Origin of the sequence: Sinorhizobium alkalisoli (assembly GCF_008932245.1) — a bacterium.
Classification (GTDB): domain Bacteria; phylum Pseudomonadota; class Alphaproteobacteria; order Rhizobiales; family Rhizobiaceae; genus Sinorhizobium; species Sinorhizobium alkalisoli.
Genome location: NZ_CP034909.1, coordinates 2,034,842 through 2,147,928 on the forward strand (window position 1 = coordinate 2,034,842; position 113,087 = coordinate 2,147,928).

The window sequence follows — 113,087 nt, forward strand, 5'->3', positions numbered from 1 at the left end:
AAGCCGGTTCTTGAGAGGATCGTGCAGCGCTTCGCCGCCGAATTTGCGGAGGCTCTGGCCGCGATTGTGGCGGTGACGCCAGGGGCAGCCTTGCAGTTGCGATACGGCAGTCCACCTCTGGTCGCGCAGCCTTCAATGCCATTTTGACCGCGGAAGGCCCTCTCGAATCGGACGACACGTCCTGAACATTACGAAAATATAATGATCTCAATGCTTTTCGCCGGCCGACTACACCTCTATCCTGCTTGGAAGATCGCCCTGACAGAGTTATGCCCATGAGCAAGATGGCCAAGCCGGCGCAACAGGATGCGGCGGCCTCCAGTCCGACAGCAAAGGTCACCGTGATCCCGAAAACGCCGTCGCGGCTGCGACGCAAGCGCCGGTCGCGGCTCGGGATCGCTCTGCCCATTCTGCTCGCGCTCCTCGGCGCGGGCTATTACACGTGGAGCCAGTACGGGGCGCAGCCGGCGACGGCGATCCTCACCCAGGCGGTGACGCGGGGAGATATCGAAAACAGCGTGACCGCCGTCGGCACGCTCGACGCGGTCAAATCCGTCGACGCCGGCGCGCAAGTGTCGGGCCAGTTGAAATCGCTGCATGTCGCGATCGGCGACCGGGTTACCGAGAACCAGCTCGTTGCGGAGATCGATCCCGCCTCGATCGAGAACAGGATCGAAATCGACCAGGCGGAACTCGCCTATCTCGAGGCGCAGCTCGTCTCGAAGAAGGCTCAGCTCGTGCTGAAGGATGCCAATGTCGAACGTCAGCGCAGTCTCGTTTCCGCGAGGAGCGCGTCGCAGTCGACACTCGACCAGGCGATCGCGGATCACGCCGCCGCGGAAGCCGACGTGCAGGCGGTCGAGGCGCAGATCCGCAAGCAGAAGGCGACGCTGGCCGGCGACCAGGTTGATCTTGGCTACACCAAGATCTATGCACCGATGGCCGGAACGATCGTCGACAATCCTGCCAAGGAGGGCCAGACGCTCAATGCCAACCAGACGACGCCGACGATCGTCACCATCGCCGATCTTTCGACGATGACTGTCAAGGCCCAGGTCTCCGAGGCCGATGTCGGCAAACTGAAGATCGGCATGGACGCCTATTTCACCCTGCTTGGTCAGCCGGGAAAGCGCTTCGCCGGCAAGCTGCGCCAGGTCGAGCCGAAGCCGGACACGGACAACAACGTGGTTCTCTATTACGCGCTGTTCGACGTGCCCAATCCCACCGGCGAACTGATGATGTCGATGAGCGCACAGGTCTTCTTCGTCGAGGCCGCGGCGAGCGACGTGTTGCTCGTGCCGAGTGCCGCGGTCCACATGAATGACGACGCGGCCGGCAAGCCGACACGGGCACAGGTGACCGTCGTCTCGCCGTCCGGCGTGACCGAGACGCGCGGCGTCGAGATCGGCATCCGCAACCGCGTCAGCGCCGAAATCGTCAGCGGCCTCGATGAGGGTGAAGAGGTGGTGGTCGATACCGGCTCCGTAGGCAATCGCGGCGACGGTGCCGGCACGGGATCCCGGCGCGGCATGCGCATGCCGCGATTTTTCTGAGCGCACCAATGGCCCCTCTCCTCTCGCTCGACAAGGTCAGCAAGACCTATTTCAACGGCGATCTCGCCGTCGAGGTCCTGCACGACATCTCGCTCGACATCGAAGCCGGCGAGTTCGTCGCCATCATGGGCCAGTCGGGCTCCGGCAAATCGACCTTGATGAACATCCTCGGCTGCCTCGACCAGCCGACCTCCGGCGACTACCTGATCGATGCCGAAAACGTCGCCGGATTCGATGGCGACGAACTCGCGGCACTGCGCCGCCGCACCTTCGGCTTCGTGTTCCAGGCCTATAACCTCATCCCGACTGCGACCGCCCGGGAAAATGTCGAAGTGCCCGCGATCTATGCCGGCGTTCCCGCGGGCGACCGGCACGAGCGCGCCGAGGCGCTGCTCAATTCGCTCAAGCTCGGCGACCGGCTCGACCATCGGCCGAGCCAGCTTTCCGGCGGCCAGCAGCAGCGCGTCTCGATTGCCCGCGCGCTGATGAATGGCGGCCGCGTCATCCTTGCCGACGAGCCGACCGGCGCGCTCGACAGCCAGAGCGGCCAAGAGGTGATGGCGCTCCTGCGCGAGATGAACGCGAACGGCCATACCGTCATCGTCATCACCCACGCGCGCGAAGTTGCCGAGCAGGCCGACAGGCTGATCGAGATTCGGGACGGCCGGATCATAGCCGACAGGACCAGGACGCGGCGCGCGGATCCGGACGCCGCCAGCGGCCTTGCGCAACGCACCCGTGAAGGCTTTGCCGCCATCGCCGACGTGTCGGAGGCGATCCGGATGGCGATGCGGGCGCTGCGCGCCAATCTCTTCCGCACCATCCTGACGCTGCTCGGCATCGTCATCGGCGTCGGTTCCGTCGTCGCCATGCTGGCGATTGGTACCGGCGCACAGGATTCGGTGCTGAGCCGCATCTCCTCAATGGGTTCCGATCTGCTTCTGGTGCGCCCAAGCATGGCGAATTTTCGCGGCAGCGCCGGCGGCAGCAACGTCACGCTCGTGCCGGCCGATGCGGACGCGATCCGGGACCTCCCCAACGTCGCCTTCTCGGTCCCGGAAATGACGAGCACGGTGACGCTCCGGCGCGGCAATGTCGACTACCAGACGACCGCGAACGGCACGGTGCCGCAATTCACCGAAGCGAGGTCCTGGGTCGTCGGCCGCGGCGAATTCATCAACCGCAACGACATGGAAACCTATGCGCCGGTCGCGGTGCTCGGCCGGACTGTCGTCACCACACTCTTTACCGACGGCACGGACCCGATCGGCCAGTATGTGCTCGTCAACAAGATCCCCTTCCAGGTGATCGGCATCATGAGCGAGATGGGCGCAAGCGCCGGCGGCACCGATCGGGACGATGTCGTCCTCGTGCCGCTCACCACCGGCAGCATGCGCATCTTCGGCCAGCGCAACATCCGCACCATCACCGTCAAGGTCGAGGATGCGTCCGCCATCGACCTCACTCAGGAGCGGATTCAGGCGCTGCTCAACGACCGGCACAAGCGAGAGGATACCCAGATCACCAACATGTCGTCGGTGCGCGAGGCCTTCACCGAAACGTCCAACACGCTGAAGCTTTTCCTCGGCTCCGTCGCGGCGATTTCGCTCATCGTCGGCGGCATCGGCGTGATGAACATCATGCTCGTCAGCGTCAGCGAACGCACCCGGGAGATCGGCGTGCGCATGGCGACCGGCGCGCGCCGGCGCGACATCCTCGTGCAATTCATCATCGAGGCGCTGGTGGTTTCCGCGATCGGCGGCGCGATCGGCGTCGTCGTCGGCCTTGGAACGGGCTATGCCGCGCGATATTTCGGCATGCCGGTGGCCTTCACCGCCGGCCCGGTGGCGCTTGCCTTCGCCTGCTCCTTCGCGACCGGGCTCATCTTCGGCTACCTGCCCGCCCGCAACGCCTCACGCCTGCAGCCGGCAATGGCGCTCAGCGCCGATTGAAGGCCGCTGTGGAGACATGCGGTGGACGTTGCGCATCCGGCCGTTGCCGCACCTGCGCTACGCGTTCCGGACCTGCGATCAATTCCCAGCGGCGGCCGTCCGCCTGCGACTGGCGGGCGAAGTAACTATAGGGCGTGCGCGACCAATCCCTGATCGAGTTGGTCAGATTGTCGAGCACGAGGTCGCCCTCGCTGGTGCGAACGGTGAGCACCGTGTGGCCCTGTCCTTGATAACGGGCAACCGTCAACAGCAGCGCCGAGGCCGGCCAGCCGCGCGCGAGCAGCTCGTGCTTCTTGAGGATGGCAAAGTCCTCGCAATCCCCATAGCGCGTCGGCAGGCGCCAATCGTCGTCGCGCCCGGAGGTCGAGAGATCGCTGCGCTCCTCGATGCGCGCATTGACGGCCCTGTTGACCTGCTTCAGCTCCGCCGCCCTCGCCTCGCTCAGCGAGACCGCCTTGGCTCCCCCGCCGGTTTTGCACAATCTCGGCTCGCTCGCGCAAAACGGCTTGAAAGCAGGAGGAGCGAAGGCCCTGCCGGCGGTCTTCATGATCGTCCCCGCACCCGCTCCCCCCGGAGCCAAAATCAGCAACAGGAATGCGGTCGGCGCGATGAAGCGTTTCATGAGGTCTTCTCCAGACGGGCAGGAATATCCCCAGCCCGGCGTGGAGATATAAATGGAAACGGTTAATTCGCCGTTGATTAACGCCGAATTTGGCAATGATGTGGCAATTTCCCACGAGTCATCACGTCATCCACTCAAATTTTTCTAAGTACATCCGCGAATTACGATTTCATCTTACGTCATGGTTGCAGAAACGTAATGAAAGTGTTTCTAATCGATATTTAGGATTTTCCCCGTACTCCACGGCACCTCTCGTGGTGAATATATAAAGCTTGGCGTCGCAATCGAAATACCTTTCTCGGCCTAACTCTGCCGATCCCTTGAAGGCGCGCTACGGAAATTCTTGCCCCTGAGGAGAACTTGCTCTCCCCTGCGCTTTTCGATCTCGCCAACGACAGCAAACCACAAGGCTGCGATCGCAGGATCGGCACGCTGGCCGCCGGGCCGGAGATTCGAAGGCGTGCACCGCAGCCGGTCGCGTGCTTTCTCGCTCCATTGGAATCCATCAACTCATCCTGGCGGCGAGCATGGCTGCGGCGTTCACTGCGATCCCATAGCCCTCGGGTCCCAGTCCGCAGATCACCGCCGTTGCAGCAAATGAAATGTATGAATGATGGCGGAAGGCCTCCCGCCGGTGAACATTGGTGACGTGCAATTCGATCACCGGTCCGGAGAAGCTCTTCAGCGCGTCGTGGATGACGATTGACGTGTGGGTCAGACCGCCGGCGTTGATGACAATGGCGTCGGCTTCTCGGCGCGCTTCATGGATCCAATCGACGAGCTGGCCTTCATGGTTCGACTGCCGAAAGATGATGCCATGCTTTCGCGCGGCTTCGGTGCGGCCGCAACTGGCCTCGATGTCGGCCAGAGTCGTGTGGCCGTAGATGTGCGGTTCGCGCTCGCCGAGAAGATTGAGATTGGGACCGTTGAGGACGTAGATGGGCTTGGCAATCATGACAGATCTCTCATGCAAGGGCGAAAGTCTTGGCGGAACCATCTGAGAGCAGCTCGTAACGTTCGCGCAGGTCAATGCGAGTGCCCGTCGCAGCTGCTTCAGTGATGGCGAGGGTAGCAATCAGCGTGCGGGCACCGTCCTCGACGCTCTGTATCGTCGGAACATCTCCACGGATCACATCGCGGAAATGGTCGAGCTGCGCGGCGTAGGGGTCAATCGTGGTGGTGAAGAGCCGCTGCGACATGACCGGCTTGTTCCAGCTGCGCGCGGTTTCGTCCTGGCTCCAGTGGACGAGGGTCGGAAACTCCAGCGATCCATGGCTGCCCATGAACCGGTAAGGGCTCTCGCCGCTGAAGGGAAACTCAACAGATTCGCCCGTGCCCTGCTCGACGCTCCAAGGCGTCACCGCACTGTCGCTGGCGATCATGGTGCCGATCGCACCGTTCTCGAACTCGATGAGCGCCGCCGCCGTGTCCTCGACCGGGAATCCCCTTTGACGATTGGATGAGACCGCGTTGACGGCTTTGATCTCGCCCGCGGCGAAGCGCAGGAAGTCCACTTCGTGTATCAGATTGATGAGGATGGGTCCGCCGCCTGGCTGTGTCCGCCACGGACCCGCCTCGAAATAGTCGTTCGGTTTGTAGGTCGCCCAGATAGCCGAGACGCCGACCAGCGATCCAATGCTTCCCTCGGCCAGCAGTGCCCGCAGCCTCCGGACCTGGTCGTGGTGGCGGCGGTGGTGGCCGACGAGCGTCTTGACCCCGCTCAGCCGCGTCTCGACGATCAGCCGGCTGGCAGCCGCGATGGTGTCGGTCACCGGTTTTTCGATCAGGATGTGAATGCCGCGGCGGGCGCATTCAATGCCGGCCTCCGCGTGCAATTGATTGGGCGAAGCTATGATGACGGCGTTTGGATGTATTTCGTCAAGCATCTCGCGATAGTCGGCGTAGACTCGCTCCCCGGGATGCTGGGCGGCGACCGCGTCGCGGTTGACGTCGGCGATGGCGGCGAGCGAATAGTCTGGATGCTCAGCTATCTTCTTGAGGTGCTTTCGGCCGATGAGGCCGGCGCCAATGAGGCCGATTGAAATGTTCGTCATGGTCTCCATCGCTCCTTGCATGGCGTGGTCGGCGCTACCTTTGGGAAGTTGCAGCGGCCTTTGAGGCTTGCGGCTCGGACATCAGTCCTCGGTCGCCGCAATGGCCCGGGGCGCTATCCTTCGTATCCAAACATCCGTGGAAGCCAGAGGACGATGCCCGGAAACAGAATGAGCAGAAGCAACGCGCAGATCAGGACTGCGGCGAACAGCCAGATCTCCCGGATGATCTCGGCCAGCGGAATGCGCGTTACCGCATTGATCACGAAAAGCAGTATGCCGTAGGGCGGAGTGATCAGCCCGATCATACAGTTGACGACCGCGACCACGCCGAAATGCACCAGGTCGATGCCAAGTTCGCGGCATGCGGGGATGAACAGCGGAATGATGACCAGGATGATTGTCGTGGCATCAAGAATGCAACCAAGCAGCAACAGCAACAGGTTGACGGAAAGCAGGAAGACCAGCGGCGGGACGTCGATTCCGACAAGCGACTGCGCGACGAGGTTGGGGATGTTCTCGGACGCGACGACGTAATTGAGCACCAGCGCCGTACCGATGACGATGCCGACGGCCGCGGAGGACCGGGCGCTCTCAATCAGGACTCGCCCGAATGCGGACAGCGACAGCGACCGATAGAAGATAGTCGCGAGAATGAGCGCGTAAAAGGCGGCGACAGCCGCAGCCTCCGTAGGAGTCGTGACGCCGCCGTAGATGCCGTAGAGCAGGATCGCCGGCATGAGCAGCGCCGGGCCGGCGTCGCGCGTCAATTTCGGCAGTTCGCTAAGCGGGATCGACTTTTCGACGCCGAAGCCGCGCCTATGGGAGATCCAGGCGTTTATCCCCATCAGTACGGCTCCCATCAGCAGCCCCGGCATGATGCCACCGAGGAACAGGAAGCCGATCGAGCTGTTCGATACCAGCGCGTAGAGCACCATCGGGATGGAGGGCGGGATGATCGGCCCAATGGTTGCGGAGGCAGCGGTTATGGCAGCAGCGTAGCCGCGCGTGTACTGACCAGAACGGATCATCATATCGATGATGATCTTGCCAATGCCGGCCGCGTCGGCGACCGCCGAACCGGACATGCCGGAGAAAACCAGAGACGCCAGCACGTTGACGTGGCCCAGGCCGCCCCGGAAGCGGCCGACGAGGCCGACGCAAAAGCGTAGCAGCCTGTCGGAGACAGAGCCGGCATTCATGATGTTGGCGGCCACGATAAACAGCGGCACGGTCAGCAGGATGAAGCTCTGATAGAGCCCGTCGAGCATGATCTTGCCTGCGATGCCAATGCTCATCCCGTTCGCCGCCAGGTAGACGAAGGAGGCCAGGAGGATGGCATAGGCGATAGGCGCGCCGATTGCCGCGATCACGCCCATGGCGCCGAGTGAGAGGACAAAAGCGTAACTCATGCGTCGATGCGCTCCACTTCGGGTTGCAGAGGCTCGTCGATCGGGTGGCGGACGGCATGCCAGACGCCTACGGCGTATCGACCCGCGACGACCACGAGGAACAGCAGATAGATCGCGTAGATGTCGCGCATCCGGATCCAGTCGCCGAACAGTACCGAGAGGGTCGCGGTCTTCTTCAATCTGAGAACGGCCAGCCGATCCCAGGTGGGTTGGATCGACAGCAACAGCCCGCCCGCGATGATCGCCGCCGACACGATGAAGAACGTCCTGCGCAAGGCGGGCGAGACCGCGTAAAACAGGATGTCGAACGAGACGTGGTCCTGGTTGCGGACAATGAAAGCGTTGCCCCAGAAAACCAGCCAGACCCAGAGCGCGAGGCAGAATTCCAAGGTCCAGCCGAAGTTCGACGGCTGCAGGAATGGAACGGCATCGGCGAGCCACTCGACGCGTGCGGTGTAGCGGATCGCCACCTGCACGATAAATGTCGCGAACATCGCCGCCATCATGGCGCCGGCGACCGTCTCTGCGAATATGCGGAATGCTCCGATGCTTCGATCCACGGGCGAACCTCCCTCGTGCCACGTCGTGCGCGGTTCTCAAGCCGGGTGCGGCCCGGCGGCTGAACGTGCCGCCGGTCGCCGGCCGGAAACGGGTCAGTTGCCGAGTGCGTTGATCTTGTCGAGCACGCCTTCCGGCCACGCCTTGGCGAACTCGGAACCAACATATTGCGCCTGGACATGCTCGCGGAACGCCTTCAGGTCCGGCTCGTAGATTTCGAGGCCCTTGCCCTTGAGGAAGGCGACGAGTTCCTCCTCCTTCTTGAGCTGCGCCTGTCGCCCGGACTCCGCGGCGTCTACGGCCGCCTTCTGCACGGTCGCCTGCTGCTCTTGTGTCAAGCCGTCCCAGACCTGCTTGGAGATGGCGATGTAGTTGAGGTCGACCAAATGCGAGGTCAGGCTGATCTGCTTGGTCACCTCGTAGAACTTGGAGTCGACCACGGTCGGCAGCGGATTATCCTGACCGTCGACCGAGCCGGTCTGCAGCGCGGTGTAGACCTCCGAGAAAGCGATCGGCGTCGGGTTGGCACCCAGCGCCTTGCCGAGGAACAGCCAGGCGTCGGTACCCGGCATGCGCAGGTTCACACCGGCGAGGTCGGCCGGGGTCATCACGTTGCGCTCCGAACGGGGAAAGCGGAGATTTACGTGGCGGCGGCCGAGATACATGACTGCCAGCAATTTGACGCCGAGTTCGTCCTCGACCTTCTGCTTGAACGGGTCCATCAGCGCATCGTCGAAGACCTTCACCTGATGCTCGGCGCTCTGGTGGACGTAGCCGGTGGCGAAGATCGAGAATTCGGGAAAGAACGTCGCAAGCTCCTGCGCGGAGCAGACGGTCATTTCCAGATCGCCCGACGCGATCGCCTCGAGTTCCGAACCCTGCGCGACGAGCGACGAATTGTAATGCGGCTGAAACTCGGCGAACTCCGCGACAGCCGGGCCGAATACCGTCGCCATCGCTATGGAGCGCTGATCGGTCTCGGTGCCGGAGGTCGACAGGCGAAGCGTGATCTTGCCCTCTGCCCACGAGGCGACAGGCATCATGATGGTTGCCGCCAGCGTGAGGGCGGCGGAGCCGGCGAGCAGCGTGCGACGGCCGAATTTGGTCATCTGAGTTCCTCCCACAAATTGTTCGTTAGCGTTCATTATCTTCCTCCCTGGAATTCCTGAAGCGGGGCAGTTCGCGTCGGCACGCACCCTCGAGCCTGCTGGGGAACCCGCTGCCCGCGGACCGAGGTCCACCAGACCACGAGCGACACCGCTCCGACACCGGCGCGCCTGGCAAAAACGACCAGCGCTCATGCTTCGCGGTGGCGTTGCGAGATCCCGCCGGGGACCGCTGTGCCCCCACCTGTCGAAACTGAGCGCAATCACACGAACCGCCGGATCATCCTCCTCCACCGAACCAGCGGCATCGGGTCGACAAAATGTTCATTTCGGTTCACAATACTTCCAACGACGAAGCCGAGTCAACTCCCGCGGAGAGATGACGGCAACGGCCCATTTTATCGTTATATATCATTAGATTGACGTCGAAACGTGCGATAGTTGGACCACGTTCATGCTATCTTTTCGCCGACGAAAAATGACCGATACGGTTCATCACGGGTGCCCGGCTGGCGTGCTATAGGATCACGCAGGTTGAACGAAGGTGGTTTGTCGCGATAAACACGGGGACGCAGAGTCCAAGGTCGAGGGAATGAACGAGCAGTCGCCAGGCAGAACGGGTCGTGGCCGCAGATACGCGCGGTCCCTTCCGAGCAACGATCCAGACCGTACCCGGGCGGACATTCTGAATGCGGCCGAGGCCGAGTTCGCGCGCCACGGCTTCGGCGGCGCGAGGCTCGACAGCATTGCGGCCAAGACCAAGCGCAGCAAGCGCATGATCTATTATTACTTCTCCTCCAAGGCGAAGCTTTATCTGGCCGTGCTCGAGAACGGCTACCGGCGTATGCGCACCGCCGAGATCGCGATCAATCTCGAGGAGGACGATCCCCGACAATCGCTGAAGAACCTCGTCGGCTTCTCCTTCGACTTCCATTTCACGCATCCCACCTACGTCAAGCTGCTGATGACGGAGAACCTCAACGACGCCCGCTTCCTGGCGACCTCGTCCGCAGTTCTGGAACTTCATCAGCCAGTCATCCTTCGAATCGAGCGGCTGCTCAGAAAGGGCTATGAGATGGGTCTCTTCCGGCGCGCGATCTCGCCGGTCGAGGTTCACATGACAATCTCCGCACTATGCTTCTTCAACGTCTCGAATCGCGCGACTTTTTCGGCGGCATTCAACGTGGACATGCAATCGGCCGCATTCCAGAGAGCGCGCAAGCAGGAGATACTGCTGACCATCTTGGGTCGCCTCGACACCGACATGACCGGATTCAGTTCCGAATACGAACGCTGACGCAATGGGCCAATGCGCCCGAGTTCAACTGGCGGAGCGGCACCGCCCGCCCGTTGCCACATCTCACTTGATGTCGGGCCCGAGCGACAATGCCCACATCAAACTGCATTTTCCGAGATGACTATGTCGAAGGGCAGCGCCTCGGGACGCGATAGCTCGCCGCCCGTGGTCCGGACCGCCGTGACCACTTCCTCTACCAGCTGTTGAGCGAAGGCCCGCACCGGGGTCGCGATCACCATTGACACCGTACCCGACAGCAGCGCCTGCCGCGAGACAGGCGTGATCTCATTGACGACGAGCGAGACCGCCTTTTCACGGCCGCGCGCCGCCAGAGCTTCGAGCGCGCCCTCGAAGCCGCCACTCGCGACATAGACACCGACCAGATCGTTGTGGCTGTCGAGAAGCTGCGAGGTCGCCAGGCGCACCGCGTCTGGAGACTCGGCAACCGCCGCCGTATCGACGATCTCGAACTGGGGACCTCGTTCGCGCATGTAGGAGCGGAAGCCAAGCTCGCGCATTTCCTGGGCGGCGAAGTGGTGGACGCCCGTTACCAGGGCGACCCGACCCGCGCGCCTGGCGGTGTGGGCAATGCCCCATGCGGCGGCGCGCCCAGCCTGGCGATTGTCGACTCCGACATAGGCGTGGCGGAAATCGACGGCGAAATCCGACAGGATGGAGAAGGTGAACACCTTGCGCTGGCGCAGGCCGAGAATCGCGTCGCGCAGGTCCGGACTGTCCGGCGCCATCATTGCAATCGCGTCGCAATGTGCGCCCATCTCGCGGGCAAGCCGAACCGCCTCGGCGGGCGAATTGTCGGCTTGATAATGGAATGCGAGTTCCACTTCGGCCGACAAATGGCGAGCTGCTGCCGCACGCAGCTCGGCCTCGATCCGCTGGTAGAAGGGATGGTGTCGCCGCCGGATCGCAACGCCGAGCCGCATGCGCTCGCGGGGCACCGGCGCGCGAGCGCGAAGGATCGGCAGCCCGTGATAGCCGAGCGTCCGCGCCGCGTCATAGACCAGTTGCGCCCGCTTGCCGCTGACCGGTGCTCGCCCGTTCAGCACCCTGTCGACTGTGGCGAGACTGACGCCGGCCGCGCGTGCGACGTCGGTGAGTGTGACGCGTTGCGTTCCGGCTTCTCGCTGCATGACAGTTTCTTTCATAGAAAGACGTATTTGAGAGGAAATATCATCCCGCGTTGAGAGCGACAATCTTTCGTTCGATGATCGTGCAATCGATCGCGCGAGGAGAAGACGATGTCGGACGGAAAGCAACGCGACTACAGCCTCGTCGGGCCGAGTTCGCGAGAAGCGGTCGCGGCTGGCCTGGCCACCGCCGAATGGTACCACACCGATATTCCGCGCAAGGCGATGAAATCGCTGATGCAACGCCGCGATGGCCCTGCGATCAGAGACACGCTGCTGTGGGTGGCGCTGCTGGTGGCAAGCGCAGCCGGCGGCATCTGGTTCAGCGGTTCGTGGATCGCGCTGCCTTTCTTCGCGCTCTACGGCGTGTTCTACGGCTCTGCTTCGGATTCTCGCTGGCACGAATGCGGCCACGGCACTGCCTTCCGCACGTTCTGGATGAACGACCTGGTGTACCAGGTCGCCAGTTTCATGATCATGCGCGAGCCGGAGGTAACCCGCTGGAGCCACGCCCGGCACCACACGGACACGCTGATCGTCGGCCGCGATCCGGAAATCGCTGTCAAGCGTCCGCCCAATCTGCCACTGATCCTGGTGAGCTTCTTTGCCGTTGGCGGGGTCTGGAACACCACGATCTCGGTGATCCGCCACAGCCTTGGGCGACTCACGCAGGACGAGATCGAATTCATCCCCGAAAGCATGAGGCCAGCCGTGTTCAGGACGGCGCGCGTCTGGCTGGCGATCCATGCCGGGACCGCCGCATTGTCGCTGGCGCTGGGAAGCTGGTTTCCGGTCCTGCTGATCGGCGCGCTGCCAACCATCTACGGCGCCTGGTTGGCGAGACTGTTCGATCTCACCCAGCACGCGGGTCTTGCCGAGGATGTGCTCGACCATCGTCTGAACTCACGCACGGTACTGATGAACCCGCTGTTCCGCTTCGTCTACTGGAACATGAATTACCACGTCGAGCACCACATGTTCCCCATGGTGCCCTACTACGCACTGCCGCAGCTTCACGAGTTGATGAAGCACGATGTGCCGACACCGTGTCCAAGTCTTTGGGCTGCCTACCGGGAAATCGTGCCGGCGGTATTGCGGCAGGTGCGCGACCCCAACCACCACATCAAGCGCGAATTGCCGGCCACCGCCAAATCGTATCGCCACGAGCTTCACAATCTCGTGGTGATGCCGCAGCCCGCCCAGTAACCACAACAGCTTCGGAGTTTAGCGCCATGTCTGAACATGACTGGATTGACGTCTGCGGCGTGGATGACATCGACGAAGAAGACGTCATCCGCTTCGACCATGGAGGCAAGACATACGCCATCTATCGTGACCCGGACGGCGCCTTCTTCGCCACGGACGGCCTGTGCACGCACGAACAAGTGTCGCTCGCAGATGGGCTGGTGATGGACCACGTGATCGAATGCCCCAAGCACAACGGTCGGTTCGACTACCGCAGCGGCAAGGCCCTGAGTGGTCCGGTCTGCGTGAACCTCGGCGTCTATCCTGTCGCGCTCGATGGCGGCAGGGTCAAGATCGCGGTCGCCTGAGATGACCGCGCGCGGCATGGTGATCGTCGGCGCCGGCGAGGCTGGATGCGCAGCCGCGCTCGGCCTGCGAGCCCGCGGCTATGAGGGGACCGTGACCCTCGTCGGCGACGAAGTGCACGAGCCCTATGAGAGGCCGCCGCTTTCCAAGCCGGGGGCTGACGGTCGTGAAATCGAGGCGAAACCGATCATCACCCGCGCCTTGCTCGACTTGGCCGGTATCTCGTTCGTTTCGGGCCGGCAGGCGGTGTCGATCGACAGGGCGGCGCGATCGGTGGCTTTCCGGGATGGGAGCACGCTGGACTATGACGTGCTGTTGCTGGCGACCGGCGCAAGCCCCCGCCGCCCAAACGCATGGCCACGAAGCGAGCGCATCATGACCCTACGCACGCTGGATGACGCCCGCCGATTTCACCGCACCGTGCGGTCGGGGTTGCGGCTCGTCATGATCGGCGCTGGCTTCATCGGCCTCGAACTGGCGGCGGTCGCGCGACAATCCGGCGCGCTGGTCGTCGTGGTAGAGGCGCAGGATCGCATCCTGAAACGGGCCGTGCCGGCGGCGATTGCGGACATCATCGCCGGTCGGCACGCCGAGGCAGGCGTGCGCATCGTGACCGGCGCGCGCATCGATGCCGTCGAGGCCGAGCCATCAATGGTTACGATCCGGCTCGCGAGCGGGGAGACGGTGCAGGCCGATCTCGTGATTATCGGCGTCGGCGCGTCGCCTGACGATGCGCTTGCGCGCGCCTGCGGTCTGGCGTGCGACGACGGCATCGTGGTCGACGCCCACCTGGCTACGAGTGACCCCCACATCTTCGCGGCAGGCGACTGCTGCCGCTTTCCGCTTCAATTGCTCGGGGGCCGGCACACGCGACTGGAAAGCTGGCGCAACGCCCGGCAACAGGGCGAGCATGCGGCTTCATCGATGCTTGGAGACAACGCGCCGTTCAATGCCGCGCCGTGGTTCTGGACGGACCAATACGAGCTCGGGCTTCAGGTGACGGGGTTGGCAGATCCTGCCGCCGAATCGATCGAGCGCAGACTAGGCGAGTCCGGCATTGCCCTATTCCAGCTCGCAGTGGACGGCCGGTTGATCGCTGCCTCGGCGGTCGGTCCGGGCACGAGCGTCGCCAAGGAAATCAAGATCGCCGAGCAAATGATCCTGGGCGGCTGTCGCCCCGATCCTGTGCTGCTCGCCGACAGCAGTGTCAGCCTCAGATCGCTCATGCGGTCCGCACAGCCCGCGGAGGGGAAATCATGATCAGCAGAAAGATGACGGTGGCCGACCTGCGGGCACTGAAAGGCAAACGCCAACTCGTCATGTTGCGCGTCGAGACTGCCGAGGACGCCGCCGCCGCCGAGCAGGCCGGCATCGACATGATTTCGGTGCCTCCGAGCCTGCTCACACATCCGGATTTCCGAGACGCGGCGCCCTCGCTATTTTGCGTGGCCAGCCTGAGCTATGGCATGTACGCGACGGCGAAGGAGTATCTGCGTGCTGCCTTCGAAGCGCGCCGCGCCGGAGCCGATGCGGTCTACTGTGCTGCCAGCTTGCGCATCGTCAGACGTCTTGCCGAGGAACGCATTCCGGTCTGCGGCCATGTCGGGATGATCCCCTCCCAGATCACCTGGACGGGCGGCTTCAAGGCAGTCGGTAAGACGGTCGAGAGTGCGATGGAAATCTGGCGCAACGTTACGGAGCTCGAAATGGCCGGCGCGGTGATGGCCGAAATCGAAGTGGTTCCGGAGTCTGTTGCCGCCGAAATCTGCAGCCGAACCTCGCTCATATTGATGTCGATGGGAGCTGGAGCCGGGTGCGATGGCCAGTACATGTTTGCAGTCGACATCTTAGGATCGCACAAGGGCCACTATCCGCGCCACTCGAAGACCTACCGCAATTTCGCTGCCGAGTACGACCGGCTCCAGTCGGAGCGCATAGGTGCGTTTCGAGACTTCGCCGATGACGTGGCTCGCGGAACATATCCAGCCCCCGGGCACGTCGTTCCGTTGGATGGCGAGATCCTGGCGGAATTTGTCAGGAAACTCAGCGAGTCAAATGGCAACAGTCGGTAATACCGCTTATGCCGGTCTGCTCCGACTGTCGCCGTCCCGCAACCTTTCAGCAACTCCTCGCCTCGATAATGCCCGCGCAATCGAGGACCGAATCGGATGGCCAAGGCAAATACCAGGAAGCGCAGGCGCAGCACGAAACGGAAGAGCAGCCGGGACGGCATGGCGCCGTGGTACCTTGCCGCGGTCGCTCTCATCGGCGGCATCGTCGCGCACGAGCATTGGGAAAAATTCAGTCGACTGCCGGGCGGGCGGGAGGTGGTGGCTCTGCTCTCCGAACCCGAAACGAAGCCGAAGCCGAAGCCCCCGACGCCTCGCATCGTCCGGCCGCAGGAGCATACCGGCTCGATCGCTCCGAAGCCCAAAGTGGCCGTGCCGCCGCCGATGGAAAGGCCCGTGGAACAGGCGGCGCCATTGCCGACCGGCCGCTCTGCCGACAGCACCACCTTCTATTTCTGCGGCATTCGTCACGACAATTGCGTGATCGATGGCGATTCCTTCCTCTTCAATGGCGAAAGAATCCTGATCGCCGATATTGACGCGCCGGAAACGAAGCTTGCGAAATGCGACGAGGAGCGCTCGCGCGGCGCGCACGCCAAGGCCCGGCTCAGAGAATTGCTGAACGCCGGCCAGTTCACGGTGGTCGATGCGCCGGCGGGTTTTGTCGACGGGGAAGCCGGCAAGCGACGGCTGGTGACGAGAAACGGAAGGTCGATTGGGGGCATTCTGCTTGCCGAGGGTCTGGTACGCAAACGGACCGCTCGGCCGGCCGCCTGGTGCGGCACGACGGCCCGCGTTTCGGGTTGACGAGACACGTCAGCGCGCGTGATCGGAGAGAACCTCTGCGATGAGGCACCGAGATCGCTCGATTTCGAGCCGATCATTGCCCATCATGCCGGCAGCGACAATCATCGCCTTCCAGAGAGTCCAGGCGCGCCCGCGCGTCCAGGTCCCTTCGTCGAGGGGAAGCACTGCGCGAAAAACCTCGCGGCTCTCGCCCTTGAACATCGTCCAGGCGATCGATAGGTCGCAGGCGGGGTCCCCGACGCCCGATGTGCCGAAGTCGATGACGGCGCTCAAGCGGCCGCCCTCCACCAGGAGATTGCCGGAGGCGACGTCGCCGTGGAACCAGACCGGGGAGCCGCTCCATTCGCTGGAAAGCGCCTCCTCCCACAGATCCCGCGCCGCGGCCGTATCGATCGTGCCGTCGAGCGCATCGAGCGCCCGGCGGGTCTGCTCGTCATAGACCGCCAGCGGCCCGCCGCGAAAGAAGTTGTGCGCACCCGGCGGCGGACCGCCATCCGCATCGATCGCCTGCAATTTTATGAGGAATGCGGCAAGCGCTGCGGCAAAGGCGGTGACATCGTCGATGACGGCATGGGTGGCGATCTCGCCTTCGCGCCATCGATAGACAGACCAGGGCCAGGGGTAGCCCTCGCCTGGACGTCCCAAGGCCAGTGGCGCGGGGATAGGCAGCGGCAGATGCGGCGCCAGAAGCGGCAGCCAGCGCTGCTCCTTCTCCACCTGCCGCACGTAGTGCGCAGCGCTCGGCAGTCGCACCGTCATGTGATCGCCGAGACGGAACGTCCGATTGTCCCAGCCGCCGAAGGCGACGGGCCTTACCGGCAGATCGGTCCATTGCGGGAACTGCTCCGCAACCAGGCGCCGGACCAGCGGCACATCGATCACGATCTCTTCGGCAGGGGATGACATGGCGAGACAACCTGTCGCTGAAAACCAACGCAGATCTTGCACGTCAAGCGTCAATCCCGCAACTCTACGGCCTCCACGTCCTCTGTTTCCTTCTGCGTGATCAAGCGGGCGCTGTGCTGGCCGCTCAGAAAGGTCCACAGCCAGCTCCAGGCGACCGCGAAACGGCTGCGGGTGCCGATCAGGAAATAAATGTGGGCGATGCCCCAGATCCACCAGGCGAGCGCACCCTTGAGCTTGATGCGGCCGAAATCGATGATGGCGGCGCGCCTGCCGATGGTGGCGAGGCTTCCCTGGTGGCGATAGCGGAACGGACCCGGCGCCGACCTTCCTTCGAGCCTGGCCCGGATCGTTTTGGCGACGAAAGCGCCCTGCTGCTTGGCGGCGGGCGCGATGCCCGGCACCGGCTTGCCGTCGGCCCGACTGACCGACGCGGTATCACCGATGACGAAGACCTCCGGATAGTCCGGCGCCGTCAGGTCCTTCCCGACCAGCGCGCGACCGGCGCGGTCGGCCGGAATGCCGAGCCAGTGCGCGGCGGGCGAAGCCTGAACGCCGGCCGCCCAGACGAGCGTGCAGCTCGGCACGAAGCGATCGCCGATCATCACGCCGGCAGCGCTGCAATCGGTCACCGGCGTTCCGGTCAGCACCTCGACGCCGAGCTCTTTCAATTCGCGCCCGGCATAGCCGGAAAGCGCTTCACTGAATGCGGGAAGAATGCGCGATCCCGCTTCTACGAGCACGATCCGCGCCCGACGCGTATCGATCCGGCGAAACTCGGGCGGCAAGATCCTGTGGGCCATTTCGGCGATGATGCCCGCAAGCTCGACCCCGGTCGGCCCGGCGCCGATAATGGTGAAGGTCAGCAGCGCATCGCGCCTCTCCGGATCCTGCTCGAGTTCCGCCCGCTCGAAGGCCAGGAGAATGCGGCGGCGAATGGTGGTCGCATCCTCGAGCGTCTTCAGCCCGGGCGCCACCGCTGCCCACTCGTCGTGGCCGAAATAGGCGTGGGTCGCGCCGGTCGCCAGGACCAGCGTGTCATAGGTAATCGCCTGCCCGCTTTCGAGCGAGACAGTCCGGGCAACGGGATCGACCCCGATCACTTCGCCGAGAAGCGTCGTCACCTCAGGGCGGTCCCGGTAGAGGCGGCGGATCGGCCAGGCGATTTCGGAGGTCGCCAGCACCGTCGTCGCGACCTGGTAGAGCAGCGGCTGGAACAGATGATGGTTGCGCCGGTCGATCAGGGTGATCCGAACCGCCGCGCCCTTGAGGTCATTGACCAGCTGCAACCCGCCAAAGCCGCCACCGACGACGACGACATGATGTCCTTCCGACATGGCTCCTGCCTCGCTTTCCGGATCAGCCTGCCTGCTCGAAGGCGAGGACGCAACCTCCAGTTCGGCAAGAGTTCCATGCCGGAGAAGCAAAGCTCATCTATCATTCGGCGTAGTCGACCGGCACGGCCGTGCCGCTTTTCAGCACTTCCATAGAAATCGAGGCGGAGACGTCGAAGAGCTCCACCTTCCGGACGATCTGTTTGTAGACGACGTCGTAATGCTCGACGCGCGGCAGCACGACCTTGACGATATAGTCATAATTGCCGGTCAGCCGATGCACTTCGACGATCTCGGGTATGTCGCTGATCACCCGCCGGAATTTCTCGATCCACTCATCCGAATGGTGCGCGGTCTTGATAAGCGCGAAAAGCGTCGTCGGTACACCCATCTTTTCCCGATCGAGCACCACGATCCGCCGCGCGACATAACCCGCTTCCTCCAGCCGCTGGATGCGGCGTGAACAGGCGGAAAGCGAAAGGTTCACGCGATCGGCAAGGTCGCCCATGGCGACGCTCGCATCCTCCTGCAGAAGCATGAGCAGCTTTCGGTCCCTGTCGTCCAGCACGCTCACCACTCCTCACGAACCAAAATAACGCGCTGATTGTTTGCACAAAATATTCACATTGCGCAACTTACTTGCGCGATTTGACCTGGTTACGCCCCTAAAACGCAAACACATTCCGGCAGCGCCGCGCCATAATCCGTTCGTCAAACCGGGTTGCAGTGGCAACGCTCACTCCGACTTTCGGTTCCGACGCTGCAATCGAAAACCAGGGGACGAGAGATGGCAAGGCGGAAAATCGGGGAATTGCGCAAGATCGGCCTGATCGGCGGCATGAGCTTTGAAAGCTCGGCAATCTACTATCGAATGGTCAACGAGGCCGTTCGCGCCCGGCTCGGCGCGCTGCACTCTGCCGAAGTCCTTCTCCACTCCTTCGATTTCCAGCGGATCGTCGACCTGCAGAAGGCCGGCCGCTGGGATGAGGCCGCCCGGCGCCTCTCCGAAGTCGCGCGAGGGCTGGAGTCGGCCGGCGCCGAGTGCGTGCTGATCTGCACCAACACCATGCATCTGATCGCGGACGCCGTTCAGGCGGCAGTCGGCGTGCCGCTCATAAACATCATCGACGAGACCGCGCTTCGGTTGAAGGCGGCCGAATGCCGCAAGCCGCTGCTGCTTGCCACGCGCTATACGATGGAACACGGCTTCTATGCCGAGCGCATGCGCGCGCACGGCATAGATGTGATGGTACCGGACGCCGAGGGACGCACGCTCACCCACAATGTCATATTCGACGAGCTCTGCGCCGGCCGCGTGCTGGACGCCTCGCGCGAGGCGCTTAGCGCATTGATCGAACAGGCGAAGTCGGCCGGCGCCGATGCCGTGATCCTCGGCTGCACCGAAATCTGCCTGATCCTCGACCCCGCCCGCCTGCCCCTGCGTGGCTTCGATTCCACTGCGATCCATGCCGAGGCCGCCGTCGAATTTGCCCTTGGCGCGGAGAGGATGCACGCCGCAGCCTGATATGAGACCGCCTTCAAGCGCCGTCTGGGGGCGCGAAGAAGCAGTTCATGTGATCTTCCGTCGGGTGCAGGCAGATGTGATAATCGCCGTCTCCTGACGGAATCTCATCCCCATAGGGGATCAGGAACATATGCTCCCTCGTCACCCTATAGTGGTCTCCGGGGCCGAGGATGACCAAAAACCCATGCTTTCCCTTCCGGACAGTGCCGCCCGGAATGCGCTGGCAGTCGCCGCCCTGATTACTCCCCTTGCAACAGGCCGGCGGGTACGCCCAGCCGCGTTCCGTATAATGCCCATGACCAGCGGCAGGGAAGGTGCCGATGGCGGCGGCGACAAGCAAGGCGGACCTGCGTGCCATTGGACGACTCCGATCAAGGGAGCGACCATCATTCGATACAGCGATTTTACGCCATCTGCTATTTTACGCCATCACGCCCGGACCGCTATTCACGCCACGTCGAACTCCGCACGCGCCCGGCGGATCGCTGCGTGATTTTCCACCGACCAGTCGACGAATAGTCTCAGCACCGAAAGGAACGAGCGGCCCAGATCGGTCAGGCCGTATTCGACGCTCGGCGGCTGCGTCGGGTAGACGGTGCGGCTCAAATAGCCGTCGCGCTGCAGGTCGCGCAGCGTCTGCGTCAGCATGCGCTGCGATATGTCCGGGATGAGCCGCCGAAGTTCGGAAAAGCGCAAGGGACCATCGGCCAGCGTCAGGATCATCAGCGAATTCCATTTGCCGCCTATGTGATCCATCACGTCACGCACCGGGCAATTGTCCATGTCCATCGGCACCCCGCCGACGAGGATTGCCCGCCTGCCCTCAACCTTCCCCGTCGCCTCGTTCATGACGGTTCCCTTTCCGTAACCACAGCAGAAAAAACTGCCTCCTTTACAGCTCTTACCAGATTACGGGATAAGAGCAACTCTCAAAAAGAGACCAGCATTCGTCATGAGCCCATAGACGCGGCTGGAGAGAAACGGAAAGGTAGACCATGGCTGAAACATTGCTCGTGACCGGTGCAGCAGGTCAGTTCGGCAGGCTTGTGCTCGATGCGCTCCTTGCCGCCGGCAAGACGAATCCCGCCAATATCATCGCCACCAGCCGCGACGCGGCCAAGCTAGCCGATTACGCCGCGCGGGGCGTGGAGACGCGCAGCGCCGACTTCGACGATCCCGCCTCGCTCGACACGGCCTTTGCCGGCGCCGACCGCATCCTGATCGTCTCGACCGACGTGCTGGACCAGCCTGGCAAGCGGCTGAAGCAGCACCTCGCCGCCGTCGCAGCCGCGAAGAAGGCAGGCGTCAAGCACATCCTCTATACCTCCATGCCGAACCCGGACCAATCGGTGATCCCCTTTGCCGCCGATCATCTCGGCACCGAAAACGCCATCAGGGCGACCGGCATCCCCCACACGATCCTGCGCAATGCCTGGTACATGGAAAACCTGTTCCTGGCGCTGCCGCATGCGCTCGCAAGCGGGCAATGGTTCTCGTCCGCCGGCAACGGCCGCATCTCGCACGTCGCCCGCGCCGATCTCGCCAGGGCCGCGGCTGCCGCACTGGAAGCGGGATCGAGCGAAAGCCGCACCTACACGCTGACCGGCTCTGGGGCCCGCACCACGGAAGAGATCGCCGCTCTCGCCGCCGCGGCGACGGGCAGGAAGCTGGATGTGGTCCAGATTTCCGACGAAGCGCTGGCGGGCGGCCTGAAGGGCGCCGGCCTGCCGGACTTCCTCGTCCCCATTCTGGTCTCCTTCGACGCCAACACCCGCGAGGGCCATTTCGATGTCGTCACCGACGATGTCGCCACCCTCACCGGCAAGGCCCCGCTCGGCCTCTCCGCCTTCCTCGAGGCGAACAAGGCCGCACTGGCGCAATGACCTGACCATGCAACGAGGATGGGCCCGGCCGGATCTGCCGGGCCTGTCGCTTACCCGACTTTGACGCCGAAGAGCCCACCCCCGCCACCCTCTCGCCTCAGCGCACCGTTATGCTCGCTATTGCTTGGTTTCGCGAGACGGGAGGAAGGACGATGCCGGCACCGCTCGATTTCTGGTTTTCGATAGGAAGTCCCTACACCTTTCTGGCCGTGATGCGGCTATCCGAGATCGCCGAAAGGGCGGCGGTCGAGGTTCGTTGGCGCGCCTTCGACGCTCGCGCAATCCAGGTCGAGGCGAACGATGCTCCTTTCGCCGACAGGCCGCTGAAGGCCACCTACATGTGGCGCGACATCGAAAGACAGGCGGCGAGATTCGGCCTGACCGTCCGCTTGCCGATCCCCTATCCGCTCGCCGAATTCGAACGGGCGAACCGCGTGGCCGCGCTCGCCGCCGGCGAAGGCTGGTGCCCCGCCTATGCGATCGCCAGCTACCGGCACTGGTTCGTCGACCGCGAGCCGGCCGGCGGCGAACCGAACCTCTCGGCGAGCATCAGGGAAGCGGGCCAGGACCCGGCTCGCGTGCTGGGACTGGCAAACTCGGAAGCCGGAATTGCGACGCTGGATGCCGCGACCAATGAAGCGAGAGAGATCGGCATCTTCGGCTCGCCTTCCTTCGTCGCCGACGGCGAACTGTTCTGGGGTCACGATCGCCTGGAAGATGCCATCGCATGGCAACACAACCTCGACCAAGGGAACCCGGGGTAGTGCGTGGTGGTGGAGGACGGGCACGCCGGATGAAGGGCAAAAATCTGCTCACGCCTTTCCCGCTCTCGCGCCGAGCCACCCATCCGCCGACAACTTCCCGGCTCCCCAGGTGACGATGGCAAGCGCCATCGCCGCCCAGGTCAGGTGAATCGGCCATCCATCCGGCACGGTGAGCTGAATGACGATGGTCATCGCCAGCAGTCCGAGCGCGGCAAGTCGGGTTGCAAGTCCCAGCACCAGCAGGGTCGGCAGCAGCACCTCGGCGCAGGCGACCACGAATGCCATCATGGCCGGCGCCGGATAGTCATAGGGCCCGCCCGGCAGATGCAGTTTGAACTCCGATGTGAAGAGAAGAACGGCAGTATCGTTCAGTTGCAGGAAGCCATCCCACTTGCTCATTCCGGAGCGCCAGAAGGGGACGGCCAGGCCGAAGCGCAAGGCAAGCTGGGCAAGGGATGCGGGCGCCAGGGCGGCAACGAGACCATCGATGCGGCCGAGCCAGCCGGCCCACCCTCCGGCCTCGGGGTTATCGAAGAGCTTTCGTATGGATGTCAGCATCTCATCCTCCATGGCGGATCGCCGCGAAGGCGCCCGCCTCGAGCATCGTGCGGATGGCGGCCGCGGGATCGAAATCCGCGTTTACCGCGCCTGCCGCGGAGGCCGCACGCTCCATCGTCTCCCCCGCGACCAGGCCGCCGAGAAACCGGTCGGCGCCCGGCGCAAGACGGCGCACCTCCACGTCGAGCGCCGGCCGCGTCACCAGAGCGCTCTCCGCGGCCGTCGTTTCGATCCGTCCAACCGGCCCACTGGCCCGGTTCACCGAAAAGATCGTCACCGCCGGATAGGCGGAGCGCACGATGCGCGTCGCCGGATGCGCTTCGAAGACGAGGTCCCCAAGCCGGTCCGGCGGCACCGCGGCAAGCTCGGCCGGCGACAGCACGGCACCGTCCGCCGCGTGATAGGCGTCGAGCCAGGCCCGCTCGATCCGCGCCACATCCGCCAGCCACGGCATGGATTGCGCATATTCGTAACGTTCGATGAAATCGGGAAAATCCCGGCCGTATTCGAAGAGAAGCGGCGATGTCGGCGGCGTCTCGCGAACGTGGAACCGCGCCATGGCGCGAAAGAACGCCTCTCCCGTGATGCGCAGGGTCGCCGGATATATGTCCGCGAGCGCGTTCATGAGACTGACGGTCACATTGTTGCGATAGACATTGAAGCGTCTGTCGGCCGCTTTGCCGTTCGGGCCGGCGACGAAGCCGGGCGTCGCGCAAGAAGGATCGAGCAGTCCGGACGTTAAGCCCTCCGCATAGCGGCCGCAGGCGGGTTCGGGCGACGATAAGCTAACCGAGCGCATGCATCTTCTCCTGTCCGAAGCTCGCCGCATGCCGGTCGAGGATCGACTGCGCCGCCTTCGCCTCGGCCTTCAAAACCGGCCAGTCGGGAATGGCGCTATCCCATTCGATGAGCGTCGGGATCGGGCCGCAGCGGCCGATGACGATGTCGAAGAGCCTCCACACCGCATCGGCGACCGGGCCGTCGTGGCTGTCGATCAAAAGAAGGTCGCCCTCGTCGTCCTGCTGCTCCGCGTGTCCGGCGAGGTGGATCTCGCCGACATCTTCGAGCGGATAGTCCGAAAGATAGTCGAGAGCGGAAAAACCGTGATTGGTCGCCGAGACGAAGACATTGTTGACGTCGAGCAGCAGGCCGCAGCCGGTGCGCCTGACGATCTCGCGGATGAAGGCGGTCTCGCTCATCGTCGATTCCTTGAACAGGAGGTAGGTCGAGGGATTTTCGATGAGGAGCCGCCGTCCGATCGCCTCCTGGACCTCGTCGATATGCTCCGAGACGCGCCGCAAGGTGGCCTCCGTATAGGGCAGCGGCAAGAGGTCGTTGTAATAGGCCGTGCTGTGAGTCGACCAGGCGAGATGCTCGGAGACGAGTTGCGGCTCGTATCGTTCGACAAGCGCCGCAAAGCGGGCGAGATGGGCCTTGTCCAGCGGCTGCGGACCGCCGATAGACATCGCGACGCCGTGGAGCGAGACGGGATGGTCCTCGCGGATGCGGAGAAGCGCCGCATGCGGCGGGCCGCCCGCGCCCATGTAGTTTTCGGCATGTACCTCGAAGAACCCGCGATCCTGCTCTTCGTCCGCAAGGATGGACGGCAGGTGCTGGTGCTTGAAGCTGGTGCCGGCCAGGCCGTCGATCGCGTGAGCCGGAAAGCGAAGGCCGGCCGACGCGCCGCGATCCGGGTGAATTGCCAATTCGGGCATCGATGCCTCCACTTTCCGGGTCTACTGCGTGTTTCCTGTCATCGACCTCGATTTAGGGACAAAGACATGCAGCAATTCAAAGTGCTAGAGCGGTGACGCGAACGCATGCGCATCCCGCTCCAGCGGTTGCGGCTTAAGACGGAACGTCGCGCGAAAGCGGCTCCATCGAGCCCATGCGGCCGCCCGGCAGTTCCATCGTCGTGCAGGTGCCGCCATCGACGAATTTCCAGGCATTGCCCTGGTAATCGACGGTCGAGGTGGCTTGGCAGGTCGTGCCCGGGCCGGCTGCGCAGTCATTCTGCCCCGCCAGCGCCACGCCGTAGCATTTCTCCTTGCCGGCATCCATGGCCGCCTTGACTTCGGCTTGCGACAGCGGCGCGGCGACAGCAAAGGATGACACGGCGGCCGCAACGGCGCCGGCCAGCATTGCCGAGTTGATCGAGGATTTCACAGACATGAGACTCTCCTGTTGATGGTTGTGGCGCCTCGCTTTCGGGGCCACGCAAAGCCTCATTCGTCGCCGATGCGGATGATGTTACATGTGCCCGTCTACACACATTCGTGAGCGCGAATTCGCAGGAATTCACCGCTACGTGCCTTGACTCCAGCTAGGCCCGCAAGCGTGATCGGCCGCCGCATGACACCGGGACCGCCAGTCTTCGCAAAGAACCGGGTCTTCGCCAAAATTTGCTGTAGCGCTCGTTCCAAAGTGGAGCACGGGACAAAGACATGCGGTAGACATTGCCCTTCCCGCGCAATACGCGGAAAATTGGGGCGGCGATGTAACAATCGGCGAAAGCCAGCGAATTGGGAGGAAGAAGGTGGACGACAAGGATCTCGCCGGACTTTTCCGCCTCGCCCTCGACGGCGACGAGCGGGCCTATGGCGATTTCCTTGAGCAGGCTGCGGAGCTCGTCCGCGCCTGGGCCCGACGGCGGACGACCTTCGGCGGCCTGGATCCGGAAGACATCGTCCAGGAAACCTTGCTGGCGATCCATATCAAGCGCCACACCTGGCGGAGCGATGGCCCCGTGATGCCGTGGCTCTATGCGGTTGCCAGGCACAAGCTCGTCGACGCCCTCAGGCGGATGGGGCGGCACTCATGGATCGAAATCGGCGAGTTGGAAGGTCAGCTTGCGGCCGAGGAAAGCGAGACCGCAATGAGCTGGGAGATCGACCGGGCACTCGAGACGCTGTCGCCCGGCCAGCGCTCGGTGGTGACGGCAATTTCGCTTGAGGGGCGCACGATAGCCGAGGCGGCAAGAAGCCTCGACATGAAGGAAACGGCAGTTCGCGTCGCGCTCCATCGCGGCCTTGCCGCCATTGCCAAGAGATTTGGACGCGACTGATGGAAACACAGGAGCTTATCAAGGTACTTGCGGCAGATGCCCGGCGGAGCGGCGTGCCGATGGCACTCGCCTGGTCCTTGGCTGCCTGGACTGCCGTCGCCACGGCCGCGATCGTCTTCTTCCTCCTGCTCGGCCCGCGAACGGATATCGCCAGCGCAGCGGAAACGGTTCGCTTCCTCTTCAAATTCGTCGTGACGACCGCGCTTGCGGCAAGCGCTTTTTCTCTCCTGCGCGCCCAGTCCCGACCGGAAACGGGCAGACGCGGATTGCTGCCCGGTCTCGCCATCGCGCCGGCGCTGCTGTTGGCGGCCGTCGGTGCCGAGCTCGCAGTCCTACCGCCCGGCACCTGGTCCGCGAGGCTCGTCGGAACCAACGCTTTCGTCTGCCTGACCTTCATCCCGCTGATCGGCCTCGGGCCGCTGGCCCTCATGCTCATCGCCCTGCGCCACGGCGCCCCGTCCCGTCCGAGACTGGCGGGTGCCATGGCCGGATTGACGGCCGGCGGTATCGCCGCGACCTTCTATGCCGCCCATTGCACCGACGATTCACCCCTGTTCGTGGCCACCTGGTATACAATCGCAATCGCCATGTTGACGCTGCTCGGCGCGGTTTGCGCGCACCGCGTCGCCCGCTGGTAGCCGCTACTGCATGTCTCCTTTAATCGACCTCGATTTAAGGACAAAGACATGCAGCAGTTCAAAGTGCTACAGCGACCTTTGCGCGTCTAATTAGACGCGCGGCGCCGTAGAAGGATCGGGAAAGTAAAGCGGCCTACGGCCGGCAATTAGGCGAGTGCCGGCGCGCTCGCTCGTCCTGTATCGGCGGGCACGGCAGGGAACCGTAGGAACAGAATACGCAACAATCCCCCTGTTTCGGCCGGAGCAGCAGGCCGCAGTGCTTGCAGGTGTAAAAATGCAGGCAGGCATCCGTCGGCATGGTCTCGGCCGATCGATGCCCGCAGGCTGGACAGGTCAGGATAGAGATCAATTCGCTCATGCGGAATGCCCTCTGCCACCTCCGCATGATCTTACTTCAAATCACCGCACTGCGCCGATATTCGTTCGCTCAGACGAAGGTGCGGCTGCTTTCCGCGCGACCTTGCCTTCCTCGGCCTTGTAAAAGAACTGGCTCGCAACCAACCAGCCCTTGAGCGGCCGGAGCGGCGGAATGCAGGTCAGCAACATGAAGGGGCCGGTCACCAGCAGGTGCACCCAAAGCGGCGCGCTGTATTGCACCTCCAGCCAAACGCCGAGGAAGACGCTCGGGACGCAAGCGAAGCAGATGACGAAGAAGGCCGGGCCGTCCGCCGGATCGGCAAAGGAATAATCCAGACCGCAGACTTCGCACTCGCGCTTGAGCTTTAGGAACCCCTCGAACAGGTGACCCTCGCCGCAACGGGGGCAACGGCCTCGCGGGCCCGTATGCAGCGGCGACAGGGGTGGCCACTCTTCGGTTGAAGACATCGCTTTTCCTTTCAAAGAATCTGGCAGCGCATAGCTCACAAACCCGCGACGGAACCCCACGTTCCACGTATCCATCCTTGGCGCGCCAACTCCCCGCAAGAAAGCCATACAAAACATACATTGTCAAAGCATTGTATGTATGAGGGGCTGCGACAATTCCGCCCGCGAGCGCGTGGTGAACACACTTGCTCTAAACGACGAGAGTGAGAGCCGCAGGGGACTGAACGGCAAGATCGGCGATGATGCGGAGGCTGCGCTGCAGCTCGATCCTCGTCTCGGCAGCGCCGAGGCCGACACGGACGGCTTCCGGCGGTTTTGAAACGGCAAAGACATCGCTTGCGACGACCCCTACGCCGCCCGTCCGCAGCCGCGCCGTGAATTCGCCGCGCGTCCAGGCAGGCGGCAGCTTCAGCCAAAGATGGAAACCCTCGCCGTCGGAAAGATATTCCGCGCCGGCAAAGGTCCCGGCCGCGATCTGCTGACGCAGTCGCGTCTCGCGTCGAATGGCCGTCAAAACGTCTTCAGCCACGCCGCTCTCGATCCAGCGCGTGGCAATCGCCGCCGAAAGGGGCGAGGCCATGCCGGCCGTGGCCCGCACCGCGCCCTCCAGCCGAACGGTGGAGATCGTCTCCGGCACGACGAGATAGGCTATCCGCAGCGCCGGCGAGAGGCATTTGGCGAGCCCGGCCACGTGATAGACGAGATCGGGGGCAAGTGCGGCAAGCGGCGGCACGGGCTCCGTCGGCAGCGCACCATAGGCGTCGTCCTCGATGATAGGAACGCCGTGCCGACGGGCGATCGCCACGACGGCCTCGCGCCGCTTCAACGGCAATGTCGCCGTCGTCGGGTTGTGCAGCGTGGGGTTACAGTAAAGCGCCTTCGGCCGATGTTCGAGGCACACCGCCTCGAAAGCCTCCGGCAAGAGGCCATGCTCGTCCATCGCGACGGCGGCGACATGAATGCCGAGATGGGCTGCCAGCGAGCGCAGGCCAGGATAGGTCAGCGCCTCGGCACAGATCCTGTCGCCCTTGGAGGCGAGCACGCTGACGATCGCCAGCAACGCGCCTTGCGCTCCGGGACAAACCAGCACGCGCTCGGCCGCCACTTCAACGAGCCGCGGCTTCAGCCACCCGGCGCCGGCGGCCCGGTCTCGCATGGCGCCGCCGACCGCCTGATAGCGCATCAGCAGGTTCAAGCCCTGGTCGCCCTGCAGCGCGGCAATGTCTCGCCACATTCGTTCCGCAATGGCCGGTTCATCGAAGAGCGGCGGCAGGTTCATGCTCATATCGACGAGGCCGCCGGGCACGCTGCTGCTGCGCCCGGCCCGGGCCCGCACATAAGTGCCCTGCCCGACCCGGCCCTCGATCAGGCCGCGGCGGCGCGCTTCGTTATAGGCACGACTGACGGTGGTGAAGTCGATGCCGAGCGCCTTCGCAAGCGCCCGATGCGGCGGCAAGCGAACCCCGTCCTTGAGCTTGCCGGCCGCAATGTCGCTGGCGATCGCGTCCGCAATTGCCAGATAGAGCGGTCCGCTCGCCTGCGACAGCGCCGGCAGCCAGGAAAGATCGGTGAGTTCCGTCTCCATTGCCAAGCCCCGGTTTCGATAATGTATGGATATTGCATGGATAAGTTAGCACCGCAAGGCGATAGTCAGCGGATCAAACGGCCTCCCCGCAGGCGCGGCGGAAGCGGCGCACGGTTTCGGCCATGCCGTATTCCAGCGCGTCGGCCGTCAGCCCGTGGCCGATCGAAACCTCGGCAAGCGCGGGAATGTGGGCGACGAGCAGCGGCAGGTTCGCGACCGTCAGGTCGTGGCCGGCATTGACGCCAAGACCGAGTTCAAGGGCGATCTCCGCCGTGCGGCCGAGCTCAACGGCGATTCGCTCGGCCTTTTCCGGATCGTCGTAGCAGCCGCCATAAGGCCCGGTATAGAGCTCGATCCGGTCCGCCCCGGTTTCCCTGGCGATCCTCAAAGCTTCCGGGTCCGGATCGCCATCGGAAAAGACAGAGACGCGAAAGCCCTTCTTCTTGAGCCGGGCGACGACATTGCCGAGCAGATTGTGGTTCTTGCGGAAATCCCAGCCGTGGTCGGAGGTCGCCTGCGCCGGATCGTCCGGCACCAGCGTTACCTGCTCCGGCTCATGCCGCTCGACGAGTTCCAGGAAGCTCTCGTTCGGATAGCCCTCCATGTTGAACTCAGCCTCCGGGAATTCGTCGTCGATCAGGTCGCGGATCGGCTGGAGATCGGAGAAGCGGATGTGGCGCTGGTCGGGACGCGGGTGAACGGTGAGCCCGCTCGCCCCCGCCGCAAGGGCAATGCGGCCGAGGCCGGTCACGGACGGCCAGGGAAGATCACGCCGGTTGCGCAGCATGGCGACGGCATTGAGATTGACGGAGAGTTTGGCGGGCATGACGCAACCTTTGCTGAAGCACCCCGGATACGGGGCAAACCTGGATTGGGGTCGGAACCTGTCAACAGCCTTCTACCGCAGATTTTTCCGAACCGGAATCGCCATCGGTGTTCCGCTTGCGGGATTCGCCTTTTGACAAAAGGCAATTGCGTTGATATCAACCTTAATGTATGTGAAGACTTCGATCGGACGATCCTGCCTTTCAGCGCCGCGCGTCTTTTCAGACGCGCAAAGGTCGCTGTAATTCTTTGAAACCGCGCATCGCGCTTTCCGAAAATCGGGTACGATTTTTCGCGCCGATGTGCCAGAGGAGAGCAATCATGCAGGCATTGACCCCCGCAAGCGAGCTGGCCGCCATGAACCGCGCCCAATTTCCAAACGAGACTGCCGAGTACCGGCAGGCGCGCAATGCGCTGCTGGCCGAGGAAATCGAGCTCAGACGCCACATCGAGCGGGTGGCAGAACTGCGCCGGCAATTGCCTGCTGGCGGAGAAGTGACGAAGGCCTACCGCTTCCAAGGCGAGAACGGACCGGTGACGATTGCCGATCTCTTCGGCGACAAGGCGACGCTGATCATCTACAGCTACATGTTCGGACCGCAGCGCGAACGGCCCTGCCCGATGTGCACCTCATTCATGGCTTCGTTGGAAGGCAAGGTGCCGGACATCGAGCAGCGCGCAGCCCTCGCCATGGTCGCCCGCTCGCCGATCGAACGTCTGGTCGAGGCCAAGAAGGCGCGCGGATGGACGCAGCTCAAGGTCTATTCCGACGGCGACGGCAGCTTTACCCGTGACTATGTGAGCGCCGAGGATGCAGACGTTCCCGGCTACACCGTCTTCACCCGCAGAGACGGGAAAATCCGACATTTCTGGAGCGGCGAAATCGGCGGCGAGATGGCCGACCCTGGGCAGGACCCGCGCGGCGCACCGGATCTTGACCCGCTATGGACCCTGCTCGACACCACGCCCGAAGGCCGTGGCGCCGACTGGTATCCGAAGCTGAATTACAACGGCGGCTAGGGTTGGCAGACAGTTATGTGAAATCCCACGAAAGTCGGCTTAGCCTATCGGTACTTCAAACCACGAATGCGCACAGTTCCTGGGGCGTCCGCGTGTCCATGTTGCGTCCACGATTGAGATGGTCGTCGATCTCGGCGGCGGCACCGATCATCCGACCGTAGAGGAACACGTTGAACGCGGCGGTCTCCAGGTCCCGTTCGCTCAGAGCCCCCGATCGGTAATCCTTCCAGAGGATCGCCAGCAGCAGTGCCGCGATCACAGCGTCGATGTTGACGCAGAACACGTAGCGCGAGGCACCTGTCTCGTAGAGGGCCTGCACCAGCGCTCGGTAGAAGGCGTGGAAGACGTTATAGTCGCCCCGCGCGGACAAATACTCCGCGATGAACTGCTCGCGGGGATCGTAATTGACCGGCTTGCCCCTGAAGATCGGATGATGGACTCCCGGCAGGGCGCGAGGCCCGTCAGATCCCGCCTCCTTCGCATGGCGCTTGTCATGCTTGTATTTTTCCGCGAAGGCCAGCGCCATAGCCTTCAGGTCAAGGCCATGGCCGGGATCCGCCGGATCCTTCAGGTCCACGCCCCTGAACTGCTCGATGAGGAAAGCCATGCCTTCGAAGCCGTTGCCACCATGACTGTAGCCGCTGTGGCTCAGGAAACCGACCATCGCCTTGTTGATCTGCACCCGATCCGGGGTCTGCGGACCATCTGCGGCGACCGCGCCTTTGGCACCCTGCGCAGTGATCGAACCCGGACCGTTCGAGATCAGGAGACCTGTCAAGATCTGCAAGGGCCGCACTTCATCCTCGGTCGGCTTCTTGCCGGTGAGGGCCAGGAACAGGAACTCGGCCATCGTCCAGCGGCCGAAGCGCTCGTCGCGCGGGATTCCGCAAAGACTACCGCGTCGGTGATCCCGGCCGGGGATCGAGGCGCCGATCATCACGCCGTAGAGTCTCAGATACCAGGGCAGCGTCTCCGCCGTCAGCCGGGAAATCCGTTTGCGCATCAACGGCCCCCAGGCGATGGTGGTCGATATCGCCGCCAGGATCGCATCCCGCGACAGGCGGCCGCCAAGGGACTCAAGCAATTTCAGGAAGACCGAGCGGCCGCCCCGCTCATGGACCGCTTTGAGCATGGCCTCCGGCCGAGGATCGTTCGCTTCGGCTTCGGTTGCGAGAAAGAGTGCGCGGGTCTCATCGTCGACCGCGATGACACCGATGTCGAAACTTTCGTCGCGACCGTCCAAAAGGCCGGAATGCGCAAACAGATCGATGAGCCGTGCGCTGCAGGCGAGTGTGCGTTCGACACGCTTCGGACCGATGATGGCAGTTGCCGCCGCCATGACCGTGTTCGGTGAATTGCCTGCATCCCGCGCGGCATCGGCCGCTGCCAGCGCGGGATCGCCGACGAGGTTTATTTCGGCGGCGACCGCAATGTCGAGCATGGCCCGATCGTTCTCGGTCGCGATCTCATGCACAAGCGGGAGTGCGAAATTCGCTTCGAGCGGCTGGAGCGCGAGATCGAGCACCGAATAGCCGTGCACACTCGTGACCTGCGTCCTCGGGTCCATCACGGTAGCCCCGGACTTGTCCTTCATGTTCTGGCGCGGGATCACGGCGCCGACCTGACTGCGGAGCCCCTTGATCTGTTCGTCATAAGGAGAGACCGCCTCGACCGTCGGAAGGTCCAGTTCGACCGGAAGATCGAGCCCCTGGTCGTTGGCGATCCAAGGCTTGAGCGCGAGGTTGCCGCGGGGCGCAAAGTCCGGCGCCTCGCCGTGGAGGCGCATGACTGCGCTAAGAGCTGCCGGGATGTGGGCGATATTCGTGACAACGGCGCCCCTGGCGGAGACGACAGGGTATTCCGGCGTAAACAGCGCGTCGACGCCGAAGGCCTCCATGAACCAGCGCTCCTTTTCCTCCGCTCGGTCGCCGGAACCGGCAAGCGCGCCGGCATGGCCCACGGCACGGGTCAGCTTCGACTTCCAGCGTCCGACGACGCAGGCGACGACCGGTTTGCCGAAGTCGACGTCGTGCTCGTAGTAGCCGCCGGGCTCCGCGTAGAGCACGGCCGCCTTGCTGCGGGCATCGTTCTTGAGCGCATGGGCAAAATCGCGCGCGGCATAGTGGATGTATACGTCCTTGCCCGACGAGATGAGAGTGGTCGTGCCCCACCCCTCGGTGCCGAGATACTGGGCGATCGTCGTGGTGAAGCCGCCCGAGTTCGAGAAGATCGCGATCGATCCCTTGAGCAGGACCTCGTCGGGATGATCGCCGCCGAGCGCGCCGCCAATCCGCACGCGGTTCCAGGAGTCGGCGACACCGAGACAGTTGCCGCCGATGATGTCGATCCCGTTTGCCTGTCCGAGAGCGCGGATCTCACGCGCGTCGTGCACCGAAATCTTCTCGGTGATCATGACGATTTTGCGGAGGTCGGGATTGACGCGGATCAGTTCTGCGACACCGTCGCGCACGCCTGACGGCGGCAGATAGACTACGCCGGTATTGAAGGCGAGGCCGTCGGAAAGCCCCTCGCGCACGTTGTTGTAGACGGGGATGTCGCCGACCGGCGTTGCCAACCTTTGACCTCGGCGCCCCGGCGAGGTGCCGAACACCACGTTGCCCCCCGAGAAGGCGTGGCTCACGGGGGTCACCTGGCGCGACTCGCCGCCGAGGATATTGAGCACACAAACGCGATCGGTTCGTGTGGCCACCTCGTCGAGTGAGTCGAGGCCGAGATAGTAGGGAAATCCTTTGATGCCCGTCTTGTGCATGGAGAGACCTCAGCGCAGGAACTTAAACAGGGGATTTTATGCCGAGCAATTGACCGATCTCGACCCGGCCGCCCGCCTTCATCCAGGTATCGACCTTCTTGGCGTAGTTCACGACCTCCGAGATGGCACTGTCGAAGCCGAAGAAGCGGTAGGGAAGGTTCAGGGAATCGCAGGTCTCGGCGAGCGCGCCCATACCCCGCACGAGGTTCGGGCCGCCGCGGCCGACAACTACGAACAGGGGCGTCGGCCCGTACTCGCTGAAATGCTCGCGCAGCGCGTCGCCCATGGCGCGAAAGGTCTCGTGGATGTCGGTATTGTTCGACTTGCCGCCGATGATGAAAAGCACGTTCGCCTGGCGCAGCCAGTGCTTGTAGCAGATGCGCGCCACCTCCTTCATTTTCTCATAGGGCGGATTGCCCCCGAAATCCGAGGAGATGATCGCCGCCTCGCCCAGCACCTCGGTGACCAGCGAGTTGGCGCCGCCGCCAAATGTCGGCGCCAGAATCGTGCCCTTGTCGTTGATGACGAAGACGTCGGATTGGCCCTGATGCGTGCGCAACTGGTTGACCTCCTGCTCGAACTCCGAAGTGTCGGCGGTGAACAGATGGTCCGGCAGGCCGAGGCGCTGCCAACGCGGGTCGTCACGATCGAACCCGCATTTGAAATCGCAGGCGACCGGTGTCAGCCGCCCCTCCCGCCCGGGTCGCATGCGGATCGGATTGAGCTCGAGCGTGGTCATGCCGTAGTGGTGCATGAGTTCCCAAAGTCTCGGCAGGTACTGGACCAGCGGCGAGATGACCTCCTTTGGCGCGCCGATATCGGAGAGCGCATTGGCGACCACGAAGGCCTTGAGGCCTGTCAACGCCTCGAACGGCACCTGCGCGACGCACCCGGCGTCGACGTCTTCGATGTCAACGCCGCCCCTATGGGTCAGCGTCATCGTCGGAGCCCGGAACTCGGTCGAGTCGGTGATGGAAAAGTAGATCTCGTGATCGGCCGGCACGCCGCCCTCGAAGGTGACGCCGTTCGCCTTCGCCACCGCATTTTCGTGGCGGTGCTCGACGAAATAGAGGCGCTCCTTCTCGGCAAGTGCGGTCTTCAGATCGGTCGCCTTGCCGATCAGGCCCGATTTGCCCTTCTTGCCGATGCCGCCCTTGAACAGGGGCTTGATGAAGATGAGCTTGTGGCGGGCGATCAGCGCCTGGATCTCGTCCTCCGTCGCTCCTGGACCAAGCACCTCCGACGTCGGAAACTCGACGTGCTTGAGCAATTTGGAGCCGTACAACATGCCGGTGATCTGCATTGTCGTTCTATCCCTTGCGTTCAAACCCGGGTTGCGGGCCTTGCTGCGGTGCATTTGACGTCCCCGCCGACGTGACCGGCGGCCGCCTCGGAGATAATCCGGGTGTCGACAGTGTTGGTGCCGATGTCGTTGTGGCCAATGATGCGGGAAAGTTTCTCGGCGAACGCATCGAGCGCTGCCTCTGCCTGCGACAGCGTCGGTCGCGGCATCAATGGGTATGCGGCCTTCCTTCTTGGCCGCGGCGCGAACTCATCGCCGGCCGCGCGTGCTGACCTCGCCGCGCAGGACGTGATCGCAGATCTCAATTCAAGAGCCAGGATAAATGCTGTCAATGCCTCCTCCCTTTGGCAGTGACGATTTTCCGGGAACGTCTGACCGGGCAAACTGTATAAGCGCGGCCGCGGCGTCGCCCCGGAGGACACGCCATGACTGGAATGCGATCAAAGGCTTCCCCGACCGGGGCCGTGCCTCCTCGGCAACATGCGGCCGTTCTCCCTCAGGGATTTCGATTTTCGACAGCAGATAGAGGATGCTGATGGCCCGCCGCAGTACGACGCCGCCGGCCTTTGGATTTTGATCTCCTCGCTGCTACTCGATCCCCCTCCCTGCGGAATTCACAATGCATGATAGATTGGAAATCTGTCACGATCCTGTCACCGCCGAGGTCAACCTGAAGCAGCCGCTCGCGCGTGAAATAGTTCCGTTCTCGGCACTTGCTGTCGGTCGCACTTGCCCCCCAAAGACGCCCCGACAGCGCCGGATCGATCTGCCTCGCTTCATTTCAGCAAAAGCTGACATTTCTTCACCGAAACCTGACAACCACCATCTTTGGGTCTAAGTTTCGAATCAGGTTAAAGTTGCCTGTTTTTCGGAAACCCGAGCCTTTGTACCGGCGTCCTGCCACATCTTTTTCGGAGCCCATCGATGATGTCAGCCGAAAGGCCCTGCGACGAGACGATCCGGTCGGCACTCGCCCGGATTCTCGCCAGCGACGGCTTTCAGCGGTCGGAGCGGCTGCGCGCCTTCCTCGCCTATGTGGTCGAAAAGGAGATCGTCGGCGAAGGTGCGCAGTTGAAAGGCTATTCGATCGCGGTCGATGTCTTCGGCCGTTGCCAGAGCTTCGACGCCGACAGCGACCCGCTCGTGCGCGTGCATGCCGGCAAACTTCGCAAGCTGCTCAAGGTCTTCTATGAGAAGGAAGGTGCCGAGGAGGAATGGCAGATCGCCATCCCGAAGGGAACCTATGTGCCGGAATACCGGCGCCGGCGCGAACCGGCCGCCACGCCGCCGCAACCGACAGGCGTAAAGCGGCGCCCCGGCCGGCGCGGCTGGCAACCGCGCCCCTTCTCCTCTCCCTGGGCGGTGCTGTCGGTGTTGCCGCTGCTTCTGTTCATGCCGCTGCCCTCACCGGAGGTGACGCTCGGCATCGAGGCGGAGGCGAAGCTCGCGAATGGCTTGATGGCAAACGTCCGCGGGCTCCCTTCCGTCAGGATCGGCCTGGCCGGCCGGCAGCACGGGATCGCCAAGCAATACGCCGCGGCACTGCGCACGGCCGCCCAACGCTACGAGACGCTTGCGCAAGCCAATCCCGACGGCACGACTTCGGAGCCCGCGGCCGTGAACCAGGCCCTGTCTTTTTCGGTGATCGTCGCCTGGCATGACGGGTCGGAACCCGGCCTGCGCATCACGCTCCGTCACGACGGCGAAGGCATTCCGATCCGGGAGGAATTCGTGGCCGCGCAAAAGCTTGCGAGCGAGGCCGATATTCACTTCGAGATCACCTCGCTGGCCGCACGGCTTTTTGCGCTGGACGGCGAGATCTATGCCCACGCCGCCGTGGAAGGTCTCGGAAGCATCCTGATGGAATGCATGGCGGCCACGGCGCGCTACAAGAAACTGTTGACGCGCGAGAGCTTTCAACGGGCTTGGGACTGTCAGCAGACGCTCGGCCCTCTCAAGGGCGACGAGCCTCTCTTCATCCTGTCCGCCCGCGGAGCGCTCGGACAGGGCGGCCATTGACACCGCCTGCCGGCGGCGCGCCTCGCGCCGTGGTTGAACCATGGATTGCCTGCCTATAATGCAACCAGAACATGAATCGAGATGATGAGCCTGTTCTTTTTGTTGATTCGCGCTTACGGTGAATTCGTATTGCTTATTTGAGTGCCTGGGTTGCTCGCTGGAGCTTGGTACGTTCATCCGAACGCGCACGGGACTTCAGTCCGGCAGCGCTCGGCGTCTCGTTGACGCCAGCCTGAGGGCAAGCACATCGGTCTGAAGTATCCGTGCTCCGTGCACGATGTGCCTCGCGAAGCAAGCAGGTCGGCGGCAACGCCGGACGAATGCTCGGAGGCGGGGAACATCGCCCTCACCCTCCGGCTAGAGCGCTTTGAACGGGGACATGGTGATGCCGCAAGATTCATGGAAACAAGATTCATGGAAGCATGCCGGTCATACGGAGCAACCCGGCCAGGCCGGATTTTTGCCGAAGCTCTCCGTGCCCTGTCCAGGGACGGACGAGCGGCTCGCCATCGCCGACATGGCAGAGGCCTTCGGCGTGACGCATCGGACTTTGCATTTCTATGAGGAGAAGGGGTTGCTCAACGCCGCGCGACTCGGTCCCATGCGCGTCTACGACGGGGCGCATGTCCGCCGCATGGCCGTGATCAACGCCTGCCGGGAAATCGACATGCCGATCGCCGCCATCCAGGAATTGATGACGGGCCTCGACGGAGCAAAAAGCCAGGCGGAGGCCGATGGCGTTTTCGAGACCGCGTTGCGCGCCCGCCGGCGCGAGCTCGCCGCCCAGCAGTCGATCCTGCGCCGGCAGATGCAACGGATCGCGGAACTCCTCGAAACCGCCGCGAACGGATGCGACGACGTCTCCGCCAGCCCGGATGTACATCTCTCGCCGATCGAAGCCGAATGCCTCGGCTTCATGGCCGAGGGCTACCCGGCCACGCGCATTGCCATGCTCATGGACATGGACCTCAAGGCCGCAGTCACGCTCGAAGCCGGCATCATCCGCAAGTTCGAGGCCCATAATCGCTTCCAAGCGGTGTCCAAGGCGGTGCTCGCCGGCATGATCGCCGCGGAATAGGGGAAACCAAAACCTGCCCGCCTGCACAAACCACAACGATCTGTCGCAATAATTGACGAACGGAAAAGCGCCGATGAGTTGTCATTGCCCCCTGGCGGCAGTAGCATTCGCGCGGATCTACTCGTCTTTGACGAGGATCCGGCATCTCTTGTCAAAGAGATGCTTCCGACCGGGCCGAACACCCTCCCACAGTTCGACGGTCATGCTCGGAAGCCTATTTCCATCCGACGCCATTCAATGGCGCCTCCGGCGATCTGCGTTGCATACGGACGGATATACTTGGAGGAAATGATGAACAAGCGCACGATAGCTTTCATTCTTGCAGGCGGCCTTGCCCTTTCCGGCTGCCAGTCCGCGACTGTCTCCACGGGTAGCACGGGAAACGAATTCGCTTGCATCGCCGGAACGGTCGGCGGCGCGGTCGTCGGCGGCCTGGTCGGGGCGACCATCGGATCCGGCACCGGTCAGCTCTGGGCCGTCGGCAGCGGCGCTACGCTGGGCGCCGCAGGCGGCAATGCATTGACCTGCATGTGATGCGAGAGACTCGGGCGATGAAGGGCGCAATCCTGCTGGCGGCATTCGTCGCTTTCAACACGGCTGCGGCGCAGGCCCAAGCCATGAACCAGGGCCAGATGGATCGACTCGACCGCGACCGGAACGGTGCGGTCGACCGGTCCGAATACCAGGCCTTCATGACCTCGGCCTTCGCCAATCTGGACAAGAACAAGGACGGCAGCCTCAGCCGCGAAGAGGCGGCACAGACGCTGAATGCGCAGCAATTCGCCGCCACGGACGCCAATGGCGACGGCAAGATTACCCAGCAGGAATTCCTGAATCGCGTGATGGCGGATTTCGAGGCCGCCGATCGCAGCGGTGACGGCAGCTTGCAATAAGAGAGTGACGGCGGATTGGACCGCTCGCCGTCGTGCCTGCCTTGCCGCGCGTCCTGTCCGGCGCAGAGTCGCTGGAGCCGAATGAATGGGCGGCGTCAGGTCGCCGGTCGCGTTCTCATCAGAAAGTCCTCGAAGCGCGTGGCGGGCCGCCCCAGCAATCTCTCGACATCGCCGCAGACACGCGCATAACGGCCCTCTTCGATCGATTTGCACAGGCTCGAAAAGGCGTGGGGCCAAGGGTCCGACATCTCGCCCCAGGCCCATGCGAGATAGTCGGCCGGCAACGAGGCGGTGTATCGGATCGGCCGACCGAAGACGCGGGCCGCCGCTGCGGCAATTTCCTCGAACGAACAGGCGATCGATCCGGTCAATTCATGGATGGTGCCATCGCGGCCCTCGGCGGCAACAGCGGCCATTGCCTCCGCCACGTCGTCGCGGGCGATCGGCGCTACGCGAGCGTCTCCCACCGGCAACGCCATTTCGCCGCTTGCAAGCGCCGGCCGGATCCAATGCGAGAGGATGAGATCCGCGTAAAGACCGCACCTGAGGATCGTCCATTTCATCCCGGACGCAAGCAGCCGGCGTTCGGCGTCCCGATAGACCGGTGTGAAGTAGAATCCCGACGACGCCTCGATGTCGATGATGCTCATGAAGATGACGTGGCCGACACCGGCCGTCGCCGCCGCGTCTATGACATTCGCGTGGTGGCGCATCACCGCCCGCGCATGCCCGTCGCTCGCGACGAATACGAGGCGATCGACGCCTAGAAAGGCCCGTTCGAGGCTCGCCGGCTCGTCATAATTGGCGATCCGTATCGGCGCACCGGCATCTTCGACCTCGGCCGCCCGACCGAGATTGCGCACCATCGCGGAAACCGCGTGGCCTCCTTGCGAGAGCCGCCGCAACACGGCGCCGCCGACGTAACCCGAAGCTCCCGTCACCAGGATCATGGCCGATCTTTTTCCTTCGGCGCTATTGCCATATGGCCGGCAATAGACCTGATAATTATGACAAATATTGCCGCATCACGCGGCTTGCAAAGGGCCTATTTCAATCGCGATGGCGTTGCGGTGCGAGCGCCATGGTTTGCGCGTAAGCCATCGGTGAGCGGTTGCCAGGCATGTTTTCGTCGAGCACCAGGGTCTTGATATTATCCGAGCGGACGTCAATCGCTATGACAGACTCAAGCTTGTCGATCTGCCACACCGCATAGCCGAGTTTCGCCTCATATCCGCAATCGCATCCGCAATCGCCTTGCACGATTTTTCTCGGAGAGACAGGCAAGAACATGATCTGCGGTTTCGGTAATTTGTAGCAATGGCCTTCGTAGGCGTAGCCGTATATTACGCCAATGCTCTTCAAGTCATCTCCATCGCCCCCAGCGCAACCAACTTTAGTATTGAGATGTACGGGCAATGAACAAACCTCTGAACCGTGGAACAGGGCCAACGTAACCCTCTCGCCGTCGGCGCCAATAATCGTGTCAGCCACGTAATCCGAAAAAATCTCTCTCGCAGCCACTGCCGCTGTCTTGTTATCCGTCCCGGCAAGCGTTTTTTCTGAAAGCCGAGCTTCCAACCGCTCGTCAACGACCTTATTGTCAACTTTGAATATTGAGTGGCACGCAGCAGGACGACCATATAATCGCACTTCACCGGGGCGATAGGTGTCGTATTCTGGGTCAGGCAATTTCTCTTGAGACGTACCGACGCCGGGATTTCCGCAACAGTCGCTCATCATTCCCTCCTCAAATAGCTCATCTCCAATCAAATGATCTCACGCCACACAAAATTGGATTCCAGCCGTTCGGCCGCCGCGTCGCCCGCCTTGTCGATCACGGCGCTTGCTGCCTGCGCCAAAGTCAACATGTTGGGATCGAGCGTCCGCAGCGAAAGAGCAAGCGCCTGCCCGATTGCATCGCGAGCATCCGTCAGTGCCCGCTTGAAAGTGAGTGGCTTGATCCCGAAGGCATCCGCCGTCGCCTGACGAAAGCGGTCGAATTCATCCCGCGCAAGCTCCCGGATATCGAAATCCAGGAGGCTGCCGTCAGCGCAGCCGTTCGCGACGAGATCGCGATGATAGAGATCGACGATGCTGTCGAAGATGGCTCCGATGAACGGAAGCGCGCGGTCATGCACTTCGCGGGTAACCGCGTGCATTTGGCGGAAATTGGTTGCCAGGCGGATCTGGGTCTCGGGACTCGTTTCTGCGAAGCGGTTCAGTTCGTTGTAGAGCAGAAGATTGCCTCTCGTTCGCCGAAGAAGCCGGTCGATCGCGGAATCGAAATGCAGGAAAGAAATCAGCGACACAATGTCCGCGAACGCTTCGGAGAACGAAAAGAAATCGTCGTCGCGCGGTATCCCGCTCGGAATACCTGTCTCGGACAGCATTACGAGATGCCCGACTTCGTGAGCGATCGTATCGAAATTCAAAGCGTAGGGCCGCCTGATGCCATCGACTTCGGAGCAGCCCAACTCCAGAAAGCCGTAACCCGCCTGTGCGTTGTCCCAATCCACGAAGGCGACGATTTCGAGCCTTGGGAACCTCTGATCGAAAAACCACCGGATCGGTCGGCCGAGATAACTCTGCCAGATGTCGAGGACGAAGCGCACGCAGGCATAGGCGTGAACTGCCAGAAATGGCCGTGAGCCCGGAACCATGTTGTCGAAGTGGCGGTCCGGGCCCGGCCTTGCCGGCGGGCGCCTCTCCCCCTCGAACGGCGGAAACCGGTCGAAACCGTATGGTTGCTTGTCGTAGGCAGGATCCACCACATACATCGTCACATCGCTGGGACCCGCGCCGATTTCGTCACGTGGTATCGACAGCCAGACGCGGTCCGGTTGCTCATATCCGGGAATGAAGGGCGGTTGCGGGTAGATCCAGAAGCGCGTTCCGAGACGCGCATTTGCGGATTCGAGGGAATCGTCCCGAAGCAGACGCATCGCACAATTGCCTCCCCTCGATCGGAACATCCGGCAATTAGGGATTCAATTTATAAGTGTTCACTAAATTTGAGTCAATGCCACTCGCCTCGAGATCCCGGATGAGGGTGTTCGTCGCAAGCCACGGTTCGGGCGCATATGCGTGCTTCCATTGCATCGCCAGGCTTGGCGCCGTGCGCAGGGCAAGGAGCGCATCGTGCCTCTTCTGCCCGTGAATTTCCTTCCGCACCTGCCTGATCCTGTCTTCCGGCCACCCCGCCGTCTGCATGACCGCACCGATGGACCGTTCGCGAAAATTCATCGCTCGCGCGATTGTTGTGAGCAGGTGGCGCTCGGCCGGCGTGATGAGCTTGCCGTGCATCCACGCGGAAAAGCTCCGCTGGAGATCGATTAGGGAGTCCGTCAGAGGCAGAAAGCCAAGCTCCGCAGGCCCGGAGTGGACGGCGACCGCGTCGTCCGGAGCAAGCTGCCAGCGCCGGTACCACCGGTAGATCAGCCCGACGCCGACCATGCCGAAGGCGTTGAGTTCCGCGGCTCTGAGCGCGCCCATGCTGGCAGCGCCGATCACCGCGATCCCCTGTGCCATCGCCCAGAGGATTTCCTTGTGGCGAACGGCCGGCCGATCTTCGAACTGCCCGTCGATCAGCACCATGGCGCGGGGACGAAAGGCATGAGTGGCCAGCAGCATGTCCCCTTGCGCGGCGGGCTGCAGATAGACAGCGTCGAGCACAGCCTCGGCTTCGGCGAGACGCAGCGTCGGGCCGAGAAAAACGAGGATGGGACCGTCGACTTTTGTTTCGGCCATCTGAACGCTCATCGCAGACGGAAAAATGGAGTAGCGCCAGGAAGGACGGTTCGCACGCACCGCACACCCGTTTCGTCATCCGAACCCACGGGCACGGCCAGTATCGGCCCCAGGCCAGCGGATGTCACCCTCTCCAACAACGAGGCGAGATCGCTGATCACGGCCGGCGTCTCAGTTGCCGCGACCGCCCCAGATGGCGCCTCGAGGATAAGTTGGCGCGCCGTGGCAACGACGGCGTCGGTGCTTTTTCTATAATGCTTTCTGGTTTGATCGTCGCGTGCGCCGGAAATCGCACCCGCCCGCGCCGACAGCGCCTCCAGCATTGCGGTTGACGCCGCCGCAGAAAGGCTCGGTCCGGCCGAGTAACCTTCCGTCGGAAGCGCCAGGATCGGCACGCCGGGACCCATCTCGATCGTCTGGCACCACACGACCGGGACGCCCGTCGGCGAAGGCGCGAGCCACAGGCCGGAGGATATTCCGCGGAGCGCGGTAGCCGAAAGGATCTGATCGACCCGATCACCAAGCCCGGTGGGGGCAATTCGCATCCGGTCGAAGAAGCCGTGGGTTGCAAAGGCGCGGGCGATGGCGTCGCGCTCGATGCACTCGAATAACCCATGCAGGAATGCCCGACAGCCATCCATATGGCAGGCGAGGCCCGTAGTCGTGCGCAGGAAAAATCCATCATGGGCGGGAGGCGGATCGGTGTAGCAGGTATGCACCAGTTCCAGGGGAACCGGACACCTCGATCCGCTGATAACATCGACGCCGACAATCCAGGATATCTTGCTTGACCGCCAGTTGCCCTGCCGCTCGGCCAAGAGAAGATTTTCGAATAGCCCGTCGGCGATTTCGAGTTCGTCGGCGGTGGCGAAAAATATCTGCTCCGCCGGAATGGACTCGGCATAGTAGCGTTCAAGCGCTTCCATGATCGCTCCGATAGCTGCCTCCGCTGTGGAGTGCCCCCGCCCCAGGGACGTGACTTCGGAAAGAGCGGCGGGCCGAACGGCCTGCACGACCGGAAGCCCGACTCGGTCGAGCCCGGTCAGGTCGCCGATCCGGGTTATTCGCGCGCGACGACAGAGGGTGAGAAGCGCATGGAACCGGTGCTCCACGTCTTCAGCAGTTTGGTCTTCAGAGAGAGACATGTGTAGGTTTGAAACGATCGCGGCATGTAGATCGGCAAGCGCACCATTCAGGCGCAATGGATCAGCTCCTGACAACAACACCAAGCTCCTGGATCGAACGTCTGGCGCGCTTGAGGAGGGCTTTTGCCCCCTGGCATTGCGCAATTTCAACGGCTGCGCTCAGGTCGGCAGCAAGCGCATCCTTATGTGTGCCGGCCCGAGCCTTGAGCAACGCCCGGCAACGGTGCAACTCCGCCAACCAGTAGGCATGGCCGGATTCCTCCGACTTGGCGATTGCTTCGTCGGCCACCTCGATGGCGCTCGCAAAACTTCCGGCACGCCCCAGCAGGCTTGCATGCATGTAAAGGTAGATCGGCAGATCCGCGACGGCGCCGAGGCCTCTCAAAAGCTTCAATCCGTCACGGAATCGCTTGTGACCGCTTGCAAGATCCCCCCTGTGCGCCTCCGCCCACCCGCCGCACAGAAGCGACAGACCGGACAGCGACTGCATCCCGTGCTTTCCGGCAAACTCCGCCATGCGTTCCGAGATTTGGGCGAGATGTTCAAAATCTTCCCGATAGAAGGCGGAGACCGCCTCGGTGTCGAGCGAGTGCGCCTTGCTCGGGACGTGGCCGATCCGATCGACGAACGAGATCATCCTCCTGAGTGCCGCATCCGATGCCTTCGTCTGCCCCGTCAGCCAGAGGGAAAGCGCCAATTGTCCGAGACCGCAGACCTTCGCGTCGTGGCCGCCGAATTCCGTCCGGCTCTTCTGCGCCCGTCGCAGATCATAGAGCGCAAGGCCAGCCTTGATCGCCTCCTGCGTCTCCCGGTGCCGTCCGAGATTGAAATCGATCGCCCAGATGCAATGGTTGACCTGAAGCTGAATCTCCGGGTCCTCGGTCTTTGCCAGCATCGACTGCACTTCCAGGGCGCGGTCGTGCATGACGCGGAAATCGGAGCCCGTAAGCCACCAGCCCCAATAGATCGGGAACCATTTCGATTGCTCCTCCATCGGCTGCCGGCGGGCGATTTCGACGCCGCCTTCATAAAGCTTGCGCGCGGGCGGTGAATTCAGGCCCACAAGTCCGGTGAGGATCGGCCCCAGTGCCGTCAGCGCCGCAAGCTGCCGTGACTCGATCTGGCGTCCCTCGCCACACCGGCCGCAAAGGTCGAGAGCATGTTCCAGATATTGCCGCGCCTCTGTCATCGCCGAGCGGCTCGAGCTTTCCTTTCCGGCCGCTATGTACAGGTCGACCGCCTCCTCAAAGAGCCCGGCTCGCTCCGCATGCTCGGCCAGCCTTCCCGTATCGACCCACGTCGCCACGGCGCGATTCTGGCTGACGGCGCCATAGAGGCGCCGGTGCAGTACCTGGCGCTGCTTGCGCAGCAGCGCGTTATAGATCGTCTCCTGAACCAGCACGTGGCGAAAACCGTAGGCGATGCGCCCGGGTACCCGGACGCGCGTCAGGAACCCGGTCTCGCAGAGCGTGTCGGCCGCGGCTGCAATCGCCTTCTTGCCGAAGTCGGGCAGCAGCGCGCGAAGCAGCGGCAAGGTCACGTGCGTGCCGGCGGCGGCGGCCGCCCGCGCCACGTCGCGCGCCGAGCCCAGATGTTCGAGCCGAGCGTCGAGGATCGCTTCGAATGCCGACAGATGCGCCGGCTTGACGCTCTCCGAAAGGCTCTTCCTGCCGGCGTCGACATTCTCGGCGACCCATTGGCAAATCTCCTCTATGAAGAGAGGAACGCCGCCTGAAATCCGTTCCGTCACCTCAAAGAGTTCGGGAAGCGCCGCCAGCCGGTGCTGCGGCCACTTGGCCTCTATCGCCAATCTCGTCTCGCCGCGGTCCAGCGGCCGCAGCGACAGGCGCGTGGGGTCTGCCGCCTCCAGCCATTCCGAGGGCTCACCGGGACGCGAGGTCACGACGAGGAAAGCGGGATACCGATGGATGATACGGGCGGCCTCGCCGAGCAAGTCGCGGGATGTCGGATCGATCCAGTGGATGTCCTCGACGGCGATGACGACCGGCCCGTTTTGGCAGATCGCCTCGAGGGCCTGATCGACGGCGCGATATGCCTTCTCGCGGATCGTGCTGGGGCTGTCGTTCTGCAGGACCTGGCTCCGCCCTTGTGCCCCGAGCAGATAGGCAAAGATGTCGACGACGTCCGCGTCCACGATGCCGTTGCGCTCGAAGAGGGCCTGCACCGCCGCAGCCGTGGGGCCCATCTGTCCGGTTTCGGAAGGCAGAATGTGCAGCAGCGGATGCAGCGTCGAGCGCAGCCCGCCCGGGAGGCATTGGAAGAAAAGCAGCTTCGTCCGCCGGTCGCGCGTCCGCCTGCGCAGTTCCCGCAGCAGCCGCGACTTGCCGATCCCCGCCTCGCCCTCGAGCAGGGCAACCGCCCCGCGCCCGCTCAACACGCCGTCCCACAGGCGGGTGATGGCGGCCAGTTCGCTTTCACGATTGATGAGGGGGCCCGCAACCCTGCCATAGGCATAGAAACGGTCGACTTCGATCTTGTGCCCCAGCGCACGCCAGACCTTCTCCGGTTCGGCGAAGCCCTTGAGTGTCTTGCTGCCCTGGAACACGAAGGCATGCGAACGTCCGGCAAGATTGCGCGTGTCCTCGGAAACGAGAACGCTGTTGGGGTCGGCGATGGCCTCGAGCCGGGTGGCCATGGCGAGCGCGGCGCCCGTCACCGGCTCTTCCATCCCGCCTTCCTGCGACGGGTCGCGGACGAGCGCGATGGACGTGGCGATGCCGACGCGAACGCCCAGATCGTCCCGTCCGCCCTCGCGGCCAACCCGTTCGCAGGCATCGACGATCCCGAGCCCCGCCCGGATCGCGAGCGAGGCGGAATCCCTGGCGTCGAGCTCGACCGGGAAAAGCCACGCCACCATCGCCAGCCTCGTGTTGAATGACGCCGGAGTGAGAAGCGATCGACTGCCTCGCCGCCCGCTGAAAAGCGGACATCAGCTCCTGGTAGTCTTCAATGTCCATGAGATGCAGGAGATCGGTCGACCCGACGAGATCGTAGCAGAGCGCCGTGACGATGCGCCGCTCCCCGCCGGGCGCAAAGGAAGTGCCCGCGCGCCTTCCGCGCCCGGCCGCTCGTCGTGGTGTCTTGATCCCGCTTTCGCGCAGCATGCACCACCCCCGCCTTCCGCGACACAACCGTAGTTCGGCGCGCGGCATCCCAGATTTAAACAGTATCGCTTTCTCGTAATACTTTTTTCGTTGTTGACCTGAATGGGCTAGCAACCGCCGATATTGCAGTCAGAGGCTGACGGTCGAACGGACCGATGTCAATCGGCGGCAGGTTGCATGCAACCGCTCGCTAGCAATCAGGCGCAAGGCAGGTACGTTGCGGCAAGCTGCTTCCCCAGGGGAAGTTGCTCCCCAGAGCACGACAAAGTGCAAAAAAGTCGATCCCCCGGGCCGTTCAATTGCCCCTCATCCGGCCTGCCGGCCACCTTCTCCCCGCAGGCGGGGCGAAGGAAACTCGCAGCACCCTCCAGTTCCCTCTCCCCGCCTGCGGCGAGAGGGCTAGGGTGAGGGGCGGCACCTTCGGGTCGCTATGGCGCACACCACCAGAAGGCAGACTTTTCAGGGCTTTGCCGGCGCCCCTCACCGGACGATCGTCAACCGCTCTGCCGCCCGAGTGATCGCCGTGTATAGCCAGCGCTCGCGGGTGTCGCGGAAGGCGAAGCTCTCGTCGAAGAGCACGACATTGTCCCATTGCGAGCCCTGCGCCTTGTGCACCGTCAGGGCATAGCCATAGTCGAACTCGTCGTAGCGCTTGCGTGTGGACCAGGGTATCTCGCCCTCGACATCCTCGAACGCCGCCTTCAAGAGCTTGATCTTGGCAGCACCCCGATCCATGTCGTCGTCTTCCGGGCGGATCATCAGGTTGATCCCCGGCTTTACGGTTTCCTTCGACGAACTCATGACCTGCCAGAGCGAACCGTTGAGCAAGCCCTTGGCCGGATCATTCCTGAGGCAGACGAGCTTGTCGCCCGATTGCGGATAGTCGCTGGTAAAGCCCTTCAGTTCGCGCAGGCGCTGGTTGTAGCGCCGCCGCGTGCGGTTGGTGCCGACGAGCACCTGGTCGGCCTCCAGCACCAGCGGCTGCGTCACCTCCGTCTTGGAGATCACCTGCGCCGTGCCATAATCGCCCCGCACAATCTCCCTGCCCTCGCGCACATGCATGGCTAGTTGGATGATCGGGTTGTCGCGGGCCTGCCGGTGGATATCGGTAAGCAGATAATCCGGCTCCTGATTGGTGAAGAAGCCGCCGCCGGATACCGGCGGCAATTGCCCCGGATCGCCAAGCACGAGGATGGGCGTGCCGAAGCTCATCAGGTCCTTGCCGAGCGCCTCGTCGACCATCGAGCATTCGTCGACGATGATCAGCGCCGCCTTTGCGACCGGGCTCTGGCGGTTGATGGCGAACATCGGCGCGACCGAAGTCTTGCCGGTCTGCTCGTCCTCAACCTCCTCCTCACCGCGGGGCCGGTAGATCAGCGAATGGATCGTCTTGGCGTTGCTGGCGCCCTTCGAGCGCAGCACCTGCGCGGCCTTGCCGGTGAAGGCGGCGAACAGGACCTCGCCGTCGACATGTTCGGCGAAGTGCCGCGCAAGCGTCGTCTTGCCGGTGCCGGCATAGCCGAACAGCCGGAAAAGCGGCGAGCGGCCTTCCTTTAGCCAACGCGAAACGGCCTTCAGCGCCTCATCCTGTTGCGGAGCGAACTGCATGCCCTGCAGTGTCAGGATTCGGGGGCTCGGCGCAAGCCCGGATTCGGACATCTTGTGGCTGGCCAGGATTGGAGAGGTCGGTCGAAGGAGACATGCGGCAAGGGCGCGCGGCACTGTGATTTCGAAAAAGGCGCTCACACGGAACATTCTGCCGCCAAGGGCAGCCAATCGGCCGCATGCGCCGCGGTCCGCGCGCCATTCTCTGAGGCGACCACTGTGGCGGAATCTTGCAGTGCACCTTGAGCGGGCACGATCAATGCTGCTAACCAGACGACGGTCTCAGAATGCGCGCGTTCGCGCCCACGCGGATCCCCTGCGGAGATGAGCTTGAAGCCGGAACAGCCAGCCACGCCGATACCACCGAAGAATGCCGGGATGGGGCGCCTGCCCCCGGCCGTCCAATGGTTCGTGCTCGCCGCTCTCTCCATGGTCTTCGCCGTCGTCCTCGAGGCGATCGGCATTCCGGCAGGCCTGCTGATGGGGCCAATGGCGGCGGGTGCCATCGTCGGCATGAACGGCGGCACGATCCGCCTGCCGCGCCAGTTCTTCTTCTGCGTCCAGTTCATTCTGGCGATGATGATCGCCGCCTCGATGCGGCCGGATCTGTTCGCAACCTTTTCCGGCAACTGGCCGCTTTTCCTCACCGTCATCCTGTCGGTGATCGGCGTCAGCACGCTCTCGGGCTGGACGATCACGCGGATGCGCATCCTGCCGGGCACGACGGCGATCTGGGGATCGTCGGCCGGTGCCGCCTCGACCATGTTGCTGATGGCCGACGCCTATGGCGCGGATGTGCGGCTGGTCGCCTTCATGCAATATCTGCGCGTCGTTTTCGTCGCCAGCGCCGCGGCCGTGGTCGCCCATCTCTGGGTCAGCGACGCCGAAGCCGGCCACGCAACTGCCTTGTTCGCGCCGATCGCCGCCCTTCCCTTCCTTGCGACGCTCGCGGTCGGCGTTGTCGGCGGGCTCCTCGGCAGGGTGCTGCGCGTGCCCGCCGGCGCCTTTCTCGTCCCCTTCGCCATCGGTTCGGCGCTCAATGTCACTGGTGCTTTGACAATTGCGCTGCCGCAATGGCTGCTGGCGTTGTCATTTGCCCTGCTCGGCTGGAATATCGGCCTCGGCTTCACCCGGACGATCGTGGCTCATGCGCGCCGCGCCTTCCTGCCGACGGTTGTCTCCATCCTCGTGCTGATGGGCTTTTCGGCTTTGCTTGCCTTGCTGCTCATCAGGGCCGTCGGCATCGATCCGCTGACCGCCTATCTCGCCACCAGCCCCGGCGGCCTCGATTCGATCGCCGTCATCGCCGCCTCCAGCAATGTCGATCTCCCCTTCGTCATGGCGCTGCAGACCGCGCGCCTGCTGATCATCACGCTGATCGGCCCCGTGCTCGCCCGCTTCGTCGCCGACCGGGCCTGAGCAGGCCCTGTCGACGCAAGCGTGGGAGTCTCCACGCCGCGGCCGCGTCCTTGATCAAGGACATCGCTGCAACCGTCACTGGCGCAATGGGAATAAATCCGCCCCCTCCCGTGTCTTCTCATCTGCATACCAGCCTGCGCCTGGTCCGCGCTTTCGCGCGGCACCGCAAACCCGAGGAAGGAATTTCCCATGATGAAAACGTTGCCACTCGCCATCGCCATTTGCCTGGCCACGGGCGCTTCCGCCCTCGCCGCGCCGCCCGTCAAGACCGTTGACACCGAAAAGGGGCCGGTGCTGGCCGCCGAAAATGGCATGACGCTTTATACCTATAAGGACGATATGGGCGGCGCCTCCAGCTGCTATGATCAGTGCGCGAAGAATTGGCCGCCTTTCATGGTCGAAGGCGATGCTGCGGCCGAGGCGCCCTATACGATCGTCGAGCGCAAGGATGGCAGCAAGCAATGGGCAAAGGATGGCATGCCGCTCTACTTCTTCGTCAAGGACGAGAAGATGGGCGACGTCACCGGTGACGGCGTGAAGGGCGAATGGGATGTCGCAAGGCCGTGACGGTCCAAGGGCGAGCGCAGAGGTGAAAGCCTCTGCGCTCGACGATTTCGAAGAAAATGTTCTGGCCCTGATGCCCGCCCTCCGGCGCTATTCGCGCAGCCTCACCCGCTCCGATGCCGATGGCGAGGACCTGCTGCAGGACTGCGTCGAGAAGGTGCTGGCGCGGCGGGCGCAGTGGCGGGGCGTGAACCTGCGCGCCTGGGCCTTCACCATCATGACGAACCTCTATCGGAACCGCCATCGCCGCCAGACGCAGCATCCGGAGGTGGAGCTCGACGAAACGCTCGACCTCGTCACTGAAGAGGAACGCGGCGATCCACTCGAGAGGCGCAGGCTGGAGCAATCGCTCGACCGGCTCTCGCCGGAGAACCGCTCGGTGCTGATGCTCGTGGTGATCGAGGGATACCGCTACCAGGACGTGGCGGAGATATTGGCCATCCCGATCGGCACGGTGATGTCGCGCCTGTCGCGCGCCCGCCGGCAATTGGCCCAAGCGATGAAGGACGACAATGTGATTGCCCTGCGGAGACCGAAATGACGGATGAATTCAACACCGTCTCCGAAGACGACCTGCACGCCTATGTCGATGGCCATCTAAGCCAGCCGGAACGAGGGCGCGTCGAAGCCTGGCTTGAAAAGCACCCGACCGAGGCCGAAGAGGTGCGCCGATGGCAGGCGCAGGCGGCAGCGCTGAAACAGCACTTCGCGCCCTACGCCCATGGCGACCCGAGCGACCGCCTGCGCGTCACCGCCCGCGGGCGCGCCACCGCCTCGCGCACGTCTCTCATGCCCCTCTTCCGCCGCATCGCCGCCGGGCTTCTGCTTTTTGCCGGCGGCGCCCTTGCCGGAGGCTACGGCTCGCGCCTCGCCACGCCGGAGCAACCGCCCGCCGCGACCGCCACCGCCGAGTCCCTGCCCCGGCAGGCGCAGTCCGCCTTCCTCGTCTATGCGAGCGAAGTCCGCCACCCGGTCGAGGTCGGTGCCGACCAGGAGGCGCATCTCGCAACCTGGCTCGGCAAGCGGCTCGACTATAGCCTGAATATCCCCGATCTCTCCCCGCTCGGTTTCTCGCTCGTCGGCGGCAGGCTCCTGCCCGTCAATGGAACCGCCGGTGCCATGCTGATGTATGAGGACCGAACCGGGCAGCGGCTGACCGTGCTTCTCGGCCGCAATGCGGAGAACCGTGAAACGAGCTTCCGCCTGTCGAGCCAGGGCGGCATCGAGACCTTCTACTGGATCGACGGCGAGATCGGCTATGCCGTCACCGGCGAAGTGCCGCGCGACCTCCTGCAGAAGATCGCTCACGAATGCTACAGGCAATTCGAAGGGGCATCGGAGTCATGATTGGAATGAGGTGCTCTCACCCCTCTGGCCTGCCGGCCAAGTGGGCTCGACCGCGACAAACTTCACCGCCGCATCACCCCCGCCGCAGAGGGTCATTCTCAAGCACGATCGGCTTCCCATGCGGCGTCGCCTCCGCCGCGCGTTGCCAGCTTTGGGTGAGAGTTTCGAGTTCCGCGCCGGAGGCGACGGAAAGCTGCTTCAGCAATTCGCTGAGCGCCGCGACCCAGCAATCGTAATAGTCGCTGCCATCCGCCTTGCGTCCCGGTTTGTGAAGTTCGGCGGACAGGGCTTCGGCCCAGGTATTCCAGGAAAACAGACCCTGGTCGTGGAGCCGCACGGTCATCGCGAAGGCGGTCGCCTGCCAGGGTTGGGCGAAGACCGGCTCGCCACCGGCCGCTCTCGGAAGCCCGGCAGAGGCGAGGAGCGGAGAAGAAGCCTTATGCGCGCTCAAGATAGCTCTCCCAGGCATCGATCGAGACGGTGAGCGTAGGATCGCCCCCCTCGCCCCAGATTTCAGGCCCATCGAACACGACCGTATAGACCCATTGCGGGTTCTCGCCCTTGCCGTGGGCGTTGTCGTCCGGGAAAACGAAGCTTCCCTGCACCGCCTCCACCACGCCCGCCCTGGCCCGGGCATAGCGCGGCAGACGCGTATGCGTTTCCGGATTGAAGTTCTTGGTGCGAACCCTCTCGCCGACGGCAAAGCGCGGCGGCGTACCGACCGGGCGGTCGCAGGGGCCGCCCCTGGCGAGCACGCCGGCGACCATCTCCGCCTTCAGCACGTTTTTCGGCTCGCGCCCCCGGTACAGACTACGGCCGGCATCGAGTTCGGCCTGCGTGACGAAATCGTGCCGTTTCAAGAGCTGCTCGAGCGCGCGCGTCCAGATCTCGTAATAGCTCGCCGAAAGATAGGTCGCCGGCGGCAGGCATTCGCGCGCGTGCCGGCTTTCGTCGAGCGTCCAGGCGCCAAAGGCCCCGCAGGAGAGCGTGATGCCGAGTGCCCGCTTCTCCCATTCGGCATGGAAAACGGGTTCGTTCCTTTCCGGCGCGATCGGACCGAAACCCTGCTGCCCGCCGAGATCGTGCGGTCCGTTCATCGCACCGCCCCCGGAGAAAGGGCAAGCCCCGTGCCGATCATCGAGTCGCGCGTAACGAGGTCGGCGAGCGCCTCTTCGCTGATGCCCTCCGTGCCGTCGGGCCGCTCCGGCACGACGAGATAACGCAGCTCCGCAGTCGAATCCCAGACGCGGACCTTCTTGTCCGCCGCCAGGTCGAGCCCGAATTCCGCAAGCACCCCGCGAGGATCGATCACTGCGCGAGAGCGATAGGACGGCGCCTTGTACCAGACCGGCGGCAGGCCGAGCACCGCCCAGGGATAGCAGGAGCAGAGCGTGCAGACGACGAGGTTATGCGTCTCGGGCGTATTGAACACGGCGCGCATATGCTCGCCCTGCCGGCCGGTAAAACCGAGGCTCGCAATCGCCGCCGTTGCATCACGCCGCAGCCACTCGGCGAAGCTGGCATCGGCCCAGGCCCTGGCGACGACGCGGGCGCCGTTCCGCGGCCCCACCTTGTTTTCATAAGTTTCGACGATCGCATCGATGGCTGCCGGGTCGATCAGGCCCTTTTCCGTCAGCAGGCTCTCCAGCGCCTTCACCCGCGCTTCCATATCGGTGAAGTGATTGTCGTGAGGGTGGTCATGCTCAGGCCCATTGCCATGGCGGTGCTCGGACATTTCATCACTCCCCTGCCGGAATCAGCATTATTTCTAATCCACTCCGGTGGAAACCGGAATCGATTTCTGAACGGATCGCGACGTGCGGATAGGTTGCAATCCACGAGCCCTCCCCTTATTGCACGGCGCAATTTATTGTTGCAGAATGAGGCTGATTGCACGTTATTCTCCTCAGGCAGAATTTGAGACCTACCAAACATACCAACGCATTTCGTGTCCTGCTGTGTCGACCTGCTCGTTGTGCTAAATTGCAGCGGTCGGACAGCAGCGGCAAATAGGGGCAGCACGCGCATTCACCCAGACAGACTGGTGCACCGCTCGCGAGAGCGCCGGGAGGAGGACGGGAAGATGATGCAGAGCCATGCGGACGAGCGCCTCGTTCGGGAACGCGACTTCCACAATGAGCGCTTCGGCGCGACCGAAGCGCGCAAGGAAGACGCCTTCTATTTCGCCGTTGGAGCCGCTGTCGCGGCGTACTGGCGGCTGGTCCGGCAGGCGACGGCAGGCAAGGATGTGCTGGAATATGGCTGCTCCAACGGCCAAAGCAGCATCGGTCTCGCCAGCACGGCCAGACATGTCACCGGCATCGACATTTCTGATGTGGCCATCGCCCAGGCGAATGCCGAGGCCGCACGCCGGTCGATCACCAACGCCACCTTCAAGGTCGACAATGCGGAAAAGATGGACTTTCCGACCGAAAGCTTCGACGTCGTCTTCGGCAGCGGTATCCTGCATCACCTCAGTCTCGAGGATGCGCTCAGGGAGATACGGCGCGTGCTGCGCCCCTCGGGCCGCGCAATTTTCTTCGAGCCTCTCGGGCACAATCCGGCAATCAATTTCTACCGGCGCAGGACACCAGAATCCCGGACGATAGATGAGCATCCGCTGTTGAAGTCCGATTTCGACATCGTGCGCGCGCACTTCGCCGGATGCGACCTACAGTTTTTCGGCCTGTCGACGCTGGCCTCGATACCTTTCCGGATGGGAGCCGCCGGACGCACGATTCGCGCTGTCGGCGAACGCATGGACAATCTGCTCCTCAAGATACCCGGGCTGAAATGGCAGGCCTGGATCGTGGTCATGACACTGCAGGCCTGAGCGAGGATTTCCTTCGTCTCATCGCCGATTGTCGGCCTGCCGAAGGCAGGTGAACCAGCTCACTTGCGCTTTGGCGATTTGCGCTTCTTTGCGGGTGCGGCAGCCGCACTCGCCGCTTCGGCCGCTTCCTGTCCTAGCCGCAGCTGTCTCAGGCGGGCCGTCTTCTTCTGGCGCGCGGCCGTTTCCTGCTCCAGGATTGCGCGGGAAGCCAGCGTTGCCTGATCCATTCGGTCTGCCGGATTTTTCTTTTCAGCCTTGAAGAGGCCGTTGGTATTGGTGTTCTTCACGAACGCCTCCTTTTCCAAGCGCAATAAAAAAGGCCGGGCGAACCCGACCTTCCTCACCATCTCGACCTGCCAATGCCAATACATCCGTGGTCAAAGGCCGGGAGATGACAAACTCGTCATGCACCGTAACGGATACCCTCAAAGGGCACGCAGGTCTTCTGCAGAAGTCTTGCCCGTGCGACGATCCTGGGCAAGCTCGAAGCTTACTTTCTGACCGTCCTTGAGCGTCGACAACCCGGCGCGCTCCACCGCCGAAATGTGCACGAACACGTCTGCAGTGCCATCCTCAGGCTGGATAAATCCAAAACCCTTGGTGCTGTTGAACCATTTTACTGTTCCTGAGGCCACGTTGATATCCTTTCAAACGCGCATAGATGAACAACACCGCCTTTTCAGCAGTGTATTGAAACCGATTTTGTCAGGATCTCCGTGACGATGCGCCGCAGCGCAGAAACAAACATCGTCGATCAACATCGATATCACCTATCTAGGATACAAATATGTTGCTTACAAGGCGTAGTTCTATTTTCTTTTACGTCTCTAAAGCCTGCCGGGCGGCGGGGGATCACACAAAGCAGCAAAGGCGCGGTCACCGGAACGTGACTTATGGACTCTTTCAAATCGGATTCTTAGATTTCATGATGACAGCGCCCGCGCGTCTTTTCCGACGGGAAAAGATCGCTCGAACTTTTTGACTCTGCGCCTCGAGGTTTCCGAAATTCGGCTATGATTTTCGGAGCCGATGCGCCCGGCCCAGCACAGGACAGTCTTGATGCATGATCCCATCCCTACCCTTGCTTTCCGCGGCGGCCGCAAGGTCCCCGTCCTCGGTCAGGGGACCTGGCGGATGGGCGAGAACCGGGTGACGGCAGCGGCGGAAATTCGCAGCCTGCAGATCGGCCTTGATCTCGGCATGACGCTGATCGACACCGCGGAGATGTATGGCGACGGCGGTGCGGAGCGCATCGTCGGCGAAGCCCTCCGAGGGCGGCGCGACGAAGCGTTCGTCGTCAGCAAGGTGCTGCCGGCGAATGCCAGCCGTTCGGGCACGATCGCCGCGTGCGAGCGCAGCCTCGAAAATCTCGGCACCGATCGTATCGATCTCTACCTTCTGCACTGGCGCGGCGGCTATCCGCTCGCCGATACCGTCGCCGCCTTCGAGGCGTTGAAGAAGGCCGGCAAGATCCTCGCCTGGGGCGTCTCCAATTTCGATGTCGGCGACATGGAGGAACTGATCGCGGTACCGGAGGGCGGTCATGTTGCGACCAATCAGGTGCTCTACAACCTGTCCCGCCGCGGCATCGAATACGATCTCCTGCCCTGGTGCCGCGACCGGCATTTGCCCGTCATGGCGTATTCGCCGCTCGACGAGGGGCGGCTTCTCCACAATGCCGATCTGATCCACATCGCCAAGGCGCATCAGGCGACGCCGGCACAGGTGGCGCTCGCCTTCCTGAAAACCCGCTCCGGCGTCATCTCCATCCCCAAGACCGGCTCCGCCGAGCGCGCCCGCGAAAACCGCGACGCGATGGACATTCACCTGACGGCGGAGAACCTCACCGAACTCGACCGGTTCTTCCCGCCGCCGAGGAGAAAGATGCGGCTGGAGGTTATTTGAGGCGCGGATAGAGCACCCCCACCGTTGGGCGCCGAAGAGACTCCTCCCCAACCCCTCCCCACAGGTGGGAGGGGCTTGGTGGCCGCTGCCGGCGCCTGCCACTTGCAAGTGCTGCGCCTAACGCGCAGGTTGAGATGCGGCTGAGGTGGTGCGGCAAGTTGAGCCCCTCCCACCTGTGGGGAGGGGTTGCGGAGGGGCGCGCTTGAGGGCGCAGTTCCCTCCCCCCACATTCAGGCAACCCGCCCGCTCACATCCCCTGGTGGCCGCGGTTCATCGCAGCGATGCCGGTGCGGCAGACCTCGATCAGGCCGAGCGGCTTCATGATCGCGATGAACTGCTCGATCTTCGACGGCTTGCCGGTGATCTCGAAGACGAAGTGCTCGATATTCGCGTCGATGACCGAGGCGCGGAAGGCGTCTGCGAGCCTGAGTGCCTCTACCCGGTGCTCTCCGGAGCCATGCACCTTGACGAGCGCCAGTTCCCGTTCGATCGGCCGGTCGTGGCCGAGGCTCGCCGCCCGCACTGTGAGGTCGACAACGCGATGGACCGGCACCAGCCGTTCGAGCTGGTTCTTGATCTGCTCGAGCACATGCGGCGTGCCGCGCGTGACGATGGTGATGCGCGACAGATGCGCCTCGTGCTCGGTCTCGGAGACCGTCAGGCTCTCGATGTTGTAGCCGCGGCCGGAAAAGAGGCCGATGACGCGGGCAAGCACGCCCGGCTCGTTGTCGACGAGAACGGAAAGCGTGTGCGTTTCGGCAAGCTCCGTCTCCTTGGCGATGAAATACGCGGAGCCCGTCGGCTGAAGATGTGCACTCATTTATCGTTCCTCTATCCTCAAACGAGCTGGCGGCCCTTGGCGTCGATCGCCGTGGCGACCGCCTCGTCCGTCGCCTCGTCGGGCAACAGCATCTCGTTATGCGCCTTGCCGGAGGGAATCATCGGGAAGCAGTTGGCGAGATTGGCGACGCGGCAGTCGAATATGACGGGCGCCGGCGTGTCGATCATCCGGCGGATCGCGTCGTCGAGCTCACCCGGCTTCTCGCAGCGGATGCCGACGCCGCCATAGGCTTCGGCAAGCTTGACGAAGTCCGGCATCGCCTCCGTATAAGAATGGGACAGGCGGTTGCCGTGCAGGAGCTGCTGCCACTGGCGGACCATGCCCATATATTGGTTGTTCAGAATGAAGATCTTGACCGGCAGGCCGTATTGCACCGCGCAGGACATTTCCTGGATGCACATCTGGATCGAGGCGTCGCCGGCAATGTCGATGACGAGGCTTTCCGGATGCGCAACCTGGACGCCGATCGCGGCCGGGAAGCCGTAGCCCATGGTACCGAGTCCGCCCGAAGTCATCCAGCGGTTCGGTTCCTCGAAGCCGAAGAACTGTGCCGCCCACATCTGATGCTGGCCAACCTCGGTGGTGATGTAGGTGTCGCGGCCCTTCGAGAGCTCATACAGCCGCTGGATCGCATACTGCGGCATGATGACATCGTCGCTCGCCGTATAGGCGAGCGAGTTGCGCGCACGCCACTTGCCGATCGAGCGCCACCAGTCGCCGAGCCGCGCCGTGTCCGCCGTTTTCGCCGCCGCGCGCCAGAGGCGAACCATGTCTTCGAGAACCGTGCCGACATCGCCGACGATCGGCACGTCGACCCGGACGTTCTTGTTGATCGAGGATGGGTCGATGTCGATGTGGATCTTCTTCGAATTCGGCGAGAACGCATTGAGCCGGCCGGTGATGCGGTCGTCGAAGCGCGCGCCGATGCAGATCATGACGTCGCAATCATGCATCGCCATGTTGGCCTCGTAGGTGCCGTGCATGCCGAGCATGCCGAGCCAGTTCTTGCCGGAAGCCGGATAGGCGCCGAGGCCCATCAGCGTCGAGGTGATCGGAAAGCCGGTGAGCTCGACCAGCTCGCGCAGGAGATGGGCGGCCTGCGGGCCTGAATTGACGACACCGCCGCCGGAATAGATGACGGGCTGGCGCGCCTCCTTCATCAGCGCTATCGCCTCTTCGATCTTCCTGATGTCCCCTTGGGTCTTCGGCTGATAGCTCTTCTGCGTCGGCACGGCCGAGGGCGGCGTGTAGGTGCCGGTCGCGAACTGGATGTCCTTCGGAATGTCGACGACGACCGGGCCCGGCCGACCCGATTGCGCAACGCGGAAGGCCTCGTGGATGATGCGTGCGAGATCGTTGACGTCCTTGACCAGCCAATTGTGCTTGGTGCAGGGCCGCGTGATGCCGACGGTGTCGCATTCCTGGAAGGCGTCCGAGCCGATCAGCGCGGTCGGGACCTGGCCGGAGATGCAGACGAGCGGGATCGAATCCATCAGCGCGTCCTGCAGCGGCGTGACCGCATTGGTCGCGCCCGGACCGGAGGTGACGAGCATGACGCCGACCTTGCCGGTGGAACGGGCATAGCCTTCGGCCATGTGGCCGGCGCCCTGCTCGTGACGAACGAGGATGTGCTCGATGTCTTCCTGCTGGAAAATCTCGTCATAGATTGGAAGCACGGCGCCGCCGGGGTAGCCGAAGATGTGTTGGACGCCGTTGTCTTTCAGAGCCTGGAGAACGATCTCCGCCCCGGTCATCTGGTTTTCAGTTCCGCTCATGAGCCTGCTTCCGTCCCTTTTTCAGGTTTTGGGGTGATTAGCGTGTTTGAAGACATAAAAAAAGGCCCCATCAGGAGCCTCGTTCAGCGCATGGGTGGCTATCGCCGGATGGTTACACCATCCTGCCCATGCGCCGTCCCACCACAAGAATAACCGCGAATTTTTTCATGGGCCGATTTGATAAACAGAAATCCTTGGGCCGTCAACGCCGTTTTGCAAGAGTTGCAACCACTTGTTAAAGCCGTTCCTCTATCCTTCGAAGCAATTCGCCCGAGGTGTCAATTGCTCAACAGTGAACGTCAGTCCCCGAGCGGAGCCGGGGAACAGGATCGCCGCGACGGCACGAAGCCGGGGAATCGTTTCCTCGGCCGGGTCGTCGCGTGCAACGGTTCGCGGGCAACGATCGCTGCGGTCGCCGAACGCGGCGAGACCTCGCTCACCGAACTCTGGTCCGTCGGCCGGCTGATCTCCATTTCAGTCGGCGAGAACCGCGTCGTGGCTCTCGTCTGCTCGATGCACACCGCCTCCGAGGAGTGGAGCGAGGAGACGAACAACACCATCCGCATCGAAGTCGAACTGATGGGCGAAGTCTATATTGGGCCGGATGGGCGGGAGGAATTCTCCGCCGGCATCAGCCGTTATCCCTATCTCGGCGCCATCGCCCACCGCATCCGCGCCTCCGACCTCGCTCGCATCTACGATTCCAAGCAGGCGGACAGTTGCGTCATCGGCAAGCTGACGCAGGACGAGAGCCTCGACGCGACGATCCACGTGCCCTCGATGCTTGCCAAGCACTTCGCCATCGTCGGCACGACCGGTGTCGGCAAGTCGACCGCCGTGACCCTGCTGCTCAACAAGGCGATCGCCGCCGATCCGAAGCTGCGCGTGCTGATCCTCGACCCGCACAACGAGTTCGCCGCCGCTTTTCCGGAACATGCGGTCGTCATCGACACCGACACGCTCGAACTGCCGTTCTGGCTCTTTCGCCTGGAGGAACTGGCCGAGGTGATCTTCCGCGGTCGCCCCCCGGTGGCGGAAGAGCTCGACATCCTGCGCGACGTCATCCCCGATGCGAAAAAGGCCTTCAAGGGCGGCGAATCGGGCCTGATGCGCCGCCAGACGGAAAAGAGTTCGATCACCGCAGACACCCCCGTGCCTTTCCGCATGGCCGACCTTTTGGCGATGATCGAGGAGCGCATCGGCCGGCTCGAAGGGCGCACCGATAAGCCGCATCTGCGCTCGCTCAAGGTCAGGATCGCCTCGGCGATCAACGACCCCCGCTATCATTTCATGTTCTCGTCCAACACGATCACCGATACGATCCAGGACACGATCGCCAGGATCTTCCGCATACCTGGGGAAGGCAAACCGGTCGCCACCTTCGAACTGGCCGGCATCCCCTCGGAAGTCGTCAATTCGGTCGCCTCGGTGCTCTGCCGCATGGCCTTCGAAATCGGCCTCTGGAGCAATGGCGGCATTCATATGCTGGTCGTCTGCGAGGAGGCCCACCGCTACGTGCCGGCCGACCCTTCCTTCGGCTTTCTGCCTACGCGCCAGGCGATCGCCCGCATCGCGAAGGAAGGCCGCAAATATGGCGTGTCGCTCGGCATCATCACCCAGCGACCCGGCGAACTCGATCCGACGATCCTGTCGCAGTGCTCGACGGTCTTTGCCATGCGGCTCGCCAACGACCGCGACCAGGAGATCATCCGCTCCGCGATCTCCAACTCGTCGATCTCGACCACCAGCTTCATCTCATCGATCGGCAATGGCGAGGCGATCGCATTCGGCGAAGCCGTGGCGGTTCCGATGCGCATGCGGTTCAGCCGCGTGGAAGAGGCGAGATTGCCACGCGCCCATGGCATCACCGACAGGGTCGAAGAGGATGCACCGCCCGTCGATCTGCGTTCGATCGTCAGCCGCATGCGCGCCATGAACGGACCGGATATATCAAGCTTCCAGCAGAGCTACCTGGCGGCCGAAAGCGCTCACACGCTCGCCGACGAGGAGGAGGGCTGGGAAGAACCCAGTGGCGAGATCGCTCCCTCACCCGCCGAGGGCATGCAGGAGCCGGCGCTGGAGTCCTACCGGCCGGATATGCTTCCGCACGCACCCGAACCGGTCAATCCCCAACTCGAGCGCTTCAACCAAATCCGCGAGCAGATCCTTTTCGGTCAGGCGGAAAGGGATACCGCGAGACACCGTCCGCCGGTGCAGCCGGAGCGGAGCTTCGGCTCCCCCGCCCCCGAAGCGCAGCGTCAAGGATCGCTGCGCGAAAGCCTGCTCAAGCGTCCGCTGGGCAGTATCATCCGCAAATAACGGAGCCCGCATGGCGCGGAAGACGACGGTTCCAATCCAAACGCAGAAAGTTGTGCGGATCGGAATCCCTTCTTGAAACGTTGATGCATGACATCAACGCCGCAGCACGGTGGAGGGAAACGTGGATGACGACGAGGCATGGGAACTGGAGCGCAGGCTGTGGCTCGAAGGTGCCGGCGCCTACCAATCACTGGTCGCTGACGAATGCCTGATGGCGTTCCAGCCGGTTGGCATCCTCGCCGGGTCAGAGATCGTTCGAGCTCTCGATGGCGCCTCGCGTTGGCAGGACGTGACAATGACGGAGAGACGGATTGCCCGGCCGACCGAAGCAATCATCGTTCTCGCCTACCGCGCCCAGGGCCGGCGTGATGTCGATTCCCCATATACAGCCCATTGCACCTCCACCTATGCGCAAATCGGCGCTGAATGGCGGCTGGTACAGCATCAGCAGACACCGGCGCACTGAACGCGCATCACAGGGAGGCCGCAAATGGAGGAAGTTCTACGCGAATTTTTCAAGCGCTACGAAGGCATGGCCAACAAGGTACTTGCCGGGGAGATCGACGTCGGCGACACGACCTTCGTATTCGCATCGGATTTCATCGCGGCCTCGCCGGCCGGCGTGATGGCGGGAAGGAACGACGAGAGTCTGAATACCTCGATGGAAAAGGGCTATGCCCACTACCGCGCGATCGGGACCAGGGAACTCAAGATTCGCGGGCTCAAGATCACGCCGATCGACGCACTGCACTTCCTCGTCCGTGTCGATTGGCGCTCTGTCTATGCGGTGAAGGACAGGCCCGATGTCACCATCGATTTCGAGGTCCACTACCTAGTTCAGGTCCGAAATGAGGAGCCAAGGATCTTTGGCTGGATAAGCGGCGACGAGGAGGCCGCGCTGAAGAAGCATGGCATAGGTTGACATGCTTGAAGCGGTGCCGGTTACGACGGAAAGCCTCACGTATTACAGCGCATCCGCGTTCTCGACCCGTTGCCAGCTGTCGTCGAGCTGGTTGCGGAACCAGGTCATCTGGCGCTTGGCATACTGCCGTGTCACCGCCGCCCCGGTCTCCATCACCTGCGCCTCGCCCATCTCGCCCTTGAGCATCGCAGCAATCTGCTGGACGCCGATCGCCTTCATGACCGGCATGTCCGACGATAGCCCAAGCGCGAGCAGGGCCCGCACCTCGTCGACCGCGCCGCTTGCGAGCATCGTCACGAAGCGCCGGTCGATGCGGCTGTGCAATAGCGCGCGATCCGGAAGCACGACGATCTTCAGCGCTCGGCCGGGATCGACGATCACCGGACCACGGCCCTGTTGATAATGACGAATGGAATTGCCCGTCGCCTCGATCACCTCGAGCGCCCGGACGATGCGCTGTCCGTCCTCCGGCCGCAACTGGGCGGCGGTCTGCGGATCTCGCGCCGCAAGCTCGGCATGGAGCATCCCCCCACCCTCCGCCTTCAGCCGACCTCGCAGCCTTGTGCGGATTTCCGCCGGAACTTCCGGGATATCCGAGAGGCCTCCCGTCAGCGCCTTGAAATAGAGGCCCGTTCCGCCGACGAAGACGGGCAGCCGCCGTTCTTCGCGCAAACGCGCAACCAGCGCTTCCGCCTCGCGCAACCAGGCGCCGGTCGAATAGGGCTGCCCCGCCGGCACATGGCCATAGAGCAAATGCTCGATACCGCCCATCTCCGACTCGTCGGGACGCGCGGTCAGGATCTTCAGCGTGTCGTAGACCTGCATGCTGTCGGCGTTGACAACGACGCCGCCGTGCCGCCGGGCCAGCTTCACGGCAAGTGCGGACTTGCCGCTGGCGGTCGGCCCGGTTATCAGGATCGCGTCCATATCTTGCTCAAGGTTCTCCATCATGGCTCTCGTTGCCACGCTTGTCGCCAATCCGTCAAATCCCGTCCTGACGTCCGCATTGGCCGAGGCCGCGGCAGAGGCCGTCAAGGCGTCCGGCCTCTACTGGCTCGCCGACGGAATTGCCTGCGACATCGCGCTCATGGATGGCAGCGATGCGGAGGCGGCCGAGGCGCAGTTGCGCGCCGTGCTCGGCGATGCGAGCGTCGACGTCGCGGTGCAGGATGCCGAAAGCCGGCGCAAGAGATTTCTCATCGCCGACATGGATTCGACCATAATCGGCCAGGAATGTATCGACGAACTCGCAGCGGAAGTGGGCCTGAAGGAAAAGGTCGCCGCCATTACCGCACGCGCAATGAATGGCGAGATCGCCTTCGAACCGGCGCTGATCGAGCGCGTGGCGCTGCTCAAGGGCCTCCCCGCAGCGGTCATCGGCGAGGTAATCGCCAAGCGCATCACGCTGACGCCCGGCGGGCGGGAACTGATCGCCACGATGCGGGCGAAGGGACATTACACGGCACTTGTTTCCGGCGGCTTCACCGTTTTCACCGGCCCGATCGCCGAAAGGCTCGGCTTTCACGAAAACCGCGCCAATATCCTTCTCGAAGAAAACGGAAAGCTGACCGGCGAAGTGGCCCGGCCGATCCTCGGCAGGCAGGCGAAAGTCGATGCGCTGATCGACATCTCCGAACGGCTCGGCATCTCGACCGCGGACGCGATCGCCGTCGGCGACGGTGCCAACGATCTCGGCATGCTGCAGCTTGCCGGCAGCGGCGTTGCACTGCACGCCAAGCCCGTCGTCGCCGAACAGGCGCAGATCCGCATCGACCACGGCGACCTTACCGCTCTCCTTTATCTCCAGGGCTACCGCAAAACGGATTTCGTCACGTGATCCTCTACGCGATCACGGCCGACGATTGGGCGCGCCAACCCGGGTGGAAGGATTAGCACTCTCCAGCGCCGCCTGTGATCAAAGCGCAGCGCGCCGTGCGTGACAGAGAGGCAAGCGAGCCCTACTCCATGCGCACCGTGACGAAGCGCAATTCGCCGGACTTGTTGGCGATCATCAGCAACGCATTGCGCCGGCCGTCCGCTTTCAGAGCCTCGACGCGAGCCGTCACGTCTTCCGGCGTTGCCATTGCCTCCTGGCCGACTTCGACGATCACGTCCCCGGGCTCGAGACGGCGCTCGGCCGCGGGGGAGTTCGGCCTGACCTCGGTCACGACCACGCCCTCTATGGTCTCGGCGATGCCGAACGCCTTGCGGCGGTCTTCGTCGAGCACCGCGAGCTTCATGCCAAGCACCGCGTCGCTTGCAGGCAACGGTGCAGCCTGCGGGTCTTGAGGCTCCGTCCCTTGGCCCTCCGGCACCGTCACCGCCTTTGCCAGTTGCTCTCCATCTTCAAGCCTTCCGAGCGTGATGCGAACCGTCTGCTCCTTGCCCTCGCGAATGATCACCACATCGACCGCCTTGCCCACGGCGCTTTCGCCGACCGCGCGGATGAGATCTCGGGTTTCGGCGATATCCGCCCCGTCGAAGCGGGTGATGATGTCGCCGGCCTTGATTTCGCCATGGGCGATCGGGCCGCCTTCGATGATCCCGGAGACGAGCGCACCGTGCGGTCTTTCCATCTTCAGGCTTTCAGCGATGTCGTCACTCACCGGCTGAATGCGCACGCCAAGCCAGCCGCGCCGCGTCTCACCGAATTCCTTAAGCTGGTTGACGACATTGACCGCCAGTTCCGCCGGCACGGCAAAGCCGATACCCACCGACATGCCGGTCTGTGACAGGATCGCCGTATTGATGCCGATCACTTCGCCCTGCATGTTGAACAGCGGCCCGCCGGAATTACCGCGGTTTATCGCCGCATCGGTCTGGATGAAGTTGTCGTAAGGACCGGCATTGATGTTGCGGCCGCGGGCGGAAACCACGCCGACGGAGACGGAAACGCCGAGGCCGAACGGATTGCCCACGACCATCACCCAATCGCCAATTCTGATCTTGCGCGAATCGCCGAATGTGACGGCCTTGAGCGGCGTTTTGGGTTCGACCTTGAGCAGGGCGAGATCGGTCTTGGTATCCATGCCGACCAGCTTCGCCTTCAAGCTCGTGCCGTCGGAGAGATTGATCTCGATGTCGTCCGCGTCCTGGACGACGTGATTGTTGGTGACGATATAGCCTGCGGGATCGACGATGAATCCGGAGCCGAGGGAGTTGACCGTGCGCGGACGGGCACCGCCGCGCTGACCCTTGAAGAATTCATCGAAGAACTCCTGATGCGGCGAGCCCTCCGGCACCTGCGGCATCGGGGCATTGTCCTCGCTGGATTTCACGTTCTGCGAGATCGATATGTTGACGACGGCATCGAGGACCCCCTCCGCGAGATCAGCGACCGAGGGCGGCCCGATCGGCGGCCGCGGCATAGCCGTCTCGGCAAAGGCGCCGTTGGAAAGGATCAGTGCCGTCGCGGCCGCCAGCACCACGCTGCGGAAATATTCGGGTCGTTTGGACAAGTCGCTAGGCTCCCATCATTGCTTTTTGCGTCGCGTCGATCTGGACCCCTGCCCGGTCCTCGCATGTCGACTGCCACAGGCTAATTATACCGCCTTCTGCATGTCTCCTTAAATCGAATTCGACATAAGGACGAAGCCATGCTGCGGGCGAACCGCTGCAGCGACCTTGCGCGTCCGTGTAGGCCGCACGGCGTTGCAGGCGATGCGTAGCAGGCCCGCACGACAAATTCTTCGTCTGAACATACGGCGGAATTCCGGACCGTCCAGACACGATTTCCTGATCCGGCGCGCTAGCCCAGGGCCAGACTCCGTCAGGTGGTGATTTCGTGCCCGTACTCCTTCAGCGCCTGCAGCGCCTTTTCGAGATCGGATCCCGCAACGAAGACGTAATCGGTGCTGAAGGTCGAATTGGCAAAGACTCCGACCCCTGCGGACGTAAGCGGATCGAGAACGGCCGCCAGCACGCCCGGCACATCGAAGCTGAAATGCTGCTCGACGCGGAAACAGCGCCAGCCGAGCGAACTCTGAACGCTCGACGGAACGCGGGCGGCTCGACAGACGAGCGTCATCTCTTCGCGGGAACTTGAAACGGTCCAGAACCCCGGCCCGGGCAGCCACTCCGGAATAGCAGACCCGATGGTGAAACGGGTAATGGCATATTCGGCGTCGACCAACCGGATCAGCAGTTTATGTGGCATTTCGCATTATCCTCGAACCAACCAGACAAGTCCGACGCCCATGGCCACCGAAGCGACTCCGGCCAATCGGAGCTGATACTGCGGGACATACGGCAAACGCTTCGCCATTTCCACAAGAACCAAAGGGGCCAGTGCGTACACCAGCCCCTCGATGATCAGGAAAAATGCCAATCCGGTCAGAAAATCGGACATCGCCCGCTCAGTCAGCCGCCTCCGGGGCAGCCGATACTGCCGGTGCCGCCGGGGGCCTAGCCTCCGTCTGTTCTTGCGCAGTCGCGCTATTGAAGTAGCGGAAGAATTCCGACTGCGGCGACAGCAGCAAGGTCGTATCCGGACTGCCGATCGCCTGCGAATAGGCCGCCATCGAGCGGTAGAACTCAAAGAAGCCCGGGTCGCGCTGGAAGGCATCGGCAAAGATTTTCGTGCGCTCGCCCTCGCCTTCACCGCGAAGGATCTCCGAATCGCGCTGCGCTTCGGCAACGATCTCGACGACCTGCCGGTCGGCGATCGCGCGTCGGCGCTGGCCCTCTTCGTTACCGCGCGCGCGGATGAGCTCGGCCTCCGCCAGGCGCTCGGCCTTCATCCGCTCATAGGTCTGCTGGGAGACCTCCTGCGTCAGATCCGTGCGGCGGATGCGTACGTCTTCCAAGCTGAGGCCGAGCGATTCCGCATCGAGCCTGAGGTCGGCACGCACCTCGCGCATCATCGATGCGCGCTCGTCGGAGAGTGCTGCCTCGAAGCCCCTCAGACCGTAGACACGGCGCAACGATGCATCGAGACGGGTCCTCAGTCGCGCCTCGGCCGATTCCCGGTCGCCGGAAACCGTTTCGCGGAAGCGGCGAGGATCGGCGATCTTGTAGACCACGAAGGCGTCGACCTCGTAGAACTTGCCGCCCGAGACCTGCACGCGAATGTCGTCGAGATCGAAGCGAAGCGCCTGATCCGGAACGTACTGGACGCGGTCGGCGTCCATGAAAGCGAAGGGCAGCTTGAAATAGATGCCCGGCTCAGTCTTCACGGCGCGGATCTCACCGAAGCGCACGACGATGGCCTGCTGGCGTTCGTTGACGACGAAAACCGATGCGTAAGCGATGACCAGCACCGCGGCGAGCACGATGAGGACGATGGAACTGCGATTGTTGATCATTGCGTACCTCCCGACTGCGCGGGCCTGCCGAGTTCATTGAGCGGCAAATAGGGCAGGACGCCCTGGCTGTTCGCCTCGTCGAGGATGATCTTCCTGGACTTGCCGAGCACGCCCTGCATCGTCTCGAGATAGAGCCGCTTGCGGGTGACCTCGGGGGCCTTGGAATATTCATCGTGTACGGAGACGAAGCGCTGCGCCTCACCTTCCGCCTCCTTGACGACGCGGTCCTTGTAGGCTGCCGCCTCTTCGCGGATTTGCGCCGCCTGGCCGCGCGCGCGACCGAGCACCTGGTTGGCGTATTGGTTGGCTTCTTCTACGAAGCGGTCCTCGTCCTGTTCGGCGCGCTGCACCTCGTCGAAGGCATCCGCGACTTCGCGCGGCGGTGCTGCGTCCTCGATGGCGACCGTGTTCACGGAGACGCCAGCGCCGTAGCTGTCCATCGTCGCCTGGATCGTGTTGCGGACATCCGTCGCGATCGCCTGACGGTTATCGCGGAAGATATCCTGTGCCGGTCGCCTGCCGACGACTTCGCGCATTGCGCTTTCAGCCACCTGCTGCAGCGTGTCGACGGGATTTTCCACGTTGAAGAGGTAGGCTTTCGGATCGGTGACGGAGAACAGTACGGAAAACTGGACATTGACGATGTTCTGGTCGCTGCTCAACATCAGCCCCGAACTCGACTGGCCGCCGGCGCGGCTGCCGATATTCAATTGCTGTTCCGTGACCTTGGCATATTCGACGGTCTCGAACGGCCAGAAGTGATAATGCAGGCCCGGCATCGAGATTTCGTCCTTCGGCTTGCCGAAGCGCATCTCGACGCCGCGTTCGTCCGGCTGAACGGTGTAGATGGAATTGAGCAGGACAAATCCGACGATCAACAGGCCGGCGATCACGAAGATGCCGCCGTTGAAGCCGCCGGGCACGACATTCTTCAACTGATCCTGACCGCGCCGGATGATCTCCTCGAGATCCGGCGGCCCGCCTTTTCCGCCCCGCGGTCTGTTCCCCTGGCCCCACGGCCCTTGATTGCCGCCGCCGCCCCAAGGGCCGCCGCCGCCATTCTGATTGCTCCAGGGCATCAAAACCTCTCTTGAACGAAGACTTCTCAGATCGACCTCGCCGCCTCATGCGGCCGGTCAAAGATGTGACCCCGTTATAGGTATCGGATGCATTGCTTTCAACGCGATACGACCGAGTTCACCGTAAATGCGTTAAAATAAATGTCGCACCTGCGCAGGAGACGTGCCACGAGCGGAATCGGGCGCGCGCACCGGTCACCTCGCGGCAGCTCCGCCCTCCCTCTCGCGTCGCCGCCAGGTGACGAAATGCATCGCATGGCTGTCCTTCTCGCCGCGCGGAAGGTCTTCCTCGAATACTTTTTCAAAGATGGCGGCATCAATCGCCGGAAAGACCGTGTCCCCCTCCACTTCGGCCTGGACCTCGGTCACATGCAGCACATCGGCAATGCCGATCGACTGGCGGTAGACTTCGCCGCCGCCGATGATGCAAATCTCGTCGACACCCAGGGTCGCCGCATGGTCCCGCGCCCTGTCGAGCGCCGCCTCCAGCGAGGACGCGAGCTCGGCGCCTTGCGCCGCAAAATTGGGATCGCGGCTTATGACTATATTGGGACGCCCGGGCAAGGCGCGCCCGAGAGAGGCCCAGGTCTTGCGGCCCATCACCACGGGCTTGCCCATCGTCAGCGCCTTAAAGCGCTTGAGATCGGTCGAAAGCCGCCATGGCAGGTCCCCTTCGCGGCCGATGACACCATCCGCCGCGATCGCGACGACGATGACGATTTTCGGTTCGCTCTTGCCTTCAGTCATGGAACCCACTCGGCTTGCTGTCGATTTCGCGGGCCCGCAGAAGTGCGGGGCGGTCGGTCACCACGCGCACATAGCGGTCGATGACGTCGCTTTCCGGCAGGATCTTGCGCATCCACTGCAATGCGCTCGCGAGCAGCAGGTCGGCAGCGCTCATCCTGTCGCCGATTAGATAGGGCTGGCGGGTGAGCACGTCGATCACATGTGCGCACATTTCCGTATGGAGCCTCGCCAGCGCCGGATTATTGGCCGTCGAGCCGGAAACATGGGCGCTCGCCGCCGGCTCGATCACGCCCGCATAATAGGCAAGCCAGGACAGATAGGCGCCGCGGTCGGGATGGCCCGGCGACCGGCCAAGGCTGCAATCGGGGTGAAGATCCGTCAGATATTGCACGACGGCGACCGACTCCCATATCAGGGTTCCGTCATGCAGGAGGGCGGGCACCTGTTTGTGCGGGTGAGGATTGTTTTCGTCCGGCCCGCCCGAGCCGTCCCACCGCCGGATATCCACATAGCGGATTTCGTACTCGGCGCCGATTTCCTCCAGGAGCCAGATGATCCGCGAGGACCGTGACAGGGGCGCGTGAATCAGTGTCAACATCATAACCTCCGTATCCGCCGGATCGGCAGCCATCGAGAACGCCCGCCGTCGAACGAGCCGCCGACAGCGCTCGTCCGATTGCAGTCAGACCGCGACCGGCGCCTTGATGTGCGACTCGGCCTCGTAGCCGATCAGGCTAAAGTCCTCGAACCTGAAGGAAGACAGGTCCTTCACCGCCGGGTTTATTTCCATCCTGGGCAGCGGCTTCGGCGTGCGCGTCAGCTGCAGCCGCGCCTGGTCGAAATGATTGTGGTAGATATGCGCGTCGCCGAGCGTGTGCACGAAGTCGCCGGGCTCAAGCCCTGTCACCTGCGCCACCATCATCGTCAGCAGCGCATAGGAAGCAATGTTGAACGGCACGCCCAGGAAAATATCGCCGGAGCGCTGGTAAAGCTGACACGAAAGCTTGCCCTCCGCCACATAGAACTGGAACAGACAGTGACAGGGCGGTAGCGCCATCTCCTCGACAAGCGCAGGGTTCCAGGCCGAGACGATGTGCCGGCGTGAATTCGGGTTGGTCTTCAGCCCTTCGATCAGTCCGGCGATCTGGTCGATATGGCCGCCGTCCGGCGTCGGCCATGAGCGCCATTGATAGCCATAGACCGGCCCCAACTCACCATTTTCGTCCGCCCATTCGTCCCAGATGCTGACCCCGTTTTCCTTGAGATAGGCGATATTGGTGTCGCCTTTCAGGAACCAGAGAAGCTCGTGGATGATCGAGCGCAGATGCAGCTTTTTCGTCGTCAGCACCGGGAAACCTTGCGACAGGTCGAAGCGCATCTGGTGACCGAAGACCGAACGCGTGCCGGTGCCGGTCCGGTCGCCCCGGTCGCTGCCATTGCTCATCACATGATCGAGAAGCTCGAGATATTGCCGCATGGTCGCCCGCCGCCGATTCGTTGCCCTTCAAAATAGGGCGAAGTCCATGCGGAGCCAACGGGCAATCTGCTTTCCGGAAGCACTGATCCGTCAGGTCAGGGGCCCTGCCCGCCTCCATCATTTCGGGGGGCGTCTGTTGGCGGCGTGATCCTGATATTGATCGCTCTTCACCTTATTGCCGTCGAGGCCGCGCGCGTCCGAGTGCTGTTTCTTGTCGCGGTTGGCCAGGACCTCGTTTTCGCCGAGCGTGTCCTGCTGCAACTCGGTCTGCGCCCCACTTCCCGAGCCCTTGCCCTTGTCGGGCTTGCCGATGTTCTTCTTGCTGGCGTGAGCCATGGCCATCTCCTTTATGCTCGTGCGACGCGTCCGGCGAGAATGCCGGCCGCTCAGCCCCCCGAATCCTTGTGGTGCCTGCTCTCCTGATTTTCGCCTCTCAGAATGCTGCGCTCATTCTCCTCACGGGCATCGGCATGATCGGTGTCGAGACTTCGCCCTTTGCGTTGCGCCCGTCTGAGGGCCTCGGAGCGCTTCAGATCCGCCTCGGCATCGAAGTCCTTGCCCGCATTCGATGTGTCCTCGCGGCCCTCGATAATGCGCCGCTGTTGTTCATGCGTCTTCCTGCCGACCATGGTCGTCGCTCCTATTTGTTGGTTCGCCCGCGTCGGGCAGGATCTGCGCCGCCCTCACCCGTGGCGTCGTTCGCCACATCGCCTTCGACGGTACTGTCGCGCTTCAGGCGCTCATAGTCGGCAGGGCCTTTGATGCCCTTCGACTGGCCGATACCGGGGTCCTGTTTCAGGTCCTTGTCGCTCGGGCGCCGGGTCTTGGGATGTTTGGAGGTCATAATGGAACTGCCTCCTCTCGCTGTCGGACTTATCATCTCGGTGTTAACCGGGGTCGGCGCCTAAAGTTCCCCCGATGGCAGGCAGCGGCTGCGCCCTTGTGGCAGCGCATCCCGGAGCAGAGGTTCCGCTGCTCGTGAGAGAAGCCTTCTACGACCAGTTCCCCCCCCTCACCGGAGAAGGCAAGCCGCTCGCTCGACGGCTTCCTGGCGATCATCGCTGAGGGAATGAAGGGCGCCAGGCCGGTCAATCCGGCCCGACAGCGTTGGCGCCGCAGAGGAACGGCAGCCGGCTCCAGCGATCGGCGCGCGTCGCGAAAGACGCGCACCGGCTACCGTCAGATACCTGTCATATTCCCATCTGCCCCCCTTTTCTTGGGGCCTGGAAAGACCTATATCACGAGTGCCGTCCTCGGGCGGCTATGGCAATAAACGGGCGATGCAATAAACCCATTGGACCCGGGGGCGGTACCCGGCGCCTCCACCAAAAACCGGTCTCCGGAAGCACTCCGACCGGCTTTTGATGGGGGCGAAATAGGATCGACAAGGGTGTAAAGATCGACTTTTTGCTCGGCATTGTACCACCGTTATCGGGCTAAATTTATAGTTGCAAACGACAACTATGCTGAAGCACGTCTCGCTGCCTAACGGCGGTGCGGCACTTCAAATCAAGTCCTTCCGGGTAGCACCGTAAGGCGGGGTCCGAAGGCACCTGGCAACAGAAGCCTTCACCTTCTCCCCCGTGCTGAAATGGTCTATAGATGCCTCGATAATTGACTCGCCATAAACAGACGGGCAATGAAGCACGCAACGGCTGGACGATCGAGCCATGCCGCAGATTGAAGACAGACGGGGACCACATGGGCCAGGACCACATCCGCTACGATATACTGGCGCAGGACGCGCTTCGCGGCGTCATTCGTAAGGTATTGGCCGAAGTTGCCGCAACGGGTCACCTGCCCGGCGACCATCACTTCTTCATTACCTTCCTGACCGGCGCTCCCGGCGTTCGTGTTTCGCAACATCTCAGGGCGAAATATCCGGAACAAATGACCATCGTCGTCCAGCACCAGTTCTGGGACCTCAAGGTTTCGGAGACCGGCTTCGAAATCGGTCTTTCCTTTTCCGACACGCCCGAGAAGCTGGTGATTCCCTTCAACGCAATCCGCGGCTTCTATGACCCGTCGGTGAATTTCGAACTGGAGTTCGACGTCGCCGCCGGCGAGGAGGACGAGTCGGAACCGGCGGAGATCACTGCCTACCCGGTCGGCGAAACCGACGATGCCCCTGAGGCAAGCGCCGAAAAGACCGGCGAGGAGCAAAAGAGCGGCGGCTCTGTCGTGTCTCTCGATTCCTTCCGCAAGAAGAATTGAGCTGGGGCGCGGGAAATGGCCGGTGACGTCGTCAACCTACGTCAGTTTCGCAAGCGCCAGGCCCGCGCCGCGAGCGAGAAGCAAGCTGAACAGAACCGCATTTCCTTTGGCCGCACGAAGGCGGAAAAGTCCCTGACCAAAGCCCTGAACGAAAGGGCGTCGAAGTCGCTCGACCAGGGTCGGCTGGAGCCCACCTCGTCCGAGACGTCCGGGAAAGACGAACCCGAAGGAAATGAGCGGACTTAGTTTCAAAGAGATACAGCGACCTTGGCGCGTCTGACAAGACGCGCGGCGCTGTGGCATCGGTCCGAAAATCGGACCCCATTTTCGGAAAGTACACGGCGCTCGCGTACAAGCCGATTCCCCCGGAATTTGATTCTGCAGCAAGGACTTGGCTCGGCTTGCGGAATCGGATTGCGAAGGACTTGAATCAACCTGTGAGGCCACGAATGATCGGCAAGCATTCGGCGACGCTGCACGGACATCGCACCAGCTTCACCCTTGAAGATCCCTTTTGGCAGGAGCTGAAATCGATCGCGAAGAGCCGCGGCATTCCGCTGGCGCGGCTGATCGCCGAGATCGATGACAATCGCGCACCGGAGGGCAACCTCTCCTCCGCGATCCGGCTCTACGTGCTTGCCTGGGTCAAGGCGCGCGCCGAAGCGGCGGGCGTATCACGAGTTATTGAACCGTGATGTCGGGCAGCATCTCGAAATTGAGCCCTTGCCCCGCGGGCGGGCCCGCATTCTCGCCTGCGCCCGGCGGCAGCAGCACGCCGCCCCGCTGCACATCCTCGGTCGGCGCAGCGCGCGGCGGCGATGACGGCAGTTGCCGCGTGCGCAGACGCTCTTCCTCCGCAGCACGCCGTTCTTCCGCCGCCCGCGCTTCCGCCTCGGCCTTCATCCGCGCCGCCTCAGCTGCGGCGGCCTCGCGCCGGCGCTCCTCGATAATCGCCCGCCGCTGCTCGATCTCCCGCTTCTCCGCCTGCGCCTTGTAAAGCTGGACCTCCCGGCGCAGGCGCTGCTTCTCGAGCACGTTCGCCTGCAGCATCTCCACGCGCCGCCGCTCCCGCTCGTAAGCCCGGAGCGACAGGAAGTTCGCCAGATCGGTGACATCGAAGGAGACGCCGGGCGACGCCAGCAGGCCGGCATAATCGATACGCACCCGCGGTTCGGCACCCGCAAGCGCCTCGTCGCCCGGCCGGAATCCGAGCTCGATCGCGGCATTTATACGCCCGGCCGAAAGATCGATCGACGCATCGCCGCTAAGCTCCGCATGGCTGTCTGCGGCGGTGACGTTCTGCATCCTGATGATGCCGCCAGCCATGCTGAACGGCACCTCGATGCTTTCGACCACCGACTGCCCGCTGAAGATCTCTTCCTCGGCGACCTTGCGGATGCTGTCGGCCGAGATCTCCGTCTTTGTCGCATCGGCCGCCGCGATCAGTTGCGGCAACGCCGCCGTATTGATCCCGTTGAGCGTCACACCGCTGAAAACCGCCATTCCCGAGCCGCTCGCCGATTGCGCCATTGCCTGCGGCGTCGCACCCGAGGCTTCCATGGCCACGGCGAGATCGAATCGGCCTGTTGCCGCCGGCCCGTCCCGCAGCATCCATCCCGCCGCGCCCAAATCGCCGCCCTTGAGGTCGAAACGCGAACGCAGGAAGCCCGAACCATTGGCATTGCCGAGCTGCAGCCGCCCCGTAAGCTTGCCTCCCAGCCAGTCACCGATTGCCTCGCTGAGCGCCAGTTCCTCGCCTTTCCATTCGAGCTTTCCACTGAAGTCGGTCACGGCGTCGTAGACGCCTGGCCAGAAATGCTTCGCCTTGACGTTGACGTCAACGTCGAGGTTCGTCCAGTCCGGCTGCGCAACCGGGGCCGTCGACAATTCGCCCGTGGCGGCATCCTGCACCTGACCGAGGATCGCCTCGCCCATCCAGCCGAAATCGAGCGTATCGAGTGCGAGTTCGCCCTGCGCCTTGCCCGGCACCCTGCGGTCGATCGACAAGGCACCGGCAAAGCCGTTGCTGTCGGCCTTGCCCTTGATGTCCAAAAGCGTGACTCGCTCGGGGTCGGACGTGATTTCCGCCGACAGGGTCATGGGAAGGCCGCTTCCCATCTGTGGCAGGGCAATCCCCTGAAGCAGGAGGTATGGCTCGAGATCCTGGGTCTGCAGCGTTAGCTTCCCCTGCCCTTCGAAGAAATGATCGCGGGAGAGATCGACGGTGCCCTTGGCGGCAAGCGACGTCCTTTCCGTGGTGAAGGTCAGCGTACCGTTAGCCTTGGTGTCGTCTCCGCCCTGCAGCTTCACCGAAAGGATGCCATTGGCGTCCGCGTCGAAGGGCAGCGGATCGAGACCCGCCTGACCGAGAAGGACCGGCGTCCTCGGATTTTCCAGCGTAGCCTCGAGCAGCATGTTCCTGCCGGCAAGCGCCTGGGCGACGTCCGGCGCCTGATAGCTCGCGGCGATCTTGCTGCCGTTCGCCGTGCCGATCACACCGAAGGTAACCGGCGCATCACCTTCCTTGCTCCCGGCGGTGAGTGTCACGTCGAGGGCCGCATCGGCGAAATAGGGGCCAGCCTCGATCAGCCGGCGCAACGCCGGATGGGCCGCCATATGCCGCCCGATCATTTGCAGGAAAGGCGTCATTTCCTCGGCAGCGAGCTTCATCTTTGCCGAAATCACCGGCTTTTCGAGGCCGCCGCTCATCCGGCCGGAAAAGGCGAGTTTTGCACCGGAAAGCGCTCCGATCGCCACCCGCTCGGCCTGCAGCTGACCGTTTTTCAGCGTCAGGACCGCCTGGACATCCTCAGCCTCCTCCCCGAAAGCGGAAAACCTCTCGGCGGAGAATTCGGCGGCGATCGCATGCGTGAGCAGCGTTCCCGTCGACGCGTCGCCGGCGACGAGGCCAGCGAGCGCCTGCAGTGACTCCAGGTCTATTTGGTTGCCCTTGAGTTGCAGCGACAGCGACGGCTGCTGCTCAGGGAAGGACAGACGTTCGATCCTGCCCTTCAACGTCGCGGGACCCGCTGCCACCTCGAGGTTCTCGAACTGCTGAAGGGTATCCGTGAGATTCACGGTCGCTGCGAAGCCTGCCGTCTTCAGCTTGCGAATGGCGGGATCAACCGATCCCGCCAGCCAATTGGCGAGCCCCGACGGCTGGTTCGAAGCCATCACGATATCGCCGCGGAAGGCGCGCTCATCCTGGAGGTTCAACCGCCCCTTCGCCTCCAGTTGCGTGCGACCCGGCAGAAGCGCCACGGCATTGTCGATGATCCATCCCGCGCCGTCCGGCTTGACGTCGAGACGCACGTCGCGAACGGTGGTGTCGCCGATGACGATCGCCGGGAGTCTGAGGCTGGCGCGGCCGGGCACCTGCGGGATCGGAATATCGGCGGCGAACGCCATCATCGCTTCGATTCGCTGGCGGAGCGATACCGCCGGGTCGCGGTCGGTCTTGCCATTGCGCCCGGAACTGCCGATCCGACTGACATCGATCTGCTGCCCGTCGGCGACGAGGAGGAATTTCTGCTCCTTGCCGGTATCGAGCGTCGCCTCGCCGGTGACGATATAAGGATCATCCGGCGGTCCTATCTCGAAACGGTATTCCGGCACCCGGATGCTTTCATTGGTCAGCTGAAAATCACCGTTGATCCGCAGCCCGCCACCCGCCTTGACCTCGGCCGCCTCGCCGGCTTGGCGGTTTTCCGTCAGCGTGAAACGGCCGGCATAGACCGGTTTGAGATCGACGATCTTGAGCTCGCCGTCGAGCTCGACCCCGAAGGGCCGTTCATCCGGCGTCAGCTTTGCCCTGAGGCTCAGCACGCCTCTCTCGTCCACTTCATTCGTCGAAAAGGAGAAGCTGCCCGCCTCGCCGTCGAGCACCGCTTCACCTTCTATCTTCCAGGGCCCTGCGAGCGTGCGCGCAGAAAGATCGGCCGAAAGGTCGGTCACCCGGCGCGTGCGTCCGGTTTGCTCGTCCATGAACTCGATTTCGCCGTCGGCGATCTCGATCTTCTCCAGTATCACCGTCCTCGCCGGGATCTCCGACCGCAGGCCACGCGCCCAATCGAGCGTGCCGTCGGGCTGCAGGCGGATACGCGCCTTGGGCCGGTCGAGCCGCATGTCGTAAATCAACGCCTCACCGCTCAGGAAAGGCGCAAGCTCGGCGCTCATTGAGAAATGTTCGACCCGGACCAGCGGCTCGCCGCCGTCCGTCGGCCCGACGCGCACGTCATTGAGCGTAACCGTGGGGAAGGGAATGAGCCGAGCGTCGACGCTGCCATGCACCACGACGGGCTTGCCCATGATTCGGCTTGCCTCGCGCTCGAAATCGGCGCGGAAATTGGTCCAGTCAATGAACAGGGGTGCGATCAGCGCCGCGAACAGCGCGACGACCAAAAGGCCGCCAATGATTACGAAAATGCGCGCCAGCACCGTGTCATATTCCCATCTGCTCAGGCTCGGGCAAAAATCTTGCCCGGATTGAAGATATTGTCCGGATCCAGCGCATGCTTGATCTGCCTCATCAGATCCACCGCCTCGCCGAGCTCGGTCTCGAGGAACGGCATTTTGCCCTGGCCTATCCCGTGTTCCCCGGTACAAGTACCATCCATTGCCAGGGCGCGGCTATTCAGCCGTTCGATGAACGCCTCGACCCGCTCTACATCATCAGCGTCCTTATCGTCGAAAACCACGCCCACGTGGAAATTACCGTCGCCGACATGGCCGACGATCGGTGCAATCAAGGCGTTCGCGGCAATATCCTCGTGCGTCGCCGCCACGCAGTCGGCAAGACGCGAGATCGGCACGCAGACATCGGTCGCCAGGATGGCGGCGCCGGGCTTCAGGCTCTTCTGCGCCCAATAGGCATTGTGCCGCGCTTTCCAGAGCCGTGCCCGCTCCTCCGGTTTTGTCGTCCAGACGAAGCCCTTAGACCCGAATTCCGACGCTATTTCGGCGAAGTGGCGCGATTGCAGCGCGACGCTCTCGGCGCTGCCATGAAACTCGACGAAAAGCGTCGGTGTCTCCTCGTAGCTCAAGCCGGAATAGACATTGCAGGCCTTCATCTGCAGCGCGTCGAGCAGCTCGATCCGCGCCACGGGAATGCCGGACTGGATCGTCAGGATGACGGCATTGCAGGCATCCGCTACCGTCCGGAACGGGCACACGCCGCCGGAAATCACCTCCGGAATGCCGTTGAGGCGCAGCGTGATCGAAGTGATGATGCCGAGCGTGCCTTCAGCCCCGACGAAAAGCCGCGTCAGATCGTAGCCGGACGAGGACTTGCGCGCGCGGTGTCCGGTTCGGATCTCGCGCCCGCCGGCAACCACGGCCGTCACCGCAAGCACATTTTCCCGCATCGTGCCATAACGTACCGCATTGGTGCCTGAGGCACGCGTCGATGCCATGCCGCCGATCGAGGCATTCGCACCGGGATCGATCGGGAAGAAAAGCCCGGTGTCGCGCAGAAAGGTGTTCAGTTCCTCGCGCGTCACTCCCGGCTCGACCGTGCAGTCGAGATCCTCGGGATTGACCTCGATGACGCGATTCATGCGCGACATGTCGACCGATATGCCGCCATGCGGGGCATTGATATGGCCCTCGAGCGAGGAACCGGCCCCGAAGGCGATGAGCGGCACGCGATGGGCCGAGGCGATCTTCACGATCTCGCTCACCTCGACGGCATTTTCGGGAAAGACGACCGCATCCGGCAATTGCGCCGGAATATAGGTCGTCGTGTGAGCGTGCTGGGCGCGGACGGCGTCTCCTGTCTGGAACCGTTCACCGAAGCGGGCGCCGAGGAGCGTCTTGACGGCCGCGATCCCGATATCGTTTCTTGCGCCCTGCTTGATCGCCTTCAACGCCACGCGACTTTCCTTCCCACCAAACTCCGACAAACGCAAAAACGTCTGTGCGAGCGGCTTCGCAAAGTATCCTCAATTCGACGCGGAATTAAGGAGGCCGGACAATAAGTCTCCGCGCCGCTTCCGATTATCGCCGCCGCCATTTTCGACCGTTCCAGCCTTGTCGCCGCCACGCCGCATGGGCTGGAAGCGCTTTCATTTCAATGCGCTACTGTGCAAATCGGAATCGATTTGTCCAGAAGTTCAAGCCAATTCTCGCAATGCCGGCATCGAAATCGTCCGCGCTGATACCGGCTTGTCACAAGTTGCAGCGGAAGGACCGCCAGCGCTGCCCGCCCTGTGGCGCAAAATCGCGGTCCATCCCAGAAGACATGCGGTACGCCAAAGATGCAGCTTTTGTTTGCGGTTCCATGGGGTATCATGTCCGAAAACGGGAGACCTTACCATGTTCGGCCTGCTCGCTTTGCTCACCGCTTCCGTCTTCTTCGGCGCCGCCATCTACATCAACATCGCCGAGCAACCGGCAAGGCTTCGCCTCGATCACCGGTCCGCGCTTGCCGAATGGGGCCCGGCCTATCGCCGGGGCTTCGAGATGCAGGCTTCACTTGCGATCCTGTCCGGCCTGCTGGGCGCCGCGGCCTGGTGGCAGACCGGCAACGCGCTCTGGGGTCTCGGTGCGGCCGTCATCATCATGAACTGGCCCTACACGCTTTATTTCATCATGCCGATCAACAAGCGCCTGGAGACGACGCCGGCAGACCAGGCGAGCGGCGAAACCCGCGAACTGATCACCCGCTGGGGCAAGCTCCATGCCGGGCGCAGCACTCTCGGCGCCGTCGCTGCAGTCATTTACCTCGCCGCCGCCTATGCGATGACAGGCTGAAGCCACCGCTCAACCGGCCTTGGGTGCCTTTTCGAGCAGGGCCGCCGCATCCATCTCCTCGTGCAGTTTGCGCTCTTCATCCGCATGCGGTCTGGTGAAGCGGGCGATCACGAGATAGGCAACGGGTGTCAGATAAAGCGTAACGACCGCCGCAAGACCCAGGCCGCCGACGAGGACCCAGCCGAGGGCCGTGCGGGCTTCCGCCCCGGCGCCGCTTGCGAGCACCAGCGGCACGGCGCCGACGACGGTCGCGATCATGGTCATCATCACCGGCCTCAAACGAATATTGGCCGCATCCTCGATGGCGCTGCGCACGTCCTGTCCGCGGTCACGCAGCTGATTGGCAAATTCGACGATCAGTATGCCGTTCTTCGCCATGATGCCGACGAGCATGACGAGCCCGATCTGGCTGTAGATGTTCAGCGTATTGCCGGTCATGATCATCGCGAAGACGGCGCAGGCAAGCCCGAGCGGCACCGTCGACATGATGATGATGCCGCTGACGAAGCTCTCGAATTGCGCCGCCAGCACCAGGAAGATGATCACGATCGCAAAGCCGAAGGTGATGAAGAGGCCGCTGGCGTTCTCGTCGAGCGTGGCCGCCTCCGCAAGCGGCATCAGCCGCGAGCCGGGCGGCATGAGCGGCTCGGCCATTTGCTCCACCATCGACAGGGCTTCCCCGAGCGCCAGGTCGTCTTTCAGCCCGGCCGAGAGCGAGACTGAACGCAGTTGGCTCTCGCGCGAGAGCTGCGGCGCCACGGCCTTCTCCTCGACCGTCGCGATCGTCGACATCGGGACGATCCGGCCGTCACCTGTCTTGACGAAGATGTTCTGCAGATCCGTCGGATCGTTGAGCGGCGCCGTCGAGGAGAGCAGCTTGACCGGATAGGACTCGCCCTCTACGAAGATGTCGACGACACTGCTGCCATCGAGCATGGCCTGCAGCGCCCAGGCCAGGCCGCCGATGTCGACGCCGAGGTCGGAGGCCCGCTCGCGATCGATCGTCACCGACAATTGCGCCTGGTTGGCCTCATAGTTCAGCCGCACGTTCTCAAACCGGCCGCTATCCTCGATCGCGCGCACCAGTTTCGCCGCCGCGTCGCCGAGTTTCGTATAGTCATTGCCGACCAGCGCCACCTGAAGGCCGCTGCCGGCGCCGCGAATGCCGAGGCTGTTCGACTGGATCGTGAAGGCGCGGACGGATGGTATGGCGGCGGTCGCCTTGTTGATGTCGGCAACAATCTCCTGCTGCGTGCGCTCGCGACCCTCCCAGGGCGTCAGTCTCAGGACCATGAACCCGTTATTGGCTGAACCGCCCTGTCCGGAAATCGAGAATACATTGCTGACCTCGCCCGATTTCATCAGCGGCTGCAGCGCATCCTCGATCCGCCGCATCTGCGCCTGCGTGTATTCGAGCGACACCCCCTGGGGCGCATTGACCCTGAGCATCACCAGCGAGCGGTCCTCGTTCGGCGTCAGTTCCGATTTCAGTGTCAGGAAACCGGTGGCGCCCGCCGCGGTGAAGAAGGCGGCCACGACGAAGACGACGAGCGGCGCGTTGAGGCAGGACCGCAGCGTTGCCCGGTAGAAGGCGGAAGCGCGCGCGCCGAAGCGGCGCATGAAGCCGTGATGGGCATGCGCCTCGGTCGTCAGCATGCGCGAAGCCAGCATCGGGCAGAGCGTCAGCGAGACGAAGGACGACAGGAGCACGGCAAAGGCAAGCACGAAACCGAACTCGCGGAAAAGCCCGCCGGTCTGCCCCGGCAGGAAGGAGAGCGGCACGAAAACAGCCGCAAGCGTCGCGGTGGTCGCGAGAACCGCGAAGAAGACCTCGAGCGTGCCGTGCACGGCCGCCGCCCGCGGCCCAAGCCCGCCGGCCCTGCGGCGCACGATGTTCTCGAGCACGACGATGGCATCGTCGACCACAAGGCCGGTGGCGAGCACGATCGCAAGCAGCGTCAGGATATTAATCGAAAAGCCGGCGAGATAAATCGCCGCGAGCGTTCCGATCAGCGCGATCGGCATGGTGATGGTCGGGATCAGCGTCGCCCGCCAGTCGAGCAGGAAAAGATAGATGACGAGGGTGACGATGGAGACCGCAACCATGAGCGCGATCTCCACCTCGTGGATCGCACCATTGATGAAGACCGCGTCGTCACTCGTCACCTGCAACTCGGTTCCCTGCGGCAGAATATCCGAGGAGATCGTATCGACCACCTTGCGCACGCCTTCGGAAATGTCGACGGTGTTGGATTGCGCCTGGCGGATGATGCCGAGGCCGATGCCCTGGCGACCGTTGGAACGCAGGGCCGAGGTGCCCGTATCCGGACCCAGCGTTACCGTCGCCACGTCGCCGAGCCTGACATTGTTGCCAAGCATCAGGTTTTCGAATTGCGCAGGCGTCTGCACGTCGGCCGTTGCCCGGACCGAGATGTCTTGGCTCGAACTCGTCAGCGACCCCGCCGGCACGTCATAGGAAGCGTTGGCGAGCGCCTCGCGCAGGTTGGCGACGGTGATGCCGCGCCCGGCGAGCTTGGCCTGATTCAGGTCGATGCGGAAGATCTTCTCCTGCTCGCCATAGACCGTGACATCGGCAACGCCCTCCACCGCCGCCAGCCGGTCGCTGATCTCGTTCTCGACCAGGAGCGTCATGTCTTCCATCGACATCGCGTCGGAGGTCAGCGCCAGGCGCATGATCGGCTGGCTGTCCGAATCCGCTTTCACGATCCGCGGCTCCTCCGCGTCGTCCGGCAGCCGGTTGGTGACGCGGCCCAGTGCGTCGCGCACGTCGTTGGCGGCCTGGCCGATATCGGTCGTGTCGGAGAAGTCGAGCGTGACGCGGCTGCGGCCGAAGGAAGACGTCGACGAAATGCCCTTGATGCCTTGAACGCGCGAAACGGCGCCTTCGACGACCGAGGTGACCTCTCGATCGATCGTTTCGGGAGACGCTCCTTCGAATTCGGTCGTTACCGAAATGACGGGCTGGTCGACCTGGGGCAATTCGCGAATTTCGATGCCGTTCCAGGCGGCGAGACCTGCCACGACGATCAGCATGTTGACGACGAGCGCGAAAATCGGACGGCGGATGAAAAGCGCGGTGAAGCCGGTCTTGCCGCCCTCTCCCGCGGCTGGCAATCCTCCCCGATGACCGCCGAAGCCGATGTTCATTGCGCGTCTCCCGCCACCTTCTGCTCCGGCTCGGCACGCGGCTCCCCGGCGATGCGCACCGTGCCACCTTCGCGCAGCCGCTGCACGCCTTCCGTTACGACACGGTCGCCCTCGGAAATCCCGGCCTCGACAAGAACCGTGTCCGGATTGCGCTGGATGATCTTGATCGGCACGCGCTCGCTCTTGTCGCCTTGGATCCGCCAGACATAGGCTCCTTCCGAGCTCCATTGGATCGCCAGCGGGTCGACGGTCGGATAGCGATCGCCATCGAAAGCCATGGTGACCGAGAAGGACATTCCGGCGCGCAGCATGTCGTCGGGATTTTCGATCCGCGCCCGCACGCGAAGCGTGCGGCTCGTCTGGTCGAGGCGGTTGTCGATCGCATGAATGGCGCCGTCGAGCGAACGGCCGGGCTGGGCGATCGCGTTCGCGGTCACCGGCTGGCCGACGTAGATCCTGCTGGCGAAACGTTCCGGCACCCAGAAGTCAACGAGGATCTCGGAGCGGTCGTCGACGACGGCAATCGGCGTCGAAGTGGTGACGTAATCGCCAACATTGACCGTGATGATACCGACTATCCCCTTCGACGGGGCAACGATGTCGCGCCGCTTGAGATCGAGTTCCGCCGTGTTCAGCGCCAGTTCGGCCGCCTGCAGCGCGATCTCCGCGTCGCGCACCTCGACCGCCGTGACGACACGGGCGCTGCCGAGATTGCGATAGCGCTCGACCTTTTCCTGGGCGCTGTCGCGGGCCAGCCGGGCCTGTTCGGCGGCGATCGTCTGATCGTCCCTGTCGAGCCGCGCGATCACCTGGCCAGCCTCGATCCGGTCGCCGGACCGGACGAGAATTTCTGTGAGGTTGCCCGTTGCCGTCGGCGTCACCGTGACGGATTGGATTGCTTCGCCGCTGCCTATGACGTTCAGCCTATTGTTGACGACTGCGGTCTCAGCGGGCTTGACCACCACCAGCGCCGCCCCGCCCGCGCCACCGCGTCCGCCCTGGCCGCGCCCGCGATTGCCCTCGCCGCCCCTTCCCTCGCCGCCCCTTCCCTCGCCGCCTTGCGAGCGCGATAGCGCATCGAGGAGAGGATGTGAAACGCCGATCGCCGCCAGCGTTTCCCCGGCACCGGGGGCAAAGCGTATCCAGGCGGCGCCGCCGACGACGAGAACGACGAGGCTGACCGCCAGTTGCTTCCAAAAGCGCATCCATGTCTCCGATTTGAGGTGCACGCGGCGGCGCGGCGCGCACCGGGAGGAACGTTCCGAGTTGTCGCGAGTATGATTGTTCGCCCGCCCGCGGGCAATCTCGGAACGCCATCATTACGCAATTGTAATGAAAGCAGAATTTGTTGGCCGCATGATGGCGCTTTCCGCAACCGGAAAAGACATTGGCCACCCTGGAAAACCATTGTTTACAGCAGCCACGGCTTAGCTATCCTGCTGCTCGGACTGCGGCATCTTCAATCAGGTTTTCAACGCTCAAACCGGGGAGCAGGGGCAATGTGCGATGCATGCGTCATTCAATCGGTAAAGGAGCGGATGCTTTCGCGGCGAGACTTCTTCCGCGCGGCAGCGGTCGGCACGGCTGGGATTGCCGCCGCAAGCATTGGGGCCGCGCCGCCGGCGCTTGCCGAAGGCCACGCCAGCGTCACGGATCTTACGCATGAGCTTCACGAGGAGTTCCCGACCTTTTTCGGTCAGCAGCAATTTTTCCGTCGCCGAACACAAATTCAACCTGTTCGAGCTGCGCGTCAACGAGCACACAGGAACCCATGTGGATGCGCCGCTGCATTTCTCGGCCGACGGGCTATCCGTTGCCGAACTGCCCGTCGAAAAGCTCGTTGTGCCGCTCTGCGTCGTCGACATCCGAAACAAGGCCGCGGCGGATCCGGATGCCCAGGTGACACCGGAGGACATCAAGTCCTGGATCGCTGCCAATGGCGAGATCCCGGATAACGCCTGTGTAGCGATGCTGTCCGGCTGGGCCGATCATGTCGGCACGGACAAATTCCGCAATGCGGATTCCGCAGGTAAACTGCACTTCCCCGGATTCCACGTCGAGACCGCCAAATTCCTGCTGGAGGAAACGCAGGCCGCCGGCATCGCAGTCGACACGCTTTCGCTCGACCATGGGATTTCACCGGATTTTGCCACACACCACGCCTGGCTTCCCGAGGGCCGCTGGGGACTCGAGGCTGCCGCCAATCTCGACAAGATGCCGGCGAAGGGCGCCACCCTCGTCCTCGGCGCCCCGAAGCACCGCGGCGGCACCGGCGGTCCGGCACGCGTCTTCGCACTCGTCTGATCGGAGGATTACCGCATGAGCACCGTCGCGCCGCCACCCGATCCCGAAGCCGATCCGCGCGTCAGGGCGGTATTCGACGACATCCGCGCAACGCGCAAATCGAATTTCATCAACAATATGTGGCACTGGCTTGCCTTCGACCCGGACTTGCTGGAGCGCACCTGGGCAGAGGTGAAGGCGGTGATGGCGACGCCCTCGGCTCTCGACCTGCTGGTCAAGGAGATGCTTTACATCGCCGTTTCCGTCACCAATGGCTGCGGCTATTGCATCCATTCCCATACTGCGTCAGCCAAGGCGAAGGGCATGACGGACGCGCAGCACGCCGATCTTCTCATGGTGATCGCGCTTGCCGCCAAGACCAATCAGCTCGCGACCGCGCTGCAGGTGCCGGTCGATCCGGCCTTCGACGCCAGGGGCGAACAATGATGCGCGCGGTGAAAAGGCTAGTCTTTCCACAGTCTTGCTGAGCCCGGCAGAGAACCCGGAATAAAAGAGGAACATCCTTTCTGGCCTTTCGGTCCCGAATCACTACATTGGGCCGCATGAGCAAAGGTTTCGACGACATCCCCTTCTTCGACGAGGAGCCGGCACCGCGCAAACCCGCCTCCGCCACGGGCGGGATCGCGGCGCGTGCCATGGCGGCCCGCGACAGGTCCAAGCGTCCGGATTATCTTTCCGGTCTCAATCCGGAGCAGGCGGACGCCGTCGAAACCCTCGAGGGGCCCGTATTGGTGCTCGCGGGTGCCGGCACCGGCAAGACGCGCGTGCTGACGACCCGCATTGCCCATATCCTCTCCACCGGCCGCGCCTACCCATCGCAGATCCTCGCCGTCACCTTCACCAACAAGGCCGCGCGCGAGATGAAGGAGAGGATCGGCGTGCTCGTCGGCCATGCGGTCGAGGGCATGCCCTGGCTCGGCACCTTCCACTCGATCGGCGTCAAGCTCCTGCGCCGCCATGCCGAACTGGTGGGCTTGAGATCCGATTTCACCATTCTTGACACCGACGACGTGGTGCGCCTCATCAAGCAGCTGATCCAGGCGGAAGGCCTCGACGACAAGCGCTGGCCGGCCAAGCAGTTCGCGGGCATGATCGACGGCTGGAAGAACAAGGGCCTCGACCCTTCGCATATCCCCGAGGGCGACGCCCGCGCCTTTGCCAACGGCAAGGGCCGCGAGCTCTACGCCGCCTACCAGAACCGGCTTCTGACGCTGAACGCTTGCGACTTCGGCGACCTGCTGCTGCATCCGATCCGGATGTTCCGCGCCAATCCGGATGTGCTCAAGGAGTATCACGACAGGTTCCGCTACATCCTCGTCGACGAGTACCAGGACACCAATACGGCGCAGTACATGTGGCTCAGGCTCCTGGCGCAGCGGCCCCGGTCTTCCGAGCGATCTGGCACCGGAAATCCGGGCGGAGCCCGGCAAGGCCAAGCGGCCGTCGCGCCTGATGGCGCGCCCCTGCGGAGCGAGCCGCGCAGCGGCGACAGCGTGAGCGCGAATAAACCCATACAACAAATCAATCTCTGCTGCGTCGGCGACGACGATCAGTCGATCTATGGCTGGCGCGGGGCGGAGGTCGACAACATCCTGCGCTTCGAAAAGGACTTTCCCGGCGCCAAGGTCATCAAGCTGGAGCGCAATTACCGCTCGACCGAGCACATTCTCGGCGCCGCGTCGCATCTGATAGCCCACAATGAAGGCCGCCTGGGCAAGACGCTATTCACCGAGCGCAGCCATCCGGACGACGAGAAGGTGCATGTGCACGCCGCCTGGGACTCCGAGGAAGAGGCCCGCGCGGTCGGCGAGGAGATCGAGCAGCTCCAGCGGGGCAAGCACAATCTGAACGACATGGCGATCCTGGTGCGCGCCTCGTTCCAGATGCGCGAGTTCGAAGACCGCTTCGTCACCCTCGGCCTCAACTATCGCGTCATCGGCGGCCCGCGCTTCTATGAGCGGCTCGAGATTCGCGATGCCATGGCCTATTTCCGCCTGGTCTGCCAGCCGGCCGACGACCTCGCCTTCGAACGCATCATCAACACGCCGAAGCGTGGGCTTGGCGAAACCACCGTGCGCACGCTGCACGACTATGCGCGCAGCCGCGACATTCCGATGCTCGCCGCCGCAAGCGAGATCATCGAGACGGACGAACTGAAGCCGAAGGCGCGCAAGGCCCTCTTCGACGTCGTCACCGATTTCCGCCGCTGGCAGACGCTGCTCGAGACGACCCTGCATACGGAGCTTGCCGAGAAAATCCTCGACGAGAGCGGCTATACGGCGATGTGGCAGGCGGACAAGTCGGCCGAAGCTCCCGGGCGCCTCGAAAACCTGAAGGAACTCATCCGCTCGATGGAGGCGTTCGAATCGATGCGCGGCTTTCTGGAGCATGTCGCGCTGGTGATGGATGCCGAGCAGAACGAGGACATGGATGCCGTCTCGATCATGACGCTGCATTCGGCCAAGGGCCTGGAATTCGACACGGTATTCCTGCCGGGTTGGGAGGAAGGGCTCTTTCCGCACCAGCGCGCGCTCGACGAGGGCGGCCGCGCCGGCCTCGAGGAGGAACGCCGCCTCGCCTATGTCGGCATCACCCGCGCCAAGCGCCGCTGCCATATCTGGTTCGTCTCGAACCGCCGCATCCATGGGCTCTGGCAATCCACCATGCCGTCGCGCTTCCTCGACGAACTGCCGATCGACCATGTGGAAGTGGCCGAGCAGGAAGCTTCCTATGGTGGCTATGGCCGCGGTGGCTACGGCCAGTCGCGCTTCGACAAGGCCGATCCCTTCGAGAACAGCTACCAGACACCCGGCTGGAAGCGCGCCCAGCAGCACCGCTCGGATGCCACCCGCGACAATTGGGGCACCCGCTCCGGCCACGCCGTCGAGCGCATCGGCTACGGCGAATCCGGACCGCGCACCCGCACCATCGAGGGCGAGCTCGTCGCCAAGTCGACGACTGCGGAACCCTCCCGCTTCCAGGTCGGCGACCGCGTCTTCCACCTGAAATTCGGCAACGGCAACATCGCCGCCGTCGAAGGCAACAAGCTGACGATCGACTTCGACCGGGCGGGACAGAAACGGGTACTGGACGGATTTGTGGAAAGGGTGTGAGCCCCGCTCAAATCACCATCCGGTACATCACGAATCCGGACTTCTCGGCGAGCTTGTCGTAAAGTTGCATCGCCGTGATGTTCGACTCGTGCGTAAGCCAATAGACGCGTGACGTGCCGGCGCGCCGCGCGGCGTCGAAGACGCCGTTGATCAGGGCCTGGCCGACCCCTTTCCCGTGGATGCCTTCTCTGATGAAGAGGTCCTGGAGATAGCAGTTCGGCTGGATCGCCGTGGTGCTGTGGTGGAAAATGTAATGGGTGAGCCCGACCAGCCGACCATTGTTTTCCGCGACAAGCGCATACATCGGTTCATAGGCATCGAAGAAACGCGACCAGGTCATGAGGGTAATGTCGGCGTCGAGCGCCTTTTCACCCGAACGTCCGTTGGATGCGTTGTAGTGCTCCCAGAGGACCAGCCACTGATCGTAGTCGCTGCGAACGACCGGACGGATGGAGACGTTCTCGCTCATCGTCGAACCCACCGGAATGACCACCCTTTGCGGGGGCGACAGCATAACCTCTCGGATTGGCGCGGTCCATCAGCCGCTCATCACACATTGTCACCTTCGCGCATCATTCGCGCGTGGCGGATGGCCCTTGAAATTGTCGTGGTGCTCAAATCGCTTAATGCCTGCGCCCAAGTCGAAGACCACTAAAATTGCAGTGAATTTCGCCGGGCTTCGTTAATACGGCAAAGGTACGAATCGGACTGCTTATCGGCTGGAACGCAAGCCACTTTTCATTTTTAGCACGACAGGCCGTTTCGAATGAGCTTTCTCCCTGCCGTATCCGCCCTTGCCCTCTCGGCTATAGTGCCGCTCCTGTTGTCTCTTGGGCGCACTGCCGCCGGCAGCCGCGAGCTTTCGGCCGGTTGCGCCCTGGCCGCAGCTGCAAACGGGCTGATGGCCGTGGCGGCGCTGCTCGGGATGCCGCTTGCCGCAACGTTCGGCTTTTTGGCGCTGATAGCCGCCTTCGTTTTCATATTCCTCGCTTTTCGGCGTCTCCTCGCCCTGCCGGCACCTCCGGCCGTCTTCACGGCCGTCGCCCTTGCCGCCGGTACCGCCGGCCTCGTCATTGCGCTTGGCGGTCTCGGCGGTTCCACCACACGCGTTCTCGTCGGCAGCGGCCTTTGCGGCTGTCTGCTCCTCGTGATCGGTCTTCCGACCCTAGATCGCTGGGCTGCGGGGCGGCCGGCCATCCGCCTTGCCGCCGTGACAGCGCTGGCGATCGCCTGCATGTCCCTCATCCACGCTCTCGGCCCGATGTCCGCGGTGGCGCTTCAGGCTGCACCCTCCCCCGGCTACGCTTTCTCGCTGGCAGTCCTGCAAACGCTCGGCCTGCCGTCCCTTTTCCTGGCGGCGAACCACACGCTGCGGAACCGCATCATCGGCGATCTCCGGACGGCGATCGCCCGCGACGAACTCACGGGCGTCCTGTCGCGCAGGGCGCTGATCGAGAAAGGCGAGGGGATTCTCGCCTTCTCTCTTTCGCGCCGTCGTCCGGCTTCTTTCCTGCTGCTCGATCTCGACTATTTCAAGCAGATCAATGACCATTACGGCCACGCCTGCGGCGACATGGCCCTTGCCCATTTCGCCGAGACCGTCTCCGGCTTCCTCGGCGATCGCGGCGCCTTCGGGCGGATCGGCGGCGAGGAATTTGGCATCATCCTCCCCAACCACACGGAGGAACAGGCAGCCGCTCTCGCCGAGGCGATCTGCCGCCTCGTGCGCGAAACGCCGGCCGGCCGGGCACACCAGCGCATCCGACTGACGGTGAGCATCGGTATCGCCGGCGCCGAGCCCGGCGATTCGATCATGGACGTGATGATCCGCGCCGACATGGCGCTTTACGACTCCAAGGCCGACGGCCGCGACCGCTGTTCGCTTGCGAGGCAGCGCCGTGCCGACCCCAGCGCCCGCGTGCTTGCAGCGGCCGCCGCGCAGTTGCGTCAGGCCGATATGTCCGATCAGGAGCGATTGCGCGAGAGCGCATAGAAGGCTCCCCTATCGTAATCGATGCAGTTCCCACCTATGTGAACGCTAATGCATGTCGCCCAAAAGTGTGCAGCGGTTGGGCCAACGACGTGCATGAAAACAAGGAACTAAAGCGCGTTGCACGAATACCGTTAAACACGACGCGCTTTGGCGTATCGGCCCGAAAATCGCGCGGCGCCGTATCGCCCATAGGAGGATAGTCATGTTCCGCCGCATCCGTACCTTGACCCTCGCCGCCCTCGCGCTCACAGCCGCAGCGATCGCCCCCACCCGTGCCGAAACCGTCGGCGAAGTCGGGGTCGATTGGCTCGGCAACGACATCAAGATCGATGCCGTGCGCGATCCGAAGGTCAGCGGCGTGACCTGCCACGTCACCTATTTCGACCGCAGTGTCATCGATCGCCTCAAGAACGGCAATTGGTTCGAGGATCCTTCGAACAATTCGATCGCCTGCCGGCAAACGGGTCCGATCGCCATTGGGGACATCGAACTGTCGAATGAAGGCGAAGAGGTCTTTCGCTCCGGGCTGTCGCTGATCTGGAAGCACCTGCTCGTGACGCGCATCTACGACAAGGCCAACGACACGCTCATTTACCTGGCGCATTCACGCCAGGTGACGGATGGATCCGCCAAAATGTCGATCTCCACGGTTCCGCTTTTCGGCCAGTCCGTAACCTGGGAAAATGGGCGGCCCGACTGATGCGGTCTCTGGACACGAAGGAACGGGACGGCAAATGAGGCCGTCCCGCTCGCCTGCGCGGCGATGCGGGACAGCTATACCAAATCTCGATGATTAGGAACGAGACTTGGCATTAACAGTTTCAACGACCTTCAGTGCTGCCGGTGCTGAATTAGCGCCTCGGGGGAACGATTCCCCGATAGTACTGACCCTCACCGGGCGTGTACTCCGGATAGGGATCGCGGTCGATTGTCCGCCCATCGTAGATGCTGCCCGTCGGCATCACGTCGATGCTGCCGGTCGGCATGCGGTCGACACGCTCATTCGGTGTCACGGTGACCGGCGGCAGCGACATCAGCGGCTGGCTCTGGGTCCCCGGAGGGTTGTGCGGATCGACGCCCTGGTAATAGCTGTCCGCCAAGGTTGGTGCGGCGCCTCCAAGGAACGCGGACGAGAGGACAAGTGCGGGAATCGACGTCTTCAGAGATGGTCTCATAGCGTTCACTCCTTTGTCCGTTCGGCATCCCGCCTCCGGCGAACGCCGAGCTTCACGACAGCCAGGCGCATCCATTCATGCGCACAGGACGGCAGTCGTTCTTCGGGATTTCTGCGCATTCCGTCCTTAAATCGGAGGCGATTTAAAGAACACGCAACGAGTTAACGCCACACCGCGGCGGATGTTCGGCGTAAGCGTTGACGTTTGGTCACGTTTACTCATACGAGCGTGATGCCGGGCTGCACGGAATTTGACTTGACGCACATCTCAATGCACGCGCGGCCGGCGATCAGCCGGCCGAGCGCTCCAGTCAAGCAATCCGGCTGCTAATTCACGGAACTGGCGCCGGAGGGATGATGCCCTGGTAGTAATCTCCTTCGCCGCCCGCTTGATATTCATTCAGATGTCGCTCACGGATCTCCGAGGGCGACAGGTTGTAGATCGGCGCTGGACGGACATAGACCGGTCCCATAGGGCCCGGATCGACATAAATGCTGCCCGTCGGCATGGTGTCCACGTAGACGCTTCCGGTGGGCGCGGGATCGAAATAATACGGGCTCACTGTCCGCGGCACGACAATGATCCTGTTCTGGGTTCCCGGCGGGTGATGCGGATCGATGCCCGGATAAAAACCGTTCGCAAGGGCCGGAGTCGCCGCGCCAGCAAGCGCCGAAGAAAGGGCGAAAGCCGCTAGTGACGTTTTGAGCAATGTTTTCATGGCTGTGCTCCTGTTCCGATCAGTATCCGCATGCTTCGCGAAATACTGGAAGGTTCGCCATGATAACTCGTTTCCCGCTCTAGGTGTTCCTGCCAGCAATCGGCATGGTCACTTCGCGCAGGCGGCCGCAGCGCGAGCGAGCGCCGCTGCCTGCGCCTACTGCATGTCGCGTGGCGTTGTAGGGCCCGCGCCTTCTGCTCTCCGAAAGTCGAATCCGAATTTCGGAAAATTCTTCAGGCGGCCTGGGCTAGTTCGTCGGCGATTACCGTATCCAGATTGAGGAAACAGACCATCGTCTTCTCGAGCGCGACGATGCCGCGGCAGAAGGCGCGCTGGGGTTCCGGTATGATTTCCGGCGCCGGTTGCAGGTCCTCGCCGCGGATGGTCATCATGTCCGAGACCTGCTCAACCAGCAGGCCGACGAGCTTGCCGTTGATGTCGGTGACGATAATGGCCGCGCGCTCCGACGGTTCGGTCATCTTCATGCCCAGCCGGCTCGCCATGTCGATGACCGGGATCACCGCGCCGCGCAGATTGATGAGGCCGAGCACGTAAGGCGGCGTGTGCGGCATCGGCGTCACCGGCGCCCAGCCGCGGATTTCACGGATGGCCATGATATCGATGCAGAATTCCTGGTCTCCGAGATGGAAGGAGACGATTTCGAGTTGGGCACCAGTCTGCTTGATTGCGTTGCTCATGATCAGAATTCTTCCCAATTGTCACTGGACGGCGCGGCCGCCGATGTGTTGCCGAATGCGCCCGCCAGCTTGCCCATGAGCGCCTTGGCGGGGGATGGAGCGGGTCGGGTGGCTGCCTGCACCGAGGCGGGCTTTCGCAGCGGCGCCGGTCTTGCAGGGGCTGCCGTGGCCAGCACTTTCTCTGATCCGGCCCCGGCACTCCTCATGGCCGGTCGCACCGGGGCTGCCGTCGACGCCGATGTCGGGGCCGCAGCGCGCAGGGCGGTTTCTCGCATCTCGCCATTGCGGAACTGGCTGACGAGTGAGCTCAGCCTTTCGGCGTCCTGGGCAAGCGTGTGGCTCGCCGCATTGGTCTGCTCGACCATCGCGGCGTTCTGCTGCGTCATCTGGTCGAGTTGGCCAACAGCCGTGTTGATTTCGTTCAGCCCGGTCGACTGCTCCCGCGCCGCTACCACGATCGAACTCATATGTTCGTTGATGCGTGCAACATTGACGCCGATGCGACCGAGGGCGTCGCCCGTTGCCCGAACCAGCTTGACGCCGTTTTCGACTTCGTCGCCAGAGCGCGTGACCAGCGCCTTGATATCCTTCGCCGCGCCGGCGGCCCGCTGCGCAAGCTCGCGAACCTCCTGGGCGACGACGGCGAAGCCCTTGCCCGCCTCGCCCGCCCGGGCCGCCTCGACGCCGGCGTTGAGCGCCAGCAGATTGGTCTGGAAAGCAATCTCGTCGATGACGTTGATGATCTTGCCTATTTCGTTGGACGCGTCTTCGATTCGCGCCATGGCGGCGATCGCATCGCCGACGATGCGGCCGGATTCCTCGGCGTTGACGCGCGTCTCATCGACCATGCGGCTCGCCTCTTCGGCCCGCTCTGTCGCCGTTTTCACCGTTGCGGTGATCTCCTCCAGTGCGGCGGACGTCTGCTCCAGCGAGGCGGCCTGCTTTTCTGTCCGCCGCGCCAGATCGTCGGCGGCGCTGCGCATCTGGCGGCCATTGCCCTCGATCGAAACAGTGTTCTCTTTCACATTGGCGAGTGCGTGGCTGAGCCGGTCGACCGCATTGTTGAAATCGCGCCGAAGCGCATCGAGGTCGCCGTCGAAAGGCTCGTGAATGGCAACGGCAAGGTTGCCCTCCGCGAGTTGATTGAGCGCGCGGCCCAGGGCATCGACGGCGGATCCGATACGGGCAACCGCCTGCTCGCGCTCGGCCGCCTGGCGTTCCCGCGCCTGGTCCATTTCTTGCCGGTCGGCGGCGGAAGATTGTTCGAGCGCCCGCGCCTCGATGGCCGCGGTGCGGAACAACTCGACCGAGCGCGCCATCTCGCCGATCTCGTCGCCGCGCTCGAGCGTCGGCACGGCCGAGGAAAGATCGCCCGACTGGATCCGCCGCATGCTGTCGCGCAGGCCAAGCACGCCGCGGCGCAGCACGCCTCCGTGGAACCAGATCAGCGCAAGCATGCCGCCCATCGCCAGAACTCCGGCGAGCGCCTGGAAGAGCACCGCATTGCCGGACTCCACGCGCGCGTCGGCAATGCGGTCTGCGGCGAGAGTGGCGGCAGCTTCGGCCATTTCGGTCAGCGCCGCGCCCATACGCTCGCCGGCACGGTCGATCACGTCGTCGACGCGCGCGAAATCCGCCGCGGGCGCGCCGGCTTCCACCATCTGTTTCAGGTCCACCTCTACAGCTTTGCGCAATGCGGCAAGATCGTCCTCGTAGGTGGAAAGAACCGGCTCCTTGCCAACAAGGCGCGCCAGTCCCTTGAGATCTTTCGTCTTCGCGTCCAGCAAGTCGAGCGAGGCCTCAATCCCGCGCAGGCGCTCCGGCTGAATCTTGCGCTCCTCACGATCGATGATCGTATCCATCGCGATCAGCACGAGTTCGATGCCGGCGAAGCGCATTTCCTGCGCCGTTCTCATACCCTGCTCCGCCACCGCTGCCTTCTCGAGAGCCGCCTCCGACCGGCTGTTCTGATACCAGCCGACCGCCAGGACGGAGCCGAAACCGAGCAAGGCGGCACCTGCAAGTGTTGCCAACCTCTGGCTGACCGAAAGGTGGCGCTTGGCGGTGGAATGTTCGTTCATGATGGACAGCCCGTGACACGGACCTGCCTCCGCCGGCATGGTCCTTCGTTGCGGTGAATGCGGAAGCCGGACCTGATCGAACCGGATGACGTCATGTCAGAGGGAAGCGGTGCACTTCTCCGCATTGACGGACTTTGGCAAACAGACCTTAACCATTCGCTAAAATACAATCACCGATCGTCGGCGATAGCCGCAATTTGCCGGCGCCCCTTCCCTCGCCGTACGACGATGTTATGATCCGCCCCATGCGCATGGAAACGAGGAAAGCAATCTCTCCCCTCGTCCTCGCCTTCGCCGCGGCGGTGCTCGCGCTCGTCTCCCTGTTCGCGTTCCAGGGCTGGATCGCGCACAGCGCGGATATCTTCCTGTCGCTTGGTCAGGCGGGCCTTGCCTGGTGCCTCTGAGCCGGGGAGGCTCAATACTTGCCATGCAGTAGCTTGCGCCGATACGGTAGCGCCTCGTTCCGGCTCATGCCTGCGGCAATTGTGTCTTTGCGCCGCCCTCAGCGACGCGGTATCAAGGCATTGCGCGTTTTTTGATGGCGGACGATGAGCCGCAACGGACCGGTGGCAATGATGAAATCCATACGTATCGTTCTCTGGGCAGCCATCCTCGTCATGGTGGCCGTGCTCGGCTGGCTAACCTACGATATGACGCAGTCCAGTCAGCAGGCATCCGCCGGCCCCTTCGGCGTGCCCTTCACACTGGTGGCCCAGAACGGCCAGCCAATCACCGAAAAGGCGTTCACAGGCAAGCCGACTGCGCTTTTCTTCGGCTTCACCCACTGCCCCGAAGTCTGCCCGACGACGCTCTTCGAGTTGAATGGATGGCTCGAAAAGGTCGATCCGAAGGGCGACCGGCTGCAAGCCTATTTCATCACCGTCGACCCGGAGCGCGACACGCCGGACGTTCTCGGCCAGTACGTGTCGAACGTCTCCAAGCGCATTACGGGCATTTCCGGTCCTTCCGACGACGTCCTGGAAATGGTCAAGGGTTACCGCGTCTATTACAAGAAAGTGCCGACCGACGAGGCAACCCCCGGCGGCGACTACACGATGGACCATACCGCGTCGGTATTCCTGCTCGACGCCAACCGAGAGTTCCGGGGCACGATCGCCTATGGCGAGAACCCGGACACGGCGGTCAGGAAGCTTGAAAACCTGATCAAGGGCTGATTTCGCCCCGTTCCATTCCGCGCAAGCCGATGCTTTACCTTTACGCCGCATTCATGATAGCGGCGGATCGACTTCACAGCGTCTCGCGCGCCGGTTCGCACGACGAAAGGGCGCTGGCCGCAGCCGAAGGAAAGACCATTGAGCGAGATACGCCTTTTTGTCAGCACCACCGAGAAGCAGGCCGAAGCCGTTCTCGACCTCATGACCGCAGTTTTCGGCGAGGAGGACTTTGCGATCGCGACGATGGAGATCGACGAGAAACGCGACCTCTGGGAAGCCTCGGTCTATATGATGGCGGATGAGGAAGCTGAGGTGAAGGCGCGGCTCGAAGAGGCGCTGCAGGCCGGCTTCTCCCATCTTCCGATCGAACGCGAGGTGTTGCCGGACATCGACTGGATCGCCAAATCGCTCGAAGGGCTTGCTCCCGTGCGCGCCGGCAGCTTCGTCGTGCATGGTTCCCATGATCGCGACAAGGTGAAGACCGGCGAGATCGCCATTGAAATCGACGCCGGTCAGGCCTTCGGCACCGGCCATCACGGAACGACCGCCGGCTGTCTGGAAATGCTCGCATCCGTCGCGCGGGCGCGGCGCATCCGAAACGTGCTCGATCTCGGCACCGGCAGCGGCGTCCTGGCGATCGCCGCCTGGAAGCTCCTGCACGTGCCGGTGCTCGCGACCGATATCGATCCGGTCGCAACCCGCGTGGCGACCGAGAACGCTCGCCGCAACGGCGTCGTCAGCGGCCTTGCCTTCGCGACCGCGCCGGGCTTCCACTCCACCACCTTCAGCGCCAACGGCCCGTTCGATCTGATCATCGCCAATATTCTGGCGCGGCCGCTGATGAAAATGGCGCCAGAACTCGTCCTCAATCTCGCTCCCGGCGGCTCGGTCATCCTCTCGGGCATCCTCGCCGAGCAGCGCTGGAAGGTCCTCGCCGCCTATAACGGCCAGCACCTCAAACATATGCGCACGATCTGGCGCAATGGCTGGGTGACGATCTATCTGGCCAAGTAGCGATGATCGCAGGGGCCGAGGCTTGCGGCCAATCTTTCCGCTCTCGTTCCTAGCTGTGCTTGTACACGGAGCCCGACTAGGCTCGGCGCCCGGCCCGAGCCTCGGCCCGAAAAACGAAGAGGCCACCCGTTCGATCATGAACGGGTGGCCCCTTCGAAAGAAAGGCGATGCCGAAGCATCGCCATGGCCGATCGAAACCGACCATTCGCCCGCGAGCCTGAGGAGGAGGAGCGCTCGAGCGGGCTCTACCGTTCCGAAGTTGACCACCCTGAGGGAGGAGGAGAACAGATGACCAACTATTCTCGGAACTGCAGCTTCTTGAACCGGGAACGGTTGCCCATGTTCGTTGGCCGCGCTTATAACCCATAAATTCTGTAGGGAAAGATGTTTTTCCCGCATGGGAGCCATGCACCCGGCGCATAAATATGACAAATGGGCTTCGATCAAGAAATGCGAGGCGAAAGCACGGCAGGATATCGCCTCTTTCCCCTGAAGCAGGCTTTCCGCTAACATGGCGAACTCACCTGCGGTCTTCGCAAAGTTTTACCGGACGTATCCATGTTTCAATCCTTCGAAGTCACTTCCACGCCCCAGTTCGGCAGGGAGCGTGTCGCCGCCTTGCGCGCCGCTTTCGCGCCGCTTGGTATCGACGGCTTTCTCGTGCCGCGGGCCGATGAATTTCAGGGCGAATACGTACCAGCCTGCTCCGAGCGGCTCTCCTGGCTGACCGGCTTTACCGGCTCGGCCGGCGTCGCGCTTGTCACGGAACGCGACGCGATCGTCTTCGTCGACGGACGCTATGTAACCCAGCTCAAGGAGCAGGTCGACGCGAGCGTCTTCACCGGCGGCGACCTCGTCGGCGAGCCGCCGCATGTCTGGCTGGAGCGCCACGGGCCGAAGGGATGCCGCCTCGGCATAGATCCCTGGCTGCATACCGCGGCCGAAGTCCGCCGCCTGGAAAAAGCGCTTGCGACGATCGACGGCAGGCTGGTCTTGCTAGGGGACAATCCGCTCGACCGCATCTGGACCGACCGACCCGCCGCCCCGGTCGGCCGCGTAACGATCCAGCCGCTCGAGCATGCCGGTCGGCTGGCGAAGGACAAGCTCGCCGAGATTGCCGCGGCCGTCGAGAAGGCGACGGCGGCGGCCGTCGTGCTGGCAGATCCCTCCTCCATCGCCTGGACCTTCAATGTCCGCGGCAGCGATGTCCCGCATACGCCGCATCCGCTGGCACGCGCCATCATCCATGCAAATGGACGTGCCGAAATCTTCATCGACAAGCGCAAGACCGGGATCGAACAGGAGGCCTACATCACACAGCTCGCCGACATCCTGCCGCCGGCCAGTTTCGAGGATCGCCTCGCCACGCTTTCTTCGAGCGGTGCAGCGATCATGATCGATCCGGATCTCTCCTCCTTTGCGATCGGCGAACTTATCCGCAGCAAGGGTGGCGTGGTGATCGAGGCAACCGATCCCGCCCGCTTGCCGCGCGCCTGCAAGAATGCGCAGGAGATCGCCGGATCGGTCCGTGCCCACCTCCAGGACGGGGCCGCAATGGTTGAATTCCTCGCCTGGCTCGACAAGGCCGACCCCGGCAGCATCACGGAAATCGGCGCGACGAAGCGACTTGAAGCCCTGCGCACCGCCGTCGGCGAACGCATGCAGAATCCGTTGAAGGACATCTCCTTCGATACTATCGCCGGCGCTGGCGCGCATGCGGCGATCATGCATTACCGGGTGACGACGGACACCGACCAGGCAATCGAAGCCGGAACCGTGTTCCTGATCGATTCCGGAGCGCAATATGTCAATGGCACCACGGACATCACCCGCACGGTGGCTATCGGTTCCGTACCGCAAGAGCAGAAACGATTCTTCACCCTGGTCCTGAAAGGCATGATCGCCATCAGCACGGCGCGCTTCCCCAAGGGCACGCGCGGCGTCGACCTCGACCCCCTCGCCCGCATAGCGTTGTGGAAGGCAGGTGCCGATTATGCCCACGGCACGGGCCATGGCGTCGGCTCCTATCTGTCCGTGCATGAGGGGCCGCAGCGTATCGCCCGCCTTGCGACGCAGGAGTTGCTGCCGGGCATGATCCTCTCGAACGAGCCGGGCTACTACCGCCCTGGCGCCTTCGGCATCCGCATAGAGAACCTTGTCGTCGTCCGGCAAGCGGCCGACATCGAAGGCGGCGACCTGCCCATGCTCGGTTTCGACACCCTGACCTACTGCCCGATCGACCACCGGCTCGTGCTGCCGGCATTGCTGACGGACGAGGAGCTGGCCTGGCTCAACGATTATCACGCCGAGACGCGCGAGAAGCTGATGCCCTTGATTGCCGACGAGGAGACCCGTCGGTGGCTGGCGGCTGCCACGGAAGCGATCCGTCGCTGAGTGAGGCAAACCGGAAGAAGAGAAAGGGAGGCCCGGCGGCGTGGGTGGGGCTACAGGGGCAACCGGGCCTCCGTTGGGAGGTTCGATGTCTCAACCAACGCCACCGTCATATTTCACGCAGAGGCTTCGCGTAACCCGGGAATTCTACGGGTTCTGCAGGATTTTCAGACGGAAATCGCGATTGGTCGTCCGCTATCCTTCCAGGAAAGTGGAGAACGCGACGATGCCCGCTGGCCGATTCAGATTCCAAGCAAACGCTTCGCCTCGCCGAGCGCTGCCTCCGAACCGGGATGATCACCGGCATTGTGCAGGTCTTCTCCCTGCTGGCGCAATTGCTTGACCTTATTCATGTCGGCCTCGGAAAGGGAAGCCGTCTGCAGGGCCGCATCAATCGCCGCCATTTGGCTCGGGCAGGAATTCGCAAAGGCAGTCACAGGCGCGAGCGCCAGAAAAAGGGCAATCGAGATCCTGGTCAACATGGTTGCTTCCTCCACGACCGGCGGCCTGTTCCGCCCGCCGATAACGGGAGCATCATAAACCGCGGCCGGTCCGCCGCCAAATCCCGACACTGTGATGCGCGGCAAAGGCTATAGGATGCCGTGCCGAATCGCCATCACGACAGCCCAGCCGACAACCAGCATACGGAGCGTCGAGAAGCGGAGCCCGACCGCGAAGGCGACCAACATCGATGCCGCTACCTCGATTCCGCCACTGACGAAGGCGGGGGCCACAAGCGTCGTCAGCACCGCCGCCGGCACGGCGTTGAGCGCCGCTTCGAGGCGCGGCGGAATGTGCTTCAACTGGGTGATCAGCACATAGCCGCCGACCCGGGTCGCGAAGGTGGCGACCGCCGCGGCGAGGATGACAAAGAGCAGGTCGAAATGCTGGACCGTGTCCATGGCTCAGTTCCCCTGCTCCAACGGATCGCATTGCCGCTCCGCCCGGCTGTTGGGCAGGCAGGCGGCCAGAACGATACCGGCGAGCGCGCCGATGCTGACATGCCAGGGCGAGCCGACGAAATGCATGGCTGCAATGGAGGCGACCGCGCTGGTCGCCACGATCGGCAGGAACCGGTCTCGCTTGCGGAAGCCGAGCACGAGCCCTAGAAAATAGATCGGGAGGAGCACGTCGAGCCCGATCGCCTTCGGATCGCCGATCATCTGCCCGAAGACCGCGCCCACCACCGTGGTGACGAGCCAAAGGACATAGATGATCAGGGCGAAGCCGAGATACCAGGAGAAGGTCACCGGAAGATCGCGCTCCGCCCGCCTTTCGCTCTCGGCATATTGAGGATCGACCAGCAGGAAGAAAGCGAAGAACTTCTGAATTGGCGTGTAGTGTTTGATGTGCCTCGTAAGCGAGGCCGAATAAAGCACGTGGCGGAAGTTGACCGCGAAGATCGAAAGCACGATCAGCCACGGCTGGACATGGTTGCCGAAGAGCTCGATGCCGACCATCTGGCTGGCGCCCGCATAGACGGTTGCGCTCATCAACACCGCGTCTGCTATCGAAAAGCCGTTATCGATTGCCAGCGCGCCGAACAATGCGCCAAACGGCGATGCCGCGACGATGACCGGGAAGCCCTCGCGCAGGCCCTCGCGAAATTCAGCTCTGTTCATGAGAATCCTCCGGCGGACACCCAAGCGCAAGGACGCATCGGCCGCCGCTTTTCCTTGGAGAAATAGGAGTTGCGGCAGGAAACGACAATTCAATTAGGCTGATGCAATGATTGAATCTTCTGATGCTTGAAAAGTCCGACCACTCACCGACGACTGATTGCGCCCCTGTCGCGCCTATCGAAGCGCCCCGGGAATCGGAACCGATATTTGGAACCCCGATGCGCAGATTCGAAGCGTTACAGCGATCTTTGCGCGTCTGAAAAGACGCGCGGCGCTGTCGCTCAGCGCTTCACCTGAAACGTATGCTCGATCCCGGGGAACGTACGGGCCTTCACCTCGTTGGCATAGTCTTCGACCGCCTTGGAAATCGCCGGCGCGAGCTCGGCGAAGTGTTTGACGAAGCGCGGTTTGAAATCGTTGAACAGACCGAGCATGTCGTCCGAGACGAGGATCTGGCCGTCACAGGCGGGCGACGCGCCGATGCCGATCGTCGGCGACCGGAGCATTGCGGTGATCTCGCGGGCAACCGGCTCGACCGTGCCCTCGATGACGATCGCGAAGGCGCCGGCATCGTCGATCGCCTGGGCATCGCGTCGGATCTTCGCCACTTCCTTGTCGTTGCGCCCGACCGAACGATAGCCGCCGGTGGTGTTCACGAGCTGAGGCATCAGCCCGACGTGGCCGAGCACCGGAATGCCGCGGGAGACGAGGAAGTCGACCGTCTCGGCCATCTCCGCCCCACCCTCAAGCTTGACCGCGCTGCACCCGGTTTCCTTCAGGACACGCGCGGCGCTTCGGAAGGCCTGTTCCTTCGATTCCTGATAGGAGCCGAAGGGCAGGTCGACGACCACGCAGGCGCGCTCCGCACCGCGCATCACCGCCTGGCCATGTGCGATCATCATGTCGAGCGTCACGCCGACCGTGGTGTCGAGGCCGTAGAGTACCATGCCGAGCGAATCGCCGACGAGCAGGAAATCGACATGCGGATCGAGGAGCCGCGCGATCGGCGTCGTATAGGCCGTGAGGCTGACGATCGGTCGCTCACCCTTCAGAGCCTCGATATTGGCGGGGCTGAGCCGCCGCTTCGTATTCTGAACGCTCATTCTCAGGCTACCTTTGCATAACTGGCGGAATTCGGTGCGATGACGCGATTGTCGAGCAGCTTCGTCGTCCCGAAGCGGACGAAGAGGAGGAGCAGCACCGGCTTGTCGCCGATCTTTCCGATCGGTTCGAGTGTATCCGGATCGCGCAGCGCCACCACTTCGGGGCGGGCGAGCGGCTCGGATGAAAGAAACTCTGTGACACCTTTCTCGACGGCGCCGGGATCGCTCTCACCGCTTGCAATCAGACGCTCGGCCTCGTCCAGGGCCTTTGGCACGATCGCAGCGGCACGGCGCTCCTCGGCCGTGAGATAGATATTGCGCGACGAACAGGCGAGCCCGTCGTCCTCCCGCACTGTCGGCACGCCGACGACCGCCACGGGCTGCGCCAGATCCTCCACCATGCGGCGGATGATCTGCAACTGCTGGAAGTCCTTCTCGCCGAAATAGGCGCGGTCGGGCTGGGCGATGTTGAACAGCTTGCTGACGACGGTCGCGACCCCGGCAAAATGCCCAGGCCTTACCGCGCCCTCGAGTTCGGAGCCCAGCTTGGGCAGGTCGACGACGGTTTCCATCGGCCGCGGATACATGTCGGCAACGCTCGGCGCGAAGAGGAAGTCGACGCCGCCCTCCTCCAGCATCCTCTCGTCGCGGGCGAGGTCGCGTGGATATTTGGCGAGATCCTCGCTTGGCCCGAACTGCAGAGGATTGACGAAGATGCTGGCAACGACCACGTGGTTTTCGCTGCGGGCGCGGCGAACGAGCTCCATGTGACCGACATGGAGATAGCCCATGGTGGGCACAAGCCCGATCGACTTCCCAGCGCGCCGGTGCTCGGCAAGGGCCGCACGCAGCGCGGCGATGGTGGTGATGGTCTTCATCTCCGGACCCTCCAATCCGCCGGGGCAGGAAAGACGCGCCCCGTTTCGCTGATATGGCTAGCCGCCGGCCCCGCGAAAAGGCAATTGCACAAATTTTGGCGGCAAAGCTCTATCTTGTGCGGCGCAAAAACACAAATGGAAATGGCGGAAGCGTGGCGACATCAAGGCAGCGATAATCGAGAGACGGTGGCTCGAAACACTGCGAGACCGGCATTTCCTGCGCACTACATGGACAACGAGAGAGACCTTGAAAGCCGTTGCCTCCGCGCCAGATATTTTTCTCGCCCCCTGTCGGCAAGCGGCCCAAGCCGGCGTCCTTTGCCGGTCACACCACATCACGAGGAAAAATCCATGCGCATGATCTTCGTCAATCTGCCGGTCAAGGACCTCGAGGCCTCCCGCGCCTTCTTCTCCGCGCTCGGCTTCACCTTCAATGAGCAGTTCTCCGACGACACCGCCGCCTGTACGGTCATCGACGAAAACGTCTTCGTCATGCTTCTGACCGAGCCGAAGTTCCGCGACTTCATCACCGGCGAGATCAGCGACACCGCCAAGGGCACGGAGGTCATCACCGCCCTCTCCGCTGCGAGCCGGCAGGAATGCGACGACATGCTGGAGAAGGCGCTTGCGGCAGGCGGCAAGCCCTGGAAGCCGGCCATCGACTACGGCTTCATGTACGGCGTCAGCTTCCAGGACCCCGACGGCCACGTCTGGGAATTCATGTGGATGGACATGTCCGCGCAGCAGGCGTGAGCGACGGGCGAGATTTCCGTGAAGTCTCTGCGCCGCCGACGCGGCGTGGAAGCCTCCCACGGAGCGACGCCGTAAGCCTCTGTATCCACGCATCGTACTCTCCGAAAATCGGGTCCGATGTTCGGGTCGATGAGCCAGGCATCGTTCGGACCATTGACGCGCGCCGCACCGGACCGTATTCGCGTGACGCGCTTCTCCATGCGGAGCCGATTCCGCCAGGCGGAAGATGCGCCACCGGAAGGACCTTCCGGGCTTCTCGATTGACAGAGTGCCCGTAAACGGACACGGTGGCGCCGCCGAGGGAGACGATGCAGACGGACACGTGGTACGCTGATCGGGAGCGGCTTCTGGCCATCCTCGATTTCTGGCACAAGATCGAGTTCTTCATTCCCTATGACCTTTCCTCCCGCGCCGTTCAGCGCGAAGGCAGGAGTGTCTTCTGGCTGCATGCGCAGACATTGGAGGATGACGCCGCCGCGCTGAGACGCCCCTCGATCCCGCAGGAGAAGGAGATCGCCGGCATTACCCTGTTTCTCGGCGTCTTCCACAAGTCGGAGATAGCGGGAGCAGGCCGGTTCTTCGGCGACGGGCCGGCTGAATACGAAGACGCCGAGCGCGGCGACCTCGACGGCGACAGCTGTTTTGCCAGCCTGCAACTCGACGCCTCGGGCAACCCGCTCTTCGAGACTTTCGCAATCTCGACGCTTCCCTGGGCGCTCGGCCGCAGCCGTGAACTCGGCCTCTCCGCGCTCGATTTCGGCGCATTCAGCGAAAGCAGACGAGAGCTCTCGGAACTGCTTCAGAACGTGGATGCGCAGCGGCGTCTCGATCAGCCGCCCGCGGATAACGGCGACCGGCCGCTGATGCCCCACGAAATTCTTGGGCTTCACGAACTGCTTTGCGATTGGGCAGGATTCGTCCCTGCGCACGAAACGCCCGTAGCCCTGGTCGAAATCCGGTTCCGGGATCGGCGGGCAAGGCCGGTCCGGCCGGCATTGCCGCCGCCGGAAGGCGAGACGACGACGGATGATGACGACGGCGTCGTCGCCGAAAAGGACATCGGCATCCTGAACAGCTTCTTCATCGAAGACATAGAGCAGGCGATGGCGCAGGTACGGGCGGGGACGGTTCCGGAAGCGCTCAGGCGATACCTGATGCCTCGCACCACAGAGGCGCGAATCGACCTCTATTCGGACGAGGGCCGCCATGCGCTGCTCGACATCCTCAACCCGCGGAACCTCAATCGCGGGCGATGGCCGAGCGAGCCGCATCAGGCGATGAGCCTGATGCAGCAATTCGCGATCAATTCGGCAACGCCCGCCCTGGCCGAATCCGGACTCTATTCCGTCAACGGGCCGCCCGGCACCGGCAAGACGACGCTCCTGCGGGAGATGATCGCCGACAAGGTCGTCAAACGCGCCAGGGTCCTTGCCGCCCTGGAGGCGCCACGCGACGCATTCGACGGTCGGCCGCGCAGCATCGCCTTTGCTGATGGCACTACGGCATCGCTGTCGGTGCCGAAACCCGAACTTGCCGGCTTCGAAATGGTGGTCGCCTCCTCGAACAACACGGCGGTCGAGAATATTTCCCATGACCTGCCGAAACGGCGCTCGATCGCCGAAGTCTCCGGCCGCGGATATCTGCAGACGGTCGCCCATAAGATCGCCGCCCAAAAGGATAACTGACAACTTCTCGACCTCTCGGATGATGACCGTCCGTGGGGCGATCGCCTGTGCGCTCGGAAAGGCGGGAAACCGCCGGGCGTTCAAAGAGCGTTTCGCCTTCATGCCCGTCGACGAAGAGGCAAGACCCACCTGGTCCGGACACGAAAGGCCGCAGACGATCTGGCAATGGCTGAAGAGCTACGAGGGACCCACTTTCACCGAAGCGGCCCAGCGGTTTCGTGCCGCCGACGATGCCGTGAGCGAGAGCATCCGGCGCTTTGTCCGTTACGCCGATCTCCACCGCGAGGTCGGCCTCGTTCCCCTGGAAGAATATTGCCGCGAGCTTCGCGAGCGGACCGAGGCTGCGGCCGACGACCATCGGCGGGCGCGGGAAAAACGTGACGCAGCCTTCGCGGAAGTGACAGCCCTCAAGGAGCGGCTTTCGCATCTGCAGGAGGAAGAGCATCTGCTCGACCGCTCCGCGCCGGGCTGGTGGCAAAGCGTGCTGCCGACGGCGGCCGGCCGCGAACACAGGAACAGCCGGGCGGCGAACCTGGAGCAACAGCTCTCGCTCGGACGGCTGAGAGAGGCCGAGCGTCGTCTCGCGGAACAGCAGGCGCGCGCGAAAAAGGCCGGCCGGCAGTACGAAGACTCCCGGCAGCGCCTGTCCATGCACGGGGAAGCCTGGTCGGAAAAACGCGATGAATTCGAGAATCTGGCAATGGCACTCGGCCATCGGGCCGTGCCGCTTCGCCTGGAGGAGCTCGAAAGCGTTCGGTTCCAGATCGACGGGCTGTGGCACTCGGACGAGTTGGCACGGCTGCGCACGGACCTGTTCGAAGCCGCGCTGGCTTTGCATGAGGCATGGCTGGCGGATGTCGGCAGCAAGGGTGGAGGGTTTGGGGGCAACATCGTCGCCACTGTCAAACTGCTGTCCGGCAATGAACCGTTGAAGCGCGACCATCTCCCAACGATCTGGCAAAGCCTGTTCATGATCGTCGCGGTCGTTTCCACGACCTTCGCCTCCTTCGCGCGTCAATTTGGCGGTCTGGGCCCGGGTTCAATCGGCTGGCTCTTCGTCGACGAAGCGGGCCAGGCCGTGCCGCAAGCGGCCGTCGGCGCTCTCCTGCGGTCAAAGCGCGCGATGATGATCGGCGATCCGCTGCAGATCGAGCCGGTCTTCAGCCTGCCAAGCGCCTTGATCGGCGCTCTCGCCGCCCTTTCGCCCCATACGTCGGAATGGCATCACGCACCGAACCGGGTTTCGGCGCAGATCCTTGCCGACGCCGGCAACCGTTTTGGCACGACGGTCCCCGCCGACGGTGGAGACGGCCTATGGATCGGCAGCCCCCTCAGGGTGCATCGCCGTTGCATCGAGCCGATGTTCAGCCTTGCCAATCGGATCGCCTATCGGAACAAGATGGTCTTTGCGGCGGGCGCAGGCCCCGCCGACGAAGAGGCGGCACCGTTCCGCAACGACAGCAGCTGGATCGACATCAAAGGCAGGGTTTCCGGCAAGCAGACCGTAGTCGGGCAGGTCGACTTCATCGTCGATGTCCTCGTCACCCTCTACCGCCGCGACGGGATCCTGCCAGCGAGCTACATCATCTCGCCCTTCAAGGAGACGAAAAATGCGCTGAAGCAGGCTTTGCTGCAGGCGAGGTGGAGTGACGCCGACAGATATTCCTCCCCGCCGAAACTGCACAGATGGCTGCAAGACAGAATCGGCACCGTGCACACCTTCCAGGGCAAGGAGGAGAGCGCTGTTTTCATGGTGCTGGGCACCGACGCCGATCACGTCGGAGCCGCCATCTGGGCATCGTCGAAGCCGAACCTGCTGAACGTAGCCGCCACGCGCGCCAGGCGCCGTTTCTACATCGTCGCCGACCGCGACCTCTGGCAAGGCATGCCCCACTTCCGGGAAGCCGCGAAGGCCTTGCAAACGGTGCGCGCGGCGGAATTCCTAGCCCGGCTCTAGATCTAAAGGATCAAAGCGGCCGCCTTGGGCGCGAGGCGCGTCGTTGCCCCTCGAAACAGGTTGAATTTCGCCTGTGTCGACTCCCCGCAACCGGTCAGGCGACCTGAGCCCAACCCATTGCCGCTATGCGACCTCAATGTCGGTTTGCGAAAAATCGTCGCCCTTGAACAGAAGGGGAAGGCGGTATGCCTTGGCGCAAGCATAGGAGAAACAGTCCCCGAAATTGAGCCGGGCGGGATGGGCGACGACGCCCCCATAGGTTCGGCAGGCTTCGATTGCCAGCTTGTGCATATTGCCGGCGATCGCCATTTCCTTCGCACCGATCGTCTCTATGAAGGCGTCGATGTGTTGTTGCGCGAGATCGATCAGATGCTGCGGGATCGGAACCTGATCGCCGAAAGCCTCGTCCCGCTTTTTCCGGGCCAGGCCAATGACGGCCTCATAGATCGAAAGAGAGGAATAGTAGATGGTCTTTTTCGACATCTCGATTTTGGCGATAAGGTCCCCGGCGTCTTTTTCGTCGCTCACAATCGCAACAATGGCGGAGGCATCCAGAAACATCAGATGCCGCCCCATTGCTCGTCCATGAATTTCTTCATGTCAAAATTGGGATCGTCCGGCCCCATCGCGCGGACATCATCCTGAATTTTTTTTATCCGGCCCCTTAGTGGTATAGCTTGCTTCGCGCGTTCCAGTTCATGTTGCAACGCGGTGCGAACTGCCTCTGTCTTGTTGGGCGCTTTGATGACCTCCTGGACCTGCTTCGCCAGCGCATCAACGGCATTGTCTCGGATGTAGAGAGACATGGGTTTTCTCCTGTGGCGTATATTCCACGAGGAATATACAGATATTCTTACTGGAATATACGCCGGAGATCAAGCGGATTTGGGCGCCAGCGTTGCTTGTCGCAGTGCCACGCCGCCATTTCGGCGTTGCAGCTCAAGCGCCGATCAGCGCCAGCCACTCGTCCTCGTCCATGGTCTGGATGCCGAGCTCGCGCGCCTTGTCGAGCTTGGAGCCGGCGCCAGGGCCGGCGACGACGATGTCGGTCTTCTTCGACACCGAACCCGCGACCTTGGCACCGAGGCTCTCGGCCTTTGCCTTTGCCTCGTCGCGCGTCATCTTTTCGAGAGAGCCGGTGAAGACGACCGTCTTGCCGGCAACCGGGCTGCCGGTGGTGACCGGCATTTCGGCGCTCTCCGGCGTCACCTCTTCGAGCAGGTCCGAGATGACCTTGACGTTACGCGGCTCCTTGTAGAACTCGACGATGGCGCGGGCGACGACCTCGCCGATGCCGTCGATGCTGTTGAGTTCGTTCCAGGCGTCACCCGAATAGCTGCCCGCCTCTTTCATCGCCGCGCCGAATGTTTCGTAGCTACCATAGGATCGCGCCAGGAGCTTCGCCGTCGTCTCACCGACATGGCGAATGCCGAGGGCGTAGATGAAGCGGTGGAGCGCGATCGAGCGGCGGGCATTGATCGCATCATAGAGCTTGCGCACGCTGACCTTGCCGAAGCCCTCGATATTCTCGAGCTTCGTCAGCGAGGTCTCCTGCCGGCGCTCCAGCGTGAAGATATCGGGGGCCGTGCGGATCTTCAGGTTGTCGTCGTCGCTCTCGAAGAAGAACTCGATCTGCTTGGAGCCGAGCCCCTCTATGTCCAGGGCATTGCGCGAGACGAAATGTTTCAGGTGTTCGACCGCCTGCGCCCGGCAAACGAAGCCGCCCGTGCAGCGGCGCACCGCGTCGACCTTGCCGGTCTTCTCGTTGATGTCGCGCACCGCATGGCTGCCGCAGACCGGGCACGCCATCGGGAAGCTGTAGGGCGCCGTGCCCTCCGGCCGTTCATCCAGCACCACGTCGACGATCTGCGGGATCACGTCCCCTGCCCGCTGCACGATCACCATGTCGCCGATGCGGATGTCCCGGCCATCGCGGATCGGCTCGCCATTGTTGCCGACGCCGCGAATATAGTCCTCATTGTGCAGGGTCGCATTGGTGACGACGACGCCGCCGACGGTGATTGGCTCCAGCCGCGCGACCGGCGTAAGCGCACCGGTACGGCCGACCTGGATGTCGATGCCCTTCAATCGCGTGAAGGCCTGCTCGGCCGGGAACTTGTGGGCGGTTGCCCAGCGTGGGCTACGCGAGCGGTAGCCGAGCCGTGTCTGCAGGTCGAGCCGGTCGACCTTGTAGACGACGCCGTCGATATCATAGTCGAGTTCCGGGCGCTCGCGCTCGATATGGTGATAGTGTTCCAGCAGTTCGTCGGCGGAATGGAAGCGGCGCATCAGCGGATTGACCGGGAAGCCCCAGGCCATGAATGCCTCCACCATTCCGAACTGCGTATCCGCCGGCATGTCCGAGACTTCGCCCCAGCCATAGGCGAAGAACCGGAGCTTGCGGCTCGCCGTCACCTTGGCATCGAGTTGCCGGAGCGAGCCGGATGCCGTGTTGCGCGGGTTGACGTAGAGCGGCTTGCCCTGCGCGGCCATCTCGGCATTGAGCGCGGCGAAATCCGATTTCGCCATATAGACCTCGCCGCGCACCTCGACGACATCCGGCGCATCGGCCGGAAGCCTCTGCGGGATCATGCCGATCGTGCGGATGTTGGCGGTGACGTTCTCCCCCGTCGTGCCGTCGCCACGCGTCGCCGCCGTCACCAGGCGGCGGTTCTCGTAGCGGAGCGACATGGAAAGCCCGTCGATCTTCGGCTCGGCGGTAAAGGCGATGGAATGGTCCGGGATGAGACCCAGATAGCGATAGACGCTCGCCACGAAGTCGCGCGCATCCTCGTCGGAGAAGGTGTTGTCGAGCGAGAGCATCGGCCGCGCATGGAGGACGGGCTGGAATGTGAGCGACGGTGCCGCACCGACCTTCTTCGACGGGCTATCCTCGCGGATCAGCGCCGGAAATCGCGCCTCGATCAGATCATTGCGCCGCTTTAGAGCGTCGTAGTCAGCATCCGAGATTTCCGGCGCATCCTGCCCGTGATAAAGCGCATCATGGCGTGCGAGTTCAGCGGCGAGAAAGGCAAGCTCCTCGGCCGCTTCCGCTTCGCTCAATTCATCGACGGTTTTCTGATTGCTCAACATGCGCCACGACTCCGAAATGGGAGTCGTCTTATAGCAAAGATAAGCGACGAGAAGACCGGTTCCCTCGCGTTTTCAACGCCTTTGCGTCCGAAAGATCAGCCATTGCCCGCCAGCAATCTTGCCGCGGCCGCTCTCGCCTCCTCGGTGATCGAAGCGCCGGCCAGCATGCGGGCGATCTCCTCGGTGCGCGCGTCGTCGTCCATGCGGGCGACGCGGGTGGCGATCGTCTCCGCCTTTTCCGCCGACGGCCCCTTGGAGATCAGGAGATGTGTTGCCGCGCGCGCGGCGACCTGCGGCGCATGCGTCACGGAAAGCACCTGGACGGTCTTCGAGAGCCGCTTCAGCCGCTGACCGATGGCATCGGCCACCGCGCCGCCGACGCCGGTGTCGATCTCGTCGAAGACGAGCGTCGGCGCCGAGCCGCGATCGGCCAGCGCCACCTTGAGCGCCAGCAGGAAGCGCGAAAGCTCGCCGCCCGAGGCAACCTTCATAATCGGCCCCGGCCGGGTGCCGGGATTGGTCTGCACATGGAACTCGACGACGTCGATACCATCGGCCGTCGGCAGGGCCGGATCCGTCGCAACCTCGACCATGAATCGCGCGCGCTCGAGCTTCAGGGCCGGCAGTTCTTCCATCACCGCGGCCGAGAGCGCCGCCGCCGTGTTGCGGCGCTTATCGGAAAGCGCACGCGCTGCTCCGTCGAAGGCGGCTCGTGCCTCCGCGACCTGCGCTTCGATCTGCTTCAGCTTCTCTTCGCCCGCATCGAGATCGGCGAGGTCGGAAATCATCCGCACGGCGAGGGCCGGCAGCTCGACGACGGGCACGGAATATTTGCGGCCTGCGGCTCGCAGCGCAAACAGCCGCTCCTCGACGCGCTCCAGTTCCTTCGGGTCGAACTCGGTATTGCGCAGCGCCCGTTCCACCGCCATCTGCGCGTCGGAAAGCTGATTGAGCGCGCCGTCCAGAAGCTCGACGGTTTCCTCGAGCAGGCCCGGCGCCTCGTGGCTCTTGCGCTCGAGCCGCCGAACGAGCGAGGCGATCAGCGGCACGGGCGACGCGTTGCCGTTCAGGAAGTCGGACGCCTCGCTGATGTCGCCGGCGATGCGCTCGACCTTCATCATCCGCGCCCGCGCTTCTGCCAGTTCGTCCTCCTCGCCATCGCGCGGCGACAGCGCTTCCAGTTCCTCGACGGACGAGCGCAGGTAATCCGCCTCCCGCGCCGCCGCCTCCACCTTTTCGCGGTGCTTCTTGAGGCCGCGCTCCGCATCCTTCCAGGCGCGGTAGAGCGTTGCAACCTCGTCGGCCGCCTCGACGGTACCGCCGAAGGCGTCGAGCAGTGCGCGATGGGCGTCGACGTCGACAAGCGCTCGGTCATCATGCTGGCCGTGAATCTCGACGAGCGTCTGTCCCGCCTGGCGCAGCAACTGCACGCTCACCGGCTGGTCGTTGATGAAGGCCTTCGTGCGGCCGTCCGCCGATTGTACGCGGCGGAAGATGAGATCGCCGTCGTCGTCTATGCCGTTTTCGCGCAGGAAGAGCCGCGCCGCATGTGCCACCGGCACGTCGAAGACGGCCGTCACCTGGCCCCTGTCCTCGCCGTGACGGACGAGTGAGCCGTCGCCGCGGCCGCCGAGTGCCAGCGACAGGCTGTCGAGAAGGATAGATTTGCCGGCGCCCGTTTCGCCGGTCAGCACCGAGAGCCCGGCGTCGAAGCTGAGGTCAAGCCGTTCGATCAGGACGATATCGCGGATCGAGAGCTGCGCGAGCATCCGATTTCAGATCTTCCTAGAGCAGTTCCAGCAAAACTGCGTCGCGGTTTTGCGTTCGGAATTGCGTGAAAACAAAAGGCGAGGCAATCAGGCGCCGATGAGCTTCTTGCCGGCGCGCGCGATCCAGGACGTGCCGCTTTCGCGCGGTTCGAGACCGCCCGACTGCAGCA

108 protein-coding genes, 1 other RNA gene and 3 pseudogenes (1 of these 112 cut by a window edge) are annotated in these 113,087 nt (G+C 63.2%); 44 read left to right on the top strand and 68 right to left on the bottom strand.

All coding sequences use genetic code 11. From position 1 onward, the window contains the following. The first annotated feature begins 275 nt into the window (after positions 1–275). Both EKH55_RS09955 and EKH55_RS09960 read left to right on the top strand, forming a co-directional pair. Positions 276–1,553: an efflux RND transporter periplasmic adaptor subunit gene (locus EKH55_RS09955; protein ID WP_151611441.1), complete on the top strand. Its 1,278-nt coding sequence runs from the start codon at positions 276–278 to the stop codon at positions 1,551–1,553. 8 nt (positions 1,554–1,561) lie between these two features. Next, on the top strand, positions 1,562–3,505 hold the full coding sequence (locus EKH55_RS09960; protein ID WP_151611442.1) for a MacB family efflux pump subunit: 1,944 nt from the start codon (positions 1,562–1,564) through the stop codon (positions 3,503–3,505). On the opposite strand, the gene EKH55_RS09965 is transcribed toward EKH55_RS09960, so the two are convergent. From EKH55_RS09965 to EKH55_RS09995, 6 genes are all read right to left on the bottom strand, one after another. Further along, on the bottom strand, positions 3,492–4,127 hold the full coding sequence (locus tag EKH55_RS09965) for a transglutaminase-like cysteine peptidase (RefSeq protein ID WP_083265240.1): 636 nt from the start codon (positions 4,125–4,127) through the stop codon (positions 3,492–3,494). The genes EKH55_RS09960 and EKH55_RS09965 overlap by 14 nt on opposite strands. 505 nt (positions 4,128–4,632) lie before the next feature. Beyond that, positions 4,633–5,082: a type II 3-dehydroquinate dehydratase gene (gene aroQ / locus EKH55_RS09975; RefSeq protein ID WP_069457307.1), complete on the bottom strand. Its 450-nt coding sequence runs from the start codon at positions 5,080–5,082 to the stop codon at positions 4,633–4,635. 10 nt (positions 5,083–5,092) lie between these two features. Next, positions 5,093–6,181 carry a Gfo/Idh/MocA family protein gene (locus EKH55_RS09980; protein WP_151611443.1) on the bottom strand — a complete coding sequence of 363 codons (1,089 nt, stop codon included), beginning with the start codon at positions 6,179–6,181 and terminating at the stop codon, positions 5,093–5,095. 113 nt (positions 6,182–6,294) lie between these two features. Next, positions 6,295–7,590 (bottom strand): TRAP transporter large permease, encoded by a 1,296-nt coding sequence (locus tag EKH55_RS09985; protein ID WP_069457306.1) that lies wholly within the window; start codon positions 7,588–7,590, stop codon positions 6,295–6,297. Next, the gene (locus tag EKH55_RS09990; RefSeq protein WP_225191692.1) at positions 7,587–8,150 is read right to left on the bottom strand and encodes a TRAP transporter small permease; all 564 of its coding nucleotides are present in this window, start codon (positions 8,148–8,150) and stop codon (positions 7,587–7,589) included. Before EKH55_RS09990 ends, EKH55_RS09985 begins: the two co-directional genes overlap by 4 nt. Positions 8,151–8,243: 93 nt before the next feature. Next, a complete protein-coding gene (locus EKH55_RS09995) occupies positions 8,244–9,257 on the bottom strand; it encodes a sialic acid TRAP transporter substrate-binding protein SiaP (protein WP_151611444.1) in 1,014 nt (337 codons plus the stop codon). 589 nt (positions 9,258–9,846) lie between these two features. On the opposite strand from EKH55_RS09995, the gene EKH55_RS10000 reads away from it, so the two are divergent. Further along, on the top strand, positions 9,847–10,551 hold the full coding sequence (locus EKH55_RS10000) for a TetR/AcrR family transcriptional regulator (RefSeq protein ID WP_069457305.1): 705 nt from the start codon (positions 9,847–9,849) through the stop codon (positions 10,549–10,551). A 98-nt stretch (positions 10,552–10,649) separates the two neighbouring features. Here the strand turns inward: EKH55_RS10000 and EKH55_RS10005 are convergent, their stop codons facing one another. Then, positions 10,650–11,699 (bottom strand): LacI family DNA-binding transcriptional regulator, encoded by a 1,050-nt coding sequence (locus tag EKH55_RS10005; protein WP_069457304.1) that lies wholly within the window; start codon positions 11,697–11,699, stop codon positions 10,650–10,652. Between the two features lie 108 nt (positions 11,700–11,807). On the opposite strand from EKH55_RS10005, the gene EKH55_RS10010 reads away from it, so the two are divergent. The 5 genes from EKH55_RS10010 (at position 11,808) to EKH55_RS10030 (ending at position 16,123) form a co-directional block, all read left to right on the top strand. Continuing rightward, complete coding sequence (locus tag EKH55_RS10010) at positions 11,808–12,902, top strand: fatty acid desaturase family protein (protein WP_069457303.1); 1,095 nt, start codon at positions 11,808–11,810, stop codon at positions 12,900–12,902. 26 nt (positions 12,903–12,928) lie between these two features. Beyond that, positions 12,929–13,249 (top strand): MocE family 2Fe-2S type ferredoxin, encoded by a 321-nt coding sequence (locus tag EKH55_RS10015; RefSeq protein ID WP_069457302.1) that lies wholly within the window; start codon positions 12,929–12,931, stop codon positions 13,247–13,249. A 1-nt stretch (position 13,250) separates the two neighbouring features. Further along, the gene (locus tag EKH55_RS10020) at positions 13,251–14,507 is read left to right on the top strand and encodes an NAD(P)/FAD-dependent oxidoreductase (RefSeq protein WP_151611445.1); all 1,257 of its coding nucleotides are present in this window, start codon (positions 13,251–13,253) and stop codon (positions 14,505–14,507) included. Beyond that, entirely contained in the window at positions 14,504–15,319 is an 816-nt protein-coding gene (locus EKH55_RS10025; protein ID WP_069457300.1) for a 3-methyl-2-oxobutanoate hydroxymethyltransferase, read from the top strand. Before EKH55_RS10020 ends, EKH55_RS10025 begins: the two co-directional genes overlap by 4 nt. A 96-nt stretch (positions 15,320–15,415) precedes the next feature. Then, a complete protein-coding gene (locus EKH55_RS10030; RefSeq protein ID WP_151611446.1) occupies positions 15,416–16,123 on the top strand; it encodes a thermonuclease family protein in 708 nt (235 codons plus the stop codon). Positions 16,124–16,132: 9 nt separating this feature from the next. On the opposite strand, the gene EKH55_RS10035 is transcribed toward EKH55_RS10030, so the two are convergent. The 3 genes from EKH55_RS10035 to EKH55_RS10045 form a co-directional block, all read right to left on the bottom strand. Next, on the bottom strand, positions 16,133–17,029 hold the full coding sequence (locus tag EKH55_RS10035; RefSeq protein ID WP_151611447.1) for an aminoglycoside phosphotransferase family protein: 897 nt from the start codon (positions 17,027–17,029) through the stop codon (positions 16,133–16,135). Positions 17,030–17,079: 50 nt separating this feature from the next. Beyond that, the gene (locus EKH55_RS10040) at positions 17,080–18,363 is read right to left on the bottom strand and encodes an NAD(P)/FAD-dependent oxidoreductase (protein ID WP_069457298.1); all 1,284 of its coding nucleotides are present in this window, start codon (positions 18,361–18,363) and stop codon (positions 17,080–17,082) included. 100 nt (positions 18,364–18,463) lie between these two features. Next, positions 18,464–18,928, bottom strand: a complete 465-nt coding sequence (locus tag EKH55_RS10045) for an Lrp/AsnC family transcriptional regulator (RefSeq protein WP_069457297.1) — start codon at positions 18,926–18,928, stop codon at positions 18,464–18,466. 219 nt (positions 18,929–19,147) lie between these two features. On the opposite strand from EKH55_RS10045, the gene EKH55_RS10050 reads away from it, so the two are divergent. Continuing rightward, positions 19,148–19,885 (top strand): aspartate/glutamate racemase family protein, encoded by a 738-nt coding sequence (locus tag EKH55_RS10050; protein WP_151611448.1) that lies wholly within the window; start codon positions 19,148–19,150, stop codon positions 19,883–19,885. Positions 19,886–19,898: 13 nt separating this feature from the next. Here EKH55_RS10050 and EKH55_RS10055 read toward each other — a convergent pair whose 3' ends face one another. Both EKH55_RS10055 and EKH55_RS10060 read right to left on the bottom strand, forming a co-directional pair. Beyond that, a complete protein-coding gene (locus EKH55_RS10055; RefSeq protein WP_225191689.1) occupies positions 19,899–20,243 on the bottom strand; it encodes a hypothetical protein in 345 nt (114 codons plus the stop codon). 89 nt (positions 20,244–20,332) lie between these two features. Further along, positions 20,333–20,734: a winged helix-turn-helix transcriptional regulator gene (locus EKH55_RS10060; protein WP_069457295.1), complete on the bottom strand. Its 402-nt coding sequence runs from the start codon at positions 20,732–20,734 to the stop codon at positions 20,333–20,335. A gap of 146 nt (positions 20,735–20,880) precedes the next feature. On the opposite strand from EKH55_RS10060, the gene EKH55_RS10065 reads away from it, so the two are divergent. Next, complete coding sequence (locus tag EKH55_RS10065) at positions 20,881–21,768, top strand: NmrA family NAD(P)-binding protein (RefSeq protein ID WP_151611449.1); 888 nt, start codon at positions 20,881–20,883, stop codon at positions 21,766–21,768. A gap of 152 nt (positions 21,769–21,920) precedes the next feature. Continuing rightward, positions 21,921–22,532: a 2-hydroxychromene-2-carboxylate isomerase gene (locus tag EKH55_RS10070; RefSeq protein ID WP_069457293.1), complete on the top strand. Its 612-nt coding sequence runs from the start codon at positions 21,921–21,923 to the stop codon at positions 22,530–22,532. A gap of 48 nt (positions 22,533–22,580) precedes the next feature. On the opposite strand, the gene EKH55_RS10075 is transcribed toward EKH55_RS10070, so the two are convergent. The 4 genes from EKH55_RS10075 to EKH55_RS10090 form a co-directional block, all read right to left on the bottom strand. Then, a complete protein-coding gene (locus EKH55_RS10075) occupies positions 22,581–23,090 on the bottom strand; it encodes a DoxX family protein (RefSeq protein ID WP_151611450.1) in 510 nt (169 codons plus the stop codon). A 1-nt stretch (position 23,091) separates the two neighbouring features. Then, positions 23,092–23,889 carry an HvfC/BufC N-terminal domain-containing protein gene (locus EKH55_RS10080; protein ID WP_151611451.1) on the bottom strand — a complete coding sequence of 266 codons (798 nt, stop codon included), beginning with the start codon at positions 23,887–23,889 and terminating at the stop codon, positions 23,092–23,094. After that, the gene (gene bufB, locus EKH55_RS10085) at positions 23,876–24,805 is read right to left on the bottom strand and encodes an MNIO family bufferin maturase (protein ID WP_069457290.1); all 930 of its coding nucleotides are present in this window, start codon (positions 24,803–24,805) and stop codon (positions 23,876–23,878) included. The genes EKH55_RS10080 and bufB overlap by 14 nt, the downstream gene beginning before the upstream one ends. Before the next feature lie 133 nt (positions 24,806–24,938). Next, on the bottom strand, positions 24,939–25,262 hold the full coding sequence (locus EKH55_RS10090) for a BufA1 family periplasmic bufferin-type metallophore (protein ID WP_151611452.1): 324 nt from the start codon (positions 25,260–25,262) through the stop codon (positions 24,939–24,941). 364 nt (positions 25,263–25,626) lie between these two features. On the opposite strand from EKH55_RS10090, the gene EKH55_RS10095 reads away from it, so the two are divergent. Both EKH55_RS10095 and EKH55_RS10100 read left to right on the top strand, forming a co-directional pair. Beyond that, on the top strand, positions 25,627–26,154 hold the full coding sequence (locus EKH55_RS10095; protein WP_151611453.1) for a sigma-70 family RNA polymerase sigma factor: 528 nt from the start codon (positions 25,627–25,629) through the stop codon (positions 26,152–26,154). Further along, positions 26,154–26,792 carry an NrsF family protein gene (locus tag EKH55_RS10100; RefSeq protein ID WP_151611454.1) on the top strand — a complete coding sequence of 213 codons (639 nt, stop codon included), beginning with the start codon at positions 26,154–26,156 and terminating at the stop codon, positions 26,790–26,792. The genes EKH55_RS10095 and EKH55_RS10100 overlap by 1 nt, the downstream gene beginning before the upstream one ends. A 133-nt stretch (positions 26,793–26,925) precedes the next feature. Here EKH55_RS10100 and EKH55_RS29735 read toward each other — a convergent pair whose 3' ends face one another. The 4 genes from EKH55_RS29735 to EKH55_RS10120 all read right to left on the bottom strand — a co-directional run bounded on the left by EKH55_RS29735 (position 26,926) and on the right by EKH55_RS10120 (position 30,028). After that, a complete protein-coding gene (locus EKH55_RS29735) occupies positions 26,926–27,150 on the bottom strand; it encodes a GDCCVxC domain-containing (seleno)protein (protein ID WP_083265489.1) in 225 nt (74 codons plus the stop codon). Positions 27,151–27,191: 41 nt separating this feature from the next. Further along, positions 27,192–27,617, bottom strand: coding sequence for a DUF983 domain-containing protein (locus EKH55_RS10110; protein ID WP_151611455.1), 426 nt, complete (start codon positions 27,615–27,617; stop codon positions 27,192–27,194). A gap of 190 nt (positions 27,618–27,807) precedes the next feature. Further along, entirely contained in the window at positions 27,808–29,202 is a 1,395-nt protein-coding gene (locus EKH55_RS10115) for an aminotransferase-like domain-containing protein (protein ID WP_151611456.1), read from the bottom strand. A 73-nt stretch (positions 29,203–29,275) separates the two neighbouring features. Next, entirely contained in the window at positions 29,276–30,028 is a 753-nt protein-coding gene (locus tag EKH55_RS10120) for a pyridoxine 5'-phosphate synthase (protein ID WP_151611457.1), read from the bottom strand. A 320-nt stretch (positions 30,029–30,348) separates the two neighbouring features. Here EKH55_RS10120 and EKH55_RS10130 point away from each other — a divergent pair, with 320 nt between their 5' ends. Next, complete coding sequence (locus tag EKH55_RS10130) at positions 30,349–31,047, top strand: DUF899 family protein (protein WP_151611459.1); 699 nt, start codon at positions 30,349–30,351, stop codon at positions 31,045–31,047. 55 nt (positions 31,048–31,102) lie between these two features. Here EKH55_RS10130 and EKH55_RS10135 read toward each other — a convergent pair whose 3' ends face one another. From EKH55_RS10135 to EKH55_RS10145, 3 genes are read right to left on the bottom strand one after another with little or no spacing between them, the layout of a single operon-like run. Further along, a complete protein-coding gene (locus tag EKH55_RS10135; RefSeq protein ID WP_151611460.1) occupies positions 31,103–33,817 on the bottom strand; it encodes a CoA-binding protein in 2,715 nt (904 codons plus the stop codon). A 22-nt stretch (positions 33,818–33,839) separates the two neighbouring features. After that, complete coding sequence (locus tag EKH55_RS10140) at positions 33,840–35,120, bottom strand: ATP citrate lyase citrate-binding domain-containing protein (RefSeq protein WP_151611461.1); 1,281 nt, start codon at positions 35,118–35,120, stop codon at positions 33,840–33,842. Positions 35,121–35,140: 20 nt separating this feature from the next. Then, positions 35,141–35,329, bottom strand: coding sequence for a hypothetical protein (locus EKH55_RS10145; protein WP_151611462.1), 189 nt, complete (start codon positions 35,327–35,329; stop codon positions 35,141–35,143). Between the two features lie 715 nt (positions 35,330–36,044). On the opposite strand from EKH55_RS10145, the gene EKH55_RS10150 reads away from it, so the two are divergent. The 4 genes from EKH55_RS10150 (at position 36,045) to EKH55_RS10165 (ending at position 39,110) form a co-directional block, all read left to right on the top strand. Then, a complete protein-coding gene (locus EKH55_RS10150; RefSeq protein WP_069461590.1) occupies positions 36,045–37,139 on the top strand; it encodes a hypothetical protein in 1,095 nt (364 codons plus the stop codon). Between the two features lie 385 nt (positions 37,140–37,524). Then, on the top strand, positions 37,525–38,217 hold the full coding sequence (locus tag EKH55_RS10155) for a MerR family transcriptional regulator (protein ID WP_151611463.1): 693 nt from the start codon (positions 37,525–37,527) through the stop codon (positions 38,215–38,217). Between the two features lie 291 nt (positions 38,218–38,508). Continuing rightward, positions 38,509–38,751 carry a hypothetical protein gene (locus EKH55_RS10160; RefSeq protein WP_069461589.1) on the top strand — a complete coding sequence of 81 codons (243 nt, stop codon included), beginning with the start codon at positions 38,509–38,511 and terminating at the stop codon, positions 38,749–38,751. 17 nt (positions 38,752–38,768) lie between these two features. Continuing rightward, positions 38,769–39,110, top strand: coding sequence for an EF-hand domain-containing protein (locus EKH55_RS10165; protein ID WP_069461588.1), 342 nt, complete (start codon positions 38,769–38,771; stop codon positions 39,108–39,110). A gap of 95 nt (positions 39,111–39,205) precedes the next feature. Here the strand turns inward: EKH55_RS10165 and EKH55_RS10170 are convergent, their stop codons facing one another. From EKH55_RS10170 to EKH55_RS10200, 7 genes and pseudogenes are all read right to left on the bottom strand, one after another. Beyond that, positions 39,206–40,060 carry an NAD(P)H-binding protein gene (locus EKH55_RS10170; protein ID WP_069461587.1) on the bottom strand — a complete coding sequence of 285 codons (855 nt, stop codon included), beginning with the start codon at positions 40,058–40,060 and terminating at the stop codon, positions 39,206–39,208. A gap of 100 nt (positions 40,061–40,160) precedes the next feature. Further along, positions 40,161–40,847: a hypothetical protein gene (locus tag EKH55_RS10175; protein WP_151611977.1), complete on the bottom strand. Its 687-nt coding sequence runs from the start codon at positions 40,845–40,847 to the stop codon at positions 40,161–40,163. A 29-nt stretch (positions 40,848–40,876) separates the two neighbouring features. After that, positions 40,877–42,052 carry a gluzincin family metallopeptidase gene (locus EKH55_RS10180; protein WP_069461586.1) on the bottom strand — a complete coding sequence of 392 codons (1,176 nt, stop codon included), beginning with the start codon at positions 42,050–42,052 and terminating at the stop codon, positions 40,877–40,879. A gap of 37 nt (positions 42,053–42,089) precedes the next feature. Next, a complete protein-coding gene (locus EKH55_RS10185; RefSeq protein WP_151611464.1) occupies positions 42,090–42,857 on the bottom strand; it encodes a TfuA-like protein in 768 nt (255 codons plus the stop codon). Between the two features lie 8 nt (positions 42,858–42,865). Next, positions 42,866–44,002, bottom strand: coding sequence for a YcaO-like family protein (locus EKH55_RS10190; protein WP_083265488.1), 1,137 nt, complete (start codon positions 44,000–44,002; stop codon positions 42,866–42,868). A gap of 61 nt (positions 44,003–44,063) precedes the next feature. Then, a pseudogene (locus EKH55_RS10195) lies at positions 44,064–47,127 on the bottom strand (ATP-binding protein). Positions 47,128–47,607: 480 nt separating this feature from the next. Next, the gene (locus EKH55_RS10200) at positions 47,608–48,735 is read right to left on the bottom strand and encodes an ATP-dependent DNA helicase (RefSeq protein ID WP_069461617.1); all 1,128 of its coding nucleotides are present in this window, start codon (positions 48,733–48,735) and stop codon (positions 47,608–47,610) included. 327 nt (positions 48,736–49,062) lie between these two features. On the opposite strand from EKH55_RS10200, the gene EKH55_RS10205 reads away from it, so the two are divergent. From EKH55_RS10205 to EKH55_RS10220, 4 genes are all read left to right on the top strand, one after another. Beyond that, on the top strand, positions 49,063–50,151 hold the full coding sequence (locus EKH55_RS10205) for an AbrB family transcriptional regulator (RefSeq protein WP_069461582.1): 1,089 nt from the start codon (positions 49,063–49,065) through the stop codon (positions 50,149–50,151). A gap of 192 nt (positions 50,152–50,343) precedes the next feature. After that, positions 50,344–50,718, top strand: coding sequence for a COG4315 family predicted lipoprotein (locus tag EKH55_RS10210; RefSeq protein WP_069461616.1), 375 nt, complete (start codon positions 50,344–50,346; stop codon positions 50,716–50,718). Next, the gene (locus EKH55_RS10215) at positions 50,702–51,256 is read left to right on the top strand and encodes an RNA polymerase sigma factor (protein WP_069461581.1); all 555 of its coding nucleotides are present in this window, start codon (positions 50,702–50,704) and stop codon (positions 51,254–51,256) included. The genes EKH55_RS10210 and EKH55_RS10215 overlap by 17 nt, the downstream gene beginning before the upstream one ends. Continuing rightward, positions 51,253–52,062 carry an anti-sigma factor family protein gene (locus EKH55_RS10220; protein ID WP_151611465.1) on the top strand — a complete coding sequence of 270 codons (810 nt, stop codon included), beginning with the start codon at positions 51,253–51,255 and terminating at the stop codon, positions 52,060–52,062. The genes EKH55_RS10215 and EKH55_RS10220 overlap by 4 nt, the downstream gene beginning before the upstream one ends. Positions 52,063–52,135: 73 nt before the next feature. On the opposite strand, the gene EKH55_RS10225 is transcribed toward EKH55_RS10220, so the two are convergent. The 3 genes from EKH55_RS10225 to nthA are packed head-to-tail and all read right to left on the bottom strand — an operon-like array spanning position 52,136 to position 53,797. Next, entirely contained in the window at positions 52,136–52,531 is a 396-nt protein-coding gene (locus tag EKH55_RS10225; protein ID WP_083265486.1) for a nitrile hydratase accessory protein, read from the bottom strand. Further along, complete coding sequence (gene nthB, locus EKH55_RS10230; protein ID WP_069461578.1) at positions 52,500–53,159, bottom strand: nitrile hydratase subunit beta; 660 nt, start codon at positions 53,157–53,159, stop codon at positions 52,500–52,502. The genes EKH55_RS10225 and nthB overlap by 32 nt, the downstream gene beginning before the upstream one ends. Next, complete coding sequence (gene nthA, locus EKH55_RS10235; RefSeq protein WP_069461577.1) at positions 53,156–53,797, bottom strand: nitrile hydratase subunit alpha; 642 nt, start codon at positions 53,795–53,797, stop codon at positions 53,156–53,158. Before nthA ends, nthB begins: the two co-directional genes overlap by 4 nt. Before the next feature lie 348 nt (positions 53,798–54,145). On the opposite strand from nthA, the gene EKH55_RS10240 reads away from it, so the two are divergent. Further along, positions 54,146–54,895 carry a class I SAM-dependent methyltransferase gene (locus tag EKH55_RS10240; RefSeq protein ID WP_069461576.1) on the top strand — a complete coding sequence of 250 codons (750 nt, stop codon included), beginning with the start codon at positions 54,146–54,148 and terminating at the stop codon, positions 54,893–54,895. Between the two features lie 59 nt (positions 54,896–54,954). On the opposite strand, the gene EKH55_RS10245 is transcribed toward EKH55_RS10240, so the two are convergent. Next, on the bottom strand, positions 54,955–55,182 hold the full coding sequence (locus EKH55_RS10245) for a hypothetical protein (RefSeq protein WP_069461615.1): 228 nt from the start codon (positions 55,180–55,182) through the stop codon (positions 54,955–54,957). A 138-nt stretch (positions 55,183–55,320) separates the two neighbouring features. Beyond that, on the bottom strand, positions 55,321–55,530 hold the full coding sequence (locus EKH55_RS10255) for a cold-shock protein (protein ID WP_069461575.1): 210 nt from the start codon (positions 55,528–55,530) through the stop codon (positions 55,321–55,323). A 424-nt stretch (positions 55,531–55,954) separates the two neighbouring features. Between EKH55_RS10255 and EKH55_RS10260 the strand changes: the two genes are divergently transcribed. Next, positions 55,955–56,800, top strand: a complete 846-nt coding sequence (locus EKH55_RS10260) for an aldo/keto reductase (RefSeq protein WP_069461574.1) — start codon at positions 55,955–55,957, stop codon at positions 56,798–56,800. Positions 56,801–57,047: 247 nt separating this feature from the next. On the opposite strand, the gene ilvN is transcribed toward EKH55_RS10260, so the two are convergent. Continuing rightward, entirely contained in the window at positions 57,048–57,620 is a 573-nt protein-coding gene (gene ilvN, locus EKH55_RS10265; protein WP_034851062.1) for an acetolactate synthase small subunit, read from the bottom strand. A gap of 17 nt (positions 57,621–57,637) precedes the next feature. After that, positions 57,638–59,416, bottom strand: a complete 1,779-nt coding sequence (locus EKH55_RS10270; protein WP_069461573.1) for an acetolactate synthase 3 large subunit — start codon at positions 59,414–59,416, stop codon at positions 57,638–57,640. Positions 59,417–59,698: 282 nt separating this feature from the next. Here EKH55_RS10270 and EKH55_RS10275 point away from each other — a divergent pair, with 282 nt between their 5' ends. The 3 genes from EKH55_RS10275 to EKH55_RS29395 all read left to right on the top strand — a co-directional run bounded on the left by EKH55_RS10275 (position 59,699) and on the right by EKH55_RS29395 (position 62,657). Further along, on the top strand, positions 59,699–61,735 hold the full coding sequence (locus EKH55_RS10275; RefSeq protein ID WP_069461572.1) for an ATP-binding protein: 2,037 nt from the start codon (positions 59,699–59,701) through the stop codon (positions 61,733–61,735). Positions 61,736–61,856: 121 nt separating this feature from the next. Then, entirely contained in the window at positions 61,857–62,201 is a 345-nt protein-coding gene (locus tag EKH55_RS29390; RefSeq protein WP_069461571.1) for a nuclear transport factor 2 family protein, read from the top strand. Between the two features lie 24 nt (positions 62,202–62,225). Beyond that, a complete protein-coding gene (locus tag EKH55_RS29395) occupies positions 62,226–62,657 on the top strand; it encodes a hypothetical protein (RefSeq protein WP_069461570.1) in 432 nt (143 codons plus the stop codon). Positions 62,658–62,699: 42 nt separating this feature from the next. Here the strand turns inward: EKH55_RS29395 and miaA are convergent, their stop codons facing one another. Next, positions 62,700–63,608: a tRNA (adenosine(37)-N6)-dimethylallyltransferase MiaA gene (gene miaA, locus EKH55_RS10285; RefSeq protein WP_069461569.1), complete on the bottom strand. Its 909-nt coding sequence runs from the start codon at positions 63,606–63,608 to the stop codon at positions 62,700–62,702. Here miaA and serB point away from each other — a divergent pair. Then, positions 63,607–64,494, top strand: a complete 888-nt coding sequence (serB, locus tag EKH55_RS10290) for a phosphoserine phosphatase SerB (protein WP_069461568.1) — start codon at positions 63,607–63,609, stop codon at positions 64,492–64,494. The genes miaA and serB overlap by 2 nt on opposite strands. A 121-nt stretch (positions 64,495–64,615) precedes the next feature. On the opposite strand, the gene EKH55_RS10295 is transcribed toward serB, so the two are convergent. From EKH55_RS10295 to EKH55_RS10345, 11 genes are all read right to left on the bottom strand, one after another. After that, positions 64,616–66,115, bottom strand: a complete 1,500-nt coding sequence (locus EKH55_RS10295) for a Do family serine endopeptidase (protein ID WP_069461567.1) — start codon at positions 66,113–66,115, stop codon at positions 64,616–64,618. 311 nt (positions 66,116–66,426) lie between these two features. Then, the gene (locus EKH55_RS10300) at positions 66,427–66,813 is read right to left on the bottom strand and encodes an ACT domain-containing protein (RefSeq protein ID WP_069461566.1); all 387 of its coding nucleotides are present in this window, start codon (positions 66,811–66,813) and stop codon (positions 66,427–66,429) included. A 6-nt stretch (positions 66,814–66,819) separates the two neighbouring features. Continuing rightward, on the bottom strand, positions 66,820–67,005 hold the full coding sequence (locus EKH55_RS10305; RefSeq protein WP_069461565.1) for a DUF2065 domain-containing protein: 186 nt from the start codon (positions 67,003–67,005) through the stop codon (positions 66,820–66,822). A gap of 7 nt (positions 67,006–67,012) precedes the next feature. Further along, entirely contained in the window at positions 67,013–67,960 is a 948-nt protein-coding gene (hflC, locus tag EKH55_RS10310) for a protease modulator HflC (protein WP_069461564.1), read from the bottom strand. After that, entirely contained in the window at positions 67,957–69,039 is a 1,083-nt protein-coding gene (hflK, locus tag EKH55_RS10315) for an FtsH protease activity modulator HflK (RefSeq protein ID WP_069461563.1), read from the bottom strand. The genes hflC and hflK overlap by 4 nt, the downstream gene beginning before the upstream one ends. Before the next feature lie 195 nt (positions 69,040–69,234). Then, complete coding sequence (locus EKH55_RS10320; RefSeq protein WP_151611467.1) at positions 69,235–69,786, bottom strand: dihydrofolate reductase; 552 nt, start codon at positions 69,784–69,786, stop codon at positions 69,235–69,237. Next, the gene (locus EKH55_RS10325) at positions 69,779–70,384 is read right to left on the bottom strand and encodes a glutathione S-transferase family protein (RefSeq protein ID WP_151611978.1); all 606 of its coding nucleotides are present in this window, start codon (positions 70,382–70,384) and stop codon (positions 69,779–69,781) included. Before EKH55_RS10325 ends, EKH55_RS10320 begins: the two co-directional genes overlap by 8 nt. An 84-nt stretch (positions 70,385–70,468) precedes the next feature. Next, complete coding sequence (locus tag EKH55_RS10330) at positions 70,469–71,263, bottom strand: thymidylate synthase (protein WP_069461561.1); 795 nt, start codon at positions 71,261–71,263, stop codon at positions 70,469–70,471. 117 nt (positions 71,264–71,380) lie between these two features. After that, on the bottom strand, positions 71,381–71,599 hold the full coding sequence (locus EKH55_RS10335; RefSeq protein WP_069461560.1) for a hypothetical protein: 219 nt from the start codon (positions 71,597–71,599) through the stop codon (positions 71,381–71,383). A 50-nt stretch (positions 71,600–71,649) separates the two neighbouring features. Further along, a complete protein-coding gene (locus EKH55_RS10340; RefSeq protein WP_069461559.1) occupies positions 71,650–71,892 on the bottom strand; it encodes a hypothetical protein in 243 nt (80 codons plus the stop codon). Positions 71,893–71,903: 11 nt separating this feature from the next. Further along, positions 71,904–72,110 carry a hypothetical protein gene (locus tag EKH55_RS10345; protein WP_106407973.1) on the bottom strand — a complete coding sequence of 69 codons (207 nt, stop codon included), beginning with the start codon at positions 72,108–72,110 and terminating at the stop codon, positions 71,904–71,906. 360 nt (positions 72,111–72,470) lie between these two features. Between EKH55_RS10345 and ssrA the strand changes: the two genes are divergently transcribed. The 4 genes from ssrA (at position 72,471) to EKH55_RS10365 (ending at position 74,172) form a co-directional block, all read left to right on the top strand. Beyond that, positions 72,471–72,837, top strand: a transfer-messenger RNA (tmRNA) gene (ssrA, locus tag EKH55_RS10350). A gap of 127 nt (positions 72,838–72,964) precedes the next feature. Beyond that, positions 72,965–73,477 (top strand): SspB family protein, encoded by a 513-nt coding sequence (locus EKH55_RS10355; RefSeq protein WP_069461557.1) that lies wholly within the window; start codon positions 72,965–72,967, stop codon positions 73,475–73,477. A 15-nt stretch (positions 73,478–73,492) separates the two neighbouring features. After that, positions 73,493–73,723 carry a DUF4169 family protein gene (locus EKH55_RS10360; protein WP_069461556.1) on the top strand — a complete coding sequence of 77 codons (231 nt, stop codon included), beginning with the start codon at positions 73,493–73,495 and terminating at the stop codon, positions 73,721–73,723. 203 nt (positions 73,724–73,926) lie between these two features. Next, entirely contained in the window at positions 73,927–74,172 is a 246-nt protein-coding gene (locus tag EKH55_RS10365; RefSeq protein WP_069461555.1) for a ribbon-helix-helix domain-containing protein, read from the top strand. Here EKH55_RS10365 and EKH55_RS10370 read toward each other — a convergent pair. Together EKH55_RS10370 and EKH55_RS10375 are read right to left on the bottom strand one after the other, a co-directional pair. Continuing rightward, positions 74,159–77,914, bottom strand: coding sequence for an AsmA family protein (locus EKH55_RS10370; RefSeq protein WP_083265485.1), 3,756 nt, complete (start codon positions 77,912–77,914; stop codon positions 74,159–74,161). The two genes, EKH55_RS10365 and EKH55_RS10370, sit on opposite strands and share 14 nt — an antisense overlap. A 20-nt stretch (positions 77,915–77,934) precedes the next feature. Further along, entirely contained in the window at positions 77,935–79,347 is a 1,413-nt protein-coding gene (locus EKH55_RS10375; protein WP_069461554.1) for an FAD-binding oxidoreductase, read from the bottom strand. A gap of 442 nt (positions 79,348–79,789) precedes the next feature. Here EKH55_RS10375 and EKH55_RS10380 point away from each other — a divergent pair, with 442 nt between their 5' ends. Further along, positions 79,790–80,227 (top strand): anthrone oxygenase family protein, encoded by a 438-nt coding sequence (locus EKH55_RS10380; protein ID WP_069461553.1) that lies wholly within the window; start codon positions 79,790–79,792, stop codon positions 80,225–80,227. A gap of 9 nt (positions 80,228–80,236) precedes the next feature. Here the strand turns inward: EKH55_RS10380 and EKH55_RS10385 are convergent, their stop codons facing one another. Both EKH55_RS10385 and EKH55_RS10390 read right to left on the bottom strand, forming a co-directional pair. Next, positions 80,237–83,395: an efflux RND transporter permease subunit gene (locus tag EKH55_RS10385; protein WP_069461552.1), complete on the bottom strand. Its 3,159-nt coding sequence runs from the start codon at positions 83,393–83,395 to the stop codon at positions 80,237–80,239. Further along, positions 83,392–84,600, bottom strand: coding sequence for an efflux RND transporter periplasmic adaptor subunit (locus tag EKH55_RS10390; protein ID WP_069461551.1), 1,209 nt, complete (start codon positions 84,598–84,600; stop codon positions 83,392–83,394). The genes EKH55_RS10385 and EKH55_RS10390 overlap by 4 nt, the downstream gene beginning before the upstream one ends. 294 nt (positions 84,601–84,894) lie before the next feature. Between EKH55_RS10390 and EKH55_RS10395 the strand changes: the two are divergent. From EKH55_RS10395 to EKH55_RS10405, 3 genes and pseudogenes are all read left to right on the top strand, one after another. Continuing rightward, a pseudogene (locus tag EKH55_RS10395) lies at positions 84,895–85,699 on the top strand (cyclase family protein). A gap of 15 nt (positions 85,700–85,714) precedes the next feature. Next, positions 85,715–86,125: a carboxymuconolactone decarboxylase family protein gene (locus EKH55_RS10400; RefSeq protein ID WP_069461549.1), complete on the top strand. Its 411-nt coding sequence runs from the start codon at positions 85,715–85,717 to the stop codon at positions 86,123–86,125. A 116-nt stretch (positions 86,126–86,241) separates the two neighbouring features. After that, a complete protein-coding gene (locus EKH55_RS10405; RefSeq protein WP_069461612.1) occupies positions 86,242–88,812 on the top strand; it encodes an ATP-dependent helicase in 2,571 nt (856 codons plus the stop codon). A 7-nt stretch (positions 88,813–88,819) separates the two neighbouring features. On the opposite strand, the gene EKH55_RS10410 is transcribed toward EKH55_RS10405, so the two are convergent. Beyond that, positions 88,820–89,281 (bottom strand): GNAT family N-acetyltransferase, encoded by a 462-nt coding sequence (locus EKH55_RS10410; protein ID WP_069461611.1) that lies wholly within the window; start codon positions 89,279–89,281, stop codon positions 88,820–88,822. Between the two features lie 297 nt (positions 89,282–89,578). Here EKH55_RS10410 and EKH55_RS10415 point away from each other — a divergent pair, with 297 nt between their 5' ends. After that, on the top strand, positions 89,579–90,805 hold the full coding sequence (locus EKH55_RS10415) for a GGDEF domain-containing protein (protein WP_069461548.1): 1,227 nt from the start codon (positions 89,579–89,581) through the stop codon (positions 90,803–90,805). 202 nt (positions 90,806–91,007) lie between these two features. Next, positions 91,008–91,505 carry a CreA family protein gene (locus EKH55_RS10420; RefSeq protein WP_069461547.1) on the top strand — a complete coding sequence of 166 codons (498 nt, stop codon included), beginning with the start codon at positions 91,008–91,010 and terminating at the stop codon, positions 91,503–91,505. 151 nt (positions 91,506–91,656) lie between these two features. Here the strand turns inward: EKH55_RS10420 and EKH55_RS10425 are convergent, their stop codons facing one another. The 4 genes from EKH55_RS10425 to EKH55_RS10440 form a co-directional block, all read right to left on the bottom strand. Then, positions 91,657–91,980 carry a hypothetical protein gene (locus EKH55_RS10425; RefSeq protein WP_069461546.1) on the bottom strand — a complete coding sequence of 108 codons (324 nt, stop codon included), beginning with the start codon at positions 91,978–91,980 and terminating at the stop codon, positions 91,657–91,659. Between the two features lie 331 nt (positions 91,981–92,311). Then, on the bottom strand, positions 92,312–92,698 hold the full coding sequence (locus EKH55_RS10430) for a hypothetical protein (RefSeq protein WP_069461545.1): 387 nt from the start codon (positions 92,696–92,698) through the stop codon (positions 92,312–92,314). Positions 92,699–92,931: 233 nt separating this feature from the next. Then, the gene (locus tag EKH55_RS10435; RefSeq protein ID WP_069461544.1) at positions 92,932–93,396 is read right to left on the bottom strand and encodes a chemotaxis protein CheW; all 465 of its coding nucleotides are present in this window, start codon (positions 93,394–93,396) and stop codon (positions 92,932–92,934) included. Positions 93,397–93,398: 2 nt separating this feature from the next. Beyond that, positions 93,399–95,477: a methyl-accepting chemotaxis protein gene (locus EKH55_RS10440; protein WP_069461610.1), complete on the bottom strand. Its 2,079-nt coding sequence runs from the start codon at positions 95,475–95,477 to the stop codon at positions 93,399–93,401. A gap of 245 nt (positions 95,478–95,722) precedes the next feature. On the opposite strand from EKH55_RS10440, the gene EKH55_RS29400 reads away from it, so the two are divergent. From EKH55_RS29400 to EKH55_RS10455, 4 genes are all read left to right on the top strand, one after another. Next, positions 95,723–95,881, top strand: a complete 159-nt coding sequence (locus EKH55_RS29400) for a hypothetical protein (protein ID WP_192803714.1) — start codon at positions 95,723–95,725, stop codon at positions 95,879–95,881. A 171-nt stretch (positions 95,882–96,052) separates the two neighbouring features. Next, positions 96,053–96,652: an SCO family protein gene (locus EKH55_RS10445; RefSeq protein ID WP_069461609.1), complete on the top strand. Its 600-nt coding sequence runs from the start codon at positions 96,053–96,055 to the stop codon at positions 96,650–96,652. A 138-nt stretch (positions 96,653–96,790) separates the two neighbouring features. Further along, positions 96,791–97,666, top strand: coding sequence for a 50S ribosomal protein L11 methyltransferase (locus EKH55_RS10450; RefSeq protein ID WP_069461543.1), 876 nt, complete (start codon positions 96,791–96,793; stop codon positions 97,664–97,666). 558 nt (positions 97,667–98,224) lie between these two features. Then, entirely contained in the window at positions 98,225–100,060 is a 1,836-nt protein-coding gene (locus EKH55_RS10455) for an aminopeptidase P family protein (RefSeq protein WP_069461542.1), read from the top strand. Between the two features lie 239 nt (positions 100,061–100,299). Here the strand turns inward: EKH55_RS10455 and EKH55_RS10460 are convergent, their stop codons facing one another. The 5 genes from EKH55_RS10460 to panC all read right to left on the bottom strand — a co-directional run bounded on the left by EKH55_RS10460 (position 100,300) and on the right by panC (position 103,660). Continuing rightward, a complete protein-coding gene (locus EKH55_RS10460) occupies positions 100,300–100,539 on the bottom strand; it encodes a hypothetical protein (RefSeq protein WP_069461541.1) in 240 nt (79 codons plus the stop codon). A 108-nt stretch (positions 100,540–100,647) separates the two neighbouring features. Next, positions 100,648–100,959, bottom strand: coding sequence for an AzlD family protein (locus tag EKH55_RS10465; protein ID WP_069461540.1), 312 nt, complete (start codon positions 100,957–100,959; stop codon positions 100,648–100,650). A 3-nt stretch (positions 100,960–100,962) separates the two neighbouring features. Then, positions 100,963–101,679 (bottom strand): AzlC family ABC transporter permease, encoded by a 717-nt coding sequence (locus EKH55_RS10470; protein WP_069461539.1) that lies wholly within the window; start codon positions 101,677–101,679, stop codon positions 100,963–100,965. 281 nt (positions 101,680–101,960) lie between these two features. After that, positions 101,961–102,782: a 3-methyl-2-oxobutanoate hydroxymethyltransferase gene (panB, locus tag EKH55_RS10475; protein WP_069461538.1), complete on the bottom strand. Its 822-nt coding sequence runs from the start codon at positions 102,780–102,782 to the stop codon at positions 101,961–101,963. Positions 102,783–102,784: 2 nt separating this feature from the next. After that, positions 102,785–103,660, bottom strand: coding sequence for a pantoate--beta-alanine ligase (panC, locus tag EKH55_RS10480; protein ID WP_069461537.1), 876 nt, complete (start codon positions 103,658–103,660; stop codon positions 102,785–102,787). A gap of 351 nt (positions 103,661–104,011) precedes the next feature. Between panC and EKH55_RS10485 the strand changes: the two genes are divergently transcribed. Both EKH55_RS10485 and EKH55_RS10490 read left to right on the top strand, forming a co-directional pair. After that, positions 104,012–104,413: a VOC family protein gene (locus EKH55_RS10485; RefSeq protein ID WP_069461536.1), complete on the top strand. Its 402-nt coding sequence runs from the start codon at positions 104,012–104,014 to the stop codon at positions 104,411–104,413. A 308-nt stretch (positions 104,414–104,721) separates the two neighbouring features. Then, positions 104,722–108,055, top strand: a pseudogene (locus tag EKH55_RS10490) (DEAD/DEAH box helicase). A gap of 123 nt (positions 108,056–108,178) precedes the next feature. Here the strand turns inward: EKH55_RS10490 and EKH55_RS10495 are convergent. The 5 genes from EKH55_RS10495 to EKH55_RS10515 form a co-directional block, all read right to left on the bottom strand. Further along, positions 108,179–108,616, bottom strand: coding sequence for a type II toxin-antitoxin system VapC family toxin (locus tag EKH55_RS10495; protein WP_151611468.1), 438 nt, complete (start codon positions 108,614–108,616; stop codon positions 108,179–108,181). Continuing rightward, the gene (locus tag EKH55_RS10500) at positions 108,616–108,861 is read right to left on the bottom strand and encodes a type II toxin-antitoxin system VapB family antitoxin (RefSeq protein WP_069461535.1); all 246 of its coding nucleotides are present in this window, start codon (positions 108,859–108,861) and stop codon (positions 108,616–108,618) included. The genes EKH55_RS10495 and EKH55_RS10500 overlap by 1 nt, the downstream gene beginning before the upstream one ends. A gap of 133 nt (positions 108,862–108,994) precedes the next feature. Then, positions 108,995–111,148 (bottom strand): NAD-dependent DNA ligase LigA, encoded by a 2,154-nt coding sequence (ligA, locus tag EKH55_RS10505; RefSeq protein ID WP_069461534.1) that lies wholly within the window; start codon positions 111,146–111,148, stop codon positions 108,995–108,997. A 95-nt stretch (positions 111,149–111,243) separates the two neighbouring features. Beyond that, entirely contained in the window at positions 111,244–112,917 is a 1,674-nt protein-coding gene (gene recN, locus EKH55_RS10510) for a DNA repair protein RecN (protein WP_069461533.1), read from the bottom strand. An 87-nt stretch (positions 112,918–113,004) separates the two neighbouring features. Continuing rightward, on the bottom strand, positions 113,005–113,087 hold the 3' end of the coding sequence (locus tag EKH55_RS10515) for an outer membrane protein assembly factor BamD (RefSeq protein WP_069461532.1). It continues 784 nt past the right edge of the window; the window shows 83 of its 867 coding nt (coding positions 785–867); its start codon lies off the right edge, out of view — the gene reads right to left on this strand; it ends in the stop codon at positions 113,005–113,007.

Bases quoted from the DNA above. Each gene is read 5' to 3' on its own strand.
- EKH55_RS09955 (WP_151611441.1), top strand. From the start codon at position 276: ATGAGCAAGATGGCCAAGCCGGCGCAACAGGATGCGGCGGCCTCCAGT.
- EKH55_RS09960 (WP_151611442.1), top strand. From the start codon at position 1,562: ATGGCCCCTCTCCTCTCGCTCGACAAGGTCAGCAAGACCTATTTCAAC.
- EKH55_RS09965 (WP_083265240.1), bottom strand. From the start codon at position 4,127: ATGAAACGCTTCATCGCGCCGACCGCATTCCTGTTGCTGATTTTGGCT.
- aroQ (WP_069457307.1), bottom strand. From the start codon at position 5,082: ATGATTGCCAAGCCCATCTACGTCCTCAACGGTCCCAATCTCAATCTT.
- EKH55_RS09980 (WP_151611443.1), bottom strand. From the start codon at position 6,181: ATGACGAACATTTCAATCGGCCTCATTGGCGCCGGCCTCATCGGCCGA.
- EKH55_RS09985 (WP_069457306.1), bottom strand. From the start codon at position 7,590: ATGAGTTACGCTTTTGTCCTCTCACTCGGCGCCATGGGCGTGATCGCG.
- EKH55_RS09995 (WP_151611444.1), bottom strand. From the start codon at position 9,257: ATGACCAAATTCGGCCGTCGCACGCTGCTCGCCGGCTCCGCCGCCCTC.
- EKH55_RS10000 (WP_069457305.1), top strand. From the start codon at position 9,847: ATGAACGAGCAGTCGCCAGGCAGAACGGGTCGTGGCCGCAGATACGCG.
- EKH55_RS10005 (WP_069457304.1), bottom strand. From the start codon at position 11,699: ATGCAGCGAGAAGCCGGAACGCAACGCGTCACACTCACCGACGTCGCA.
- EKH55_RS10010 (WP_069457303.1), top strand. From the start codon at position 11,808: ATGTCGGACGGAAAGCAACGCGACTACAGCCTCGTCGGGCCGAGTTCG.
- EKH55_RS10015 (WP_069457302.1), top strand. From the start codon at position 12,929: ATGTCTGAACATGACTGGATTGACGTCTGCGGCGTGGATGACATCGAC.
- EKH55_RS10020 (WP_151611445.1), top strand. From the start codon at position 13,251: ATGACCGCGCGCGGCATGGTGATCGTCGGCGCCGGCGAGGCTGGATGC.
- EKH55_RS10025 (WP_069457300.1), top strand. From the start codon at position 14,504: ATGATCAGCAGAAAGATGACGGTGGCCGACCTGCGGGCACTGAAAGGC.
- EKH55_RS10030 (WP_151611446.1), top strand. From the start codon at position 15,416: ATGGCCAAGGCAAATACCAGGAAGCGCAGGCGCAGCACGAAACGGAAG.
- EKH55_RS10035 (WP_151611447.1), bottom strand. From the start codon at position 17,029: ATGTCATCCCCTGCCGAAGAGATCGTGATCGATGTGCCGCTGGTCCGG.
- EKH55_RS10040 (WP_069457298.1), bottom strand. From the start codon at position 18,363: ATGTCGGAAGGACATCATGTCGTCGTCGTCGGTGGCGGCTTTGGCGGG.
- EKH55_RS10050 (WP_151611448.1), top strand. From the start codon at position 19,148: ATGGCAAGGCGGAAAATCGGGGAATTGCGCAAGATCGGCCTGATCGGC.
- EKH55_RS10055 (WP_225191689.1), bottom strand. From the start codon at position 20,243: ATGGCACGCAGGTCCGCCTTGCTTGTCGCCGCCGCCATCGGCACCTTC.
- EKH55_RS10060 (WP_069457295.1), bottom strand. From the start codon at position 20,734: ATGAACGAGGCGACGGGGAAGGTTGAGGGCAGGCGGGCAATCCTCGTC.
- EKH55_RS10065 (WP_151611449.1), top strand. From the start codon at position 20,881: ATGGCTGAAACATTGCTCGTGACCGGTGCAGCAGGTCAGTTCGGCAGG.
- EKH55_RS10070 (WP_069457293.1), top strand. From the start codon at position 21,921: ATGCCGGCACCGCTCGATTTCTGGTTTTCGATAGGAAGTCCCTACACC.
- EKH55_RS10075 (WP_151611450.1), bottom strand. From the start codon at position 23,090: ATGCTGACATCCATACGAAAGCTCTTCGATAACCCCGAGGCCGGAGGG.
- EKH55_RS10080 (WP_151611451.1), bottom strand. From the start codon at position 23,889: ATGCGCTCGGTTAGCTTATCGTCGCCCGAACCCGCCTGCGGCCGCTAT.
- bufB (WP_069457290.1), bottom strand. From the start codon at position 24,805: ATGCCCGAATTGGCAATTCACCCGGATCGCGGCGCGTCGGCCGGCCTT.
- EKH55_RS10090 (WP_151611452.1), bottom strand. From the start codon at position 25,262: ATGTCTGTGAAATCCTCGATCAACTCGGCAATGCTGGCCGGCGCCGTT.
- EKH55_RS10100 (WP_151611454.1), top strand. From the start codon at position 26,154: ATGGAAACACAGGAGCTTATCAAGGTACTTGCGGCAGATGCCCGGCGG.
- EKH55_RS29735 (WP_083265489.1), bottom strand. From the start codon at position 27,150: ATGAGCGAATTGATCTCTATCCTGACCTGTCCAGCCTGCGGGCATCGA.
- EKH55_RS10110 (WP_151611455.1), bottom strand. From the start codon at position 27,617: ATGTCTTCAACCGAAGAGTGGCCACCCCTGTCGCCGCTGCATACGGGC.
- EKH55_RS10115 (WP_151611456.1), bottom strand. From the start codon at position 29,202: ATGGAGACGGAACTCACCGATCTTTCCTGGCTGCCGGCGCTGTCGCAG.
- EKH55_RS10120 (WP_151611457.1), bottom strand. From the start codon at position 30,028: ATGCCCGCCAAACTCTCCGTCAATCTCAATGCCGTCGCCATGCTGCGC.
- EKH55_RS10130 (WP_151611459.1), top strand. From the start codon at position 30,349: ATGCAGGCATTGACCCCCGCAAGCGAGCTGGCCGCCATGAACCGCGCC.
- EKH55_RS10135 (WP_151611460.1), bottom strand. From the start codon at position 33,817: ATGCACAAGACGGGCATCAAAGGATTTCCCTACTATCTCGGCCTCGAC.
- EKH55_RS10140 (WP_151611461.1), bottom strand. From the start codon at position 35,120: ATGCAGATCACCGGCATGTTGTACGGCTCCAAATTGCTCAAGCACGTC.
- EKH55_RS10145 (WP_151611462.1), bottom strand. From the start codon at position 35,329: ATGCCGCGACCGACGCTGTCGCAGGCAGAGGCAGCGCTCGATGCGTTC.
- EKH55_RS10150 (WP_069461590.1), top strand. From the start codon at position 36,045: ATGATGTCAGCCGAAAGGCCCTGCGACGAGACGATCCGGTCGGCACTC.
- EKH55_RS10155 (WP_151611463.1), top strand. From the start codon at position 37,525: ATGCCGCAAGATTCATGGAAACAAGATTCATGGAAGCATGCCGGTCAT.
- EKH55_RS10160 (WP_069461589.1), top strand. From the start codon at position 38,509: ATGAACAAGCGCACGATAGCTTTCATTCTTGCAGGCGGCCTTGCCCTT.
- EKH55_RS10165 (WP_069461588.1), top strand. From the start codon at position 38,769: ATGAAGGGCGCAATCCTGCTGGCGGCATTCGTCGCTTTCAACACGGCT.
- EKH55_RS10170 (WP_069461587.1), bottom strand. From the start codon at position 40,060: ATGATCCTGGTGACGGGAGCTTCGGGTTACGTCGGCGGCGCCGTGTTG.
- EKH55_RS10175 (WP_151611977.1), bottom strand. From the start codon at position 40,847: ATGAGCGACTGTTGCGGAAATCCCGGCGTCGGTACGTCTCAAGAGAAA.
- EKH55_RS10180 (WP_069461586.1), bottom strand. From the start codon at position 42,052: ATGCGTCTGCTTCGGGACGATTCCCTCGAATCCGCAAATGCGCGTCTC.
- EKH55_RS10185 (WP_151611464.1), bottom strand. From the start codon at position 42,857: ATGGCCGAAACAAAAGTCGACGGTCCCATCCTCGTTTTTCTCGGCCCG.
- EKH55_RS10190 (WP_083265488.1), bottom strand. From the start codon at position 44,002: ATGTCTCTCTCTGAAGACCAAACTGCTGAAGACGTGGAGCACCGGTTC.
- EKH55_RS10200 (WP_069461617.1), bottom strand. From the start codon at position 48,735: ATGCAGTTCGCTCCGCAACAGGATGAGGCGCTGAAGGCCGTTTCGCGT.
- EKH55_RS10210 (WP_069461616.1), top strand. From the start codon at position 50,344: ATGAAAACGTTGCCACTCGCCATCGCCATTTGCCTGGCCACGGGCGCT.
- EKH55_RS10215 (WP_069461581.1), top strand. From the start codon at position 50,702: ATGTCGCAAGGCCGTGACGGTCCAAGGGCGAGCGCAGAGGTGAAAGCC.
- EKH55_RS10220 (WP_151611465.1), top strand. From the start codon at position 51,253: ATGACGGATGAATTCAACACCGTCTCCGAAGACGACCTGCACGCCTAT.
- EKH55_RS10225 (WP_083265486.1), bottom strand. From the start codon at position 52,531: ATGCCTGGGAGAGCTATCTTGAGCGCGCATAAGGCTTCTTCTCCGCTC.
- nthB (WP_069461578.1), bottom strand. From the start codon at position 53,159: ATGAACGGACCGCACGATCTCGGCGGGCAGCAGGGTTTCGGTCCGATC.
- nthA (WP_069461577.1), bottom strand. From the start codon at position 53,797: ATGTCCGAGCACCGCCATGGCAATGGGCCTGAGCATGACCACCCTCAC.
- EKH55_RS10240 (WP_069461576.1), top strand. From the start codon at position 54,146: ATGATGCAGAGCCATGCGGACGAGCGCCTCGTTCGGGAACGCGACTTC.
- EKH55_RS10260 (WP_069461574.1), top strand. From the start codon at position 55,955: ATGCATGATCCCATCCCTACCCTTGCTTTCCGCGGCGGCCGCAAGGTC.
- ilvN (WP_034851062.1), bottom strand. From the start codon at position 57,620: ATGAGTGCACATCTTCAGCCGACGGGCTCCGCGTATTTCATCGCCAAG.
- EKH55_RS10270 (WP_069461573.1), bottom strand. From the start codon at position 59,416: ATGAGCGGAACTGAAAACCAGATGACCGGGGCGGAGATCGTTCTCCAG.
- EKH55_RS29395 (WP_069461570.1), top strand. From the start codon at position 62,226: ATGGAGGAAGTTCTACGCGAATTTTTCAAGCGCTACGAAGGCATGGCC.
- serB (WP_069461568.1), top strand. From the start codon at position 63,607: ATGGCTCTCGTTGCCACGCTTGTCGCCAATCCGTCAAATCCCGTCCTG.
- miaA (WP_069461569.1), bottom strand. From the start codon at position 63,608: ATGATGGAGAACCTTGAGCAAGATATGGACGCGATCCTGATAACCGGG.
- EKH55_RS10300 (WP_069461566.1), bottom strand. From the start codon at position 66,813: ATGCCACATAAACTGCTGATCCGGTTGGTCGACGCCGAATATGCCATT.
- EKH55_RS10305 (WP_069461565.1), bottom strand. From the start codon at position 67,005: ATGTCCGATTTTCTGACCGGATTGGCATTTTTCCTGATCATCGAGGGG.
- hflC (WP_069461564.1), bottom strand. From the start codon at position 67,960: ATGATCAACAATCGCAGTTCCATCGTCCTCATCGTGCTCGCCGCGGTG.
- hflK (WP_069461563.1), bottom strand. From the start codon at position 69,039: ATGCCCTGGAGCAATCAGAATGGCGGCGGCGGCCCTTGGGGCGGCGGC.
- EKH55_RS10320 (WP_151611467.1), bottom strand. From the start codon at position 69,786: ATGACTGAAGGCAAGAGCGAACCGAAAATCGTCATCGTCGTCGCGATC.
- EKH55_RS10325 (WP_151611978.1), bottom strand. From the start codon at position 70,384: ATGTTGACACTGATTCACGCGCCCCTGTCACGGTCCTCGCGGATCATC.
- EKH55_RS10330 (WP_069461561.1), bottom strand. From the start codon at position 71,263: ATGCGGCAATATCTCGAGCTTCTCGATCATGTGATGAGCAATGGCAGC.
- EKH55_RS10335 (WP_069461560.1), bottom strand. From the start codon at position 71,599: ATGGCTCACGCCAGCAAGAAGAACATCGGCAAGCCCGACAAGGGCAAG.
- EKH55_RS10340 (WP_069461559.1), bottom strand. From the start codon at position 71,892: ATGGTCGGCAGGAAGACGCATGAACAACAGCGGCGCATTATCGAGGGC.
- EKH55_RS10355 (WP_069461557.1), top strand. From the start codon at position 72,965: ATGGGCCAGGACCACATCCGCTACGATATACTGGCGCAGGACGCGCTT.
- EKH55_RS10360 (WP_069461556.1), top strand. From the start codon at position 73,493: ATGGCCGGTGACGTCGTCAACCTACGTCAGTTTCGCAAGCGCCAGGCC.
- EKH55_RS10365 (WP_069461555.1), top strand. From the start codon at position 73,927: ATGATCGGCAAGCATTCGGCGACGCTGCACGGACATCGCACCAGCTTC.
- EKH55_RS10380 (WP_069461553.1), top strand. From the start codon at position 79,790: ATGTTCGGCCTGCTCGCTTTGCTCACCGCTTCCGTCTTCTTCGGCGCC.
- EKH55_RS10385 (WP_069461552.1), bottom strand. From the start codon at position 83,395: ATGAACATCGGCTTCGGCGGTCATCGGGGAGGATTGCCAGCCGCGGGA.
- EKH55_RS10390 (WP_069461551.1), bottom strand. From the start codon at position 84,600: ATGCGCTTTTGGAAGCAACTGGCGGTCAGCCTCGTCGTTCTCGTCGTC.
- EKH55_RS10400 (WP_069461549.1), top strand. From the start codon at position 85,715: ATGAGCACCGTCGCGCCGCCACCCGATCCCGAAGCCGATCCGCGCGTC.
- EKH55_RS10405 (WP_069461612.1), top strand. From the start codon at position 86,242: ATGAGCAAAGGTTTCGACGACATCCCCTTCTTCGACGAGGAGCCGGCA.
- EKH55_RS10410 (WP_069461611.1), bottom strand. From the start codon at position 89,281: ATGAGCGAGAACGTCTCCATCCGTCCGGTCGTTCGCAGCGACTACGAT.
- EKH55_RS10415 (WP_069461548.1), top strand. From the start codon at position 89,579: ATGAGCTTTCTCCCTGCCGTATCCGCCCTTGCCCTCTCGGCTATAGTG.
- EKH55_RS10420 (WP_069461547.1), top strand. From the start codon at position 91,008: ATGTTCCGCCGCATCCGTACCTTGACCCTCGCCGCCCTCGCGCTCACA.
- EKH55_RS10425 (WP_069461546.1), bottom strand. From the start codon at position 91,980: ATGAGACCATCTCTGAAGACGTCGATTCCCGCACTTGTCCTCTCGTCC.
- EKH55_RS10430 (WP_069461545.1), bottom strand. From the start codon at position 92,698: ATGAAAACATTGCTCAAAACGTCACTAGCGGCTTTCGCCCTTTCTTCG.
- EKH55_RS10435 (WP_069461544.1), bottom strand. From the start codon at position 93,396: ATGAGCAACGCAATCAAGCAGACTGGTGCCCAACTCGAAATCGTCTCC.
- EKH55_RS10440 (WP_069461610.1), bottom strand. From the start codon at position 95,477: ATGAACGAACATTCCACCGCCAAGCGCCACCTTTCGGTCAGCCAGAGG.
- EKH55_RS29400 (WP_192803714.1), top strand. From the start codon at position 95,723: ATGCGCATGGAAACGAGGAAAGCAATCTCTCCCCTCGTCCTCGCCTTC.
- EKH55_RS10445 (WP_069461609.1), top strand. From the start codon at position 96,053: ATGAAATCCATACGTATCGTTCTCTGGGCAGCCATCCTCGTCATGGTG.
- EKH55_RS10455 (WP_069461542.1), top strand. From the start codon at position 98,225: ATGTTTCAATCCTTCGAAGTCACTTCCACGCCCCAGTTCGGCAGGGAG.
- EKH55_RS10460 (WP_069461541.1), bottom strand. From the start codon at position 100,539: ATGTTGACCAGGATCTCGATTGCCCTTTTTCTGGCGCTCGCGCCTGTG.
- EKH55_RS10465 (WP_069461540.1), bottom strand. From the start codon at position 100,959: ATGGACACGGTCCAGCATTTCGACCTGCTCTTTGTCATCCTCGCCGCG.
- EKH55_RS10470 (WP_069461539.1), bottom strand. From the start codon at position 101,679: ATGAACAGAGCTGAATTTCGCGAGGGCCTGCGCGAGGGCTTCCCGGTC.
- panB (WP_069461538.1), bottom strand. From the start codon at position 102,782: ATGAGCGTTCAGAATACGAAGCGGCGGCTCAGCCCCGCCAATATCGAG.
- panC (WP_069461537.1), bottom strand. From the start codon at position 103,660: ATGAAGACCATCACCACCATCGCCGCGCTGCGTGCGGCCCTTGCCGAG.
- EKH55_RS10485 (WP_069461536.1), top strand. From the start codon at position 104,012: ATGCGCATGATCTTCGTCAATCTGCCGGTCAAGGACCTCGAGGCCTCC.
- EKH55_RS10495 (WP_151611468.1), bottom strand. From the start codon at position 108,616: ATGTTTCTGGATGCCTCCGCCATTGTTGCGATTGTGAGCGACGAAAAA.
- EKH55_RS10500 (WP_069461535.1), bottom strand. From the start codon at position 108,861: ATGTCTCTCTACATCCGAGACAATGCCGTTGATGCGCTGGCGAAGCAG.
- ligA (WP_069461534.1), bottom strand. From the start codon at position 111,148: ATGTTGAGCAATCAGAAAACCGTCGATGAATTGAGCGAAGCGGAAGCG.
- recN (WP_069461533.1), bottom strand. From the start codon at position 112,917: ATGCTCGCGCAGCTCTCGATCCGCGATATCGTCCTGATCGAACGGCTT.